Source organism: Achromobacter mucicolens (assembly GCF_902859725.1).
In the GTDB taxonomy this organism is placed as follows: Bacteria; Pseudomonadota; Gammaproteobacteria; order Burkholderiales; family Burkholderiaceae_B; genus Achromobacter; species Achromobacter mucicolens.
In genome coordinates, this window is sequence record NZ_CADIJP010000011.1 from 1 (window position 1) to 113,519 (window position 113,519).

Sequence of the window (113,519 nt, forward strand, 5' to 3'; positions counted from 1 at the left end):
CCCGCGCCCCGGCTGCCCGTGCCGCATGCCGCGATAGCCGACGCGCCGTCCGCGCAAGGCGCGGGGCAGGCGGCCCAGGCGTCGCTGCGCGAGATCGCCGCGCTGGCCGACCTGGGCAGGGTGCGCGACGCGATGGCGCAGTGCCAGGCGCATCTGGACATTCATGGCGCCAGCGCCGAGGCCCTGCATCTGCAGGGCTTGCTGCTGGATGCGCAAGGTCAGTCGCGGCAGGCGCAGGCCGCCTACCGCAAGGCGCTCTACCTGGATCCGAACCACCGCGAGGCGTTGCTGCATCTGGCCGCGCTGGTGGCGTCGGACGGGGATCAAGAGGGCGCCCGCCGCCTGCAGGCGCGCGCGGCGCGCGGGGAGGCGCGACGTGACTGACGCAATGGCATCGCTTTCTGGCGTGGACGACTGCTGGAACCGCATCGGCATCCGTGGCGACAAAAGCTGCGGGCAGCTGGCCGAACACGTGCATTGCCGCAACTGCCCGGTGTATGCCGCGGCGGCCAAGCGCATCCTTGACCGTCTGCCGCCCGCCATGCAGGAAGACGAGGAAGCCGCGCCGCCGCAGCACGCGGCCAACCTGTCGTCGCTGCTGGTGTTCAGGCTGCATCGTGAATGGATGGGCCTGCCGACGCGATCGCTGGACGAGGTTGCCGGCACGCGAGGCATCATCAGCCTGCCGCACCGGCGTGATCCCGCCGTGCTTGGCATGACCAACGTGCGCGGCACGCTGACCGTCTGCGTATCGCTGACGCGCCTGTTGGGACTGGACGCCGCGGCGCCGCAGGCCCGCGAGCGGCCCGCCACCGCGCGCATGCTGATATTCGGCGGCGCGGGCCGTGCCGTGGTGCTGCCGGTGGACGAAGTGGAGGGCATGCACGAGGTGGACCTGGACGCGCTTGAGCCGCTGCCCTCGACGGTGCAGGGCGCCAGCCTGAAGTACTCGCGCGGCGTGGCGCGCTGCGGCGGCCGTGCGGTGGGCGTGCTGGATGAAACCCTGCTGATGCAGGCATTGGAACGGAGCCTCGCGTGAATCCCGATCAGATGCGCGATGCCTCGCTGCTCGAACTGTTCCAGATGGAGACCCGCACCCAGGTGCAGGTGCTCAACGACGGGCTGCTCGCCCTGGAGAAAAATCCCACGTCCGCGCCGCAGCTTGAGGCCTGCATGCGTGCCGCCCACTCGCTCAAGGGCGCCGCGCGCATCGTGGACCTGCATCCGGCCGTGCGTATCGCGCACGCCATGGAAGATTGCCTTGTGGCCGCCCAGGAGGGCCGTCTGCGTCTGCAGGCCGGCGACATCGACGCCTTGCTGCTGGGCACGGACTTGCTGCAACGCGTGGCAACGCCCGGCGTGGAGCTGGATGCCGAGATCGGCGACCTGGTGGCGCGGCTGAGCAGCGCGCCCAATCTGCCTGCCACGCCGCCGGCCGCGGCGGCGCGTCCTTCCCGGCCGACCGGCCATCTGCCGCCGATACGCCTGACGGAAGATGCGCCCGTCCCGGCAGCCCCGGCGCCCTCGGACAAGCCCCAGGTGGTGGACGCGGCCCCCGCGGTCCCGCCCGCGCGTCGCAGTTCGGACCGCGGCGCGGGCGAGGGCGAGCGGGTACTGCGGGTCACGGCCGATACGCTGAACAAGCTGCTGGGCCTGTCCAGCGAAACGCTGGTCGAGTCGCAATGGGTCGGCCCATTCAGCGCCGCCATGCTGCGGCTGCGGCGGCTGCAGGCGGGCGCGGCGCACGCGCTGGACGGGGTGCGCGCCGTGCTGGCCGAACAGCAGCTCGATGCGCGCGGCCAGGCGGCGCTGGACGATGCCCACCGCATCCTCGAACAATGCCAGCGGGAACTGACGCTGCGCGCCAGTGAAGTCGACGAATTCGGCTGGCGCATGAACCACCTGACGCGTCGGCTGTACGACACCGCGCTTGCGTGCCGCATGCGGCCCTTTGGCGACGGCGTGGGCGGCATGGCGCGGATGGTGCGCGACCTGGGCCGCTCGCTGGGAAAGCAGGTCCGCCTGGAGATCGAGGGCGAAGACACGCAGGTGGACCGGGACATCCTGGAAAAACTGGATGCGCCGCTCATGCACCTGTTGCGCAACGCCGTTGACCACGGCATCGAATCGCCCGCGCAGCGCGAACGGACGGGCAAGCCGGCCGAGGGCTTGATCACGCTGTCGGCGCGCCATTCGGCAGGCATGCTGCTGGTCGAACTGGCCGACGACGGCTCCGGCATATCGCTGGATCACCTGCGCGAGGAAGTGGTCGAACGCAAGCTGACCAATGCCGAGACCGCCGCACGCCTGAGCGAAGCCGAACTGCTGGAATTCCTGTTCCTCTCTGGCTTCAGCACGCGCGACGAGGTGACTGAAATCTCCGGGCGCGGCGTGGGGCTGGACGTGGTGCAGACGATGGTGCGCCAGCTGCGCGGCGCAGTGCGGGTCCACCAGCAGCAGGGCCGGGGCACGCGTTTCGTGCTGGAGATGCCGCTGTCGCTGTCGGTGGTGCGCAGCCTGCTGGTCGAGGTGCAGAACGAGATCTACGCATTTCCGCTTGCCTACGTCAGCCACGCGTTGCAGGTGGACGCCACCGACATCGAGCAGCTGGAAGGCCAGCAGCACTTCCGCTTCCAGGGGAGGCAGATCGGCCTGGTGTCGGCGCGGCAGATCCTGCGCGCCGGCGAGGCCGCCCCGGCCGCCGATACCTTGTCCGTGGTGGTGGTGGGCGATCACGACCGCCTCTACGGCATCGCCGTCGACCGGTACGTGGGCGAGCGCACGCTGGTCGTGCAGCCGCTGGACCCCCGGCTGGGCAAGGTGCAGGACGTCATGGCCGGCTCGCTGATGGATGACGGCACGCCGCTCCTGATCCTGGACGTCGAGGACATGCTGGTGTCCGTCCAGAAGCTCATCGAGGGCGGGCGCCTGTCGCGGGTCGACAGCGGGGCGGGCGCGGCGGCCGCGCGCCGCCGCAAGCGCGTGCTGGTGGTGGACGATTCATTGACGGTTCGCGAGCTTGAGCGCAAGCTGCTGCTGAACCGCGGGTTCGATGTGGCGGTCGCCGTGGACGGCATGGACGGCTGGAACATGTTGCGCAACGAGGACTTCGACCTCATCGTGACGGATGTCGACATGCCGCGGATGGACGGCATCGAACTGGTGTCGCGCATCAAGGCCGACCCAAGGCTTCAATCGCTGCCCGTCATGGTGGTGTCGTACAAGGACCGGGAAGAGGACCGGCAGCGCGGGCTGGACGCCGGCGCCGACTATTATCTGGCCAAGGGCAGCTTTCACGATGATGCGCTGCTCGACGCCGTGGAAGACCTCATCGGGAAGGCTCGGACGTGAGAATCGGGATCGTCAACGATATGCCGCTCGCCGTCGAAGTCCTGCGGCGCGTCATCGCGCTGGAACCGGGGCTGGAGATTGCCTGGACGGCGTCCGACGGCCTGGAGGCCGTGCAGCAATGCGCGCGCGACCGTCCCGATGTCGTGCTGATGGACCTCATCATGCCCGTCATGGACGGCGTCGAGGCCACGCGCCGCATCATGGCGGAAACGCCGTGCGCCATCGTCGTGGTGACCTCCGACGTGGCGGGCCACACATCGCGCGTCTTCGATGCCATGGGGCACGGCGCACTGGATGCCGTGGACACGCCCATGGTGGGCGCGACGGACATGCGCACGGCGGCGGCGCCGTTGTTGCGCAAGATTCGCAACATCGGCTGGCTGATCGGCCGCTACGGCAACCGGCCGGCGCTCAGCCCGGTCAGTAAGCCCGCCGCGTCCGCCGGCGCCCGGCGCCTCCTTGCCATCGGCGCCTCGGCAGGCGGCCCGGCGACGCTGGCGCAGCTGCTGCGCGATCTTCCCCTGGATTTTCCGGCCGGCATCGTGCTGGTGCAGCATGTGGACGCCTCGTTCGCGGCCGGCATGGCCGACTGGCTCAATGACCAGGTGCCGCTGCCGGTAAGGCTGGCGCGCGAAGGCGAATCGCCGCTGCCCGGCCAGGTGCTGCTCGCGGGCACGGATGATCATCTGGCGCTCTGCGAGGATGGTACCCTGCGGTACACCGACTGCCCCCGCGAAAGCCTGTATCGGCCTTCGATCGATGTTTTCTTCCATAGCGTGGCGCAGCACTGGCGCGGCATTGCGGTCGGCGTGCTGCTGACCGGCATGGGCCAGGACGGGGCGCGCGGCCTGAAGGCGCTGCGCGAACGCGGATGCCTCACCATCGCGCAGGACCAGGCCACCAGCGCGGTCTATGGCATGCCGAAAGCGGCTGCCGCCATTAAGGCCGCGGTCGAGATTCGGCCGCTCGATCAAATTGCGTCTCGCGTCATCCGGGCGTTTGCCTGAGGCGCGGCACAACGTAGGACATCAAGGACCCACTATGCTGCCATCCCCTGAAGACACGGTTTCCGCGGATCTCAATTCGCACGGGGCAATGGTGTTGCTCGTCGATGACCAGGTCATGGTGGGAGAAGCCATCCGGCGCGCGCTGGTGCCCGAAGCCAACATCGATTTCCACTATTGCTCGGATCCCTACAAGGCGCTGAGCGTGGCGATCCAGACGCGGCCCACGGTCATCCTGCAGGATCTTGTGCTGCCGGGCGTGGACGGCCTGTCACTGGTGCGCGAATATCGCGGCCATCCCGTGACGCGCGACATCCCGATCATCGTCCTGTCCACCAAGGAAGATCCCGCCATCAAGAGCGCGGCCTTTGCGGCGGGGGCCAACGACTACCTGGTGAAACTGCCGGATTCGATCGAGCTGATTGCGCGCATCCGCTATCACTCGCGTTCCTACATGGCGCTGGTCCAGCGCGACGAAGCCTATCAGGCGTTGCGCCAAAGCCAGCAGCAACTGCTGGAAAGCAACATGGAACTGCGCCGGCTCACCAATTCGGACGGCCTGACCGGGCTGGGCAACCGGCGCTATTTCGATGAGTACCTGAATGCCGAGTGGCAGCGCGCGGGCCGGGACAGCCGAGAGATCAGCATGCTGATGATCGACGTGGATCACTTCAAGTCCTACAACGACACCTACGGCCACATTGCGGGGGATGAGGCCCTCAAGCGCGTCGCCAACACCATCTTCGCCAGTTGCGACCGGTCCACCGACCTGGCTGCGCGTTTTGGCGGCGAGGAATTTGCGCTGGTGCTGCCGGGCACGCCCGGCGGCAGCGCGCGCCTGGCAGCCGAAAAACTGCGCCGCGCGGTGGAAGCCATGCAGATTCCCCAGCGCGACGCGGGCTTCGGGCCGTGGCTGACGGTGAGCATCGGCCTGGCGACCACCGTGCCGCTGGATGGGCAACCGTGCACGGAGCTGATCCAGGCGGCCGACCGGGGCCTGTATGAAGCAAAGCGGCAGGGCCGCAACCGGGTGGTGCCGGGACAGCTTTAAGGCGTCTGGCCGCCGCCATGCGTCTTGGCGGGTGTGACGGCGGCCGATGCCGCTACGCGTCCGCATGCCCCAATCGCTGCGACAGCTCCCGCGCGGCGGCAAGCAATTCTGTCGGGACTTCGCCGTCCCAATCCTCGGACAGCCGCTCTGCCTCGCAGGTCGTGGAGATCGCCATCACCATGTTGCCTTGCGCGTCGTACACCGGCGCACTGAACGCGTTGACCGTGACATGGTGACGGGGCGAGGCCGCGGTGCCCACGGCGCGCGCCAAGCCATGGTGCCGCGCCTCGGCCACGCGCTGCGCGAACTGCCCGTTGTCCGGCTGACCGCTGCGCGAGCGCGCCTGCAGTTCCTCATCGGCAAGCGACTGCGTCTGCTCGGGCGGCATGAACGCGGCGAAGGCGACGCCGGTGGCCGACTGCGTCAGGCTCACGACGACGCCCGCCTGCAGGAACGGGCTGACGGGATGGGCGGACGGCTCCCAGCCGATGATGGTGGCGCCCTGGTTGCCCCACACCGCGATGCCCACGGTGCGTTGCCCGATGCGCTCGCTGATCGCCGGCAACGCAGCCAGCGCGATGCGCTGGGCCTTCAGGCTGCCCAGGCCTGCCGCGCCGGTCTGGCTGCCGACCTCGCCAAGATCGTGCGCGAAGGTCCGCAGGTATCGGCCGTCGCCAAAGGCGAGCGAATGGCGCCCGCTTCGAAAGATCTTTTCCACCTGACCGAGGTACACGACGTGATCGCCGCCAGGGTAGGCGGCCACCTTCACGCATTCCAGATGGGCCGCGCAGTCGTCGATGATGGGCACGCCGCCCAGGCCGGCCTTGACCGGCACCTCGCGAAACTTGTCGGCGCCCGACTTCGCAAATTGGTTTGACACGTGCACCTGGTGATCGCCAAGGATGTTGACGACGAAGCGGGGACAGTCGCGAAACGCCGGGTAACTGCTGGACGTGGTGGACTGGCTCCACAGGATCAGCGGCGGATCCAGCGAAACCGAGCTGAACGAGTTGGCGGTGACGCCGTAAGGTTTGCCTGCGTCATCGCAGGTCGTGATCACGGTAACGCCGGTGGGAAACGCGCCGAGCGCGCGGCGGAATTCCTTGCTGTCGAAGGGTGTCATGCTCGCATCCTGTTTCGTGGGCGCCAGGCCCGCGGCAATGGCTTTGAACAGGCGCCGCCGCTTACCGCCTGGCATGGCGCCAAGTCTAGGAGCGGCGGCGATTCGCCCACAAATTGTGTTCCGGTATGCGTCTATTACGTACCGTTATAAATGCGCGGGCTTCAGACCGGCTCCGCGAGCTGTTCGCGAAAGTGTTTGCGCAGGTAGTCGCGGAAAGCCTGTGCGGCGGCGGACAGTTCGGCCCGGCGCGACAGGATGCAACCCCAGTGGCGGGTGGCGTCCAGATCCTTGATTTCGATTAGCACGCGCGATGACTGCGCATTGCGCTGCACCATCGTGCGCGGCAGGAACGTGACGCAGTTGCCAGCGTCGATCATGCCCAGCAGCGTCGGCAGCGTCGACGCGGTGGTGTGCTCGAACGTCAATCCCTGCTTGGCGAATTCCTCTGTCAGGTGCTTGCGCAGCGACAGGTAGCGGTCCAGGAACATGATCCGGTACGGCGCGATCATCGACAGCGTGACGCTGGCATGGGCGGCGAGCGGATGGCCGGCGGGCACGACGAGCAGGACCTTTTCCTCGGCCAGCGACTGGAATTGCAGGCCGCGCTGCTTGGTGTCCAGCGCCGCCACCGCGAAATCCGCCGCGTCCTGCGTGATGGCCTGGACCACCTGCGCATAAGGCAGATCGCGCAGCACGACCTGGATGTCCGGGTAGCGCTGCTGGTAATCGTGGATGAGACGTGGCAGCACCGTCGCCGCCAGCATCGGCGTGCAGGCGACCACGATGCGGTTGCGGCCGGTCTCGGCGCTTTTCTGAAACTGTCGCATGACGTCGCGCAGGCCCGCGAGCGCGGCCTCGGCCGCGTCTCGCAGGCGCAGGCCTTCTGGCGTGGGGGTGACCTGGCGCGTGGTCCGTTGCAGCAGCTTGATGCGCAGCTTGTCCTCAAGGCGCTTGACGCGGTTGGTGACGGCGGGCTGGGACAGATGCAGCTTGCGGGCGGCCTCGCTGAAGCTGCCTTCCCGCACGACCCATAGAAAGGTTTCCAGCTCGGAAAGTTCGAGCCGCGTGAGGGCGGAGGGGTCGGTCGATTGATTCATGGTCGTTATAGATGTATCACGCCGCGGAAATTGTGCATATCCGAGTCGACACCAATACTGACGCCACTTCGTTCTCTTCAGACCCCACCGGAAACCGGAAAAGCAATGAGCACAAACGCCCGTCAAATGGCCCTGGTGGCCTTCCTGCAAGCCCAGAATTGTTCCAACTACGTCGGCTCGTGGAGAAATCCGTCGAGCATGACCGACTATCTGACGCCGGAGTACTACCAGCGAATTGCCCGCACGCTGGAAGACGGCCGTTTCGACATGGCGTTCTTCGATGACCGCCTGGCGATGCCGGACATCTACAACGGCAATCACCACGAAACTGTGCGTCACGGCGTGCGTGCCGTGAAGCTTGAACCCACGGCGGTGCTGATGGCGATGGCGATGGCCACGCGCCATCTTGGGCTGGGCGCCACGTACTCCACGACCTACTACGAACCGTTCCATGTGGCGCGCCTGTTTGCGACCCTGGACCTGATGACGAAGGGCCGCGTGGCCTGGAACGTGGTCACGTCGATGAACGATTCCGAGGCCGCCAACTTTGGACACACCGAGCATCTGGAGCACGACCTGCGTTATGACCGCGCCGATGAATTCATGGAAGTGGTGATGGGCCACTGGGATACCTGGGAGGACGACATCATCGTCGCCGACAAGGCTGAAGGATTTTTTGCCGATCCGGACAAGGTGCGCCGGCTGGATCACGCAGGACGCTTCTTTCGTTCGCGCGGTCCGCTGACCGTGCCACGTTCGCCGCAGGGCAATCCGGTGATCCTGCAGGCTGGCCAGAGCGGGCGCGGGCTGGCCTTTGCGGCGCGCTGGGCGGAAGTGGTGTTTGCCAAGTACCCCACTTTGGAGGGCGGCATCAAGCAATACCAGGCGCTCAAGGAAGGCGTGGCCAAGGCGGGCCGCGATCCCGATGATCTGAAAGTGGCGGCCGAGGTCAAGATCATCGCCGCCGAGACCGAGAGCCTGGCCAAGGAAAAGCGCGAAATGATCGCCGGCCTGTCGCGGCCGATCGACGGCCTGACGATGATTGGCGAGACGGCCAACATCGATTTCTCCGGCCGGCCCTATGACCAGCCTTTTACGGACGAGGAGCTGGCCGCGATGTCCTGGCAAAGCCTGCGCGACAAGGTGGTGCAGGTGAGCGGCAAGAAGAACCCGTCCGTCCGCGATTTTGTCGAGGCTTCGGGCCGCGGCACGCTGAATGACGGCCCCGTGTTCTGCGGGACTGGCGAGCAGGTGGCCGACATGATGGAGGAGTGGTTCAGCAAGGGGTGCGACGGGTTCGTGCTGTCGGCCACTGCCGTGCCGGGCACTTACGAGGAGATCGTGCGCCTGGTCATTCCGCATCTGCAAAAACGCGGCCTGGTGCGCAAAGAGTACGGCGGGGGCACGCTGCGCGGCAACTTGGGATTGCGCCGGCCGCGCGCCGGGGACTGGAAGGCCGGCAGCCGCTGAGGACCACCGACATGACCCAGACTAGCGTACGCATGATGTCGGCCAGCGGCATCCTGGGCTACGGGTTTCCGGAAGCCTCGATCAAGGCCGCCATGGAACTCAAGCCCCATATGGTCGGCGTGGATGGCGGCTCCAGCGACCCCGGGCCGCATTACCTGGGGTCCGGCAAGACCTTGAACTCGCGCATGGCCATGAAGCGCGATCTGTCGCTGCTGCTGCGCGCGGCCATCGCCAACGGCATTCCGATGATGGTGGGCACCTGCGGCGGCGCCGGGGGCGAGCCCCACCTGCAGGCCTGCGCCGACATCGTGCGGGAGATCGCCCGCGAGCATGACCTGCATTTCAAGATGGCGCTGATTCATGCCGAGCAGGACCCGGCGGAGATCAGGCAGGCGCTGTTCGAGGACCGCATCCGCGCGCTCGGCACGGCGGGTCCCTTGACCGCGGAGGATGTCGATGAAGCCGTGCGCATCGTCGGCATGATGGGGCCGGAACCCTATCGCAAGGCCCTGGCCGAAGGCGCGCAGGTGATCCTGGGAGGACGCGGCACGGATCCGGCGCCGTGGGTGGCGCTGGCCATGCATCACGGGCTGCCGGCGGCGCCAGCCTGGTACGCCGGCAAGATGCTGGAATGCGCGTGCAATGCGGCGATTCCGAAGAAGCACGATTGCCTGATGGTCACGGTGGGCGAGGACTACGTGGAGGCCGAGCCGCTCAATCCGGAGCTGCGCTGCACGCCGTTGTCGGTGGCGGTGCAGGCTTTGCACGAGAATGCGAGTCCGGTGTTGCGGTATGAGCCGGGCGGTTGCGTCGACACGCGCGATTGCGAGATCCGCGCGGTGTCGGACCGCCGCGTCCGGATCACCGGCATGAAGTGGGAACCCGAGCGCTACACCATCAAGCTCGAAGGCGTGAAGCGGGCGGGCTTCAGCGCGGTGGCCTTTGCCGCCACGCGGGATCCGGGGCTGATCGGTCAGGCCGCCACCTTCCTGGACTTTGTCCGCGCTTCCACCGCCACAAAGGTCGCCGCGCTGGGGTTGGCGCCCGAGGACTGGCAGCTCGTTCTCAGGGTGTACGGCGCGGATGGGGTGATGGGGGCGTGGGAGCCCAACCCGGATTTCAGGCCGCAGGAGCTTGCCATTGTCGCGGAGGTCGTGGGCAAGACGCAGGAGATTGCCAACGCCGCGCTGTCGCTGGCGCGCGTGACGCTCTTGCATTCGGACTTTCCGGGGCGCATGTGCCGAGAGGGAAACATGGCCTTTCCGTTCTCGCCTTCAGATATCGAGCGCGGCCCGATCTACGAGTTCTTCATGCAGCACGTGATCGAAGTGGCGGATCCGCTCAGCTTGTTTCCCATTGAATACGAAACCGTCTGATGACGAGGGCAGCCGACATGGTCAGACTGAAAGACATCGCCAAGGCCTGCAAGAGCAAGAACGCCGGGCCTTTTTCCATCACGCTGGACATCATGTTCGACGACGCGGCGCTGTTCGAACGCGTGCGCGCCACGGGCGTCGTGAGCGCGGCGTTGATCGCGCGGCTGTATGGCGTGCGCGAAGCGGACGTGCTCTTCACCGAATATCCGCCCGCCCTGGCGTGGAAGGCGACCCTGCCGCGGCCGGTGGCCTCGGGCGCGGTGGGAGACGTGGATGTGTACGGCGCGCAGCAGCATGCGCCGTTGCTGGATATCGAAATACCGCTGTGACGCTGGCGGACATCCACGGCCGTCCCACGCGCACAGCGCCTGTTGTTCCCGCATTCACTACACAAAAATACAGGAGAGAGACATGAATCGAGTTTTCAAGGTGATGCTGCCCCTAACGCTTGCTTTGCCCGCCGCGGCGATGGCGCAAGACACGCTCAAGATCGGCGCGCTGGTGACGCTGTCGGGCGCGGGCGCCGCGTGGGGCCAGGCGCTGCTGTACGGCGCCGAGCTGGCCGCCGACGACGTCAATGCGCAGGGTGGCCTGGAGGTGGGCGGCAAGAAGTACAAGATCAGCGTCATCCCCTATGACGACAAGTACCAGTCCGCCGAGGCCGTCACGGCCGCCAACCGCCTGGTCAGCGACGACAAGGTCAAGTACATCATCGGCCCCATGGGTTCCGCGCCCGCGCTCGCCGTCCAGCCGGTCACGGAGCGCGAGAAGGTCATCATCATGACGCTGGGCTTCACCAACAAGGCGCTCAGCCCGGAAAAGCCGTATTCGTTCCGGCCCAACCTGACGACCGAGGAGACCGCCCCGCCCATCATCGCGTGGCTGGTCAAGCGCTTTTCCCTGAAAAAGGTCGGCGGGCTGTTTCCGAACGACGAATCGGGCCAGCAGATTTCAAACGACCTGGCCAAGGCATACGAGAAGGCGGGCGCGGCGCTTTCCAGCAAGGAGTTCTTCGAGCGCCAGCGGGTGGACATGGTGCCGCTTTTGACGCGGATGATCAGCTCGGGGATCGACGCCATCGAGCTGGACGGAAACTCGCCCGCGACGGCGGGCATGATCGTGCGGCAGGCGCGCGAGCTGGGCTTCAAGGGGCCCATTGTGCGCAATGGCGGTCCCGCGACGCCCGAGATCGTGGCGGTGGCGGGCAAGGCGGCGACCGAGGGCATGATGGTCACCTCGCTGCAGGACCCGGACAACAAGGAAGTCGCGAATTACGCCCAGCGCTATCAGGACAAGTACAAGAAGAACATGAACGGGTTCAGCCCGGCGTTCTACGACGGCACACACATGCTGTTCAAGGCCATGCAGAACGCAGGCACTGTCGCGGACAGCACCAAGGTGCGCGACGAGCTTGCCAAGCTGAAGGACTACAAGGGCATCCAGGGCGTCGTCAACTGGAGCGGCAAGGCTCGCTACGGCATCGACCATCAGGTGGCGTCGCCGTTCTTCATCTCCGAGGTCCGCAATGGCCAGGAAGTGACGGTGGCGCGGTGCGATATCGACAAGTGCGTCGATATCCAGAAATGAGCGGACGGAGGCGATTCCATGTCCAACTTGTTATCCCAGGCGCTGGTAAACGGCGTCATCATTGGCCTGCTTTACTTGCTGATGGCAGTGGGCTTCACGCTGGTGTTCGGCGTGATGCGGGTCGTGAACTTCGCGCATGGCCAGTTCTACATGGTCGGGGCCTTTGCGACCTATGTGCTGATGAGTCACTGGCAGGCGCCTTTCCTGCTGGCCTTGCTGGGCGCCTTTGTCGTGACGGCGGCGTTGGGCTGGCTGGTGGAGTGGGCGGTGCTCAAGCCATTCCGGCACGACGAGCTGAACGGCATGATCGCGACCATCGGCGTGGCCATGATCCTGCAGTCGGTGGCGCTGGTGGTGTTTGGCCCGGACTCGCAGATCATGCCGCAGGTGGCCGAAGGCGTGTTTCATCTCGGCACGGTGATCATCCCGGCGTCGCGGCTGTACGTGGCGGTCTGCTCGGTGATCGTGCTGGCGGTGCTGTACGTCTTCCTTATCCATACGCGTCAGGGCAAGGCGTTGCGGGCAGCGGTGCAGGACATGGAGATCGCGACGGCGCAGGGCGTGCGGGCCAAACTGATGTACCCGCTGGGCTTCAGCATCGGCGTGGGCCTTGCGGCAATTGCGGGGGCGTTGATGGCGCCGCTGTTCTCCGTGTCGCCCTTCATCGGCAGCACGCCGCTGCTCAAGGCCTTCATCGTGGTGATCCTGGGTGGATTGGGCAGCGTGCCCGGCGCGGCGGCAGCGAGCCTGCTGCTGGGGGTGTCGGAAAGCCTGGCCAGTTCGTTCATGAGCAACAGCCTCGCGGAAATCCTGATCTTCGCGCTGGTGATGGGTATTCTGGTGCTGCGGCCCGCCGGGCTGCTGGGCAAGGCGGAGGCGTGAGATGGATATGAGCAAAGCCGTATTGCCGCAGATGCCGCCAGCCACGGCGCAAGGGACGATCCGCGGGGCCGCCGCGCCCCAGCCGCTGGGAGCGGCGGGCCTGCTGGGCCTGGCGGTCCTGGCCTGCATACCGTTTTTTCTGAACCAGGCGTTCACCTATCACCTGGCCATCTTCATCTGCATCAACACCATCGTGGTGACGTCGTTGTCGGTGCTGGCAAGAGCGGGGCAGGTGTCGCTATGCCATGGCGCCTTGGCCGGTGTCGGGGCATATGCGTCGGTGTTCTGCGTCAAGGGGCTGGGGCTGCCCTTCGCCATGGGAGTCGTGGCTGCGATGGTGGCGGCAGGATGCGTCGCCTACCTGCTCGGGCGCATCGTGCTGCGATTGCAGGGGGTGTACTTCGTGCTGGTGACCTTCGCATTCGGGGAGCTGCTGCGCCTGGTGCTGCTCGAGTTCGGCGACGTCACCGGCGGCGCCAACGGCATCACCAACATTCCGGCCGCGTCAATTGCCGGCTACGTGTTCCTGGAAAAGCCCGCGTTCTACGCGCTGGCGGCGGCGATCGCCATCGCGGTGCTGGCGTTCTTCAAGTGGTTCTATGCCTCCCCGGCGGGCGAGGCGGTGGACGCGGTGGGCGAGAACCCGGCGCTGGCCGAGTCCAGCGGCATCGGTGTGCGCCGTACGCAGCTGTTCGCGTTCACGCTGGCAAGTGTCTTTGCCGGCCTGGGCGGCGCGCTGCTGGCTCATTACGTCGGGTACATCTCGCCGGAGTCGTTCAACATGAACCTGTCGGTCGCGCTCATCATCATGATGGTGGTCGGCGGGCGCAGGTACCTGCTGGGCGGGCTGGTGGGCGCGCTGGTGATGACGCCGCTGCCCGAGCTCTTTCGCGGCGCCGTGGAGTCGCAGGACATCCTGTACGGCGTGGCGTTGATACTCATGTTGCGGTTCTTGCCGCAGGGGCTGGCCGGCATGCGCCTGCCAGGAAAAGGGAGGAAGCAGGCATGACGACGGCGACAAATACGCGGCCGCTGCTTGAAGTCAGGGGCCTGTCCAAGCGGTTCGGCGGCCTGCAGGCGGTAAGCGGCCTCGACCTGCATGTGGCGCGTGAGGAGGTGGTCGGATTGATCGGCCCGAACGGCGCCGGCAAGAGCACCGCGTTCAACCTCATCAGCGGCACGCTGATTCCCTCGTCAGGGCAGGTGATCCTGGAGGGGGCGGACATCACGGGCAAGGCGCCCAGCGCAGTCGTGCGGCGGGGGCTTGCCCGCACCTTCCAATCCACCTCGGTCTACCAGGGCGCGACGGTGGCGCAGAACCTGCTGCGCGGCGCGCTGTCGACGCTGCCCGGTTCGGTGTGGACCCATGTGTTCAGCACCCGGGCGCGCAAGGCCGCGTTGCAGCGGGTGGCGCGGGACGTGGACGAGATCCTCGAACTGTCCGGGCTCGGTCCGTACCGGGACGTTGCGGCCGGCGGGCTGGCCTACGGGGATCAGAAGCTGCTGGGCGTGGCGATCGGCTTCGCAACCAATCCCAAGATCCTGCTGCTGGATGAGCCGGCTGCGGGGCTGAACGGCGAGGAGTGCGCCGAGCTGGGCCGGCTGCTGCAGCGGTTGCGCACGCATCGCGGCATCTCTGTGCTGTTCGTGGAGCATCACATGGCAGTCGTGATGGAGCTTTGCCATCGCATCTACGTGCTGGTCCAGGGACGCAAGATCGCCGAAGGCACGCCGCAGGAGATCCAATCCAATCCCGCCGTCATCGAAGCCTATCTGGGAGCGCCCGACTATGCCCATGCTTGAAGCGCAATCCATTGCCGTGCGCTATGGCCAGCTCGAGGCCGTGCACGACGTGTCGCTGCATGTCGGCGACGGCGAGATCGTGGCGCTGGTGGGGTCCAACGGCGCCGGCAAGTCCACGACGCTCAAGGCGATGATGGGGCTGAAGACGCTGGCGCGCGGCGACTTGCGCTGGGACGGCCAGTCGATTGCCGCCATGCCGGCCGCCGGCCGCGTTGCGCGGGGCATCGCGCTCTCGCCCGAGGGGCGGCGGCTGTTCCCGCGGATGTCGGTCATGGACAATCTGGAGCTGGGCGCCTACACCACGCGCTGCGCGGCCACGCGCCGGCGCACGCTGGACATGATCTACGGATTGTTCCCCCGTGTGCAGGAGCGGCGCGCGCAAATGGCCGGATCGCTGTCGGGCGGCGAACAGCAGATGGTGGCGATCGGACGGGCGCTCATGGCCCAACCGAAACTGCTGTTGCTGGACGAGCCTTCGCTCGGGCTCGCGCCGAAGGTGGTCGCGGAGATCGCGCACGCGGTCGAGCACCTGAACCGGGAATCCGGGCTGTCGATCGTGCTGGTGGAGCAGAACGCCCGGCTGGCCATGCGGCTGTCGCACCGGGCCTATGTGCTGGAACGCGGTGAAATCGTGCGCACCGGAACGGGCCAGGAACTTCTCGAAGACGATTTCGTGAGACAAGCCTATCTTGGCGTATAAGGGCGTAGGAGGCGCCCGGCCATGACCAACAACTTACCCTGCTATGAGGTCTACGCGCTGCGTTACGCGCGCATGACCCGTCCGGCCTCGCACAACTTCATCCTGCATGATGCGCACGATGGCACGGTGGACATGGATTTCTACGTGTGGCTGATCAAGCTGGGCGACACCGCGATTCTGGTGGACACCGGCTTCGGCGAGCGCGGCGCGTTGCAGCGCGGCCGGCCGCTGGACGGATGCCCAATCGAGGCGCTGCGCCATCTTGGCGTGCGGCCCGAACAGATCCAGGACGTCATCCTGACGCACCTGCATTGGGATCATTCGGGCAACCTGGACAAGCTGCCCAACGCGCGATTCCACCTGCAGGAGGCCGAAGCGGCGTTCGCGACGGGCCCCTGCATGTGCCAGCCGGTGCTGCGCCGCGCCTTCGCGGTCGAAGACGTGTGCGAGTTCGTGCGGCGGCTGTACGAGGATCGGGTGGAATTCCACGACGGCGACGACGAGTTGCAGCCCGGCATCGAGCTCCTGCACATCGGCGGCCATACCAAGGGGCTGCAGGCGGTGCGGGTGCACACGGCGCGTGGCTGGGTGGTGCTGGCTTCCGACGCGGCGCATTATTACGACAACGCGACGCTGAAGCTGCCGTTTCCGGTGGTGGTGGACGTGGAACAGATGCTGGCCGGGCATAAGCGCCTGCTGAAGCTGGCCGGTTCGGTCAGCCATTTCGTGCCGGGACATGATCCGCTGGTGCTCAAGCGCTATCCCCGGTTGTCCGGCGATCTGCCTCTGCCGGTCGCCGTTCTGCACGAGAATCCTTCGGACTGAATTCACGCATGGCGCGCCCGCGCGGCGTGCCCACCTATCTCTTTGGGACCCCTTGCCACCATGCATGCACCTTCCAATCTTCGGGCGCCGTCTTCCAGCCTTGCGCTCGGACTCGCCCGCTTTGCGCGCGGCCTCACGCTCGAATCGCTTCCAGCTGCGGTGCGCGAAAAATCGCTGCTCCACATCATCGATGCCATCGGGCTGGGCATCGCCGCGCATCAATTCGACTTCTCCGGGCCGGGGCTGGCCGGCATTCGCGCGGCCGGCGCGACGGGCGACGCCACCGTGATCGGCGGCGGCCCGGCGCTTTCCCCGCGCGACGCGGCCATGGCCAACGGCTACCTGATGCACGGGCTGGATTTCGACGACACGCATCCCGGCGCCATCGTGCACCCGTCGGTGGCCTGCCTGCCGGCGGCATTGGCGCTCGCCGAGACCCGCGGCATGCGCTGGGGCGAACTGCTGACCGCGTATGCCATCGGTATGGAGACTGCCATCCGGCTGGGGCGATCCGTCAAGGGCGGCTTTCACCACGGCGGCTACCACGCGACGGGCGTGGTGTCGCACTTCAGCTCGGCGCTGGTGGCGGGCAAGCTTCTGGGCCTGACGGAAGACCAGCTTGTGGCGGCGCAGGGCATCGCGGCAAGCACCGCCTCGGGCGTGCAGGTTTTCCTGGAGGACGGCGCCTGGACCAAGCGGCTGCACCCTGGTTGGGGTGCCTTTGCCGGCATTACCGCCGCGCAGATGGCGCAGGCCGGCTTCTTCGGGCCGCGCCGGCCTTACGAGGGACAGTTCGGCCTGTACGAGACCCACATGCAGGCCCGCGCAGACCAAGTGGATGCCGACTCGGTCATCAGCGCGCTGGGCCATGAATGGACGCTGCTCGAGACGTCGATCAAGCCCTATCCGGTATGCCATTTCATCCACGGCTGCGCCGAAGCGGCGTTGCGGCTCCAGGCCTCCATCCAGGATGCCGGCCGCATCCGCTCGGTCGCCTGCGAGCTGCCTGCGCCCACGCTGCCCATCGTGGCCGAGCCCGCACACATCAAGACCCGGCCCCGCAGCGACTACGACGCCAAGTTCAGCGTGCAATTCGTCGTGGCCGCCTGCCTGGCGCTGGGCCGCTTCACGCTTCATGAATTGGCGCCCGCCCGGTTGGCGGATCCCGAGCTGTTATCGCTGGCGGGACGCACCACCTGCCGCGCCCAGGAAGTCACGGCGTTCCCGAAGTACTTTTCGGGCGCGGTAACGGTCACGCTGCACGACGGCACGCAACTGCGCGAAGCCGTGCCCATCAATCTGGGCAGCGGCGATCGCGCGCTGCGCCAGGCCGACATCGTCGACAAGTTCCGCGCCAATGCCGGCCTCACGCTGCCGGAAGTGCGCACTACGCTGATCCTTGACGCCTTCCTGTCCGCAGAGCCGTCCACCCCGGTTCGTGACTTGACCAAGCTCCTGGCCTGAGCGCCGCGCCTGAGACATCGGCGGGATGGGCAAGGACGGCTGGCCGCAGTATGCTAGCCAGCCGTCCGATGGCGGCCTCCGCAGGAGGCGCCACGCCCGCCGGCGATTCGCAACGCTGGCCCCAACATGAAGATGTCACGCCATGGACATGCGACAACTGCGCTACTTTGTGACGGTTGCCGAAGAACTCAGCTTCCGGCGAGCGGCCGAAAAGCTGAACATCTCGCAGCCGCCGCTCTCGCAGCACGTCAAATCGCTTGAAGAGGAAATGGGCGTACAGCTCTTGCAGCGCAACCGCCGCGAGGTCCGGCTGACGCCGGCAGGGCAGGCCTTTCTGCGAGAGACCCGCATCCTGCTCGACCAGATGCGCACCGCCGTCAACGCCGCCGTGCGTGCTGGCAACGACGATTCGGGCGTGCTGCGCGTGGGCGTGGCGACCTCCGCGCTGTTTCACCTGGTCTCGGTCATCCAGCGTCAGGTGGCCGCGGAATTCCCGGGCGTGACGCTGTCGCTGGTGGACATGGTATCGGCCGAGCAGGTCAGGGCGGTATCGCTGGGCCTGCTGGACGCAGGTATCGTGCATGCGCGCCCGGAGCGCACCGAGGTGCGGCGCCAGCTCATCCATCGCGAGCCGTTGGTCGCCGTACTGCCCAGCCGGCATCCCTTGGCGCAGAAGGATGGCTTCCAGCTATCCATGCTGTCGGACGAACCCATGGTCGCGCTGCATCGCGAACATGGGCCCGCGATCTACGACGCCATCGTCGCCTGCTGCCACGAGGCCGGCTTCAGCCCCGACATCCGCCACATGGCGCGCAGTCCGCTCACGATCTTCCAGATGGTCAGGCTTGGCTTGGGCGTGTCGATCGCGCCCGCGTCCTACGCCACCACGGGATTTGCGGGCGTGGTGTTCCGCGAACTGCCGCAAAGCGCGGGACAGGTCTGCATGGAAATCATCTGGAGCGAGAAGCACGCCACGGATTTGACGCGGCGTGTCGTGGGCCATGTGGCAAAGCGCATGGCGCTGGATGCGTCTCCTTCCCCGCCTTAAACCCGCTCAGGCAATTCAGCCTTCACACGTCCATCGATCAACTGAATGACAGCAGGGTGGTAGTTCTGCGCAAACCCCGCATCTCGCGTCCGGCACATCATGTCGTGCGTATAAGCCCCAATACGCGGACTGAACCCGCCTTCCTTGGCCAGATCCAGCGCCAGCGAGCAATCCTTAATGGCATAGGTCATCGGAAAGGTCTTCTCCGGAAAGTCATCCTTGGCCAACGACTTCATGCCGTGGTTGCGCAACACGAAACTGTCGGCCGATCCTTGAGACAGCATCGACAGCAGCTTCTCGGCTTCCATGCCGGCATGACGGCCGATGGTGATGGCTTCGGACAGCGCGTTGACAGTCATGAATACCATGTAGTTGTTCAGGATCTTGACGATCTGTCCGGTGCCCACCTCGCCACAATGCAGCACATCGCTGCCCATGCAATTGAGGTACGGGGACACGCGGGCGAAGTCCGGCGCGGCGCCGCCCACGCTGATGAACAGCTTGCCGTCCACGGCGGCCTGCTTGGTCCGCGCGACGGGCGCGTCCAGGAATGTGATGCCTTCAGTCTTCAGGCGTTTGGCCAGCGCACGCGTGCGCGACACATTGCTGGTGCTCATGTCCACGATCAGTGAGGGCCGGCGGGGCGCTGCCAGGATGGCATCGCAGACCGATTCGACCTGGTCGATGGACGGCAGCGACAGGAACACGATGTCCGCGGCGCCGGCCACCCCCGCCACGTCGCCGGCCAACTCAATACCCTGCGCGGCAGCCTCGTCGGCCGCGGCCTGCACGGCGTCGTACGCGACGACCCGGCGGCCGCCGCGCTTATGCAGGTTGGCGCACATGGGTCCGCCCATGACGCCCAGCCCGATGAATCCGAGGGTTTCCGATGCGTTCTGGTTCATGCAATGTCTCCTTGAGTGTCAGGTGCGCGGCGCGGCGTTGGCGCCCCGGGCCTTGATGGCCTTGATGACTTTTTCGTAGGTCTTGTATTCGTTGGCCTGGAACGCGGCGAATTCCTGCGGGCTGGAGCCCACCGGGATGAAGGACAGCGCCTCGAGCTTTGCCTTGACGGCCGGGTTCTGCAGCGCCTGCTGCGTGGCGGCGTAAACCTTGTCGATGACTGCCTGCGGCGTGCCCGCGGGCGCCCATATGCCGTACCAGCTGGGCATGTCGAAGCCGGCGTAGCCCGCCTCGGCCACGGTGGGAATATCGGGAATCGCCGCGACGCGCTGGCTGCTGGTCACGGCCAACGCGCGCAGCTTGCCGTCCTTGACGTGCGGGTAGGCCGAGGCCATGGGCTCAGTCATGGCCGTGACCTGGCCGCCCATCAGATCGACGAGCGCCGGGCCGCCGCCGCGGTAGGGAATCACTTCCATCTTCACGCCGGCCTGTTCGTTGACCAGTTCGCAGGCCAGATGGCCGGCCGCGCCGTAGGCCGCGATGGCCCATGTCAGTTCGCCCGGATTGGCCTTGGCGCCGGCCACCAGATCCTTGAGGGTCTGATACGGACTGTCCTTGCGCACCAGCACGAGCTGGGGCTGGGCGCCGATCTCGGTGATGGGGGCGAAGTCTTTGAGCGCGTCGTAGGTGACGGTATCCAGCAGCAGGGGGTTGGCCACCTGCAACGACGCGTTCAACAGCAGCGTGTAGCCGTCCGGCTCGGCCTGCTTGACGTAGCGGGCGCCCAGCACGCTGCTGGCGCCCGGCTTGTTCTCGATGATGACGGGCTGGCCCAGCGCGTCCTGCAGCGCCTGGCCCAGCGTGCGTGCGACCGTATCCACCGATCCGCCGGGCGGAAACGGCACCACCATGCGGATCGGCTGCGTGGGCCATGCGGACGCCGCCTGCGCGGTGGGCCACATCGGCAGGACCGCTGCTGCGGCCATCGCGGCCAGCGCGGTGCGCAGGACGCGCCGCCTCGCTGGCCGAGGCGCCAGTTTTCGTTCGTTCATGTCTCTTCCTTTGGCAGGTTGGCCTGGCTCGAGCGGCTCAGGTCCGAATGGCGAAGGGGTCTCGGACCGCTTCGGAAAAATCGATCATGACGTTGCGCGTGACCAGGAACTCGCGCAGACCGGCTTCACCGCGCTCGCGGCCAATGCCCGACTGCTTGAAGCCGCCGAACGGCGCCTGGGCGGCGATGGCGCGGTAGGTGTTGATCCACACCGAACCCGCGCGCATCGCCCGCGACACCCGCATCGCGCGGTTCAGGTCGCGCGTCCAGAGGCCGGCTGCCAGGCCATATCGCGTGCCGTTGGCGATCTCGATGGCCTCTTGCTCGGTATCGAAGGCAATGACGGCCAGCACCGGCCCGAAGATTTCCTCCTGCGCCAGTTCGCTGCTGTTGTCCACACCCGAGAAAATGGTCGGCTCGATGAAATAGCCGCGTTCAAGGCCCGGCCCCTCGGCTCGCCTGCCGCCGCATGCCAGCTTGGCGCCGGAGCCTTGCGCGCGATCGATGGTGGCCAGGATGCGTTCAAATTGCGGCCGGTTGGCGACGGTGCCCATTTCGGTGGCCGTATCCAGCGGATTGCCCAATCTGATCTTGCGCGCCCGTTCGACCAGTGGCGGCAGGACGCGGTCCATCACGCTGCGCTGCACCAGCAGCCGCGAGCCGGCCACGCAGGTCTGGCCCGTCGCGCCGAAGATGCCAGCGAGTGCGCCCACGATGGCCTTGTCCAGGTCGGCGTCCTCGAAGATGATGTTCGGCGATTTGCCGCCCAATTCCAGCTTGACCGGCGTCAGGCGGCGGCCGGCCATCGAGGCGATCTCGGCGCCCACGCCCGGGCTGCCGGTAAAGCTGATGAGCGCGACGCCGGGGTGGTCCACCAACGCACGGCCGGTTTCGGCGCCGCCGGTGACCACGTTGAAGACGCCATCTGGGAACCCGGCCGCCTGCACCAGGCTGGCAAACTCCAGCGTTGAGGCCGACGCGTGTTCGCTGGGCTTGACCACCACGCAGTTGCCGGCGGCCAGCGCGGGCGCCAGCTTGTTGGCCAGCAGGGCCAGGGGCGAATTCCAGGCAGTGATCAACGCCGCCACGCCGTAGGGTTCCAGGCTCAGGTAGTCCAGCGTGTCGGGCTGGTCCAGCGGAATCTGCTGGCCATAAAGCTTGTCGGCATAGCCGGCGTAGTAGCGTAGCTGCCGCCCCACCCACACCATCTGGGGCCGGGTCTCGCGGATGATCTTGCCGTTGTCGGTGGATTCGATGCGCGCCATCCGGTCGGCGTTCTGTTCGATCAGTTCGGCAAGGCGCAGCATGCACTGCGCGCGTTTGATGCCGGGCGTGTGACGCCAGGTTGTCTCGAAGGCGTGCTCGGCGGCCTTGACGGCGCGGTCGACGTCCTGGGCACACGCATCGGGGATTTCGGCCCACGCTTGGCCGGTATACGGGTTGTGGGCGGCGATCATGCGTCCCTGCGCGGGCGGGACGCTCTGACCATTGATGAACAAGCCATAACGCTGCATGGGCGCGGTCTCCAGTTGGCATGGCGGATTGTTGTTGTGCAGCGGAGGCGGCCCTGCCGGGGCTTGCCGCTACGTGCCATGCGCAAAGTCTGGGGCCGCGCCCTGCGCGCGTCCAATACGGAATCACGAATTCTGTGATAGCGATACGCGACGTGAGCGCCGCGCTGCGGTGCGGGATGGATAGGCCCCAAAAAGGGGGGAGGGCCTACCCGCCCGTCTTCCTGTCCTTCCGGTGCGAGCGGAACAGAAGATGCGTTGACGCCAGGTGAAAGCGCACCGCGATCTGCGCGCATTCGGGGTCGCGCGCGCGGATCGCGGCGATGATCTGGCGGTGGTGTTCCACGCTGCGCAGCATGTCTTCGCGGCCGTAGAAATAGAACGAGCCGATGATGATCGGCATGTCCAGCAGGTTCTCGACCAGGGAGCGCACGCGTGCGGACTGCGCGGCCTCGAGCAGGGCGTGGTGGAACAGGTTGTTGTAGTGCTGGACCTGGGCGACGTGGTCGGGCGCGCCGGAGTTGACCGCGTCGAGCATGCACTGGTTGATGCGTTCCAGCTCGGCGATCTGCTCGGGCGTGGCGCGCTCGGCGGCGGTCTTGGCGGCGTAGGGTTCGAGCAGCATGCGCAGCTCGAAGGCTTCGTCGATGTCGCGGTCCTGCCAGCCCAGCACGACCGCGCCGCGCCGGCCTTCGCGGGTGACCAGGCCGTCCGCGATCAGGCGTTCGATCGCGTTGCGCACGGGCGTTCGGCTGACCGAGAGCTGGGTGGCGATGTGTTCCTCGCGCAGCGGCTCGCCGGGCAGGAACGATCCGGCCATCAGGCGGCGGCGCAATTCGCCGTAGACGTAATCACTGGCGCTCGACATGAGGAGGCTGGCTCTTCCCGGTTTTCAAAGCTGCGACTATACCAACGGCGGACGCTACACCTTCACCCCGTGCTCGGCCAGACGCGCCAGAAAGCGCGGCCAGACCTCGGGGTTTAGCAGGCGAGCGGGCTTGCGTCCGGCCAGCATGTCGATGATCTGCGTGGCCGAGCCCTGCGCCACCTTGCGGCGGCCTTCGTGCGTGACGCCGCCCGTGTGAAACGCGGCGGCCACGTCGCGGCGTTGCAAAAGGCCGCTGCGCGGCGGGGGCGGCTCCACCTGCCAGACGTCCAGGCCCGCGCCGGCAAGATGGCCGGACTCAAGCGCGGCAAGCAGCGCGTCCTCGTCATGAATGCCGCCGCGCGCGGTGGAGACGAACAGCGCGCCGCGTTTCATCCGGCGCAGCGCGGCCGCGCCGAACATTCCGCGCGTAACGGCGTTCAGCGGGCAGTGCAGGCTGACGATGTCGGCCTGTTCCAGCAGCGCATCAAAGCTGACAGGCGCGGCGCCGCGTTCGGCGATCTGCGCGTCGGCCAGCAGCGGATCGTAGGCAATGACCTTCAACCCGAATCCCGCCGCGATACGGGCGACGCGGCGCCCGATCTCGCCGATGCCGACAATGCCGATCGCGCGGCCTTCGATCTCGCGGCCCATCAGCGCCTCGCGGCTGACAGCGGTGCCCGCCCTGAGCGCGGCTTCCGACTCGCCCAACCGCTTGACCAGCGACAACAGCAGGGCGAAGGTCATCTCGGCCACCGACGCGGCGTTGGCGCCGGCCTGGTTCACCACGGCCACGCCCGCGCGGGTGCAGGCGGCCACGTCGACCGTGTCGTAACCGGCGCCGCCGGACGATACGCACAGCAGCTGGGGGCACTGGGCCAAAAGGTCGGCGGACACCTGCCACCGCGCGGGGACTTCGTCCTTGGCCGCGCTGACGTGGTAGGCGTGGGCGCCGGCCAAGCCGGCCGCGGTCACCGCGTCACCTTGCGCCGGCAGCACGCGCAGGTCCAGCGTGGCGTCCCGCGCGATCGCCTCGTCAAATGCGGGATCGATCCACAGATCCAGGCGCACGACGCGCAGATCGGGCGTGCTGACTGCCGCATCGCGCATGGCTAGACTCCCGTGCAACCCAGCGAGCGCAGGCGGGCGTCGATCCACGACGTGTCGAGCGTGCCCGCGGCAATATCGGCCAGCATCTTGGTTTCCACGTCGTGCTTTGCCGCTGCCGCTTGATAGATGGCTTCGGCCTGTTCGTACGGCACCGCGAGCAGTCCGTCGTCGTCACCCAGGATCAGGTCGCCCGGCGCGATGGTCATGCCGTCCAGCGCGACAACGCAGTTGATCTCGCCCGGTCCGTCCTTGTACGGCCCGCGGTGGGTGACGCCCGCCGCATAGACGGGGAAGGCGCTGCGGCGGATGGTGCCGCAGTCGCGGATGGCGCCATTGATGATGATGCCCGCGATGCCGCGCGACTCGGCATAGGTGGTCATGATCTCGCCGATGATCGCGTTGGTCAGGTCGCCGCCGGCATCGACCACGATGACGTCGCCCGGCTGCGCCAGGCTGAGCGCCTTGTGCACCAGCAGGTTGTCGCCGGGACGTGTGCGCACCGTAAGGGCGGGGCCGGCCAGCGGAGTGCCGTCGTGCATGGGACGCAGGCGAGCGCCGCCGGCCGTCATGCGCGACATGCAGTCGCTGACGTTGGCCACCGGCACCTGCCGGAATTTCTCGACGAGTTCTTTGCTGACCGCGCGCTGGCGGGCGTGGATTTCAAAACCTGTCATCTCTGCTCCTGATCGCTGGATGGATACGTGTGGGGCTTACTGCTTCGGAATGCCGGCTTCTTGCACGACCTTGCCGAAGGCGTCGTGATCGGCGCGGTGGCGGCGCGCCAGGTCCTCGGGCGAGCCCTTCAGGACGCTGTAGCCGGCCTCTTCAAGCTTCTTGATCAATTCGGGGTTGGATTGCACCTTCTGCATTTCGGTGTTCAGCGCGGCGACGACGTCGTCGGGCGTCTTGCCCGGCGCCATCAGGCCCCACCAGATCGATTGGTTGATGGTCGGAAAGCCGCTTTCCGGGAAGGTGGGCACGTCCGGCAGGGCGGGCGAACGCTCATTGGCGACCACGCCCAGCGCGCGCACCTTGCCGCCGCGGATCTGCGGCAGCAGCGACGCCACCGAGCCGACGTACATGTCGATCCGGCCGCTGGCCAGATCGGGGAAGGCCTGGCTCCAGCCACGGTAGGGCACGTGCATCAGTTCCATCTTGGCCGCCTTGCGCCACAGATAGCCGGTCAGGTCACCGGTGCCGCCGATGCCGGGGATACCCAGCGAAACCAGGTTGGGCTTGGCCTGGGCGGCCTTCACGACGTCGCCGAGCGACTTGAAGGGCGAGTCGGGCAGCACGACGAAGACGCTGGGCGAAGAGGCCACGGGGCCCACCGGCTTGAAGTCCTTGAAGGTGTCGTAGCTGAGCTTGCTGTAGAGCCACGGGTTCAGCACGATGTTGTCGGTCTGCACCATGACGAGCGTGTGGCCGTCCGGGCGGGCGCGGGCCGTGGCGTCCAGCGCCAGGTTGCCGCCGGCGCCGGGCTTGTTCTCGACCACGATGTTCCAGCCGGCGTCCTGGCTGATCGCGCTGCCGATCATGCGCGTCAGCGTGTCGGTGCCGCCGCCGGGCGGGAAGGGCGAGATCAGGGTGATCGGCGCCGAGCCCAGGTCGGCGGCCTGCGCCGCGGCGCAGCCCAGCACCAGGGATGCGGCCAGCAGTTTCTTGAACAGTTTCATTGTCTTCCTCACTAAGTGTTATTGCGGATTCGGTCCGCGCTCTGGGGCGCGGTGGGGTGTCAGGACTGGCGGGCCAGCGTGGTCAGCCAGGCAAGGCGCGCCTGGACCGTGTCGGCGGCCGGGGGCTCACCGTTCGCGCGCGCGGCCTCGATGCCGCGGGCGGACCGGGCAAAGAGCGCCTCCACGCCATTGAGCGCCAACGGCTCCAGGCCCGCTTCATGCAACTGGTCGCGCGCTTCGCGCACCTCGGCCAGGCGGCGCGGCGCATGCAGCACGTGCGAGCGCACGAACGAATCCATGAACGCCGTCAGCGGCGTGCGGTCGATGTCGGCCAGCACTTCGTACAGCGAGTCGCGCAGGCCCATGCGTTCGGCCGCCACCAGGCATTCGACCGCCAGGCTTTCCATGCCCTTGGTCATGATGCTGCGCAGGAGCTTCAGGCGCACCGCATCGCCGGGCTTTCCTTCGATGATCCGGACCGTCGCGCCCGCGCTTTCGCCCAGCTCCGTTACAACCGCCGCGCCATCGCCGGCGCACAGCAGCGGCGTCTTTTCGCCAAGCAGGGCGATGGCGCCCATGATGGCGACGTCCATGAAAGCAATGCCGTGCGCGGCAGCCGCGGCGGCGGCTTTCTGCATGTCGGGAGCGCTGGCGGTGGTGAAGTCAGCGTAAACCGCATCGGCGCGCATATGCGGTAGCGCCTGGGCCGCGACCTCGGCGGCGTTGTAGCCGTACACGGCGGAAACAACGACGTCGGCTTCCGCGAGCCACGCGCCCGGTTCGGCATGCAAGGCTGCCGCGGCGGCCTTTGCGCGGTCCGCCATGTCGGCGTCCGAACGCAGGTCGCAGATGCCGACGATGCGATGTCCGGCGGCCGTCCAGGCGCGGGCGTAGCAATGTCCGACTTCGCCGCATCCAATGAGTGCAATTTTCATCTTGGAAAACACATAAAAAAAACAATATGTGTTTATAGACCGGCTGCTTTCGCATAGAAAGGGTGGGTTTGCCCTAGGTTTTGTTTAATTAAAGTACATAAAAAAAACAATAAGAGCTAAAAGACGCATCACAAGCGGCGTCCGGAAGGTTGATGCCGGGCAGCGGCGCAAGCGCTGCCCGGCATCAGGCGCCTACTTTTTCGTGCCCGCTTCTTCCTGAAAGGCGCGTGTCTGCCGGGCCAGGCTTGCCCTCCATTCCTCGCCCGGCTGAAAGGCCAGCACGGCGGCATCGCGTCCCGATGCCGCCAGAAAGGCAGGATCCTTCAGCGTGTCTTGAAGCGCCTGCTCCAGCTGGTCGCGGATGGCGTCCGGCAAGGTCGCCGGGCCGCCCATGCCGCGCTCGGACGAATATCGCAGCGTCACCCCGAATTCCGTCGCGGTGGGAATGGTGTTGTGGCGCTTGTCGCTGGCGATGGCGATGGCCTCGAAGGGGCCTTTAGGGTCAACCAGTTCCGGCACTTCGCTCACGGTGATCAAGCCGTAGTCGATGTGATCGCCCAGGATCCCCAGACGGATATCGCCGCCGCCCTTGAACGGCACGCTCGTGCCCCGCACGTTCTGGCTGCGCTCCATGTCCATCAGGGCCAGATGTCCGGTCGTGCCGTCGCCGCTGTGCCCGAAGGACAGCGATTCGGGCGACTGCTTCAGCTTTGCGACGAGTGCCGGCAGGTCGTCCGGGGCTTTCGAGCCGCGCCGCTTGATGAAGAGCAGCGGGTCGTCGACCAGACGGGCGATGAGCCGGATGTCCTCGGGCTTGTACTTCGCGCCCTTGCTGACCGGCAGATACACGAAGCCAGGGGCGTTGATCATGCCCAGCGTGTAGCCGTCCGGCTTGGCGGCGGCAACGTAGCGCACCGCAATTTCTCCGCCCGCGCCCGGCTTGTTGATGACGATGATCCGCGCCTTGTCGCCCAGGCGCTTCTCCATGTGCTGGGCCACCAGCCGCGCCATGACGTCCGTGCCGCCGCCGGGCGCGAATCCCACCACCAGTTCGATCGGACGATCGTCGGGCCACGCGGCATGCGCCACGCTGGCCGCCAGGGCCAGCGCCCCGGCCACGAGAATCCGTTGAAATGCAGTTGCCTTCATGCCTGTCTCCTTGATGGGCTGTCGTGCGCTTTTGCGCGTCAATTGACCTGGATGCCTGCGGACTGGATGAGCTGGCGGTAGCGGTCCAGTTCCTCTGCCCAGAAGGCCGTGAATGCCGCAGGCGTGCTTTGGTGCAATTCGGCACCCATTGCGATCAGCCGTTGCGAATAGGCGGGATCGGTCATCACGGCGTTCAAAGCGCTGCTCAGCTTGTCCACAATGGGCGCGGGCGTGCCGGCCGGCGCCGCCAGGCCGAACCACGTCGTCAGTTGCATGCCCGCCATGCCCAGTTCCTCGAACGTCGGCACGTCGGGAATGGCCTTGAGCCGGGCGTCGGCGGCAACGGCCAACGCGCGGACGCGCTGGCTCTGGATGTGCCCGATCGCGCCGTTGTCGAACATGTAGTCGAGCCGCCCGCCCATCAGGTCCGTCAAGGCAGGGTTGTTGCCCTTGTAGGGCACATGCGTGACCTCGATCTTGTTGATCGTGCGGAAGAGTTGGCCGGACAGATGCCCCGAGTTGCCGGTGCCGCCAGAGCCGTAGGTCAGTTTGCCGGGCTGCTTGCGTGCCGCGGCGATGATGTCGGTCGGACGCTTGAACGGCGAGTTCTCGGAGACGATGAGCACGCTGGGCACCAGCGCGACTTCACCGATCGGCGTGAAGTCCTTGATCGGGTCGAAATGCACCTTGGCGTATAGATTGGGCGCCGAGACGTTGGCCGAGCTGCTGGCCAGCAGTAGGGTGTAGCCGTCCGGCGCGGCGCGGGCGAATTGGGTGGTCGCGATGGTGCCGGAAGCGCCCGCCACGTTTTCGACCACGACCGTCGCATTCAGACGCCTGCCCAAGGCATCGCCCAGCGAGCGGCCGATCGTGTCCGCCGAGCCGCCCGCGGGCCAGGGCACGATGAGGCGTATCGGTTTATCCGGATACGGCGCGGCCGCCATGACGGCCGCGCTGAACGCAAATGCGAGGGCGCCGCACGCCCAACGCTTGATTGGAAAGCGCATGTCTGTCTCCTTGTTGAACCCTCCCTCTTGCTCGACGGCGTTTCGGGGAGGTGTGAAAAGGCGCCGCGATCAATCTGTACGAGCCTTGGCGGCCTCCTTGGGAAGATGCGCAAGGACGAGGGAAAGCAGCAGGTCCTGCGAATGGTTGAAAAAGTGATCCGCGCCGGGGACGACGATGATCGGATGGGAGGTCGGCCGCGTCCACGCCAGCAGCGGCTGCAAGGGCGCCTGCGTGTCCGATTCGCCATGGATCAGCACTACGCCGGCGGGCAAGGAAGGCGTGTCGTAGACCCGGTCGCCCTCGACGGCGCCAACCGGCAGCCCGGCCAGGATGGCGGCTTCAGGCGCGGCGTCCTGGTCGGTTAGCGCGCGAATCGCGAGGGCCAGGGCATACGCGCCAAATGAAAAGCCAATCAGCGCCAGCGGCGTATTGGGGGCCTCGGCACGCACGGCATGCACGACGGCGAGAATGTCTTCGGATTCGCCCAGGCCATGGTCATACACGCCGGCGCTGGCGCCCACGCCCCGAAAACTAGGCCGTATCGCGATCCATCCCGCATCCCGGACGCCGTGCGCCAGTCTGTGCGGGATCTTGTGGCGAGGCGTGCCGCCCAACAGCGGTTGCGGATGGGTGACGATGGCCACCCCAATGTGCGGCGTGGCGGGGCGGTCGATCAGCAACTCCAACGGACCGGCCGGACCGGGGATCAGCCGTGTTTCCGTACTTGCGCCGGCGGGGAGTTTGGTATCAAACAGGTGGGGCATGTCGGCCAGAAAGCGCTGTCAGGTGCCCCAGATTAATCCGTTATGAAAAAGCCGAATAAATAGAATTTCGTGATGGAATTCATCACGGCGGGAGATGACGCGGTCGGCGCGCGGGGGCTACTTGGCCAACCAGCGGGCGGACGGCCAGCGTGCATTGCGCACCGCTTCGCGCGCGCATTGGATCAGCTCGTTCATGACGCAATGCACGGAATTGGCGATGGGACGGGTGGCGGGTTGCGCCAGCACGATGCGCCGCACCAGCAACGGATCCACGACCGGGGCAGCGGCCAGGATTGCGCGATCCACGTCGTCGGCCACGGCGATCGAGGGCAGGATGGTGTAGCCGTGGCCGTCCAGCACCAGGCGCTTCTGCACGCTCATCGCATTTGTCTCGGCCACGATGTGAAGCTCGGTCTCTTGCGTGCGCGCGGCCTGCTCGACTAGCGATCGCAGCCCATGCGGCGCGCCCGGCAACACCAGGGGCCGCCCGATGATGTCGGCCATGCGGACAGGCGTGCGGGTGTCGAGTCCGCTGTCCGGCGGGCCCACGAACCACAGGCTCTCTTCCAGCAAGGTGCGGAATTTCAGTGCGGGATTCGGCTTGGAGTCGTACAGCAGCGCGATGTCCACGTCGCCGGTTTCCAGCCACGACTGCAGGTGCCCGGCGTACCCCGCCGTAAACCGCAAGCGGATGCCGGGATAGTGGGCCGCCCCGGCAGACAGCAGCGCGCTGGACAGCATGTCGGCCGTGCTGGGCAAGAGGCCCACGGTGACGATGCCGCCCACCGTGCCGCTGGACGGCCGGATCTCGGCGCGAGCGCGGTCCAGCTCGTTCAAGGCGCGCCGCGCGTAGTCCTCCAGCGTCTTGCCGGCGTCGGTCAGTTCCATGCCGAGGCGGCCGCGGGTGAAGAGCGGCGTGCCGATATCGTCTTCCAGCAGCTTCAATTGCCGTGAAACCGCCGGCTGCACGATGTTCAGCAGGCGGGCGGCGCTGGTCACGCTGCCCGTTTCGGCCACGGTCACGAATGCCTTGAGTTGCTTCAGGTCCATTGGCGCTCCGGGTATGCGGATGAGTGATTAAATCCATCAGCAAATTCTATTTAGTTGGCAATTCTATAGCGATATAAGATGGATCGCAGCACTTCAGCCACAGGGAAACCCACCATGACTTCAACGACCACCGAGGCGCCCGCCTGGCAACAAGCCGTGTTCGACGCGCTGAAAGCCGGCGGCATCCGCCAGATCGCCTACGTCCCCGACGCGGGCCATGCCTACGCGATCCGGCAGGCGCAGCAGGATCCGGACATCAACGACGTGGTCCTGACCACGGAAGAAGAGGGAGTCGCGGTCGTCAGCGGCGCCTGGCTGGGCGGCCAGCGCGCCGCGCTACTGATGCAGAGCAGCGGGGTGGGCAACTGCGTGAACATGTTCTCGCTGCTGCGCAGTTGCAACTTCCCGTTCCTGACGCTGGTGACGATGCGCGGCGAATACGCCGAGTTCAATCCGTGGCAAGGGCCGATGGGCCGGACCACGCAGCAGGCGCTGGAATTGATGGGCATCACGGTGCTGCGGGCATCCGACCCCGACGAGGTGGGAGAGATCGTTGGCGCAGCGCTGGATTCGGCGTTTCTCGCGGGCGAACAGGTGGCCGTGCTGCTGTCGCAGACCTTGATCGGACGTAAGAAGTGGGAGCGCAACTGATGTCGACGAACCTGAATCCACAAGGCGCCGTCGAGCGTCGCGCCTTCGTGTCGCAACTGATCGCCGCCACGCCCGATGCGCTCGTCATCTCGGGGCTGGGATCGCCGTCCTACGACGTGTTCGCCGCGGGCGACCGCGACCATAACTTCTATCTATGGGGCGCGATGGGCGGAGCGGCGGCCCTGGGGCTCGGATTGGCGCTGGCGCAACCCGAGCGCGCGGTGCTCGTCATCACCGGCGACGGCGAACAGTTGATGGGCGTGGGCACCTTGGGCACCATCGGTGCCAAGCAGCCCCCAAACCTGACCATCCTGGTGCTGGATAACGGGCATTTTGGCGAGACCGGCATGCAGCGCAGCCACACCAGCCTGGGCACGGACCTCGTGGCGGTGGCGCGCGGGTTCGGCATCCGGGAGGCGTTCAGCGTCCGCGAAACCGGCCAGGCGGGGGAAGTCGCCGAGCGCGTGCGGGCGCGGCGCGGCGTTACGTTCGTGCAGGCGTTCATCAGCCCCGACGAGCCGCCCCGCGCGCTACCGCCCCGCGACGGCGTGCACGTGAAGAACCGGTTTCGAGCCGCGCTTGGCCTGCAGCCGTTCTGACTGCGGGCGCTTGGTTGAATGCCACCTCGGCGCCGCTCGCGGCGCCGGGGCTCCTCTGATCTGGTGCGGGTCACAACCTGCAATGTTTCGCTCGCGGCCCGGCGTTATCGTCTGAAGATGCGTGACGCGCCTGCCCGCTTGGCTGGAACACCAGAAAGAGGCACACCATGACGTACTCGAGCTACCACAAGAAGGACATCTTCGGCCGTCCCCTGCATGCCGAAACCCAGATGATGTCCTATGGCTACGATCCCTATCTGTCCGAGGGGGCGGTCAAGCCGCCGGTGTTTCTGACGTCCACGTTTGCGTTCCGCACGGCCGAGGACGGCGCGGCGTTCTTTGACCTGGTGTCGGGCCGCAAGCCCTTGCCGCAGGGCGAGACAGCGGGGCTGGTGTATAGCCGGTTCAATCACCCGAACCTGGAGATCGTGGAGGACCGGCTGTCGCTGCTGGACGGCTCGCAGGACGCGGCGGTCACGTCCAGCGGCATGTCCGCGATCAGCGCGGTGTTGATGGCCTTTCTGCGGCCTGGCGACCAGTTGGTGCAGTCGGTGCCGCTCTATGGCGGCACCGAGACGCTGATCGGCAAGATCTTTCCGGAGTGGGGCATTGGTTCGCATCCGGTCGCGGACGGGTTGTCGCCGCGCAGCATGCGCATGGCGCTGGAAGCGGCTGCCGAGAAGGGTCCGGTCAAGCTTTTTTATGTCGAGACGCCCGCCAATCCGACCAATGCGCTGTTCGACTTCGAGGCAATGAAGAACGAGCTGGATGCGTTCGAAACGCGGCATGGTTACCGGCCGATATCGGTATGCGACAACACGCTGCTGGGGCCCATCTTTCAGAAGCCGGCGGAACACGGGGTGGACCTGTCGGTGTACTCACTGACCAAGTATGTCGGCGGCCACAGCGATCTGGTGGCGGGGGCGGTCACCGGCAGCAAGGCGCTCATCAAGAAGGTGCGCGCCATCCGCAGCGCCTTCGGCTCGCAACTGGACCCGCATTCGTGCTGGATGATCACGCGGTCGATGGAAACGGTGGTGCTCCGCATGAAGCAGGCGGCGCGCACGGCGACGCGCGTCGCGCAGTGGCTGGCGGAAAATCCGTACGAAAAGGTGCAGGTGTTCCACCCTGAACTGATTGCGGATCGCGCCTATCAGGAGGTCTACAAGCGCCAGTGCACCGGACCGGGTTCGACCTTCGCCTTCGTGCTGGAAGGCGGCCGCGAGCGCGCGTTCCGGTTCATCAATGCCCTGCATCTGTTCCGCTCGGCCGTGAGCCTGGGCGGCACGGAAACGCTGGTGTGCCACCCCGCATCGACGACGCATTCCGGCGTGCCCGCCGAGGAGCGCGATGCGGCGGGGGTGTCCGAAGGGCTGATCCGGGTGTCGATCGGCCTGGAACACGAGGAAGACCTGATCGCTGACCTGGATCACGCGTTCCGCAACAGCTGAGCGGTGCGGGCCGGGCGGTGTGCAGACGTTGCGGCCGGGCCGGCGCACTTTCAGCCCGGTTGCGCTGTCCGCCGGGCGCGGTTCAGCAGCACGAACGCGGCCGTGCCCAGCAGCATGATCGTGGCGGTGGCGATCACCGCGGCGTAGCCGGTCTCGAAGGCGCTTCGGGCCAGCGAGGTCAGCGTCGCCGCCAAGTCCGCGGGCAGGCTGTCGGCCACGATGAGCGCTTCGTCCAGGCTGTCGCGCGCCGCGCCGGTGGCCGTCACGCCCGCGGGCACGGAAAGCGACTGCGCGTAGACGCCAGACAGGATCGAGCCCATCAAGGTCACGCCCAGCGCGCCGCCCAGCTCGTAAGACACTTCCTCGATCGACGCGGCCATGCCGGCGCGCTCGGGGGTGGCGCTTTGCATGATGGTGCTGGAGGCAGCCGTCATGGTGGCGCCGATGCCAAGGCCCAGCACGCACAGGCTGATCATCTGCGGCATCACGGCCCCGTCGTAGGTCAGCAGATAGCCGCCCATGCCCAGGCCCGACACCAGCAGCGCCAGGAACAGCAGGCGCCGGCTGCCGATGCGGCCTAGCAGCAGGCCGGCCAGCGGCCCGGCCACAAACGCGGCCAGCGGCAGCGGCAGGATGAAGAGCGCGGACTGGATGGGCGACATGCCCAGCACCAGTTGCAGCCGCTGGCTGAACACGAGTTCCATGCCCAATAGTGCCGCTGCGGCAAACAGCGCCGCCGCGACGGCAGAGCTGAAGGATGCATTGCGGAAGATCGCGAAGTCGATCAGCGGGTAGGGACGACGCCGCTGCCGCCGCACAAAGATGGCGAGCATGGTGGCGCCTGCCGCGCAAGCCAGCATGGCGTGCAGCCAGGACGGCGACGCGCGGCCCAGCTCCTTGAGCGCGTAGGCGCACAGGACCATGCCCGCCATCACTTGCAGCGAGCCGGCCAGATCCCAGGGGCGCGACGCGTCCGGTCGGCTGGCGGGAATGAAGCGCCACGCCAGCGGCAGCGCCAGCAGCACGATGGGCACATTGATGAGAAACACGGAACCCCACCAGAAATGCTCCAGCAGCAGGCCTCCCACGACGGGCCCCAGCGCCGCGCCGCCCGAGGCGACCGACGCCCAGACGCCGATCGCGACGGCGCGCTCGCGCTCGTCGGCAAACGCAAGCCGAAGGATGGACAGCGTGGCGGGCATCATCATCGCCGCACCCACGCCCAGCAACGCGCGCGCGGCAATCAGGACGATTGCGCCGGGCGAGTAGGCGGCCGCCAGGGATGCCGCGCCGAACACGGCCAGCCCCATCATGAAAAGGCGCTTGTGCCCAAGCCGGTCGCCCAGAGTGCCCATGCCCAGCAGCAGGCCCGACACGACAAGCGCGTAGACGTTCACGATCCACAGCTTGGCGGAGGCCGTGACGCCCAGTTCGTGGGTGAGCCGGGGCAGGGCGGTGTACAGGACCGTCATGTCCACGACGATCAGCAGCAAGGCGCTGGACACGATGGCCAGCACGAGCCAGCGGCCGGGGGCGGCCGCGGCGACAGCGTTCGAATGAATCCGCTGCATGGTTCTACTCCTTATTGAAAACCATGATCCCGGCGCGGCGGGCGCGCTCGGGATCACGGATCGCATTATCCATCTAGATATTGGCCATAAAAAGTTGGATTCCATCGATAAAATAGATGGCTAAACAGGAGCAGCCCATGCAGTGGACGTTGGATCAATTACGGCAATTCGTGGCGTCCGCGGAAGCGGGTTCGTTTTCGGCGGCGGGGCGGCGCATCGGGCGCGCGCAGTCGGCGGTCAGCACGGCGGTGGGGCTGCTGGAGGCGGATCTTGGGGTGGGACTGTTCGATCGGTCGGGCCGCAACGCGGTGCTGACGCCGGCCGGCGAGGTGATGCTGCTGGAGGCCAAGGAACTGCTGCGCCAGGCCGGCGGGTTGTCGCAGCGGGCGCTGGCGTTTGCTGGCGGACAAGAGGCGCGCCTGTCCATTGCGCTGGATGAAGCCTTGCCTTATCTGGTGCTGGGCGCGCTGGTCGTGGAACTGGCCGAACGGTTTCCCGCGCTGGAACTGACGCAACTGAACGGCACCGCGACCGAGGTCGCCGATTACGTACGCCAGGGCCGGGCAAGCATCGCGTTCCACTTCGACCGGGGCGATCCCGGCAGTGACTTCGCGCACCAATCCCTGGGCAACGTGGCGCAAGGGATCTTCGTGGCGTCCGGCCATCCACTGGCCGGCCTGCCGCAGGTGTCGCGCGAGGATCTGGCGCGTCACCGCCAGCTGGTCATGCAGATGGAAGGCGTGGAGGACATGGTGCTGAGCCCGACGGTCTGGCGCACCGACAGCTTCTACAGCATTGCGGGCATGGTGGCCGACGGGCTGGGTTTTGCGATCCTGCCCCTGAACATTGCGGAGTACGAGAGTTTTCGCACGACGCTCAGGCCGGTGCCCTGCGCGGAACTGGCGTTGCCCATGCTGTCGGTGCGCACGCTATGGATGCAGGGGGCGGTGCTCAACGAGACCGAGCGCTGGCTGCAGCACCGCATGGAGCAATTGCTGCGCGCCGGATAGCGGGACGTAAAGGGCTTCAGCTCAGCAGCGCGGCGACGAGGTCGCTGCCGGCCTGCTTGTCCCCGCTGAAGTCCAGCGCGGTCAGCACGTGCTCCAGGTGTTCGTCCATCAGGGCGCAGGCCCGCTCGGCGTCGCCGGCACGCGCCGCCTCGATGAAGGCGTGATGCTCGCGCGACGAGCAGTGGGCGTCGTGCGAGGTCTGATACAGCACGGTGATCACCGCGCTGCGCGCCGACAGTTCGCGCAGCATGCCGGTCAGTACGGAATTGCCGACGGCTTCGGCAAGCAGGATGTGGAAATGGCTGAGCAGGCGGTTGCGCGTCTGCACGTCGCCGCTGTCGAGCGCGCGGCGTTCCTCGGCCAGGTGGTCGTCGATGCGTTTGTAATCCTCAGGTCCGGCGCGCGCCACGAACTCGCGGGCCAGCGCGGCCTCCAGGATGCGGCGCACCGCATAGACCTCGCGCGCCTCGTTCGCATCCGGCTTGCTGACGAAGGCGCCCTTGTCCGGCACGATGTTGATGAGCTTGTCCTTGGACAGCATCAGAAGCGCGGCGCGGATCTTGGTGCGGCTGACCTTGTAGACCCGGGCCAGGGCCTCTTCGCGCAACCGGGTGCCGGGCGGAAGCTTGTGCGCCACGATGGCGGCGGACACTTCCCTTGCGATGTCGTCGGCGCTGGGGTCTGGCTGGACGTCCTGGATCATGAGGCGCGGCAGGGGCTGCCGGTGTGGAAAATCGTCGGGCAGCCAGTCTAACAAAAGGCAGGCGCGGCGGTGGACATTTCTTGCATGCAAAATCTGTCCGCACGCCGCGCCGGCTGCCGGGCCCAAACGGGCGCCAACCCCGGCGCCCGGTCCGCCCACTGTTATTTGGCCATCAGCCCCAAATGCTCGATCAGGTCCTTTTCCTTGACGAAGGTCGCCTGCGCCCACGCCTTGTAGTCCTCGCTGCTGCGATAGGCCGGCTCCTGATTGAGCTGCTTCATGACGTCCATGCTGGCCTGATCGAAGAGGGCCTTCTTGAACGCGTCATGCAGGATCTTCACGACCGCCGGGTCCATGCCCTTGGGACCGGCCAGACCGTAGGGGGAAGTGGACACGACCTTGTAGCCCAGCTCCTGCGCGGTGGGCACGTCGGGCCAGCGGGTCGTGCGCTTGTCGCCAAAGGTGACCAGCAGGCGCATTTTGCCGGAATCGACGAACTGGTCCCAGCCCGTGGCGTCGCTCTGCGCCATGACGTGGCCGCCCAGCAGGGCCTGCTGCATGTCGGCGTTGCCCTTGAACGGCACATGGTTCAGCTTGACGTTCGCATTGATGGCGATCTCTTCGATGATCAGATGCGGCGAAGAGCCGATGCCGGTTGAGCCGTAGTCGATCTTGCCGGGCGCCTTGCGCGCGGCCTCGATGTACTCGTTGAACGTCTTGTAGGGCGAATCCGAGCGGACGGTGAAGCCGAAGGTGTAGCCCGACAGGCCCAGGATGAAAGTGAAGTCGTTGATCGGATCCCAGCTGCTTTTCTGCATGTAGGGCATGCGCAGCATTGCCAGCGTGTACAGGGCGATCGTGTAGCCGTCCGGCTTGGCCGTCTTGGCCATGGTGGCGGTGCCCAGCGTGCCGCCCGCGCCGGGGCGATTCTCCACGATGACGGGCTGGCCCAGATGCTTCGAGGCATCCTGCGCCACGATGCGCAGATGCCGGTCGGTCGAGCCGCCGGCCGGGAAGGGCACGATCAGCGTGATGGGTTTGGTGGGAAAGTCGGTCTGCGCACTGGCGGAAAAAGGCAAGGCGGCGCTTGCCAGGGTGAGAGTAAGGGCGGCGAGGCAAGCGCGTCGCAGGGGCAGTCGGGCCATGGGTGTTGTCTCCTGGTGGGTGTTGTTATGGGATGCCAGTCAATCGCGCACGTCGACTTTGACGGGCAGCCGGGATAGCGCCTCGCGCAGGCTGGCGATCAGCGGCGCGGGCGCACCGGCGCCGGCTTCTACGGCGACATCCGGTTGCGCATCGGCCAGCACGCGAAAGACGGGATCGTCTTGGGCGCGGCCAGCCGCTTGCAGGGTGCGCGCCACCACGGCCTCGACCGACACGGCGGTCGCCAGGCGGCGCAAATCGGGTTTGTAGATCTTGCCCACGTTGGTCATGGGCATGCTGTCCAGAATCACCACGCGCTTGGGCCGTGCCGGCCCTTCGTCCACGTGCGCGGCGGCGTAGGCCACCAGCTCGGCTTCGGTCGCCTCGCGGCCTTCGGCCAGCGTGACGAACGCGATCGGCAATTCGCCCGCGTAGGCATCGGGGGCGCCGACCGCCGCGCACAGCTGCACGGCCGGATGCGTGGCCAGGGCGTCTTCGATGGTCTTGGGATCGATGTTGTGGCCGCCGCGAATAATCAGGTCCTTGGCGCGCCCTTGCAGATGCAGGCGGCCCTCGGCGTCCATGAAGCCGACGTCGCCGCTGATCAGCCAGCCGTCCTCGGTGAAGGCGTGCGCGGTGTCTGCGGGATCCAGAAAGCCCGGGATGACGTTGGGCGCCTTGATGAGCACCATGCCCGGCGTGCCGGCCGGCAGGTCGCTCGCGGGCTGGCCCGCGGGCATGTCCAGCCCCACGATGCGCACCTCTACGTAGGGCAGCGGAAACCCCACGCAATTGACTGGAAATTCGCAGCCTGGCGGCGAGATCGACGTGATGCCGGCCATCTCGGTCATGCCCAGGCTTTCGCTGACATGCAGGCCAAACAGGCGCTTGAAGCGCGCGGCCAGCTCGGCGGGCAGGGGCGCCGCGCCCGTGCGGCAGTAGCGCAGCGATGAGATGTCGGCGCCGTCCAGCGGCACCTCGGCCAGCGCGGCCAGGATGGTCGGCACGCCTTGCAGCGAGGTGGCGCGGTGCTTTTCGACCAGACGCCAGTAGTTGCGCAGCACGTCGCGGTTACGCAGCAGCAGGGTGGTGGGGATGACGGTTTCGACGCCAGCCGACAGCGCCGCCAGCGACGCCGGCAGGACGCCCGCCACGTGAAAGAGCGGATAGCCGTTGATGACCACGTCGCCCGGCCCCGCGTTTTGCAGCTGCACGGCCGCCCACGCGGAAAACACCTGGTTGGCGTGCGTGTGGATCGCCAGCTTGGGCGCGCCCGTGGTGCCGCCCGTATGGAAGTAGGCCGCCACATCGCTGGCGCGGATGACGCGTTCGCTGACAAGGCGGTCGGCGGGCTGGGCCGCGCGGGCCGCGTTGAAGTCGCGCGCGAAGTCCGGCAGCGCGGGGCGGTCGGCTTCGGGTTCGTGCCACGGCGCCACGCGGAGCAGCGTTTTCAGGGTCGGCACGCGTTCCATCAGGCGCAGCGCCTTGGACCACGAGCCGCATTCCACGTCGGACCCATAGGCGATCAGCGCCTTGGCGCCCGCCGTCGTCATCAAGGACGCCAGCTTGTCGTCGGTCAGAAGGGGATTGAGTGGCTGCACGATTCCCGCGGCCTCGCCGCCCCACAGCGCCAGGTGGTATTCCAGGCAGCCGGGCAGCAGCACGCCCACGGCGTCGCCTTCGCGGATGCCCAGGCTGTGCAAGAGGTTGGCGGTCTGGTGGATGCCGGCCAGCAGTTCACGGTAGGTCCAGCTGATGGCATCGTCAGCTGGGTCGGCGCTGCGCAGGAAGGTCAGCGCCCGCCTGTCGCCGAATGCAGCCGCGGAGTTGCAGAAGATCTCGTAGGTGCTTTGCACCGTCAGCGTGTCCGCCAGCGGCCGGGCCTGCAGCCGCTGGACGTCTTGCGCCGTGCGTACGGGAAACGGCGCGGCAAAGGGTGCGGCAATGGGGCGGGCGCGGGTCGAGGTAGGGGAGTCGATCATGGCCGTGCCTGCGCGCTCATGCCTGCCCCAGCGCGATGTAGCGCCGCAGGTGGTGGTCTTCGTCGCCCAGCTGGTGATCGATCATGACCAGGCGCTTGGCGTAGTGCGCCAGCGGCAGTTCCCACGTCATGCCGATGCCGCCATGCAACTGGATGCATTCCTCGGCCACCAGCGTGCCGATGCGGCCGATGGTGACCTTGGCCGCGGACAGCGCGCGTTCGCGCGTGGCGCGATCCGGATGGTCGACGGCGGCCGCCGCGTTGATGACGGCCGAGCGCGCCTGCTCGATTTCCAGCAGCACGTCGGCCATGCGGTGTTGCAAGGCCTGGAAGCTGCCGAGCGGCGCGCCGAACTGGCGGCGCGTGCGCAGGTATTCCAGCGTGGCGTCGCGCGCGCAGTCCATGGCGCCCACGGCTTCCGCGCACAACGCCAGGATGCCGCGGCCGACGGCGCGTTCCAGCAGCGCGTGACCGGCCTGCGCGTCGCCCAGCAGGGCGTCGGGGGCGAGCTTGACGTTGTCCAGCACCAGTTCCGCGGCGCGGCCGCCATCGATCAGTCCGTAGCCCCGCAGCGCCAGGCCCGGCGTGCCTCGGGTCACCAGGAACAGGCCAATGCCCGATTCGTCGTCAACATTGCCCGCCGTGCGCGCCGATACCAGGAACAGGTCGGCATGCTCGCCGGCGTAGACGACGGCCTTGGCGCCGTTCAGCACCCAGCCGTCGGGGCTGGGTTCGGCGCGCGTGGCCACCTGATTCAGGTCGTAGCCCGACGCCGGTTCGGCGTGGGCCAATGCGGCGGTCAGGCTGCCGGCGATCAGGCCGTCCAGCGCCTCGCGCTGCGCCGGCGAGCCCGCCGCGGCGATGGCGCTGCCGACCATCACGGCGTCCAGGAAGGGCTCGACCACCAGGCCCCGCCCCAGGGCTTCGAAGACGACGGAGATATCGAAGCCCGCGCCGCCCAGGCCGCCATCGGCCTCGGTGAACAGTGCGCCGATGGCGCCCAGCTCGGCGTAGCGGCGCCAGAACTCGGGGCTGTAGCCCTCGCGCGATTCGGCGTGGCGCATGCGCGTGGTGAAGTCGTATTGCTCGGCGACAAAGCGGCGCAGCATGTCCGAGAGCATGCGCCGGTCTTCGGTGTGTTCGAAATTCATGGCCAGCCCTTACAGTCCCAGGATCATCTTGGAGATGATGTTCTTCTGGATTTCATTGGAGCCGCCGAAGATCGACAGCTTGCGGTTGTTGAAGTACTGCGCCGCGGCGCTGTTTGCGCCGTCCGGGCCGATGGGGGGCGCGTCGTAACCGTCGTGCAACGCCTCGGGCACGAAGGGGCGCGCGTACGGCCCCATGGCGCGGCGGTTCAAGGCGCTGATCTCCTGGCGGATCTGCGTGCCGCGGATCTTCAGCATCGAGCTCTCCGCGCCGGGCGCACCGCCGCCGGCCACCGCCGCGACCACCCGCAGGTTGGTCGTGCGCATGTTGGCCAGCTCGATCTCCACGCGCGCCAGGCGCGCGGCAAAATCCGGGTCTTCGGCCAGCGGGCGGCCGTGCCGCTTCTGGCGCGCGGCCACGGCCTTCAGGCGTTCCAGCGCGGCCGTGGATTGGCCGACGCCCGCGATGTTGGTGCGTTCATAGGTCAGCAGGTACTTGGCGCAGGTCCAGCCGCGGTTTTCCTCGCCCACCAGGTTTTCGGCAGGAACCCGCACGTCCGAGAAGAACACCTCGTTGACCTCGTGCTCGCCGTCCAGCGTGATGATCGGGCGCACTTCGATGCCCGGGCTGTTCATGTCGATCAAGAGGAAACTGATGCCTTCCTGTCGCCGGCCTTCCTGCGAGGTGCGCACCAGGCAGAAGATCATGTTGGCGTACTGGCCCAGCGTGGTCCACGTCTTCTGGCCGTTGACGACATAGCTGTCGCCGTCGCGCACGGCCGTGGTCTTGAGCGACGCCAGATCCGAGCCCGCGCCGGGTTCCGAGTAGCCCTGGCACCACCAGTCCGACCCATCCAAAATGCGGGGCAGCCAGTAACGGCGCTGCGCCTCGGTGCCGTACTTGATCAGCACGGGTCCCAGCATGCTCAGGCCGAAGGGCACGATGCGCGGCGCATTGGCCATCGCGCATTCGTTGTCGAAGATGTACTTCTGCGACGCGCTCCAGCCCGTGCCGCCGTATTCCACGGGCCAATGCGTGGCCAGCCAGCCTTGCGCGTTCAGGATGGCATGCCACTCGGTCATGTCATCGCGTGTCAGCAGCTTGCCTTCGCTGACCTTGTCCGACAGCCGCCTCGGCAGCTTGGCGTCCAGGAAGGCGCGCACCTCGTCGCGGAAGGCAATTTCTTCGGGGGTGAATTCCAGATCCATGCAGGTCTCTCAGTAGATTTCAAACAGGCCGGCCGCGCCCATGCCGCCGCCGATGCACATCGTGACGACGGCGTAGCGGGCGCCGCGGCGGCGGCCTTCGATCAGTACGTGGCCAGCCAGCCGCGCGCCCGTGACGCCGAAGGGATGGCCCAGGGCGATGGAGCCGCCGTCCACATTCAGGCGATCCATGGGGATTCCGAGCTTTTCCTGGCAATACAGCGCTTGCGACGCGAACGCCTCATTCAGTTCCCACAGGTCGATGTCCTGCACCTTCAGGCCGTGGCGGGCCAGCAGCTTGGGCACCGCGTACACCGGGCCGATGCCCATTTCGTCGGGCTCGCAGCCGGCGATGGCCAGGCCGCGGAACGCGCCCAGCGGCCGGATGCCGGCGCGCTGCGCTTCGGCTGCTTCCATCAGCACGCAGGCCGCCGCGCCGTCCGACAGCTGCGAGGCATTGCCCGCCGTGACGAACTGGCCCTCGCCGCGGACGGGGGCCAGGCCGGCCAGCGCCTCGTAGGTGGTGCCGGGGCGGTTGCAGGTGTCCTTGTCCACCGTCACTTGGCGTTCGGTGACGGCGCCTGTCGCGCGGTCGGTGACGGACATGGTGGTCGTGACCGGAACGATCTCCTCGCGATAGCGGCCGGCGGCCTGCGCGGCCTCGGTGCGCGCCTGGCTTTGCGCCGCAAACCGGTCTTGCGCCTCGCGGCTGATGCCGTAGCGCGCGGCCACGATGTCGGCGGTTTCGATCATGGGCAGGTACAGCTCGGGCTTGTTGGCCACGATCCACGGATCCATGCCGCTGACGCCGTCGTCGCGCGTGCGGATCTGCGATACGAGTTCCACGCCGCCGGCGATCACGGCGGGTGCGCCATCCATCACGATGCGGCTCGCGGCCGAGGCGATCGCCTGCAGGCCGGACGCGCAATAGCGGTTGATCGTGGCGCCGCCGACGCTGACGGGCAGCTCGGCACGGATGACGGCCTGTCTGCCGATGTTGCGCCCGGTGGCGCCTTCGGGATAGCCGCAGCCGATGAACGCGTCTTCGATCAGGGCGGGGGCGATTCCGGCGCGGTCCACGGCGGCGCGCACGGCGTGCGCGGCCAGCGTGGGGCCGGCGATCAGGTTGAATTCGCCGCGCCCCGCCTTGGTGATGGGGGTGCGGGCAGTGGAAACGATGACGGCTTCGCGCATTCGGGGTTCCTAAAAGGTGTTTGGATCAGGCGGCGTTCAGGCTGCCAAAGGTGCGGCCGGATTCGGCTAGCTGCACGAGCAGCGGCGATGGCTTCCAGAACGCGGGGTCTTCGGCCGCGTAGCCGCGGATGTCGGCCAGGATTTGCGCCAGGCCCACGCTGTCGGCGTAGTGCATCGGGCCGCCGCGATGGCGCGGAAAGCCGTAGCCGGACAGGAACACCACGTCGATGTCGGACGGTCGCAGCGCGATGCCCTGATGCAGCACGTTGGCGGCTTCATTGACCATGGCGGCCAGATAGCGCCGCAAAATGTCTTCCTGCGTGAATGGGCGGGGCGCAACGCCGGCGCGGCGGCGTTCCTCGTCGATGATGGCCAGCACCTCGGGGTCGGGCGTTCCCTGGCGGGCGCCGTCGGGATACAAATAGAACCCGCGGCCGGTCTTCTGGCCGAACCAGCCGCGCTCGCAGAGGCGGTCGGGAATCTGCACATAGCGCAGCGCGGGATCGCGCGTGGCGGCGCGGCGCTTGCGCGTGGCCCAGCCGATGTCGCCGCCCGCCAGGTCGGCCATCTGGTAGGGACCCATCGGATAGCCGAACGCGCGCACGGCGGCGTCGATGTCGTACGGAGAGGCGCCGTCCTCCATCATCATGTCGGCCGCCTGCCGGTGCACTGCAAGGATGCGGTTGCCGATGAAGCCGTCGCAGACGCCCGCGCGCACGGGAATCTTGCGCAGCCGGCGCGCCAGCTCGAAGCCGGTGGCCACGGTATCCGGCGCGGTATGACGGCCGACCACCACTTCCAGCAGCTTCATGATGTTGGCGGGCGAAAAGAAGTGCAGCCCCAGCACGTCGGCGGGCCCTCGCGTCGCTTCGGCGATCCGGTCCACGTCCAGATAGGAGGTATTGGTGGCCAGCACCGCGCCGGGCTTGGCCACGCGGTCCAGCTGTGCAAAGACGGCCTGCTTGACGGCCATGTCCTCGAACACGGCTTCGATGATGAGGTCGGCCTCGCCGAGCGCGTCGTAATCCGTGGCGCCGGTAAAGCGCGCGAGGCGGGCCGCGCGTTCGTCACCGGTGATGCGGCCTTTCTTGACCAGCAGGTCGTACACCTGTTCAACGCGGTCGCGGCCGCGCGCCAGGGCCGCATCGTCCTGTTCGACCATTACCACCGGCAGACCGGCATCCAGCACCGCCACGGCGATGCCCGCGCCCATCGTGCCACCGCCCACGATGCCCACGCGCTCCAGACGGCGGGAACGGGCTTCCTTTAGCTCGGGAATCTTGGCGCTGTCGCGCTCGGCGAAGAACGCGTGGATGAGCGCGGCGCGTTGCGGGCTGTCCAGGCATTGCAGGAACAAAGCGCGCTCGGTGCGCAGGCCCTCGTCGAAGGGCTGATCGATTGCGGCGCGCACGGCTTGCACGATCTTGGCGGGGGAATACAGGCCACGGGTGGTGGCGGCCACACGTTCGGCCGCCGCGTCCACCGCCGCGCGTTGCGCAGTCTGGTCCGCCAGCGCATTGGCCGCGTCGCGCGTACGGCGCGGGCCTGCTTTCAGCGCCAGCAGCTGCCGCGTGTAGGCCAGGCCGGCGTCCAATGGATCGTCCTCGGCGGCCAGGGCGTCAACGAGCCCCGCCGCCAGGGCCGCATCAGCGGACAGGGGCTTGCCGCTCAGCATCAGGTCCAGCGCCGCGGCGGCGCCCATCAAACGGGGCGCGCGCTGCGTGCCGCCCGCGCCGGGCAAAAGGCCCAGGTTCACTTCGGGCAGGCCCAGCTTGGCGCTGGCCAGCGCCACCCGATAGTGCGCCGCCAGCGCAATCTCCAGTCCGCCACCCAGCGCCGCGCCATGCAATGCGGCAATGACGGGCTTGGCGCTGGCTTCGATCTGGTTGCACAGGTCCGGCAGCAGGGGCGGTTGCGGCGGCTTGCCGAATTCGCGGATATCGGCGCCCGCGATGAAATTCTTGCCGGCGCCAATCAGCAGGATCGCGCGCACCCGCGTGTCGGTCTGCGCCTGCGCGACGGCCTCGGACAACGTGCGGCGCACGGTGGCGCTCAGGGCGTTGACGGGAGGGTGGTCGATGACGACGACCATAATGTCTTCATGGCGGCGCGTCTGGGCCGCGCCGGTGCTTGCGCTGTCTGTCATGGACAGTGTCTCCTTAGTTGCTTCCTGCTCGCGCGCCGCGCCGGCATGCCGGAGCGCCGACGACTGTGCGAACGGAGCCTGGGGCGGGCCAGGCGTGGCCCGTCTGTTATGGCTTTATTCTTTCCCAGCAAAGATGTCTTGACAATGGCATCGATAATTGACACTACGGACAAGAAAATTTGACAATGCACGGCAAGGAGCGCCGTCATGGACACCAAATCCCTCACTCTGCTGGTCGAAATCCTGGACGCGGGCAATCTCAGTGAAGCCGCGCGCCGCCTGAAAATGACGCGGGCCAACGTCAGCTATCACCTGAGCCAGCTCGAGCGATCGGTGGGCATGCAGCTCGTGCGGCGCACGACCCGGCGCGTGGAGCCCACCGAGATCGGCCTGAAGCTGTACAAACACGGCCGCAGCATTCAGGATGAACTGGCGGCCGCGCGCGAGTCGATCGAAACGCTGGGCAAGACGCCGCAGGGAAAGGTGCGCCTGAGCGTGCCCAGCGGCTACGGGCAGTTCGTGATGACGCCCTGGTTGCTGGAATTCAAGAAGACATACCCCGACATCGTGCTGGACGTGCTGTTCGAGAACAGCGTCGAAGACCTGCTGCGCGATGAAGTCGACATCGCCGTGCGCATCATGTCCGACCCGCCGCAGCATCTGGTCGCGCGCGAACTGGGGCAGGTGCGCTACGTGGCCTGCGCGTCCCCCGACTATGCGGCAAGCCGCGGCCTGCCGCAGCGGCCGGAAGACCTGGCCGGCACGCCCGTCATCAGCGCCGCCGTGATCGGGCGCCCGCTGCGCCTGTCGGCCTACTACGGCGGCCAGCCCCGCCAGCATGTGGTGCTGGAACCCACGGTCATCTCCCGCAACTACGCCTTCCTGCGCGACGCCATCCGCGCGGGGTTGGGCGTGGGCGTGGTGCCGGACTACGTGGTGCATGAAGACATCGCGCGCGGCGAACTGTTACCGGCGCTGACGGACTGGCGGTTGAGCATTTTCGGGCGCGGCATGTATATGCTGTACATGCCCAACCGCCACCATCCGCGCGCGTTGGCGATGATGATCGAGTTCATCCTCGAACGCGCGCAGCGGCGGCATGACGGCGAACCCGGTCTGCTGGCGGTAAGCCCTGGTTGAACCGCGCGGGCACGAGACTTGCTGAAGGCCTTCGCAAATTGGATGTGAGGGGAATGATGGACAGCGCGACGCCAGTGGACACCTCGACGCCGAGGCAGGGCCCGGAGCCGGTGACGGCCCCGCCGGCCGAGGAAAAGCCCGAACCGCCAGAAGAAAAGGTCACAGCCCAGGACGCCGGCCTCATCAAGCCGCCCGCGCCGACGCCGCTCGTGCGCGTCAGCGGCTTTTGCCTCGTGACGCTGACGGTGCTGGCGGTGCTGTTCGGTTTGAAGGCTGCCCAGGAATTCATCGTGCCGGTGGTCATGGCGATCGTTGTCGCATACACCCTGGACCCCGTGGTGGCAATGCTTGAAAGGTACCGCGTGCCCCGGTCGCTGGGCACGGTGGTCGTCATGGGCGCCATCGCATTCGGAATAGGCTGCGTGATCTATTTCACGCAGGATCAGGTCACCGGCATCATCAATGCGTTGCCCGAGATATCAAGCAAGCTGTCCCGCACGTTGGGGGGCCTGTTGAGCGGGGACGGGTCGTTCCTGGAAAAATTGCGCAACGCAGCAAGCATCCTGCAGGAATCCGGCGCGCCCAAGGCAGGCGGGCGGGTCGTCGTCGCCAAGCCGGACGCTGGCCTGAGCGACATCTTGCTGTGGGGCTCGAAAGGCTTGGCGACCTTCGTGGGGCAGGCGACCATGTGCGTCTTCCTGGTCTTTTTCCTGCTGCTGTCGGGCAACGCGTTCAAGCGCAAGTTCGTAAAGATGGCGGGCAACACGCTGTCGCAGAAGAAGATCAGCGTGCACATGCTGGACCAGATCAACAACTCCATCCACATGTACATGGCGATGATGCTGGTGACCAACTTGGCGCTGGGTCTGCTGTCGTGGGTGGCGTTCCGCTGGCTCGGGCTGGAAAACGCCGCGACGTGGGCGGTGGTGGCCGGCGCGCTGCACATCATTCCGTACTTCGGTCCGCTGATGACGGCGGTCGGCACCGGCATTGCCGGCCTGGTCCAGTTCGGAGAACTTGGCCCGGCGCTGGCGATCTCCATGAGTTCGGTCGCGATCGCGCTCTTGATCGGCGTGCTCGTCACCACCTGGATGTCGGGGCGGATCGCCCGCATGAACGCCGTCGCCGTGTTCATCGTGCTGCTTCTCTTCACGTGGCTGTGGGGCATCTGGGGCACGCTGCTGTCGGTGCCCATTGCGTTCATCGCAAAGGTGGTGGCCGACCACATCGAAGGGCTGGAGGCCTTGTCCGAGTTCCTGAGCGAGTAGGCCCTGCGGGCTCGCCCGGCCGCAATGGCCGGGCGCCGTGCGATTGGTATGCTTGCACCTCGAATCACCGGATTCTCCATGACCGACACTTTCCGTTCCGACCGGCTTTCCGGCGTGCGCGCCGCGCCATCCCTGGATGCGCGGCGCACGCAATTGCGCCGCATGAAGATCGCGGCGCTGGCGCTGCTGGTGGCCATGGTCAGTGGCTTCATCACCAGCCACGTCATGGGCGGGCAGGGCGCGTGGGCATGGGTGCGCGCCTTCTGCGAGGCCGCCACCGTCGGCGCGCTGGCCGACTGGTTCGCCGTGGTGGCGCTGTTCCGGCGGCCGATGGGCCTGCCCATTCCGCACACCGCCATCATCCCCAGCAACAAGGACCGTATCGGCGACAGCCTGGCGGTGTTCGTGCGCGATCACTTCCTTGACCCGGATACCCTGATCGAAAAGCTGCGCGTCTTCGACCCGGCCGCACGGCTCAGCCGCTGGCTGGCGCGGCCCGCCCAGGCTCGCGCCCTGAGCGACGGGGCGCGCCGGGTGGCGCTGCAGACACTGGACCTGCTGGATGACCGCGCCGTGCGAGGCGTCATCCAGGAGTTCGTGGTCAGCAATCTGCGCCGCTGGGACGCGGCCGCCACCGCGGGCGAGGTCCTGGGCCTCTTGACCCGCGACGGGCGGCACCAGGAATTGCTGGACGCCGCGTTGGAACGCCTGGGCGGCTATCTGGCCGAGGAAGACGTCAAGGAACGGGCGTCGACGCTGCTCGTGAAGTTCGCCCGCAAGGAATGGCCGCGCATCATCGCCGCCGTCGACGTGGTCAAGTCCGTCGACAACATCGCCGACAACCTGGCCGACCGCCTGGCGCGCGCGCTGGTCGAAGAGCTGCGCGATGTGCTGTCCCAGCCCGATCATCCGGTGCGCCGGGACTACGAGGCCTGGGTGATGAACTACATCGAACGCCTTAAGACGGATCCCGCCCTGGCGGGTCAGGTCGAAGCGCTGAAGCAGCGGGCCATCGACCATCCCAAGGTCCAGGAGTACGTCCAGGGTCTGTGGGACGACATCCATGCGGCGCTGCGGCGCGACCTGGCGGACGAACACTCCGCGCTGGCCGCGCACCTGGAAAGCGCGCTGCTGGCGCTGGCCCGCAAGCTGGGCGAAGACCCGAGGCTGCGCGAGGCCATCAACAACCACATCCTGGGCGGCGCGCGGCTGCTGACTGGCCGGCTGCGCGTGGGCGTCACCGAGCACATTTCACGCACCGTCAAAAATTGGGACGAGCGCCATCTGGTCGATGAACTTGAGCTCAGCGTGGGGCGCGACCTGCAATACATCCGCTTCAACGGCACGTTGGTCGGGGGGCTGATCGGCGTGCTGCTGCACGCGGTGATCCTGATGGTGAACGGGTAAACGGCGCGGTTTCCAACGCCGTGTCAAACCTTGTATCAGGAATGAAGTTTGCTGGCGGACCGCCCGGCGCCGGTGCTATCTTCATTGGCGCCACCCCTCGCGCGAGGCGCGCGTCTCGCTCCGTGGGCCGCCCGCAGTTCGCGGGCATCTTTCCAGGAGGCAATTCATGAAGAAATTCTCGATGCTTGTCACGGCGCTGGCTTTGGCGGGCGCGTCCAGCGCGGCGCTGGCCGAAGACGTCTCGATGTCGTTCCTGACGCCCGAAGGCGTGGGCAAGAGCGCCGGCACCATCACCTTGAAAGACACCAAGGAGGGGCTGCAAATCACGCCGCACCTCAAAGGCCTGCCGCCGGGCGAGCGGGGTTTCCATGTCCACGAGAAAGGCTCCTGCGAGCCGGGCATGGTGAACGGCAAGACCGCCCCGGGCGGCGGCGCGGGCGGCCATCTGGACCCGAAGGGCACCAAGGCCCACAAGGGACCGATGGCGACCGACGGGCACCAGGGCGACCTGCCGTTCCTTACCGTTGCGGCGGACGGCAGCGCGACGAAGACGGTGCTTGCCCCGCACTTGAAGCTGGCCGACGTGAAGGGGCGCGCGCTGATGATCCACGCGGGCGGCGACAACTACAGCGACAAGCCCGAGCCGCTGGGCGGCGGGGGCGGACGCCTGGTTTGCGGCGTCGTGAAGTAGGAAGGATGACCGCGCCGGCCCGGCCGGCGCCGGTCGCGTCCTGTTCTCAGGCCGTCCCGTTGCGGCCGTATTGCCGGTAGCCGTCGCGCTCGGCCAGGCGGTCGTAATAGGCCGCCACCGACGGCAGCGCGGGCTTGCTGAAAGGCGTCTGGAACCACCGGTTCACCGACAGCCCAACGGGAACGTCGGCCAGCGTGAAGGTGTCGCCCGCCACGTACGCCCGGGTGCCGGCCAGGCGTTGGTCCAGGATCCCCATGAATCGCGCCCATTCCTTGCACGACGCCTCGATGGCGGCCGCGTCCTGGTGCGCGGGCGACTGCCGGGCCAACGCCATGAACGCGTAGCTCCAGGACCGGTTCAAGTCCGTTGCCTGCCAATCCATCCACTGATCCACCCGGGCCCGCGCTTTGGGCTCGGCCGGATAAAGATGCCGCCCGTCATACTGGCCCGCCAGATAGCGGATGATGGTGTTGGACTCCCACAGGACGAAGTCGCCATCCTGGATCACCGGCACCATCGCATTGGGATTGCGCGCCAGAAAATGCGGATCGGACGTCGGCCGGAAACCGTTGCCCCAGTCTTCGCGATCGAAGGGCAGGTTCAGTTCGGCACACGTCCACAGCACTTTGCGCACATTGATGGACGAGGCCTTACCCAATATTTTCAGCATGGCAGCCAGCCCGGCGGGGCGTTCGGAAGTACAGGATCGCCGCAGTCTAGCGGGCGGCAAGGGCCACCGCCAGATACAGATCGGGGGATGCGCAGCCAGAACAGAATCCCGTCAAACCACCTGCGCCCGACTGCGCCGGTATGACTGGGGAGCCGGCGTCTCGCGCGCGGCAGAGGGCGGGCTTCGGTGTATGCTTGCCGCGCCATTGCACTGTGACGGTGCATGAACCTCTGTCCTGCCCACCATGACCAAGGCCCTGTTAGTCGAAGACGATACGAAGCTGGCGCGCCTGATCGCGCAGTTTTTGGAACAGCACGGTTTCAATGTTGCCCAGGCTTATCGTGGCGATCACGCGGTGGATGCGTTCCGCCGCCACGAGCCGGCCATCACCATCCTGGACCTGATGCTGCCGGGCCGCGACGGCTTGCAGGTCTGCCGCGACCTGCGTGCGTTCTCGTCTGCGCCGATCCTGATGCTGACGGCGCGCGAAGACGACCTGGATCACATTCTGGGCCTGGAGTCCGGCGCCGACGATTACGTCATCAAGCCCGTGGAACCGCGGGTCCTGCTGGCGCGGATCCGCGCCTTGATGCGGCGCCACAACCAGACCGAGCTGCAGCCCGAACGCCTGGATTTCGGCGCGCTGTCCATCGACCGCCAGACGCGCGCGGTGATGCAGTCTGGGGTCGAGGTCGACCTGACGACACTGGAATTTGAAATGCTCTGGGCGCTTGCCAGCCAGGCTGGGCAAGTGTTGACGCGCGACGATCTGCTGAACGCGGTGCGCGGCATCGAATTCAATGGGCTGGATCGAACCGTGGATGTATGCATCAGCAAACTGCGCCGCAAGCTCGATGACGATCCGCGGGATCCGTCCCGCATCAAGACCATCTGGGGCAAGGGCTACCTGTTCTCGCCCAAGGGTCACGAGCTTGACGATGCTTAAGTTCGTCCTGCGCATCTTCGTGGTGCTGGCCATTGGCTTCGTGCTGTCCAACGAAGTCGTCGACCGGGCGGCAAACTATCTTTTTGAGTCGGAGACGGCCAATTACACGCGCGAGGCCGTGCGAGGCCAGCTGCACAGCCTGAAGCAGGAGCTGGCCCACGTGCCGCCGCAGGCGCGCCCCGACTATGTGCGCAACACGCTGGCGCCGCATTACGGACTGGCTTTGCAGGTGCTGGAGCCGGCCGACTACAACGCGGCGGATTTCGCGCTGACCGGCGATGAGCGGCGCACCATCGACGCGGGCGGCTTCTTCCTGCGTGACAACCTGATGAGCTTCGTGGCCGCCATACCGGGCCCGGGGGCACAGTGGCTGATGGTCAAGCTGCCGCCCGAGCCGCTCGTCGGCACGTGGGTGATCGTCGCAATCTACGCGGCCCTGGGCGTGCTGTTGTGCGCCTTCATGCTGGTGTGGGCGCTGCCGGTCTGGCGCGACCTGGAGGCGTTAAAGACCGCCGCGCAGCGGATGGGGCAGGGCGACCTGCGGGTGCGCGCGCAGCTGTCGCGGTTTTCCAGCATCCGTGGGCTGGGCGATACCTTCAACCAGATGTCCGAACGCATCAGTGCGCTGATCAGCAATCAGCGCGAACTGACCAACGCGGTATCGCACGAACTGCGCACGCCCATCGCCCGCTTGTCGTTCGAGCTGGACATGATCGAGCAAGAGGCCGATCCCGCGGCGCGCCGGCGGCTGGTCGAGGACATGAAGAACGATGTTGCCGAGCTGGACAGCATGGCGTCGGAATTGCTGATGTACGCCCGCCTGGAACACAAGAGCGACGACATTCCGCTTCAAGCCCAGGACGCCCGCGGGTGGCTCGATTCCGTCGTGCAGCATGCGTCGTTCGAGGCCGGATTGTCGGGGGTGCATTGCGTGGTGACGCACTGCGATGCGGGGGAAGTGCGGCTGCATCCGCGCTACATGACGCGCGCCTTGCTCAACCTGCTGCAGAACGCCATCCGCCACGCCGGCGGGCAGGTGCAGGTCGGACTTGCCAGCCCCGCGCCACGGCAGTACGTGCTGACGGTGGACGACGATGGACCGGGCGTGCCGCCCGCCGATCGCGAGCGCGTGTTCGATCCCTTCATCCGGCTCGACGAAAGCCGTGCGCGCGGCACTGGCGGAACCGGGCTGGGCCTGGCGATTGTGCGCCGCGTGGCGCGATGGCACAACGGCGAGGCGCTGGTGTCCGAGAGCCCTCTGGGCGGCGCCCGCTTCGTGATCCGCTGGAAAGCCGCGTGATCCAACCCGACCGGATCTGACCCGGCCTGACCGGGCCGCCGCGGGCGGCTTCGCGCGCAAAGATCTTCACAAACTCCCTACAAACCGGCAAAGATCCGGCGTTGGTGCATGGATAGCATCACGGCATTCTCATTGACAGGGTTTGCCTCATCCATGTTCTCGCCCGCCCGACTGGCTGCCATTGGATCCTTGCTGTTTGCCGTGGTGGGCTGCCAGGGATTGCCCCCCGCCGCGCCCGCAAAGATCGAGAAGGGGGACTATGCGGCGGTGGTGAAATACCTGGCCGAGCGCATCCCATACGAAATGGGCGTGTCCGCCGTGCCCGGCGTGTCCATTGCCATCGTGGCCGATCAGCGCGTCGTGTGGAGCACGGGCTTCGGGTATGCGGACGCGGCGCGGCATCGGCGGGCCAGCGGCGATACGCTGTACCGCGTGGGCGCCATCAGCAAGGTCGTCACGGCGGCGGCCGTGCTTCGCGCAGCGGATGAGGGCCTGCTGTCGCTGGACCGGCCGGTTAGCGAGGCTTTGGGGGACTGGCGCGTGGAGCCGCGCCGCAACGCCGCGCAGTGGATGGATGCCGCGCCTTTTACCGCCCGCGCGCTGCTGGACGTGCACCCAAACACGCTCGAGGACACGATGGGCCGCGCCCGTGCCGACATGGCGTATGCCTTGCTGGGCGACATGGTGTCGCAGGCCGCGCGCGAGCCCCTTGACGCCTACGTGCGCCGCACGATCTTTCGGCCTTTGAACATGCCGCGCGCGGGGTTCGAACTGCACGAGCGCATGGTGGGGCACCGCGCGGCCGGCTACCGGCGCGGCCAGCCCTGGAAGGAAACGCCACAGCCCAACGCGGCGGCGGACGGTCTATGGATGAGCGCTTCCGAGATGGCGCGCTTTTCCGCCATGCTGCTCGGTCAAGGCATGGCCAGCGCCGACACTGGCGCAAGGCCGGTGCTGACAGCGGGCTCCGCGCAGGCGTTGCTTGCCTTGGAGACCGCGGCGGGCAGCGGCCTGGATCTGAATTGCCGGTTGGCATTGTCATGGCTGGCCGCGCCGTGCGGCGACGGGCTGGTAAGCGCGTCGTCTCTGCGCGAACACAGCGGCGCCACCGAAGCGTTCCATTCCCGATGGGTGCTCGATCCGCGCGACGGGCTTGCCGTGCTGGTCATGAGCAACGCGGATTCGGGGGAGGCGCTGGTCGGCGAGGTGGCGACGCTGACGATGCGCCTGATGCGGCAGGCCCGGCAGGGCATGTAGCCGGCTGGCGGCCTTGGCCACACGCCTCGGCTGGAGTTGTGCAGTTGTATGGCGGGCGGCTTAATGGTTCTTCACAATTGTTAAAGAGATCCCGGAAATTTGCGCGATGCCTCCCGATACATTGCCCGCCATCGGCCAACCGGCCGTCAATACGGAGGCCGCAGGTGTCGGAGATCGTTGTGTATGTCAGAAGCCAGCCGCAGCTGGGCGACCAGATCGTCGCCATGCCAACGCTGTATCAGCTCAAGACATGGTGGCCTTCGCGCCGGCTGAAGGTGGTCGCCCGTGACGACGTGGGCAATTTCTACCGGGCGCTGCCCTGGGTCGACGAGTTCGTGCGTGCATCGACATTCATCGATTACCTGCGCAGCCTGAAGTCCGAGACCCGCATGTCCGTAAGCCTGCATCACAGCAGCGAGCGATTCGGCGTGGTCAACCTGCTGCGCCGCCCGGCGATCCGGTTGGGGTTTCGCAATGCCCGCTTCAGCGACGTGGCCTGGACGCATTGCCATCGCAAGGACATCACCGAATACATCGGACAGGCCAATCTGCGCTTGCTGGCGTCGTACCGGCCATTTGACCTGGAAGGGGCGACGCGCGCATGTTTCCATACGCTGGCGCGTCCGCACCTGCGCGTGCCATTGGGCGGCGACGTGGTGATGATTCCCGGGGGCGGCGCCGGCGACTTCAAGCGTTGGAGCCTATCGAACTACCTGCGGCTGGCCGACAGGTTGAAACCGCTGCTGGGCGCCGGCACCCGTTTTCTCTTCGTGCTGGGCCAGCAGGAAGCCGCGGAGCGGGATGCCCTGCGCGCGATGCAGCGGTCCGACTTCTCCATTGCCTATTGCCGGCCCATCGCCGAGCTGAGCGCCATCATGCTGCGCGCGCGGCTGGTGGTGGCCAACGATTGCGGCCCTTCGCACATCGCGCAAGGCGCTTGCGTGCCGTATGTGGGCGTTTTCAACGAAGCGAATCCCGAGTGGTTCTGGCGCCGGCGCGGTTCGGCGTTCGTGGTGCCGCGGCATCCGCCAAGCGGCATCAATTCGATTACGCCGGGGGAAGTATTGGCGGCCTGTCTGGATGTATTGGACCATCATGCGCATACTGCATACGCTGGCTGAGCCCAGTCTGGGCGGGCTGGAATTCCGCACGCTGGAACAGGCGAGCTGGCTGCACAATCACGGTTACGAAGTGGCCATCGCCTCGCCGTCGGGCAGCGCCGTCAGCGACGCCGCGCGCGAGCGCAAGCTGACGACCGTGGACATCGACTTCAACCCTGCCTACTCGCCGAGGACCGTCTTGGCGCTACGCCGGGCCGTCCAGGCGATGCGCATCCAGGTCATCGATAGCCATAGCCGCGCCGACGCCAAGACGGCCGCGCTGTGCCGGGACCTGTGCGCCGTCGTGCGCACGCGTCATTTCGCCAAGCCCATGCGTTCATCCCTGCGCCGCCGGCTGGAATGGAAGATCGGCTGCGACCACGTCATCGCCACCAGCGACGTCGGCAAACAAGAACTGCTGGCGGCCCGGCTGGTGCCGGAGGACCGGATCAGCGTGGTCGGGGAGTGGGCCGGCGACGCGTTCTTTCAGTCCGGTGACGCGACGGATGCCGTCCTGCGGATCCGTCGCGGCTTGGGGATACCGGCGCCCAAGGCGTCTTACGTTATCGCCACCGTGGGAATGCTGCGCCCGGAGAAAGGCCAGGCCGATCTGCTTCGAGTGGTGCAACGCCTGCGTATCCAAGGGGTGCCCGCGGTGGCCCTGGTCGTGGGCATGGCGACCGCGCGCACGCAACCGTATGCGTATTCGCTGTACCGCCTGGCGGTGGATCTGGGCATCGCACAGCATGTGGTGTTTGCGGGCCATCGGACCGACGTGCCCGACATGATCCGCGCCGCGGACGTGGTGCTGGTTCCGTCCGCGACCGAAGCCTGGTCGCGCATCGTGCCGGAGTCCTTCGCCGGGGAGCGGCCCGTCGTTGCCAGCAATGTGGGTGGGCTGCCGGAGATCGTCGTGCCGGGCCGCACCGGGTGGCTGGCCGCGCCCGGCGACGTCGCGGCGTATGCCGACTGCATCCTGCAGATCCGGAACCGGCCTTGGCATGCTCAGACCATTGTGGCCAACGCGCGGGCGTTCGCAGATGCGCATTTGCGCCTGGGAGAAAAGATGTTCCGCACGCTCGAGGCGTATCGCGTCGCCGTCGGCGCACGCTTGCCGCCCGAACGCTATCAGCGCGGGGGGGCGTCGGCATGACCACGATCGACATGCTCTGCAAGGTCGGGGCCTTTCCGGACCGGTGCGAGGCGTCCGTCACCCGGACGGCGACGGCGTGCGACGGCCCACTGCCGCCGTTGGAGCCCCAGGCCGGCGAGCAGTTGCTTGTGGGCAAGGGCGACCGCGCCCGCACGGGAATCCTGCTGATCCACCGCCTGGGAGGCGCGCCCTGGGAAATGCACGAACTGGCGCTCGGCCTGAATGAACAGGGCTACAGCGTCATGGCGGTCAAGCTCGCGGGCCATTGCGGGTCGCTGCAAGAATTGGCCGGCGCAGGGTGGATGGATTGGCTGGCCAGCGTGCGCCGGGGGGCAGACACGCTGGCCAGCCGGACCGATCGTGTGGTGGTCGGCGGAATCTCCACGGGCGCCGTGCTGGCGCTTGCCCTGGCGCAGGAGCGGCCGTTCCACGTGGCCGGCGTCCTGGCGTTATCGCCCGTGCTCCGGCATGACGGCCGTGCGGGTCCGCGCGGGGCAAGCACGGCCCTCCTGCTGCTGGTGTTGCGGGTGCTGGGCATCGCCCGTCATCGCGCGCTGCCGGGACGGCTGCGCCGCGCGGGCTTGCCGGGCACGCCGTGGGGGGCGCTGGGCCAGATGCGCAAGCTGGCGGCCGCGGTACTGCGCCGGATGGACATGGTGCGAGCGCCGTGCCTCGTCATCCATGCACGGCACGACGACGTCGCGACCGTATCCGGCGCGTTCGAGATTGCGAAAACGGCGCGCAACGCCAATGTGCACTTGCAGCTGCTGGCGGACCGTGAGCATGTGATCACGATGGGCCGCGGATGCGGCGATGTCGTCTCGCGGGCCACGGCGTTCGTCAGTGGGATTGCTTGGCCTTGATCGCGGGTTGCGCAGGAACCGGCTCCGGCTGCCTTTCCAACCGCAGCACCGGCGACGTGAACAGCACGGCGAACTGGATGAAGAAGCCGGCGGTCGACACCCAGAGGCAGGCTTCTACGCCGAACTTCGCAGCCAAGGTTGCGCCGATCAGTGCGCCAATGGGCCGCGCGCCGAAGTTGGCCGTCACGATGACGGATGACACACGGCCCAGCAAGGCGTTGGGCGTGACCGATTGGCGCAGGGTGGTCGTGGTGATGGTCCACAGGATGGGCCCTGCGCCGAACAGGAAGAAGCCCACGGCCGCCCATGCGCCCGACGGAAAGGCCAGCGTCGTCAGCAGGATGATGCTGGCCAGCAACGCGGATAGCGGTCCCGCGCCAATCATCGCGCCGAACGACAGCCGGCGCGCGAGCCACGGCGCAGCCAGCGCGCCAGCCAGCATCCCCGCGCCGTAGATGCCCAGCGTGATGCCGACGCCCGCGGCTGACAAGCCCAGCCGATCCACGGCGTAGGCAACATAGATGGCCAGCAGGACAAACCACGCGGTATTGAAGAAGAGGGCGGTCAATAGGACCGGGCGCAACAAGGGATGCGTGGCGACGAATGCCGCGCCTTCGCGCAGTTCGGTGAGCGGATGGCGCCGCATGGCGGGTTTGGGCGCATCTTGCGGCAGGCCCGCAAGAAACACGGCGGCCAGTAGCGACAGCGTGGTGGCAAGCACGTAAGCGGTGGATGCGCCCATCCAGCCGACCAGCGCGCCGCCCGCGGCTGGGCCGGCGGAGAAGGCGGCGCTGCGCGCCAGCTCCAGCCAGCGGTTGGCGTTGGACAGTTCGGCAGGCGGAACCAGCCTGGGCACCAATGCGGGCGCCGCGACGTTGTAGGCAACGGTGCCCACCGCCCCGGCAAAGCCCAGCGCCGCCAGCCATTGCAGGCTGAGGCCGCCCGTCCACAAAAGCGCCAGCAGCGCGATCAGGCTTGCCGCCCGCACGCATTCGGCGCCAGTCATGAGGGACCGGCGCGACATCCGGTCGGCCAGCACACCGGCGGGCAGGGAAAGCAACAGGAACGGCAGCGTTTGCGCGGTCTGCAGATAGCCGGTCTGCGCCGCGGTGGCGCCCAGGGTCAGCACGGCATACAAAGGCGCTGCCGCCAGCGCGATCTGCTCGGAGAATTGCGCGGCAAGGTTCGACGCCGCAAGGCGGCGGAAGGCGGAGGGCAGGGCGGGCATGGGAAGGGAGCGGCGGGCGCCGCGCAAACGGCAAGGGCACGATGTTGATCGTACCCTTGCGGCCCCGCACTCCGGTCCTTGCTGTGCGGCAAGGACGCGCTTCGGTCAGGGAATGGGCGGGTAGTCGCCGAAGCCGTCAGGCCAGGTGGTCAGCACGTCGTAGCCGGTCTCGGTGACGACGACCATGTGTTCCCATTGGGCGGACAGCGACCGGTCCTTGGTGACGACGGTCCAGCCGTCAGGCAGTTGCTTGGTCTGCGGCTTGCCGGCATTGATCATGGGTTCGATCGTGAACATCATGCCAGGCTGCAGCACCAGGCCTTCTCCGGGCCGGCCGTAGTGCAGCACCTGCGGATCGTCGTGGTAGATCTGGCCAATGCCGTGGCCACAGTATTCGCGCACGATGCTGAAGTGCTCGCGGTGCGCGACGGTCTGGATGGCGTGGCCGATGTCGCCCAGCGTGGCGCCGGGCTTGACGGCCATGATGCCGGCCCGCATGGCTTCATAGGTGGTGTTGACCAGGCGGCGCGCCAGCGGGCTGGGCTGGCCAACGTAGTACATGCGGCTGGTGTCGCCAAACCAGCCGTCCTTGATGACCGCGACGTCGATGTTCAGGATGTCGCCGTTCTTGAGTACCTTGGCCGACGGAATGCCGTGGCAGATCACGTGATTGACCGACGCGCAGATGGTCTTCGGAAAGCCGTGGTAGCCCACGTTGGCGGGCGTGGCTTTCAGCACGTTGACGATGTAGTCGTGACAGACTCGGTCAAGCTCGTCGGTGGTGACGCCGGGGCGAACGTGTTCACCGATCATGTGCAGCACTTCGGCCGCCATGGCGCCCGCCTTGCGGGCCATTTCGATGTCGGCGGCCGATTTGATGGAAACCTTCTTGGCCATTTATGCGGCCTCCTGCTGCGCGGGTTGCGGCAACCCTTGCGAGAGGGAGGCGATGGTGAAGCCTTCGGCCTGGTCGATGCGGATCAGCAATTGGCAGATGTCTGAATGGCGCAGTTCGGGATAGAGCTCGGAGAGCATGCCGATGCGCATCCAGTGTTCGGCCTGGGAATTGATGGAGCGGCTGAGGGCGCCGCTGGCGACGCGCAGGTTCTCGTGCATCTGCTCGGAAATTTTGACGATGCCCATGGGGGGATGTGTTCCGTATATGTTTCGTATATGGAACGTATCGTACTGCGCCGAGCCGCTGCGCGCAAATCGCCCTCAGGCGGATTCCTTGCTTTCCTTGGCTTGCTTGCGGGGCTTACTGCGCGCGGACTTCTTGGCGGCGCCGGCGCGGGGCGCTTCCTTAGGCGCTGGGGCGGCCGCCGCGGTCATCTGCTCCATCCACATCAGCGCGTCCGTGTACGACAGGAACTGTTGCAGGTAACCGGGGGACATTTCGCGCATCAGGGAGAGCGCGCGGTGCACGAGCTGATTGGAGTTGAGCGGGCCGGCGTTCTTGTGGACCTGTTCCTGCGACTGGCGGACCTGGCGGTCGGCGCTGAAGCGGGACCAGAGCGTCTGGAATTCGTCGAGGAGCGGCAGTTCGGGATAGGCGGCGCGCAGGCCCAGCGGGTCGAAACGCTCAGCGCACGCGCGGTCGGCTTGCGCGTCCGCAGCCTGCGGTTGGCCGGCTGCACCGGGGTCGTCCAGGTAGGCGACCAGGCCGGCGAGGGGGCCGTGTTCGGGGGCAGGCGGTGAACCAGGGAGGTCCTCGGCGGCGCCCGCGTTCGTCAGCGCCGATTCGTACGCCTGGATCAGTTCGGCCAGCCGCACATCCAGCCGCTGGCGGACGGGGCCGTCATACGCGGCCGCGCGGCGTGCCAGCGCGTCGATCAGATGAAAGCGCAGCGGGTTGGCGCGGTCGGCGCCGCTGGCGCGCCAGCCGTCCAGCACGGCGCGCGGGTCCAGGACCGCCACGCGGCTGCCGTCACTGCTCACCGGGCTTACCCGCTTCGTTCGAGGGTTTGGGGATGGGCGTGATTTCGACGCGCCGGTTCTTGGCGCGGCCTTCCTCGTCCGCGTTGGACGCAACCGGCTGCTCGGCCCCGAAGGCCGCGGCAAAGACCATTGACGACGGTACGCCTTCGTCGATGAGCGCGCGCGTCACGGTGAGGGCGCGCTGCGCGGAAAGATCCCAGTTGTCGGCAAAGCGGCGGTTGCCCTCGCGCACTTGCTGGTCGTCGGTGAAGCCGCTGACCATCAGGATTTCGTTGTGGGTCTTCAGGTAGGCGGACAGCGGCTCGATCAGGCTTTTGAGGATCTCGCGGCCCTCGGGTTGAAGCTGATCGGAGTTCAGGGCGAAGAGCACGCTGCCGCTGATGCCGATGCGGCCGTTCACAAGCGTCACGCGGCCAGCGGCAAGCGGGCCGGCCAGCGCCTGTTCCAGCGTCTCGCGGCGCTGCGTTTCTTCCTGGCGCTGCTTGACCTCTTCCTCCAGCTGCGTCGACAACTGCAACTGCACCGCGACGACGCTGACCAGGATGAGGACGAAGGCGCCCAGCAGCACCGACATCAGGTCGCCAAAGACGGCCCAGGCCGGCGCCGTCGGCTCCACGCCGCCGTCGATATCCTCGCTCATGCCGTTTCTGCTCCGGCGGTGGCGCGCTGGGCGGCGAGCTGTTGCAGGTTCTCGATGATCTGCTTTTGCGACATGAGGCTCAGGTCGACGACCTCACGGGCCTGCGCCACGTAGTAAGACAGTTGCTCGTCGCCGCGCGCGATGGATTTGTCCAGCGCCGCTTCGATGCGTTGCAGGTGCGCCGTGAGCTTGTCGTTCGATTCGCCGAAGGCCTGCACGGCGGCGCCGAAGGATTCGCCCAGGCTGGCGACCTCGACCGCGCTGCTGGTCACCAGCGAGGCGACTTCGGTCAGCTTGCCGGTTTCGGACTCGACCTTGTCGGTGAACTGCGCGCCCACGCGTTCCAGCATGTCCGCCGACGACGCCACCAGGGCATCGACGGCCGTGCGCTGCTCGGCGGCGGTGTGGTTGACGGCGTCCAGCAGCGTGCCGAGCGTCTCGAGCAGGCGGTTGCGCTCCTCGAGCATGTCGTTGTCGCGCACCATGCTGTCCGACAGCTTCTGGCGCAGCTCGCCGATGACTTCGGCGGCGGCGCGCGGCGCCTCGGATGCGGCCTGGACCAGACGGCCGATCTCGGCGATGGTTTCGCTGGCGTGAGCCTGGGTTTGCGCGGTGATGTCCTGGGCGGTGAGGCTGAGGGTGTCGCAGATCTCTTGTTGCAGGCCGGCCGCCTGCGCGCCCGCCTGCTGCCATTCGGTGCGCAGCGCATCGGCCATGGCCGCCAGCTTGGCCGTCCAGGCGGTCAGGCGTTCTTCGTCGTTGGCCGCCAGTGCTGCTTGCAGCGCGGTGTGCGATTGTTCCAGCGTCTGCAGCAGCTCGGCCGAATGCGCACCGAAGGCGGCGGACGCGGTTTGCAGCGCGTCGCGGTTGTCGTCGGCCAGTTGCTTGCCCACCGCTTCCTGGCGCGTCTGCGCGTCGAGCCAGGCCTGCGTGACGCCGCCGGCGGCGGTCTCCAGGCGAGACGACACGGATTCCAGCAAAGCGGCCTGCTGCTGCGTCTGGCTGGTGATGTCGCGGGCGGTCTGGCCGAGCGCGTCGCTGATTTCCAGTTGGCGCAGGGCGGCCTGCGTGCCGGCCTGTTCCCATTCTTCGCCCAGCTTGGCGGCCATCGCCGTCAGCGAGGCTGTCCAGGCGGCCAGGCGTTCCTCGTCGCGCGAAGCCAGCGCGGCCTGCAGGTCGGCGTGCGACTGGTCCAGCGTGCGCAGCAGCGCGTCGGCATGCTGGCCGAAGGCGGCCGCCGCCGTTTCGAGGGCGCGCTGGTTGTCGGCGGCCAGTTGCTTGCCCAGGTCTTCCTGGCGGGTCTGGGCGTCCGTCCAGGCCTGCGTGACGCTGCCGGCCGCCGTTTCCAGGCGGGTCGACACGTCTTGCAGCAGCCGGGCCTGCGCTTCGGTCTGGCCGGCGATGCCGCGCGCGGTCTGGGCGAGCGCGTCGTTGATTTCCTGCTGGCGGGCGACGGTGTTCGCGCCGGCCTGTTCCCAGTCCTGGCCCAGCTTGGCGGTCATGGCGCCCAGCGTGTCGCTCCACGCAGCAAGACGTTCTTCGTCGCGCGCGGCCAGGGCGGCCTGCAATTCGGTGTGCGACTGGTCCAGCGTGCGCAGCAGGGAGGCGGCGTGTTGCTCGAAAGCCGCCGTGGCGGCTTCCAGCGCGGCCTGGTTGCCGGCGGCCAGCTTGCTGCCGGCTTCTTCCTGGCGGGCAAGCGCGCGGGTCCATTGGTCCGACACGCCGTTGGCGGCGGCCTCCATGCGGGCCGACACGCCTTCGAGCAGGGCAGCCTGCGCGGCGGCTTGTTCGGCAACGTCGCGCACGGTTTGCGCCAGGGTGTCGGTGATTTCCTGCTGGCGGACGGCCGCCTGCGCGCCAGACTGCTCCCATTCCTGGCGCAGCGTGGCGCCCATTGCGCCAAGCGTTTCGGTCCAGGCGGCCAGACGCTGCTGGTCGCGCGAGGCAAGGTCGGTTTGCAGCGCGGCGTGCGAAGCGTTCAGGGTGCGCAAGAGCGACGCCGAATGCTGCTCGAAGCTGGCGGCCGCGGCGGTGAGCGCCTGCAGGTTGTCGCCGGCCAGTTTTTCGCCGGCCTGCTGCTGGCGCGACAGTGCTTCGGTCCAGGCTTGCGACATGTCGCCCGACGACGCCTCCAGACGTGCCGACACGCTGTCCAGCAGGCTGGCCGATCGTTGTTCGAAGGTCTGGGCGAAGCGATCGAGCGATGCGCGCAGGTCTTGGGCCATGGCCTCGCTGGCGCGTTGCTGGCCAGCGACCGCCTGGCTCCAGATGCCCGCGACGTCCGTCGTCGCGGCTTGCAGGCCTGCCGTCAGGCCTTCGAGCTGCTGACGCACGGCTTGGGCGACGGTGTCCTGCAGGGTGGCGGTTTCGCGGGACAGGCTGTCCATCGTGGCCTGCACGACGGGCTGCAGGGCCTCGCCGGCCGAGCGCGCGCTTTGCGCCACGCTGTCTTTCATGGACTGTTCCATGACGGACGCCAGCCGGGCGTAGGCCGCTTCGGCCTTGCCCTGGAAGGCGGTCTGGCTGGCGATCTGGCGTTCGTTCAGCGCCTGGTTCTGCTGCTCCATGCTCTTCATCATGGATTCCAGCTGGCCGACGATGGCGGGCATGGCTTCGGCCTGCCGCTGCATGATCTCGGCCTGGCGCTGGAGCAGCTTGAAGGATTCTTCGCGCTGGTAGCTTTGCGAGTACACGCGCAGCGTGGTCGCGGTCTTGGTATCGAGAAGCTGCGCCGCGTGGACGCGGTCGCGCCGCGACAGCGCGGCCAACAGGCCCAGCATGGCGGACGCGGCGACGCCGGCGATCGAGGTGCCGAAGGCAAAGCCCAGACCCTTGACGGGGGCGGCCAGCGACGCGCGGATCGCGGCCAGATCGGTCGAGCTTTCAAGCGCAAGGCCAGTGCCGCGCAGCGTGACGACCATGCCAAGAAAAGTGCCCAGCATGCCCAGAAGGACCAGCAGGCCCACCAGATACGGGGTGAGCGACGGGCCGGGCAGGCCCACGCGCTCGCCTTCGATGCGCAGGCGCACGGCGTTGCGCAGTCCGGCCGGAAGCTTGTCCAGCCAGGCGCCAAGGCTGCCCGGCGCTTCGTTCAGGTCCGATACGGCGCGCGTCAACGACGACGTTGCCTGCTGGTAACGCAGCAGTTCCAGCGCGCCCGCCAGGTAACAGACGCCGATCAGCAGCGTCACGGCCAGCGCCAGCGGGTTCGTGCCCGCGTAACCCGCGCCGATCCAGCCCACAACGGCCAGTCCGGCCAGGAAAACCACGATATTGATCAGATTCTTGGACATAGTGTCCTAATTAGCTGGTGCGAAGGGCGGCGAGCAGCCCTTCGACCGGTTGTAAACGAACATCCAATTCGGCCAGCAGAACGGCGCGCATGTCGGCGCGGAACGTGTCCAGCCACGCGCCGGCGGTAATGGCCGGGGCTAGCGGCGCCGTCCCGGCCTGCGCGGCGTCAATGGCGGGCGCCTCGGTATCGCCTTGCGCATGGGCGGCCGCATCGGCCGGCGCGCCGGCTTCACCCAGGGCCTGTTCCGCAGCCTGCGCCAGCGCTGCGTCCTCGGCCTTGCGCAGGCGGTCGAAGTGCGCCTGCAGCAGTTTCGGGATCGCGCCCAGCAGGGCCCGCTCCTTGGGCAGCAGCGCGCGGTCCATGATCGCGTCCACGACAGCCAGACGCGTCCATTCCCCGTTACGGGCGGCCACCATCCCGCGCAGCCGGCTGCGCAGGTTGCCAATGCTGGTTTCCATCGTGTGCTGCAACGACAGATACCGCTGGCGAAAACTCGAATAATCGAACTCATCCTCGGCCAGGACGGCCGCCAGTTTCTTGGCGGGCGCCCGTGACGGGGCGACCCGCTTGGCGGCCGTGGCCGCCGTGTCGCTGGCGATGGCGTCGGCGAGCGTGGTGCGCACCCGCACGCATTCGCGTTCTTCGGCGCTGCTGAACATGCGGGCGCCGGGCGCAATCACGGGCGGAGCGGTATTGAGCGCCGCCGACAGGGCGATCGCGTCCGTCCAGCCAAGCCATTGGCTCAGATGGTCGGATAGCGACTGCCTGGACTGCTGGACTTCCGCGTCCGTCAGGCGAGTCAGCAAGCGAATGAGCGTCGGGCCGCTTAAACCTGTGCGCTGGGGGGCTTGCAACATACCACCAGAGTCAAAAAGGGGGGAGTTTACACGCTGCGACGGCCCCGGAGGGCCTGTCGGGACGCCCGGACCGGGGACAAAGCACAAAATGGGGTCGCATCGTTGCCGGCGCATCGCCGCTGCCGCAACACTGTGTCGCCACGCGGCGGGCAGGAACCCTCCGCCCGCCCGTCCGTCGAACCCTGCATGGATGCCCGCACCCCCTGGCGATTTGCCCGACGACTCCTCATTCTTGCCGCGCTGGCCGCCTTGGCGGTTTGGGCCTGGCCGCGCCTGCCCGAAGCGGCGCGCGCACCCTGGCACATGGCGCGGCTTTCCTGGCAGGACGCGCCGCTGTCGTTGCCCGTACCCGTGCAGGGCGTAGCGCCCCGGCGGCTGGCCGACACCTGGGGCGCCGCGCGGTCGGGCGGGCGCACGCATCAGGGCATCGACATTTTCGCCAAGCGCGGCACGCCGGTGCTGTCGGCAACCGAAGGCGTGGTCACGCGCATCGGCGAGAACACGCTGGGCGGTCAGGTGGTCTGGGTGATGGGGCCGGGCCGGCAGATGCACTATTACGCGCACCTGGACGGCTATGCGGACATCCGCCGCGGCCAGCTCGTTGCGCCGGGCGACGTGCTGGGCTTTGTCGGCAATACGGGCAACGCCAAAGGCACGCCGCCGCATTTGCACTACGGCATCTACGCGGGGGGCGGGGCGCTCAATCCCTATCCGCTCCTGATTTCGCCCGGCGGTTCCCCCATGCCGGTGTCGTCCCAGCAATAACCGCGCGGCGCGTCGGTGTAGATTTGTGTCCTGGCAAGAACAATGGGGCAAGGCGTGGCGCACTTTCCATGGACTTTCTGATCTCGGCTGCGGCGCGCGCGCTGGCGGCGGGCGACCCGCTGGGCGCGTTGAACCACGTGGCGCTGCGTAGCGACGCGCCCGCGCTGGCCTTGCGCGGCATCGCCATGGCGCAGCTGGGCGATCTGGCGCGCGCGCGTAGCCTGCTGCAAGGGGCCGCCCGCGCTTTTGGGCCGCGACAGGCCGTGGCGCGGGCCCGCTGCGTCGTCGCCGGGGCCGAAATCGCGCTGGCTTCGCGCGACCTGGGCAATGGCCAGAAGGCGCTGGATGCCGCGCGCGCCACGCTGCAGGCGCACGGCGATGTGGTCAATGCGGCGCATGCCGGCCACCTGGCGGCTCGCCGTCAGTTGCTGCTGGGGCGTCTTGACGAAGCCGAGCGCACGCTTGCCGGATTGGACGTGGCTGCGTTGCCGTGGGCGTCGCGGGGCATCCATGAACTCATCGTCGCGGGCATCGCCATCCGCCGCCAGCAGGCTGCGGCAGGCCGGGCCGCACTCGCGCGCGCGGCGCAGTGCGCCGGCCAGGCAAGGATCCCGGCGCTGATGGCGGAAGTGGACCACGCCGCACGGGCGCTGGACGCGCCGGCGGCCCGGCGCATCGCACACGACGGCGAAAGGATTCTGTCGCTGGACGAGGTCGAGGCGCTGCTGGCCTCGGGCGCGCTGATCGTGGATGCCTGCCGGCACGCCGTGCGCGCAGCGCATGGGACCATCGCGCTGGCCGGCCGCCCCGTGCTGTTTGCGCTGCTGCGGGCGCTGGCGCAGGACTGGCCCCGGGAGGCGACGCGCGAGGCGCTCATCGCCCAGGCTTTTCGCACGCGCTATTTCGACGACACGCACCGCGCGCGCCTGCGCGTCGAAGTGGGCCGTCTGCGCGTCGTGATCGGCCCACTGGCCGGCGTGCAGGCCACCCGGCACGGCTACGCGCTCAAGCCCCGTGTGGCGAGCGACGTGGCGCTGCTGGCGCCTGCGGGCGACGAATCGGATCCGGAGGCGGGCGCGTTGCTCGCCTTCCTGGCCGACGGCGAGGGCTGGTCGAGTTCGGCGCTGGCGCTGGTCGTCGGGTCCAGCCAGCGCACCGTGCAGCGCGCGCTTGAGACGCTGGCCGCGGCCGGCAAGGTGCAGGCGTTCGGCCAGGGCCGCGCGCGGCGCTGGATGCTGCCGCCCGTGCCGGGATTCACGACAAGCTTGTTACTTCCGGTGATTCTGCCGGGCCATTAGCATGAACGGACCCCTACAAAAGGAAGCCGACATGAAACGATCTCAAGCCGAAATCCTGCGTGAATATGGTCCGTTCCCCGGTGTCGATGCGGTCCACGGGCTGACATACGACGGAGAGCAGGTGTGGTTCGCCACGGGCGACCGCCTCGTCGCCATGGACCCCGTGACCGGACAGACCTCCCGCGCGCTCGACATCACGGCCAACGCGGGCACGGCCTTCGACGGCACCTATCTCTATCAAATTGCCGATGGCCGCATCCAGAAGGTGGACCCCTCGAGCGGGGAAGTCCTGTCCACGATCCCCGCGCCCGGCGGCGAATGCGTGTCCGGCATGGCGTGGGCCGAAGGCAGTCTGTGGGTGGGCGCCTACCGCGACCGCAAGATTCACCAGGTCGATCCCGCCACCGGCAAGGTGCTGCGCACGATTGATTCCAACCGCTACGTGACGGGCGTGACGTGGGTGGACGGCGAGCTGTGGCACGGCACCTGGGAAGCGGAAGAAAGCGAGCTGCGGCGCCTGGAACCGCGCACCGGGCAGGTGCTGGAGGCGGTGGAGATGCCGGCGGGCGTGGGCGTGTCAGGACTGGAATCCGACGGCAGCGGCACGTTCTACTGCGGAGGCGGCGAGAGCGGCAAGGTGCGGGCGGTGCAGCGCCCCTCAAAAGCGTCCAGTTGACCCTGGACAATGGGAAAAATACAACATTAGTGGATATGAGAAGTATTTGCATTTAAACTTCGTGCCGATTTGTCACTCTTATTCCAATTCGGTAGGAAGCCACAATGCAAGATCAGAGACGCGTCGCGCGCGGCCCCCTCGTTCACCCTCGTTTCGTGCTGCGCCGCACGTCGGCGATGGTTTTTCTGGCGTTGGCCTCGGGAGGCGCGGTCGCGCAGGAGGCGGCTGTCGCCACGCTGCCGTCGGTGCAGGTGGTGGGCGACACCGCCAACGCGAACACGACCGAGGGAACCGGTTCCTACACGCCGCGCGCCACGGCGGCCAGCACCGGGCTGTCGCTGTCGCTGCGCGAGACGCCGCAGTCGGTCACCGTCATGACGCGCCAGCGCATGGACGACGAGGACATGCGGTCGCTGGCGGACGTGATGGCCAGCACGCCCGGCATTTCGGTGCAGAACTTCGATAGCGAGCGCTACACCTTCAATTCGCGCGGCTTCAGCATCACCAACTACATGTACGACGGCGTGCCCACGGCGTTCGACGTGGGCTATGCGGCGGGCGAGTCGTCCGTCGACCCGATCATCTACGACCGCGTGGAAGTCGTGCGCGGCGCCACGGGCCTGATGACGGGCGCGGGCAATCCGTCGGCCTCGATCAACCTGGTGCGCAAGCACGCCGACAGCCGCGAGTTCAAGGCGGACCTGAGCGCGGGCGTGGGGACGTGGGACACCTATCGCGCCACGGCAGACCTGTCCACGCCGCTCAATGCCGAGGGCAGCGTGCGTGGGCGCATCGTGGCGGCGTACCAGGACAACCATTCGTTCCTGGACTACTACCAGAACAAGAAGAAGGTCTTCTACGGCGTGGTGGACGCTGACCTGACCTCGCGCACGACGCTCAGCGTGGGCTACAACTACCAGGACAACGAGCCAAAGGGCAGCACGTGGGGCGGCTTTCCGCTCTGGTACGCGGACGGCGGGCGCACCGATTGGCGCCGGTCGCTGAACACCGGCGCGCGCTGGTCCTCGTGGGGCAGCACCACGCAGGGCGCATTCGCCAGCCTGGAGCACCGCTTCGACAACGATTGGCGCGTGCAGGCCGTGGGCTCGTATTCCAAGAATGAAATGGACGGCAAGCTGCTGTACCTGTACGGCTGGCCGGACCGGGAAACCGGACTGGGCATGGGCGCCTCGCCCGCCTGGTATCTGGGCGACCGCAAGCAGAACGCGCTGGACCTGAAGGCAAACGGCCCGTTCACGCTGTTTGGCCGCCGCCACGAGGCCGTGGTGGGCGCAAGCTTCAACCGGCAGAAGGGCGACTTCAACTACCGGTCTGCCATCGGCGCCGCCGCCGTGGGCAATTTCCTGGACTGGGACGGCTCGTATCCCGAACCGGACTGGAACGATTCAATCATTGCCAACCGCTACACCACCACGCAGACCGGCTGGTACGGCGCGCTGCGCCTGAACCTGGCCGACCCGCTCAAGCTGATCGTGGGCGGGCGCTACAGTACCTGGAAGACCAATTCGGTCGGTTTTGGCGGCGAAGGGCGCACCGAGTTCGACAAGAACGACTTCACGCCATACGCCGGCCTGCTGTACGACATCAACGACACCTACACGGCGTACGTCAGCTACACAGGCATCTTCAATCCGCAGACCTATCAGGACCGCAACGGCAACTGGCTGGACCCGCTGGAAGGCAAGTCGTATGAAGCCGGCATCAAGGGAGAATGGCTGGACGGCCGCTTGAACGCCAGCGCCGCCGTCTTCCAGATCGACCAGGACAACGTGGCGCAGGCGGATCCCGGTCAGATGGTGCCGGGCGCCACCAACCAGGCGTACACGGCGGCGCAAGGCACGCGCAGCCGCGGGTTCGACCTGGAACTGTCGGGCGAAGTGACGCCGGGCTGGAATGTGGCGGCCGGGTGGTCGCATTGGACCGCGCGCGACGGCGACGGCAACGCCATCCAGACCGATCAGCCGCGCAGCCTGGTGCGCGTCTTCACGACCTATCAGTTGCCGGGAGACTGGAACCGCCTGACGGTGGGCGGGGGCGTGAACTGGCAAAGCCACGTCTACACCATCGCCAGCGGCCCCAACGGCGAAGAGCGCGTGGGGCAGGGCAGCTATGCCGTGACCAACCTCATGGCGCGCTACCGCTTCAACCGCAACCTGTCGGCGCAACTGAACGTGAATAACGTGTTCGACCGCAAGTACTACAGCCAGATCGGCTTCTACAGCCAGGGCGCGTGGGCCGCAGGCCGCAGCGCGATGCTGACGATGCGCTACCAGTACTGATCGCAGGCGCGCTTAGGCGGGGCCGATCGGCCCCGACGCCGCCCGCGCGGCGTCGGCGATGCTGGCAATGAAGGCCTTGGCGGCTTCCGGCATGATGCGCCCGGCCAGCGTCTGCACTTCGAAGTGGCGTTCGTTCATTTCGCGGTCGCGCAGGGGCACGGCGACGATTTTTCCCCAAGCCAGACGGTTGCGGATCGCCAGTTCGCCGCAGAAGGCGACCCCGCCGCCCGCGCTGGCAAAGCCGACCAGCGCGTCGATGCTGCGGCTGGTGAAGGCCGGCTCGCAATGCAATTGCTGGCGGCTGCAACTGATGTCGATGAGCTGGCGCAGCGTGGAATCGGGCGTGGGCAGCGCAAGCGGATACGCCATCAATTGCGCCAGCGCCATCTCGCGGCGGTCGGCCAGCGGATGCCCGGCCGAAAGGATCGCGCGCACCGGCGCGGGCACGCGCGCTTCCACGCGGATGTCGCGCTGAGACGTCAGGCTGAGCGTGACGCCGATGTCCGCCGAGCCGTCCCGGATGCGCTGGGGAATCTCCTGCTGCGAGCAGACATCCAGCGAAAACCGGATACCGGCGTAGTGCTGCCGGAACGCCGCGATGGCGGCCGGGACGAATTCCGACGCATAGCCCTCGGTGCTGACGATGCGCACATGACCCTGGCGCAGCCCGCGCAGCGCCAGGATGTCGCCCGCCACGCGCTCCACGTCCTGCTGCATGCGCTTGGCGTGCGCGGCCAGCAGTTCGCCGGCGGCGTTCGGGACCATGCCGCGGGCTCGGCGCTCGAACAGCAGCGTGCCCAGTTCGCGTTCGACGCGGGCAATCTGCCGGCTGACGGCCGACGGGGCGACATCCAGGCGGGCGGCGGCTTCGCTGACCGAGCCGGTGCGCACGACTTCCAGGAAATAGCGCAGGGAAATCTCCTGCAGGACGCGAGGGTTCATGGTCGGATCCAAGGTTTGCGGAAAGCGCAAAGAAGAATTCTAACCATTGATATTGCTGCAAAGCGTTGCCCGCCTCTAGGATGTGGGCATTCCTTGCGCTCCCATTCGCTAGCACAGCCATGTTTCAATCCGACGCTCCCTCCAAATCCCCCGTTCTGGATTCGCTCCGGCAAGCAAAGCCGGTGCTGTGGACCGGCCCTGAAACGCATGCGGCCGCTGCCGGGCCGGGCGCTCACTTCCTGATGGACCAGGTGCTGTCCGCGCAAGAGCGCTTTGCGCGGTTTGCGCCGCTCTTGGCCGAATTGTTTCCCGAGCTGGCCGCAACGGGCGGCGTGATCGAGTCGCCGCTATTGCCCGCCGCCGCCATGCAGGCGGCCATGGGCCTGCCGCAGGACGCGGGCCGGTTGTGGATCAAGGCGGACCACGCGCTGCCGGTGGCCGGGTCGATCAAGGCGCGGGGCGGAATCCACGAGGTGCTGGAATTTGCCGAATCCCTGGCGATGCGTGAGGGCGTGCTGCGCCAGGGCGACGACTACCGAAAGCTGGCCGGCCCCGAGGCCCGCGCCGTGTTCGGCCGTTATCAGGTCGCCGTGGGGTCCACGGGCAACCTGGGCTTGTCGATCGGCGTGATCGCGTCGGCGCTGGGATTCCGCTCGGCGGTGCATATGTCGGCCGACGCGAAGGAATGGAAAAAGGCGCGGCTTCGCGCGCGCGGGGTCGAGGTGGTCGAGCACGCGGGCGACTACGAAAAGGCCGTTGCCGCGGGCCGGGCGCAGGTCGAAGCGGATCCGTTCGGCTATTTCGTGGACGACGAGCGGTCGGCGTCCCTGTTCCTGGGTTACGCCGCCGCCGCGCTGCACCTGCGCGTGCAATTGGGCGAAGCCGGCGTGCGTGTGGATGCCGAGCATCCGCTCTTTGCGTACCTGCCTTGCGGCGTGGGCGGGGCGCCGGGCGGCATCGCGTTCGGCCTGACGCAGCTTTTCGGCCCCCACGTGCATTGCTTCTTTGCCGAACCGGTGCAGTCGCCGTGCTTCCTGGTGCGAATGATGGCGGGCCGCGGCGAACTGCCGGGCGCCCCGGCGTCCGCGTCGGTGTACGACGTGGGTCTGACCAATGTGACCGAGGCCGACGGCCTGGCGGTGCCGACGGCCTCCGAACTGGCCTACGCGGCCGTGGGCGCGCAACTGCGCGGGGTCTACACCGTGGAAGACGACACCTTGTACGCAGACCTGGCGCGCCTGAAGGACAGCGAAGGCCTGCGCATCGAACCGTCTGCCGCCGCAGGCTTCAGCGGCCCCCGCCATCTGTGCGGCACCGATGCCGGCCGGGCGTGGCTGCGGGCGCAGGGCCTGCAGGCGCACCTGCCGCAGGCCACGCATCTGGCCTGGACGACGGGCGGGCTGTTCGTGCCCGACGAAGAATATGACCGATTCCTGAGCCGTGGGCGTTCGCTCACGGCCGGCAACTAGGCGCCGACAGACGCGCCGCATCTCCACCACCTACCATCGAGCACCGCCATGAAAACCTCGTTTCTTGCAGTCAGTCTCGCTTTTGCCAGCACCCTCGGCGCGGCCGCGCCCGCCGTGGCTCAGGACGCCTATCCCTCGCGTCCGCTCACGATGATCGTCCCCTTTCCGCCGGGGGGCGCCACGGACGTGCTGGGCCGCGTGGTGGCCCAGAAGCTGGGACAGGAACTGGGACGCACGGTCGTGGTGGAAAACCGCGCTGGCGCGGGCACGGTGATCGGCGCCAGCTACGTGGCCAAGGCCGCGCCCGACGGCTATACGCTGCTGGTGAGCTCGGGCACCACCTTCACGGTCAACCCCGCCATCCAGGCCCACCTGCCGTATGACCCGGTCAAGAGTTTCGAGCCCATCGGCATCGTCGGCCGCACCGGGCTGGCCCTGCTGGCCAACCCCAAGGTGCCGGTCAAGGACTTGAAGGAGTTCGTCGCGTATGTAAAGGACCCGGCGCATGACCAGCCGCCGTACGGCTCGTTCGGCACGGGCACGACCGCGCATTTCGTGGGCGAGGCCTTCATCGCCGCGGCCAAGCTGAAAATGACGCATGTGCCGTACAAAGGCAGCGCGCCCGCGATGACCGACCTGATCGGCGGCCAGATTCCGTTCTCGGTCGACACCGTGGCGGCGGCGCTCCCGCAAAGCAAGCAGGGCAAGGTCCGCGTGCTGGCGGTGTCCAGTCCCAAGCGTTCGTCCTTCCTGCCCGACGTGCCCACGTTCGCCGAACAAGGCTATCCCTCGGTCGCGATGGACACGTGGCTGATGGTCGCCGCGCCGCGCGGATTGCCCGCCGACGTGAAGACGCGTCTGGAGCAGGCGCTCAAGGCCACGGTGGAATCGCCCGAAGTGGTCAAGAGCCTGGAGGCGCAAGGCTTCGAGGCGGCCTTCGCCAGCGCCGCGGAAGGCGAGGCGCTGATCCAGAAGGAACTGCCCATCATGCGCGAGGTCGCGCAACGGGCCAACATCAAGATCGACTGAAGGAAGACGACGATGGCTTTGGACGACTCCCTGGTATCGCTGACCGCCGTTGAATTGCGGCGCATGATCGGCGCCCGCCAGCTTTCGCCGGTGGAACTGCTGGAAGCGTGCATCGCGCGCATCCAGGCCGTGAACCCGTACATCAACGCCGTCACCGCCACCGCCTTTGAGCGGGCGAGGGCGGAGGCCCGCGCGGCAGAGCGTGCGGTGATGGCGGGCGAGCCGCTGGGCCTCCTGCACGGTTTGCCGATGGGGGTGAAGGATCTGGAGCCCACGGCCGGCGTACTGACCACCTACGGTTCGCCTTTGTATCGCGGCCACGTGCCGGACGAGGACATCGAGCTGGTCGCGCGCCTGCGCCGCGCCGGGGCCATCGTCGCCGCCAAGACCAACGTGCCCGAGATGGGCGCGGGCGCCAACTCGCGCAACACGGTGTGGGGCGCCACGGGCAACCCCTTCAATCCCAACCTGAATGCGGGCGGCTCGTCGGGCGGTTCGGCCGCCGCCCTGGCCAGCGACATGCTGCCGGTCTGCACGGGCTCGGACACCGGCGGCTCGCTGCGCATTCCCGCGTCCAAGTGCGGCGTGGTCGGATTCCGTCCGTCGCCGGGCATCGTGCCCAGCGTGCGCAAACCGCTGGGCTGGACGCCGATCTCGGTGGTGGGACCCATGGGCCGCACCGTGGCTGACGCCTGCCTGCAAATGGCGGCCTCCGCCGGACCGCATGCTGGCGATCCGCTCAGCTATCCGCTGGATCCGCTGCAATTCCTGAACCCCGGCATCGCCGATCTGGGATCGCTGCGCGTGGCTTACACCGAAGACTTCGGCGCGTGCGACGTGGACGACGGCATCCGCGCCACCTTCCGCGAAAAGATCGCGGCCATGCGCCATCTGTTTGCGGCCTGCGATCCGATCGATCTGGATGTCGGCGACGCCCATCGATGCTTTGACGTGCTGCGCGCCGAGGCCTTCGTAGCCGGCATGCGCGACGCGTACGAAAAGGATCCGTCCAGCCTCGGCCCCAACACCCGCGCCAACTTCGAGATGGGCGCGGCGATGAGCCTGAAGGACTGCGCATGGGCGCAGGCTGAGCAGACACGCCTGATCAAGCGTTTTCAACGCGCTTACGACGATTACGACCTCATCCTTTCGCCCACGACGCCCGTGTCGCCCTTCCCGTGGACGCAGTTGTATGCGGACAAGATCAACGGCGTCGCCCAGGAGAACTATTACCGCTGGCTGGCGTTGACCTATGTCGTGACGCTGACCACGCACCCGGCGCTTACCTTGCCTTGCGGCCGTGATGCGAACGGCATGCCGTTCGGCCTGCAGATCGTGGGCCGCTTTCGCGGCGACCTCCAGGTGCTGGCCGCGGCGCAGGCGATGGAGCAGGCCTTCGCGGGCACGGAAGCGCTGCGCCGACCGCGGCCCGACCTGGCCGCGCTGCGCCCGGCGGAACCGGCGCTGACGTCGATCGTGACGGCGCCGCCGCTGCTCGATGGCGGCGGTGAGGCGGGGTCGGTGTCGGCCGTGTAGCGCACCGTCGTCACGCCGCGGGCCTCGCACGGGGCCGCGCCTAGTGAGCAACAAGGCCAGCACGCCGCATCACGCGGTTTGCTGGCCTTTCGCTATTTCGCCCTAGTCCGTCTTCTAGGGTTATTCCTGACTAAAAGCTGATTGTCAGCCGTTTGTCAGGAAGGTTTAATCACTCCAAAGTTGCGCATCAGACGCATCAGTCGGCAGAGGAAGGCCCAACGCAGGCCTTTCGCGCCGCACCCTTGCAGCCGTAGTAACTACACGCTGGTCCATGTAGTCCACCCCAGGAGACAACAAGCCATGCAACACGTTACAAAGCCCCGCCGCCGCAAGTTCATCTCCGGCGCCGCCGCCGCCGGCGCCGTGGCGCTAGGATTTCCCGCCGTCACCAAGGCGCAGAACGCACCCATCTCCTTCCGGTTCCAGAGCACCTGGCCCGCGAACGACATCTTTCACGAATTCGCCCGCGACTACGCCAACAAGGTCAACGAGATGGCCGGCGGCCAGCTGAAGATCGAAGTGCTGCCCGCGGGCGCCGTGGTCAAGGCGTTCGATCTGCTGGACGCGGTCTCTGCGGGCACGCTGGACGGCGGCCACGGCGTGGTGGCGTACTGGTACGGCAAGAACACGGCCGTGGCGCTGTGGGGGTCGGGTCCGTCGTTCGGGATGGACGCCAACATGCTGCTGGCCTGGCACGAATACGGCGGCGGCAAGGAACTGCTGGTCGAGATCCAGAAGGCGATGGGCGTGAACGTGCAGTCGCTGATGTACGGACCGATGCCGACCCAGCCGTTCGGGTGGTTCAAGCGGCCCGTCACGAAAGTCGAGGACGTCAAGGGCGTGAAGTTCCGCACCGTGGGCCTGGCCATCGACATGTACACGGCGATGGGCGCGGCCGTGAACGCGCTGCCCGGCGGTGAAATCGTGCCGGCGCTGGACCGCGGGTTGCTGGATGGCGCGGAATTCAACAATGCCTCGTCGGACCTGGCGCTGGGCTTTCAGGACGTGTCCAAGATCTGCATGCTGCAGAGCTTTCACCAAAGCGCCGAACAGTTCGAGGTGCTGTTCAACAAGGCAAAGTACGACGCCTTGCCGGAACACCTGAAGCACATCCTGAGCTATGCCGCGCAGGCCTCCAGCGCGGACATGTCCTGGAAGGCGGCGAACCGCTATTCGCAGGACTACATCAAGCTGCAGAAGGATCACAACGTCAAGTTCTACAAGACGCCGGATGCGATCCTGCAGCAGCAGCTCAAGATCTGGGACGAGATGATCGCCAAGCGGTCGGCCGAAAACCCGCTCTTCAAGAAGGTCCTGGATTCGCAGCGCGCATTTGCCGAGCGGGTGGGGCGCTGGCACGGCGACACCACGGTCAATTACCGCATGGCCTACAACCACTACTTCTCGCGAAGCACCAAGCCAGCCTGACGCGGTTTCACGCAGGCCACGCGCGCCGCCTAGCCGGCGCGCGGCGCCTCGCCATGCGTGTCCAGGGTCCATGCGCGTCAGCGGCAGGATAGCCGCTGCGTGAGTGGGCCCGACTCCAGGACCTTCGATGATCCGAACCGTACGTTTCATAGACAGCATCTCCACCCTGGTGGGCAAGACTTTTGCCTGGCTGATCGTGGTGCTGACGCTGCACGTGTGCTGGGAAGTTGCCGCACGCTACATCCTGAACCAGCCCAGCGCCTGGGCCTTCGACCTGCAGATGATGTATTACGGCATCCTGTTCATGATGGCGGGCGCCTACACGCTGGCCAAGAACGGGCATGTGCGCGGCGACATCCTGTATGGCTTTCTGCCGCCGCGCGTGCAGGCCGGCCTGGACCTGCTGCTGTTCATCGTCTTTTTCTTTCCCGGTGTGATCGCCCTGGTGTGGGCCGGCTGGTATTACGCCGGCTATTCCATCGCCATCCGCGAACACTCGTCGCTGATGGCCAACGGGCCGCCCATCTATCCCTTCAAGGCCTTCATTCCCGCCGCGGGCGCGGTCCTGCTGCTGCAGGGCGTGGCCGAGGTCATGCGCTGCATCCTGTGCCTGAAGCAAGGCGCCTGGCCGTCGCGTGAAGAAGACGTCGAGGAAGTGGACGTCGACAAGCTCAAGCAGATGGTGCACGTGAAGGACGAAGACATCGCCCAGCTCGATCGTTACGTCACACCCGGGGAGTCAAAGCGATGAAAGTCCACAAGGCTTTGTGGTTCGGCCTGTCGTGCATCGCGCTCGTGCTCCTGATGATCGCGTTCCTCACGCCGTGGGACAACCTCACGACCGGTCATATCGGACTGCTGATGCTGGCGCTGATCGTGGTGGCGATCATGCTGGGCTTTCCGACCGCGTTCACGTTGATGGGCATGGGCGTGCTGTTCACGTTCCTGGCGTATTACATGCAGAGTTCGGATCCGGGGCGGTCCCTGGGACAGACGCTGGATCTGATGGTGCAGCGCACGTACGCCACCATGACCAACGACTCGCTGATCTCGATCCCGCTCTTCGTGTTCATGGGCTATCTGGTCGAGCGCGCCAATCTCATTGAAAAGCTGTTCCGGTCGATGCACCTGGCGCTTGCGCGGCTGCCGGGCGCGTTGGCGGTTGCCACGCTGGCCACCTGCGCCATCTTCGCGACGGCCACGGGGATTGTCGGGGCGGTGGTCACGCTGATGGGGCTGCTGGCGATGCCCGCGATGCTCAAGGCCGGCTACAGCGTGCGCCTGACGGCCGGTTCCATCACGGCGGGCGGGTGCCTGGGCATCCTGCTGCCCCCGTCGGTGATGCTGATCGTGTATGGCGCGACCACCGGCGTGTCGGTGGTGCAGCTGTACGCGGGCGCGCTGTTTCCCGGCATCATGCTGGCCATCCTGTACATGGTCTACGTCATCATCGTGGCCAAGCTGCGGCCCGACATGGCGCCGCCGCTGCCCGAGAACGAACGCGGCGTGCCGCTGCCGCCCGGGACGGCGGCGCTGGCGGCCGGGCCCTACACGCGCGCCGTGTCCGGCATGCTGGCCGCCATGTTCAAGGGCCGGCGCAACAGCGCGGTGTCGTTCGGGTACCTGACGCGCAACATGGCCATAGCGTTGACGCCGCTGGTCGTCACCGTGCTGATGCTGGCGGTGGTGCACCACGCGCTGACCAAGCCGCCCGTGGAATACGAGATTCCCGCTGAATTGCGCCTGGGCTCCAGCGACTTCGATTCCGGTTCGGGGTTGAGCGAGCCGCCCGTCGATGGGCTGGCCGAGCCGCCCTCGAGCGACCTGCCCGAACCGCCTTCCAACGAGCTGGCCGAACCCCCAGGCAGCGCGCCCGCGGTGTCCGGGCTGAGCGAGCCGCCCGGCACGCCCGCCGCCCAACCGCCAGCTGGCGTCGCAGCACCCGCGCAATCCGGCGCGCAGCCCGCCGCGGCCGCCGAAGCGGAAGCCCGGATCGCGGCGCCCACGGGTTTCTGGATCTTCGCCGGCATATGCGCGGTGATTCTGGCGGTGTTCTACGCCGCGCTGACGTGGGCGCGGCTGGAAATCTTCAAGATGCTGATGGGCTCGTTCTTCCCCCTGGCGGTCATGATCGCGGCCGTGCTGGGGTCGATCGGGTTCGGCCTGGCCACCCCCAGCGAGGCCGCCGCGATGGGCGCGATGGGCGGGGCGTTGCTGGCATTGGCTTATCGCAGGTTGAACCTGCCGGTCCTGCGCGAATCGGTGTTCCTGACGGCCAAGACCAGCGCCATGGTCTGCTGGCTGTTCGTGGGCTCGTCCATCTTCTCGGCGGCGTTCGCGCTCTTGGGCGGACAGCGCATCATCGAGGAATGGGTGTTGTCCCTGGGACTGACGCCGATCCAGTTCCTGCTGCTGGCGCAGATCATCATCTTCCTGCTCGGCTGGCCGCTGGAATGGACCGAGATCATCGTGATCTTCATGCCGATCTTCGTGCCGCTGCTCAATACGTTCGGCATCGACCCGCTGTTCTTCGGCCTGCTCGTGGCGTTGAACCTGCAGACCGCATTCCTGTCGCCACCGGTGGCCATGTCGGCCTTCTATCTGAAGGGGGTGTCACCGCCGCACGTGACGCTGAATCAGATCTTCCTGGGCATGATGCCGTTCATGGGAATTCAGGTCGTCGCCATCTTCCTGTTGTACATGTTCCCGGGAATCGGCATGTGGCTGCCGACGGTGCTGTACCGGTAAGACGCCGTTTACTGCCCCGACGCCGCCGACAGCGATACCTGGCCGAACGTCATCCACACATGCGCCGTCTCGGACGCCTGCGCGCGATACGTGCCGGAGGCTTCGCCCAGACGCATTGCGACGGCGGCGAACTCCCAGGCCTGGGAGTCGTCGCAATCGACCTTGCGCGTGGTGTAGGCGTGCAACCCATGCGCACGCCCGAAGGCCAGCGCCAGTTGCGCGTGCTCGGCCAGTTCGGCCGGCACGGATGGGTGGTCCCAGCCCCATAGAAAACTGTCGTCCTCGCTGTTGGACGTGCCGACGATCTGCACCGGCGCGCTGGCGACAACGCCACCCGGAAGCTGGAACACGATCAGCCCACTGTCCATGTCCACCGACCACTGCTCGGCCTCATCCAGATGCCAGGTCGCGCAATGCGCCGTGGTGGCGGCCTGCATGCCTGCCATGCTTTGGGCGATGAAGGCCTGGACGTCGAAGGGCGTGGGGGTGTCGGACATGCTGCGGGATTCCTTGTTAGGTGAAGGGTCAGCATGATAAGCCAGTCTGGTTCCCAGGATTCGGGATCCTGAGCTCCTCGGTGTCGCGTGTGTAGTGTGTCTCCATGCCGTGCCCGCGCGAATCCTTGATCATGCCGGCGCTTCACGTCGCGTTTGCTTCAATTGATTAGCCGCCATACTATATGGCACAAAATCTATATCCTCTGACTTTCATCCGACCATGCTCGAACCCAAACATCACGCCTTGCTCGAAGAGGTGTCCCGCCGAGGGCTGCCGTCCGCAGATGGCGTGCGCCTGTGTTTCCAGGTACTGGCGTTGGCCAGCGCCATCGACCGGGACTGCGCCGTGCGGCTGGCCCCCAAACAATTGTCCGAAGCCAAATTCGTGTTGCTGTTCCTGCTGCAAGGCCAGCCGGGCGGGCTGTCGCCGCACGAACTGGCGACGCGCGCCGGCGTGACGCGCGCGACGATTACCGGCTTGGTGGACGGGCTGGAGCGGGACGGGTTCGTCGCGCGCGAAGGCGGGCAGGCCGACCGTCGCAGAATTGCAGTGAGGCTGACTGCCAAAGGCAGGCGGATCGCCGGAAGGCTGTTCAAGGAGCATGCGACGTGGATCGGTTCGCTCTTTGGGGGGTTGAGTGCTGCCGAGCAGGATCAGCTGGGCGGGTTGCTGACGAAAGTGTGGTGCGGCACGGATGCCGGTAGGGTCGCCCTGCAGGAGGCCGGGCAATGAACAAGAGAGCAGGCAAGGCGGTGGAAGGCGCGGCCAAGGGCGTTCCGCCAGCGGGGAACAAGCCGGTCGGGCGAGGTGTGAAGGACATCGCGCCGGCAAGGCTGGCCCAATTGAATGCGGGCGCGCCGGCCACGACGCTTACAGAGTGCCTGGCGGTGGATTACGCGCGTTTGATGCAGGCAGCCGTGCCCGAAGTGGGCGCGCAGGCGCTGGCCGTGATGCGGGCGGACGCGGCGGCGGGCATATCCAGGCGAATGCAGCGGGCAGCGTTGATCTTGCTGGACACACTGGGGCCGCAGGCGATTGGCCGGCTGCAAGCACATGCCTCGGACACCGTCCGGGGCTGGGCGTGCTTCATGGTGGGCGCGTTGCCGGGGATGTCGGTGCAAGCGCGGCTGGATACGATCCGTCCATTCGCCGACGACGGGCATTTTGGTGTGCGGGAATGGGCCTGGCTGGCTGTCCGGCCAGCGTTGACGGCCGAACTCGAAACCTCGGTGGCATGTCTGGCGCCGTGGACAAGCCACTCGTCCGAGCGCGTGCGGCGTTTTGCCAGCGAGTCGCTGCGGCCACGTGGCGTCTGGTGCGCCCACGTGCCGGCACTGAAGGCCAATCCGGCCATCGCGTTGCCGCTGCTCGAACCGTTGCGGGCCGATCCGGCCAGTTATGTGCAGGACTCCGTGGCCAACTGGCTCAACGATGCCAGTAAGGATCAGCCAGATTGGGTGCGTGCGCTCTGCGCTCGATGGTCAGCTGGCGACGCTACTGCCGGCGCCAAAGCCGCCACCGAGCGGATCTGCAAGCGTGCCCTGCGTTCAATCGGGGCTTAGCGGGGCGTAAACGCCTGAAGACTCCAGCTCTGAACGCGGCCGTTGCCCCGGCCGCCTGGCTTACAGCTGGCTCATGCCGCCGTCCGCGATGATCTCCGTGCCCACGATGAAGGCCGACTCGCGCGCGGCCAGGTGCAGCACGGTCGCCGCGATCTCCTGGGGGGTGCCAAAGCGGCCCAGCGGCACCTGCGCCTGGATGCTGGCGGCGGTCTTCTCCAGCGTGGCGGGATCCAGCCCCAGCTTGTTGTAGATGGGGGTGGCGACCGGCCCGGGGCTGACGACGTTGACCCGGATGCCGCGCGGCAGCCATTCGGCCGACAGCGTCTTGGCCAGGGAGATCAACGCGGCCTTGCTGGCGGCGTAGATCGACGATGCCGGCATGCCGATGTGAGCGTTGATGGACCCGTTGAGCACGATGGACGCGCCCGTGTTGAGCAAGGGGTCCAGCGCCTGGAGCTGGAAGTAGACGCCCTTGACGTTGGTATTGAACGTCTGGTCCCAGAGATCTTCCGTGGCGTCGGTCAGCGTCGCGAACTTGGCGATGCCGGCGTTGACGAAGACCGCATCCAGGCGCACGCCTGCCGATGCCAGGGCGCCCGCCAACGCGGCAGCCGCGCCGGGCGCGCCGGCCGTGTTCTGGATGGCCAGCGCGTTTGCGCCCAAAGCGGCGCGGGTCTTTTCCAGGGCGGCGGCGTCGCGGCCGGTGACGATGACACGGGCGCCTTCGGCGGCAAAGGCTTGGGCGGCCGCAAGGCCGATGCCGCTGGTGCCGCCGGTGACCAGGACGGTCTTTTGTTCAAAACGGTTCATGATGGATTCCTTGGGAAGTGGGGATGAGGTGTAGCCATGTTGCGCCTCGCCCGGTGCTTTGTCGTACGATCTGGCGCATAAACACGTTCGAAGGAATCGCACATGTTGAGCCCGAATGAACTGGCGCTGATGGAAGCGATCCGCGATAGCGGCAGCCTGTCCCGCGCAGCCGCGAAGCTGGGCAAGGCCCCCTCGTCGGTGTCGCACGCCGCCCGCCAGCTCGAAGAGCGCTTTGACGCCCTGCTATTCGACCGCCGGGGCTACCGGATGCAACTCACGCCCGCGGGGCAGTTGCTGGCAGACGAAGCCGGGCGGCTGGCCCAGGACGTCAGCCGGCTGACGCAGCGTGTGCGGCAGGTCGCCAGCGGTTGGGAAGACCGGCTGCGCATCGTCAGCGACGAAATCCTGGAATTCGAGCTCATGGCGCCGCTCATCCAGGCATTCGACAAGCTGGATTCGGGCGTGCGGCTGCGGTTCACGCACGAGGTGCTGGGCGGCACCTGGGAGGCGCTGCGCGAGGGCCGCGCGGACCTGATCGTGGGCGCCACCAACGAACCGCAAACCATGCCGAACCTGCAGTGGGCGGCGCTGGGCGAAATGGAGTGGCTGTTCGCCGTGTCGCCGCGCCATCCGCTTGCGCGCGCCAAGGCGCCACTGCGCCAGGACCAGATCCAGCAGCATCGTGCCGTCGTCGTCGCCGACACGGCGCGCGGCGCGGCGGCCCGCGGCTACGGCGGGGTGGGCGGGCAGGCCACGCTGGCGGTGCCCAGCATGCGGGCCAAGATCCTGGCGCAGCGCGCCGGACTGGGCGTGGGCTGGGTGCCGCGGCACCGCGCGGCATCGCTCCTGGCGCGAGGCGAACTCGTGGAAATGGCCACGGAAACCCCGCGCGAACCGAACCTGCTGTACCTGGCGTGGCGCAGTGATCACGATGGACGCGCGCTGCGCTGGTGGCTGGACCAATTGCGCCAGCCTCGGATGGCGGCGGCGCTGATGCGGGGCATCGACGGGTTCGCCTGACGCGTTGTAGTCTTAGCCGCGTGCGGCAGCCCCGGCGGACGGCCGGCCAGACCGCGTACAACAGTCCCAAGGACGAACATGGAAGAGACAACACAGGAACCCCCGCTCGATTGGGCGTCGCTGGTCGACGACCTGAACCGGCTGCTGCGCCTGAAGACCACGGTCATTGGCATGAAGCTGTACGAGAACGAGGCGGACATGGCGGGCGTGAAGGGCCTGCGCCGGCCCCAGGCCACCCACACCACGGACCAGATCGTGGGCATGGCCGCGCGGCTGGGCTGGACGGTGGGCATCACCGGTGACGATCTGGTCGGCGCGCAATGCCGCGCCGTCATCGGGCTGGGCCCGCAGGACGAGGCATGGAAGCAGGGCAAGGAATACGTGGGCGTCTGGCACGCGACCGAAGCGGACGCTCGGGCGCGCCAGGAGGCGCTGTCCTGTGTGCCGGCCGGCAAGTACCGGGCGATGGTGGTGTCGCCGCTGGCATCCGGACGCCTGGACCCGCCCGACATCTGTCTGGTGTATGCCACGCCGGGCCAGATGATCATCCTGATCAACGGCCTGCAATGGAAGAATTACCGGCGCTTTGACTGGAGCGTCGTTGGCGAGACGGCCTGTGCGGATTCCTGGGGCAGGGCGCTTGTCACGGGCGAACCCAGCCTGTCGCTGCCCTGTTTTGCCGAGCGCAGATATGGCGGGGTGCCGGATGAAGAAATGCTCATGGCGCTGCCGCCGCGCTTTCTGCCCATTGCCATCGAAGGCATGAAGGCGTTGTCGGCCAATGGCCTGCGGTATCCCATTGCGCCGTATGGCATTCAGAACGACGTGCGTGCAGGCATGGGGGTGAGCTACGCCCAACCGCCCAAGGCTCAAGGTTGAGCGCCGACTTGCAGCGCCGCCGCCAGCGCGCGCGCGGCCGGTCCCAGTGGCCGGTCGATGCGGTGCGCAAGATAGGTTTCCATGGCGATCTGGCTGTCGCGGCCCAGGCTGGCGGCGGGCACGCGCAGCAGACGGCCTTCGGCCAGATCGCGCGCCACCTGCCAAAGCGGCAGGCGGCCCCAACCGAGTCCGGACAGGATCAGTGCATGCTTGGTGTCCTGTCCGCTGACGCGGCATGTCTGCGGCGACAGGACGGCAAAGTCGCGGCCTTCGGACAGGGCCGACGGATCGGATTGCACGATCTGCAGGTGATCCGCCAGGTCCGCCGCCGCAAGCGCCTGCCCGGCGCGCGCGTCCTGCGCCAAGGGGTGCGAGGCGCCGACGACGGCCACCATCTGTACGGCGCCCAACGCCTGCACGGCGATGCGCGGATGCCTGAAATGCTCGCCGGCCAGAATGCCCAGCGTGTGCGTGTCGGCCAGCAGCGCCTCTACCGGCCCGCCCAGCGGCAGCACCGACACGCGCAGCGACACCGAGGGATACGCGGCGCGCATCCGGTTGAGCGCCGCGCCCGCCTGTTCGATGGGAAAGAGCGTATCGATGACCAGCGACAGTTCCAGTTCCACACCTTCGCCCAGCCCTTGGGCGCGGGCGCGCATCGCATCGACCCGCAAGAGGATGTCGCGGGCGTTGGCAAGCAGGGCCTGCCCCTGCGGAGTCATGACGGGACGATGGCCGGTGCGGTCGAACAGCGGCACGCCCAGTTGCGCCTCCATGTTTGCGATGGCGTGGCTGACGGCGGACTGCACCCGCGCCAGGCGGCGGGCGGCCCCACGAAAGCTGCCCGTGTCCGCCACGGCGGCGAATACGCGCAGTTGGTCCAGGGTCAGGGCATCAATCATGTTGATCTATTTCTTCGATCAAAAACGTCAAAAGGTTATCACTTCGCGGGATCGGCTTTGCGCGGCATGATGCCGGAATTCCGGCAAAAACGAGGGCAGGATGGACAAGGTTGATGGGGTGGCGGCAGACAGCCGCGCAGCGGGACAACATTGGGGCGCGGTGCTGGCCATCGTCGGCGCGGGCGTCGTGGCGGCGTTGCAGGTGGGTAAGGTCATCATTGCCGCGCCGCTCCTGCGCAAGGACATGGGACTGGATCTGGCCTCCATCGGCACATTGACGGCGGTGTTCTCGGTGCTGGGCATGGTGGGCGGCATCGCCGCGGGCGGCGTGATTGCACGTTTTGGCGCGCGGCGCATGCTGTTGCTAGGCTTGGCGGCCACAGCGGCGGGCACCGCGGCCGGAGCCCTGGCGCCGACCTACGGCCTGCTGCTCGGATCGCGGATCGTCGAGGGGCTGGGTTTCCTGCTCGTCACGGTAGCCGGCCCCGCGGCGTTGCAGCGCATCGTCGCGGGCGGCAGGCGCGATTTCGCCTTCGCGCTCTGGAGCTGCTACATGCCAGCCGGGATGGCGATTGCCATGCTTGCCTCGCAGGCGTTTGACGATTGGCATGCCTATTGGTGGTGCGCGGGCATTGCCGCCGGCGTGGCGCTGGTCAGCATCGCCGCGCTGGCGCCGCCCACGCCCCGGGGGGCCAGCCTGTCGTGGCACGGCCTGCGCCAGGATACTGCCGACACCATGGGCGCGCCCGGCCCGCTGCTGCTGGCGCTGTCCTTCACGCTCTACAGCCTGATGTTCTTCGCGCTGTTCACGTTCCTGCCGGTGCTGCTGATGGAGCAATTGGGACTGACGCTTGCCAAGGCCGGCCTGTATAGCGCCATCGCCAGTGCCGCCAATGTGGTGGGCAATCTGGGCGCGGGCGTGCTGCTGGGGCGCGGATGGCGCCGGTCCACATTGATCGCGCTAGCCAGTTCGGTGATGGCGGCCGTGGCGCTCCTGATCTTCGGATCGGCGCTGCCCGCCATGACCACTTTTCTGTTGTGCGTGCTGTTCTCGGCCGTGGGCGGACTGATCCCGGCCACGCTGCTGGGCACCGCGCCGCTGGTCGCCCCGCGTCCGGCGCTGACCGCCGCATCCGTGGGACTGGTCATGCAGGGCAGCAACCTGGGACAGGTGATTGGACCGGTGGCCGTGGGCGGCGCGATCGACCGCTTTGGCTGGACGTCCGCCTCGTTCATCGTCGCCGCTGCGGGCTTGGCGGGCGTGGCGGTTGCCTGGCGTCTGCGGCGCGTGAAGGGCGTCCGTCTTTGACGCGCTGGCCGGGACGTGCGCGCGGGGCCTCGCCTGCTTGCGCCGCCAGGCGCAGGTCATCCGGCCAGGTCGGCGCGGTTACCCGGCTGGCCTATCATGGAGCGCACGACACGATGGAGGTTGCATGCACACGTCCGCTCCACGCCTGGTGATCTTCGATTGCGATGGCGTCCTGATCGACAGCGAAATCATTGCCGCGCGCGCCCAGTCCCGCGCGCTGGCCGAACACGGCATCGCGATCACGCCTGAAGAGGCCGCGCAGCGCTTCGCCGGCATTCCCGATGCGGACATGTGGCGCACGTTGCAGGCCGAAAACGCCTGCTCGCTGCCCGACGAATTTGCCCGGCAGTATGCCGACCGGCTGGAGCGCACGTTCCGTACCGAGCTGCGCGCGCTGCCGCACGTGCATGAAACCTTGAAGGTCTTGCGCGAACGCGGCCTGGACCTGTGCGTGGCGTCCAGCAGCATGCCCGCCAAGCTTGAGGCGGCATTGAAGATGGTGGGTCTGTGGGAGATGTTTGCGCCCCACGTGTTCAGCACGGCGCAGGTCGCCAAGGGCAAGCCGGCGCCGGACATTTTCCTGTATGCAGCGCGGCAGATGCGGGCTGCGGTGCTGGACTGCGTCGTGGTCGAGGACAGCGTGCCGGGTGTACGCGCCGCGCGGGCGGCGCGCATGCGGGCGGTGGGATTCGTCGGCGCCTCGCACAACGGGCCGCAGCAGCGGCAGCGGTTGCTGGACGAGGGCGCCTTTGAAGTGATCGATGATCTGCGGCGCCTGCCGGAGATCATCTGAGGGTTGCTAAGGCCTTAGGCCGCGGCGGGCATTTCGCCGTGCAGCAGGTAATCCATCAGCTCGCGCACCGAGCGCATCGCGTTGCCGAACGGCAGCTTGGATGCGCCGCGGAAGAACAGGCCGCGGCTGACTTCGCCGCGCATGGCGGCCGCAAGTTTCAGGTCGATGCAGAACTGGCCGAACTTGGCGATGCCGTCGCGCAGGCCGCATTGCGTCAGGCAGTCCATGCGCTGGCTGCAGCGGCGCGGATCGGCGCGGGTGTTGGCCTGAAGCGTGCCTTCCTGGCGCAGGTAGCGCGTGAGCCACGGCGTGGCGACCGCGCGCGCCGGCAGGCCGGCCACGCTGGTGAATTCCGCCAGTTGGGTGGGATCGGCGTCGATCAGCACGCGCTTGAAGTTTTCGTGGGCGTCGCCTTCGTGGGTGACGGCGAACGCGGTGCCGACCTGCACGCCGTCGGCGCCGTTGCTGAGCCAGTGGCGGACCTGTTCGTGGCTGCCCACGCCGCCCGCGACGATCAGGCGGGGCGCATCGCGGCCCAACTGCAATTCACTGAAGAGGGCGTGACATTCGGCCAGCACCTTCTTGAAATCGAAACGTTCGCTGTGCAGGTCGTCGAGCCGGGCCGCGCCCAGGTGGCCTCCCGCATAGCCGGGGTGTTCGATGACGACCGCGTCCGCCAGGCGCCCCTTTTTCATCCATTTCTTCAGGACGGCGGCGACGCCGCGGGCCTCGGACAGAATGGGCACGAGCGCCACTTTGGGGAAATCGGCGGTCATTTCGGGCAGGTCCAGCGGCAGGCCGGCGCCCATGACGATGGCCTGGGCGCCGCTTTCGCAGGCCTGGCGCACCAGCGCGGGATGATCGCGCACGGCCTTCATGACGTTCACCGCCACCAGGCCACGGCCTTGCGCCGTATCCAGCGCGGCGCGCACTTCACGGTGCAGGGCTTCGCGGTTTGCCGTGTCGATCGTGTCGCGGTCATTGCATTTTTCGGTTTTTTCCACGAGATCGGCGTGGTGATGGCGCAAATCGACGCTGGCAATGGTGCCCACGGCGTTCTGGCTGGCAACCGCGCCGGCCAGGCGATGGGCAGATACGCCAACGCCCATGCCGCCCTGCACGATGGGCAGCAACTCGCGTCCGGCGAGGGTGAGTGATTTGAACCACGTCATGATATGAGTCTTTCCTCTGGTCAAGAGACCAGAGGCTAGAGCAAGGTGGGCAGCGCCGCCTTGCGAAGGATCAAGTGGCGCGGCAATGGGCGGGGCTAAATGCCCGCCCATCCGTCACGCTTTATCCCAGCAGCTTGACGATCGCCGGCACCGAGAGCACGGCGGTGTAGTAGCCCATGAACTGCACGCCGGTGTTGAAACCGAACAGGCGCGACAGCAGGCCGCCGATGAGGCCCATGGTCAGGATGACGAGCAGGCCCAGGAATTGGCCTTCCCAGACGCTGATTACGATGATCAGCCCCACGAACGTGGCGATGATGGCTTCGTGGCTGACACGGCGCGAGACGAACAGCGCGGCGCGGCGCGCGAAGTTCATGGCGAACGGGTAGGACACCACCGCCGCCAGCAGCACCGCCAGCATGCCGTAGCCCAGGAATTCCCAGTGGTTCAGCAGGTTGTGCAGGTTGTGCGTCTGGCCCGTTGCCGCATCCACCGTGAAGCGAGGCGGCGCGTTAAAGAGCGGCGCGGCGGGTCCCGCGGCCACGGGGCTCAGGGGCAGGCCGAACGCGATCAGCGGAATCAGGGCCTCGGCGATGTAGGTGGCCTCGGTCACGCCGTTGCGCGCGCTGAGCACCGTGGTCAGTCGGTGGTAGGCGTGCTTGACGCGCGAGCCCACCAGTTCGCCCAGCACGACGGTCATGGCGACCGGGCTGAACACGAACGTGGCGCTGGAGACGGCCGCGGTGGCAAGTGTCCAGCGGGTCTGCACGCGGTCCATGACCTTCAGCGGGTTCGGGAAGTAGCCCGACCAGCCCTTCACATCGGGCGCCAGCGAGAACGTGCGCACCTTGTCGCGCATCATCTTGCCGCGGCCTTGCGGCGAGAGGACAGTGAACAGGTCGGCGATCAGCGGGCCGATCGCAATGCCCAGGAAATAGCTGATGCTCAGCTTGACGCCGTATTTGGCGGTCAGGCTTTGCAGCGCAATGATGACCATGACGAACGGCACCAGCAGCGCCACGGCTGCCCAGCGTCCCGCGGAAAAATACGCGATCAGCAACGCGGCGGCCAGGAAGATCCAGGGGGCCGACTTGGTGATGGCGGCGCCAAACGGCGCAAGCAGCACGGCAAACAGCACCGCCAGCGGCACCGCGACAAAGGCCGCCACGATGGCGCCGGACACCATCTTGCGCAGCGCAATGTGCGGCACGCCCAGTTTGCGCAGCATGTTTGCATCCTGCAGCAATGGCGTGGCCAGCGTGTCGCCCGGGATGCCCAGCAGCGCGGTGGGCACGGCGTGCGTCATGTGCTTGGCCACCGCGCCCGCCAGGAAAAACGTGAAGACGCCGGCAGGCGGCACGCCCAGCAGCACCACCAGGAGGGTCAGCGGGGCCAGCGTGGTGGTTTCGTCGGTGCCGGACACCAGGCCGATGGCGGCGAACACCACCGCGCCCAACAGGCCCATGCCGGCGGCCACCATGATTTGTTCAAGCAGTGCGGGGTCGCTCATGCCAGTGCCTCCTTGGCGGCGCCGCGCCGCGTGGCGGCGGCATTGGTGGCGCTATCTGTGGTGCCATCGGTGATGCCATTGTTGACGCCATCAGCGGCGCCAGAGCCGGCCGCGGCCGCAGGCTGTGCGAACAGGTCGTACAGATCCAGTTCCTTCAGTTCGCGCACGACCGGCTCGGGCAGGTCCGCCAACGTGCCCAGGCCGCCCGGCTGCTCGGCCAGTTCGGCCAGCACTTCGGCGCGCCAGGCGGGATCGTGCGTGGCGCTGCGCTCGATGACCTCGCGCTTGGGCGGGAACAGCCGCGCGCAGATCACGCCGGCCAGCACGCAGCCCGCCAGCCCGGCCAGCATGGCGTAGGCGTGCGCGAGCTCGGGCGAGGCGACCATGCCGCGCAACCAGCGGCTGGCGGCAAAGAAGCCCGCCACGCTGATCGTGATGCCGATGCCGATGGCCCAGGCCAGATGCCTGAGGTCCACGGTGTCGCTCCAGACTTCAGCCAGGCGCGTGGAGGGCGCCGGGAGGCTTTGTTTCATGTCTCTCTCCTGTGTTTATCGGACGGCGCGCGTTGGGGGCCGGCGCCGTCTCGGATACCTGCCTTGCGGGTTATCGGGCTGCGCGCAGTTCCTCCAGCAAGGCCAGCGCGCGATCGGTGCGGACATCTTTTTCCGCCGCCATGCGCTTGGCGACCTCGTCGATCTCCGCGCCGGTGGCGCCGGCCACCAGGGCAATGTTGCGGGCATGCAGCGCCATGTGACCGCGCTGGATGCCTTCGGTGGCAAGCGCCCGCAGCGCGCCCAGATTCTGCGCCAGGCCGACCGCGACGGCGACTTCGCCCAGCTCCTGCGCCGAGCGCACGTCCATGATCTTCAGCGCAAGGCGCGCCAGCGGATGGGTCTTGGTCGCTCCGCCCACCAGGCCCACGGGCATGGGAATTTCGATGGTGCCGACCAGGGCGCCGGAGGTGTCCTTTTCCCAGTGCGTCAGCGACGTGTAGCGTCCCGAGCGGCTGGCGTAGGCGTGCGCGCCGGCCTCGACCGCGCGCCAGTCATTGCCCGTGGCCACGATCACCGGGTCGATGCCGTTCATGATGCCCTTGTTGTGCGTGGCGGCGCGGTACGGGTCGATGGCGGCGAACGTGTAGGCATCCAGCACGCCTTCGATGATCTCGGCCCCGCTGCGCTCCTTGGTGTCCAGCGTTTGCGGGGTCAGACGCACGCGGGCGCGGGCCAGCCGCAGGTCGGCCAGGTTGGACAGGATGCGCAGCCGCACCGACCCGCCGACGATCTCCTCGACCAGCGGCGCCACGGCCTCGGCCATGGTGTTGACGGTGTTGGCGCCCATGGCGTCGCGCACGTCCACGATCAGATGCATCACGATCATCGGGCCGCGCGGCGTGTCGGGAAAGACGTGCACTTCGATGTCCTGGCAGCCGCCGCCCAGTTCGATCAGCACCTTGTCTCGGCTGTTGGCCAGCGTCAGGATGCGCTCCCGCTCGCGCAGCAGGGCCAGGCGCGCGCCATGCGGGTCGGTCAGGCCAAGCACCTGCACCTGCGCACGCATGAGGGGCCGGGTGCTGGATGTCTGGAAGCCGCCGCACTCGCGCGCCAGCTTGGCCATGAACGAAGCGGCAGCCACGACGGACGGTTCTTCCACCGCCATAGGCACCAGCACGTCGCGGCCATTGACCTGGAAGTTGCCCGCCACGCCCAGCGGCAGCTCGAAAGTGCCCAGCACGTTTTCGATCATGCCGTCGGCGCGGGCAAGGCCCAGGGCGCCGGGCTCGGCGAGCTGGCGGCGCTCTTCGGCCGAGAGCGAGGCGGCGTCGGCAATAACAGCGAGGCGTTGGGCGGGCGTGAGGGCCCGGAAGTTGGGCAGGCGTGAATCGGCCACGATGGCTTGTCTCCGTATAAGAATCGAGTGGCCTGATTCTAGGTAAACTGTACCGCTATTCAGAGGTACAGTTTGGGCAAACAGTACCATTGCACTGCACCAATTTTCGGCAACGCATTCACGGGGATCCCAACGTGGCAGACGCCAAACCGCCTGGCAGGCCGCAGCGCCCGGCACCCATCGCCGAAAGTCTGGCCAACCTGATCGGCCAGCAGATCGCAGACGGCGTCTATCGCGCCGGCGACAAGTTGCCGTCCTTGCGCGAGCTGGCGCAATTGCATCGCTATGCCAAGAACACGGTCGTCGTGGCATTTGAAATGCTGGTGGCGCGCGGGGTGGTCGAGCCGCGGCGCGGCTCTGGCTTTTACGTGTTGGACGTCGACCATGCGCGCCCCGCGGCGGACGAGGAGCCGGGGCAACTGAGCCGGGCGATGGATATCGTGTGGCTCATGCGCGAGCAGCTCAAGACCCAGCCGGACGCGGTTGCCGTGGGAGATGGATTTCCGCCGGTGGAGTGGCTGGCGGACATGCGCATGGACCGCTACCACCAGAAGGTGGTGCGCACGGGGCTGGGCGCGCTATTCCGCTATGGCAGCCGTTTCGGTTACGCGCCGCTGCGCGAAAGCCTGGTGCGCAAGCAGGGCGATGTGGGCATCAACGCCGCGCCGTCGCAACTGGTGCTTACGCATGGCGCCAACGAGGCCATGGACCTGGTGATCCGGTACTTCCTGCCGCCGGGGTCGACGGCGCTGGTGGACGACCCAGGCTACTACCCGCTCTTTGGCAAGCTGAAGCTGGCCGGGGTGCGGATGGTGGGCGTGCCGCGCCTGCCCGACGGGCCGGACGTGGTGGCGTTGGAAGCGTTGCTGCAGCGCGAAAAGCCGCGGCTTTTCTTCACGCAATCGATCGCGCACAACCCGACCGGCTCGGACATGTCGCCAGCCAAGGCCTACAAGATCCTGCAGTTGGCAGAGCGCTACAACCTGATGGTGGTCGAGAACGATCCGCTGGCGGACTTCAAGCCCACGTCCTCGGTCCGGCTGTCGGCGCTGGATCAGCTTGAGCGCACGCTGTACATCGGCAGCTTCTCCAAGTCGTTCTCGGCGGCGTTGCGCGTGGGTTTCATCGCCTGCAATGCGGCGCTGGCCAGCGACCTGGCCGACCTGAAGGCGCTGGTGCATGTCAGCAGTTCCGAATACTGCGAACGCATGGTGGACGTGATGCTGCGCGAGGGCCATTACGAGCGGCATCTGGTGCGGCTGCGGCAACGGCTGGAGGCCGCGACCGGACAGGCCTTGCAGGTGCTGGACGCGCTGGGCGCCCATGTGTTTACACGGCCGACCAGCTCGCTATACCTGTGGGCAGCGTTTCCGGGCGTGCCGGACTCGCTGACGCTGGCCGAGGCGCTGATGCCCGAAAAGGTCATCATGGCGCCGGGCCGCGTGTTCAGCGTGGACCCCAAGGCGGTGTCGCCCTGGTCCCGCTGCAATGTAGGCGCTGTGGTGTCGCCGCGGTTTCATGCCACCCTGGCCGCGCATCTGGCTCAGCGATAGGCAAATTCCTCGAAGGTTTGCCGCAGCTCGGCCTGCGCCTGGTTGCTGAGCGCGCGCGCGACCGGGGCGCCGGGCGCGGCGCGTGCCGCCTGCACCGCAAACTGGCGCACGCCGCGGCGCGAGAGCTCGCGCGCCAGCGTCATCAGGCGCGGTTCGTCCAGCCAGTCCGGATGCCAGGTGATGCGGCATTCGAAGTCCGTGCCGGCCGATAGCAACTGCGTCAGGCACGCTAGCGCCGGCCGCTGCGAGTCGCGACGGCCCGTGATGTCGTCATACCCCTTGGCGTCCGCCTTGATATCCATGCCCACCCAGTCCAGATGACGCAGCACGTCGGCCAGCCGCAACGGATAGATGCCTGCGGTGTGCAGGCCTACGCGGTAGCCCATGCGTTTGATGTCGCGGATCATGGCCGGCAGGCGCGGTTCGCTCAAGGGTTCTCCGCCGGAGAACACGACCGCATCCAGGAGGCCCTTGCGGGTTTCAAGGAAGGCACGGACTTCGCGCCAGTCATAGCGGGCGGCGCGCGTCAGCAGCTCGGTGTTGTGGCAATAGTGGCACCGCCACGGACAACCCGAGATGAAGACGACCGCCGCCAGCTGGCCCGGCCAGTCCACGGTGGAAAAGGGCACCAGCCCCCCGACCGCGGGCGAGTGCCGGGGCAGGGGCTGGATGACGGGCTGAGGCGGCGAGGCATAGGCTGGCCGGTCTGTCAGCAGGCGCACGGCCTGGCTGGCGGGCAGGCCGGCGCCGCCGGCCGGCGAAGCGCCCACGGGCGTGCCGCCTTCAGGCACTGCGTTCGACGAAGAAGCGGCGCTCATTGAATTCGCCCTGTTTGCCGGTGTTGAAGGAAGAAACCGGGCGGTGGTAGCCCATCACCCGGGTCCAGACTTCGCAGCGCACGCGCTGGCTGTCGTCCAGTTGGACGGCGGGAGCGGACGTGGCGGCGGGGGCGGTCAAGGTTTGCATGAGATTTCCTCGGGAGTGAATGCCGGACGCATGCCCGGCGGGTGAAGGACAGCGCGCGCCGGGAGGCCACGCGCCGATCCGGGTCCGGAAACGCTACGCCGGGGTGCAGCAGGCCGATTGCTTGGCCAGCAGTTCCGCGTCGCACTTGGGGCAGAACTCGTGGTGCCCGGCTAGATAACCGTGATTCGGGCAGATCGAGAACGTCGGCGTGACGGTGATGTAGGGCAGGCGGAAGTTGGTGAGCGCGCGGCGCACGAGCTGTTTGCAGGCCTCGGCGGTGGACACGGCTTCGTTCATGTACAGGTGCAGCACCGTGCCGCCTGTGTACTTGCTTTGCAGCGTTTCCTGCAGTTCCAGCGCGTGGAAGGGATCGTCCGTGTAGCCCACCGGCAACTGGCTGGAGTTGGTGTAGTAAGGCTGGGCGTCCGTGCCCGCTTGCAGGATGCCGGGATAGCGCTTGCGGTCTTCGCGGGCAAATCGGTATGTGGTGCCTTCGGCCGGGGTGGCCTCCAGGTTGTAGAGATGGCCGGTCTCTTCCTGGAATTCGGTCATGCGCTGGCGCACGCGATCCAGCAGGCGCACGGCAAAGGCGTGGCCGGCGGGTGTCGTCACGTCTTCGGCGTCGTCGGTGAAATTGCGGATCATCTCGTTGATGCCGTTCACGCCCAGCGTGCTGAAGTGGTTGCGCAACGTGCCCAGGTAGCGGCGGGTGTAGGGGTAAAGCCCCTGGTCGATATAGCGTTGCACCACCTTGCGCTTGGTTTCCAGGACGTCGCGGCCCAGCGCCAGCAGATAGTCCAGGCGTTCCATGAGCCGTGCCTCGTCGCCGCGGCACGTATGGCCAAGGCGGGCGCAGTTCACGGTCACGACGCCGACCGAGCCCGTCTGCTCGGCCGAGCCGAAGAGCCCGTTGCCGCGCTTCAAGAGTTCGCGCAGGTCGAGTTGCAGACGGCAGCACATGGAGCGCACCATGTGCGGCTCGAGGTCGGAATTCAGGAAGTTCTGGAAGTAGGGCAGCCCATAACGCGCCGTCATTTCAAAGAGGCGCTCGGTGTTCGGGTGGTCCCAGTCGAAATCCGGCGTGATGTTGTAGGTGGGGATGGGGAACGTGAACACGCGGCCCTTCGCGTCGCCGGCCATCATGACCTCGATGTAGGCGCGGTTGATCATGTCCATTTCGGCTTGCAGGTCGCCGTAAGAGAACGGCATTTCCTCGCCGCCCACGTACGGGATCTGGTCCTTCAGGTCGGCCGGGCAAGTCCAGTCGAAGGTCAGGTTGGTGAACGGCGTCTGCGTGCCCCAGCGGCTGGGCACGTTCAGGTTGAAGATCAGTTCCTGGATGGATTGCTTGACGTCCGCGTAGGTCATTGCGTCGCGGCGGATGAAGGGCGCCATGTAGGTGTCGAACGAACTGAATGCCTGCGCGCCGGCCCATTCGTTCTGCAGCGTGCCCAGGAAGTTGACGATCTGGCCGATGGCGGCCGACATATGCTTCGGGGGGGTGGATTCGACCTTGCCCGGGATGCCGTTGAAGCCTTCGGTCAGCAACTGGCGCAGCGACCAGCCGGCGCAGTAACCGCTGAGCATGTCCAGGTCGTGGATGTGGATGTCGCCTTCGCGGTGGGCGTGGCCGGCTTCGGGCGTGAAGACGTTGGACAGCCAGTAGTTGGCGGTGACCTTGCCGGCCACGTTCAGAATGAGACCGCCCAGGCTGTATCCCTGGTTGGCGTTGGCGTTCACGCGCCAATCGCGCTGTTCCAGATACTCTTCCATGGCGCTTTCGACGTCGACCAGCGTGTGGCGCAGGGAACGCAGGCGGGCGTGCTGCTCGCGGTGGACGATGTAGGCGCGCGCCGTGCGCCAGTGGCCCGCCTGGACCAGGGCTTCCTCGACGCGGTTCTGGATGGTTTCGACGCCGGGGCAGACATTGCCGTCCAGCTTTGCGATGACGGTGCCGGTCAGGGCGCGTGCGCCTTCCAGGTCCAACTCCCCGGTGCTTTGGCCCGCCGCCGCCATGGCTTGCGCGATCTTCTCGCTATCGAATGCAACGACGCGGCCGTCGCGCTTGAGGATGTGTTGGATTTCCATTATTGGCACCATATGTAGTGGAGTTCGAAAACTCTACCACCACATATGGTGCTGAATGGTTGGCATCTGGGCGCAGGTTGACCGGCGTCAAATGGTCAAAATGGTCTGCGAAATTGCGCAATGCGGTGATGGGTCGCAGCCAGGCGCTCAGTGAGACGCCATCAAAACCCGATGCCGACGCCCACCAGGGATATCGCCACGGCCAGGGCGGCGGCGCCTGCGGCAGGCCGTGGCGTCCAGGACAGTTTGCCAAACCACAGCAGCGCGCCCGCGCAGAGCCAGCCCAGCCAGACCACCATGCCCAGCGCATCGCCCCACAGGCCGACGCAAGGCAGGATCGCCAGCCCCATCAGCAGCGCGCCAGCGCCGCGCAGCACGCGCGTGTGGGCCGCGCGGGGATTGCGCGTCCAGACCTGGTGGTAGTGGCGGGGGGTGGCCAGGGCCAGGCAAGCCATGCCGGCGTAAGTCAGCAGCAAGGCCATCGCGATGGCGCAGAGGTCATTCAGGGTCATGCGGCTGCACGTCTTGCGCAGGTTGCCGAACCTGTGTGAGGGCGCGGCGCGCTAGCGCTTTGATGGGTAACGACCCTGATTCTACGGGAATCGGCGGCGCGTCCGGCGCGCGGGGCTTTGTATTTTCTTCCGGGACGATTTGGAACGTGTGCCCATCGGCTGGTGCCCGCGATGCCCCGCAAGGCCCGTCTGCACGGCGTCTGCTCGCGCTTTGCCGCCGCAGGAACGGCAATTGCTGTGTTCGCGCCTCCATCCGGAACGATCGCCGCGTGTTGATCGTTGATGACCAACCACAAGGAGCCTAACCATGAAGCGCAAAGCCGGAAACGCCGATCAGATCAAGGAATTGCTGTACCAGGCCCTGGAAACCGAAATGGGCGGCCTCGCCATCTACGAGACCGCGGTGTCGTGTGCCATCAACGAAGACCTGAAGAAGGAATGGCTGGGCTACCTGGAAGAAACGCGCACGCATCGCCGCGTGCTGCTGACCGTCTTCGAGCAACTGAAGCTCGACCCGCAGGCCAAGTCGCCGGGCCGCGACGTGGTGCGGCACTTGGGCGAATCGTTGGTGAAGGCCATGAAGATGGCCATTTCGGCCGGCGATCCCGAAGCCGCGCAGCTCGTGGCCACCGAATGCGTGGTGCTGGCCGAAACCAAGGATCACGCCAATTGGTCGCTGATCGGGTTGATTGCCGAGCAGCAGTCGGGCGAGCAGGCCAAGATCCTCAAGCAAGCCTACGACGCGGTGGCTACCGACGAGGACCACCACCTTTATCACACGCAGGGCTGGTCGCGCGAACTGTGGATCGAGTCGCTCGGCTTCCCCGCCGTCCTGCCGCCGCCCGAAGAAGTGAAGAAGGTCGAGACCGCCATTGGCGCATCCCGCGCCGAACAGGCGCGCGACTCGATGCTGACCCATTAAGGAGAAAGACTCATGGCAAGCAAAAAGCCAGCCAAGGCCGGCAAGGGCGGTGCACTGGATACCGCCTACATGAACACCGACAGCGGTCCCGCAAGCGGACCGGCCGGCAAGCCGAGCCACCCCGCGCTCAAGCGCGCGGCGGCGGTGGGCGCCACCGTGGGCGCGATGCCCCATAACACCAACAAGGAAGCCGAGTACGGCGAGCAGGCCGCGCGCTGCCCGTACGCCGGTGCGCACGTGGGGGCCGTGGACCCCGCCGTCGGCGCAAGCTCGCTGTCCGAAAAGGAAGTGTCGGACAAGACCGGCGATGCCGCGACCCCGGGCGTGAATCGTGTCGACGGGCAGTTGCCGCGCGTGCGCGCGGACGGCGGCGGCCAGGAACTGACCACCAACCAGGGCGTGCGCGTCAGCGACAACCAGCATTCGCTGAAGGCTGGCCTGCGCGGGCCGGCGCTGCTGAAGGATTTCATCCTCCGCGAGAAGATCACGCACTTCGACCATGAGCGGATTCCCGAGCGCATCGTGCACGCCCGCGGGTCTGCGGCCCACGGCTACTTCGAATGCTACAAGCCGCTGACCGATCTGACCGCCGCATCGCTGTTTGCCGAGGCCGGCAAGCGCACGCCGGTGTTCGTGCGGTTTTCGACGGTGGCGGGCGAGCGCGGGTCCAAGGACACGGCGCGCGACGTGCGCGGCTTTGCCGTCAAGTTCTATACCGACGAGGGCAATTGGGACCTGGTGGGCAACAACATGCCGGTGTTCTTCATCCAGGATGCAATGAAGTTCCCGGACCTCGTCCACGCGGTCAAGCCCGAGCCGCACCATGGCATGCCGCAGGCCGCGTCCGCGCACGATACCTTCTGGGACTTCGTGTCGCTCATGCCGGAGTCCACGCACATGCTGATGTGGGTGATGTCGGACCGCGCGATCCCGCGCAGCTACCGGATGATGCAGGGCTTTGGCGTGCACACGTTCCGGTTCGTCAACGCGCAGGGTGAATCGCGCCTGGTGAAATTCCACTGGAATCCCATCCTGGGGACGCATTCGCAAGTGTGGAACGAGGCGGTCAAGGTGTCGGGCGCGGACCCTGACTATCATCGCCGCGACCTCTGGGAGGCCATCGACGCGGGTCATGGTCCGCAATGGGAGCTGGGCGTGCAGGTCTTCACGGAAGACCAGGCCGAAGGCTTCAGCTTCGACGTGCTGGACGCCACCAAGATCGTGCCCGAGGAACTGGTGCCGATCGTGCCCATCGGCCGCATGGTGCTGGATCGCAACCCCGACAACTTCTTTGCCGAGACCGAGCAGGTGGCTTTCTGCGCCGCGCACGTGGTGCCCGGCGTGGACTTCACGAATGACCCCCTGCTGGCTGGCCGCATCCATTCCTACGTCGACACGCAGATCTCGCGCCTGGGCGGCCCGAACTTCCACGAGATCCCCATCAACGCGCCGCTGGCGCCGGTGCACAACAACCAGCGCGACGGCATGCATCGCCAGACGATTCATCGCGGCCGCGTGTCCTATGAGCCCAATTCCCTTGCCGGCGGCTGTCCGTTCCAGGCGGGAATGGACGGCTTCGTGTCGTTTCCGGAGCCGGTGACGGGTGACGAACTGCGCGGGCATCCGGAGAAGTTCGCCGAGCACTACAACCAGGCCACGCTGTTTTACGACAGCCAGACCGCTTGGGAACGCAAGCACATCATTGACGCCTTCGCGTTCGAGCTCAGCAAGGTGACGGTGCCGCAGATCCGCGAGCGCATGGTCGCTTCCCTGCGCAATGTGTCGGACGAACTGGCGCAAGGCGTGGCCGATGAAATCGGCATGCCCTTGCCGGATCCCTTGCCGCGCGCGACGAAGAATCCACCCAAGTCCGAAGTGCAGGTGTCGCCCTCGCTGTCGCTGACCGCCCGTCCCGGCGACGGCGGCGTGGCGACGCGCAAGGTCGCCATCCTGGCGGCGGAAGGCGTGGACGGCAAGGCGCTGTCCGCCGTGGCCGACGCTCTCATGCAGGCAGGCGCCGTTGTGCGGCTGGTCGGCCAGCGCATTGGTCCGATGCAGACGGGCGAGGGCGGCGCGTTCGATGCGGATGCGTCGCTGGACAACCATCCGTCCGTGGTGTTTGACGGCGCGGTGGTCGTGGGGGGCGCCGACGCCGTGCAACGCTTGGCGGCCGATGGACGGGCGCTGGAGTTCCTGCGCGACGCCTATCGCCACGGCAAGACGCTGATGGGCGTCGGCGACGGCGTCCAGGTGTACGCCGCGGCCGGCATCGACCCCGATCCGAACGATGGCGGACTGCTGCTGGGCGGCGAGGACCCGCAAGCGTTCATTGCCGCACTGGGCAAACATCGCCATCCGGAACGGGAGACGACGCCGCCCAAGGTATGAGGGGCGCGGCAGCACGGGTAAGCAAGGACCATTGACACCCGCGGGACGCCTCTCGAATACTGAGCCGGCAGGTCGGGCGAGCGCATCGGGCGCTCGTCCTGTCTAACCGGGGAGGCCGTATGAACCGAGCGTCCGTGTTGCCTGTGAAACTCGTTGGCTGGCTTTGTGCCAGCCTTTTGTCTTTTTCCGCCCTGGTCAGCGTCGCCCCGTCCGCGCGGGCGGCGTCGGCGGCGGAGATAAGCGCCGACGCAACGGCGGCGCTGGAGCAGCTTTACACGCAGGACCCGCGCCTGCGCCAACTGGGCGACAAGGCCGTTGCGGTGCTGGTGTTTCCCAACATCATCAAGGGCGGTTTCCTGGTGGGTGGCGAGCGCGGCTCGGGCGCGTTGATCCGGCGCGGTCAGGTCGAGGGCTTTTATTCGATCTCGGCGCTGTCATTCGGACTGCAGGCGGGCGCGCAACAGTTCTCGTACGCGCTGTTCTTCATGAACGAGCCCGCGCTGGCGTATCTGAACCAGAGCGACGGCTGGGCGCTGGGCGCGGGCCCGAGCCTGGTCGTGGTCGACCAGGGCTATGCTGCCAGCATCTCGACCACGACCCTGACGCAGGACGTGTACGCGGTGCCGTTTGGCGAGCAGGGCCTGATGGCGGGGATGGGGCTGGAAGGATCCAAGATCAGCAGCATGGTGCCGGATTGATGACGCGGCACGCAAAGCAGGCGGGACGCCGGTGGGCGTCCCGTTTTGCGGTCACTCCAGCGTAATGCCTGCGCGCTGGGCGACGGCGCTGAATCTGGCGATCTCGATCGTGATCTGGTCCCTGAAGGCTTGGCCAGGCAGGAAGACGGGATTGAGCGACAGGTCCGATACGCTCTTGCGCACTTGTGCGTCGTGCATGATTTCCGTCATGGCCCGGTTCAGCGTGTGCATGACGGTGGACGGCGTCTGCGCCGGCGCGACCAGACCGTACCAGCCCACGAACGACACATCCGGCATGCCGGCTTCCGCGAAGGTCGGCACGTCCGGCAATTGCGGCATGCGCTGATCGCCGGTAACGGCCAGCGCGCGGACCTTGCCGGCGCGCGCCTGGGCCGCCGACGCCGACACCGTGTCCACGGCCAGGGCGATCTCGCCGCCGATCAGCGCGGTGATGAGCTGCGCGCTTCCCTTGTAGGGAACCGGCACCATTTTGGCGCCGGCTGCCTGGGCAAACATCTCGCCCGTCAGGTGGGGGGCGGATCCCGGTCCGAACGTGCCGTACATCAGGCCGCCCTTGGCGGTCTGCTGGCGCGCGAGTTCGGCCGCCTCGTGAGGCGTGGCCGCGGGCAGCGAATTCTGCGCCAGCAGCACGACGGGGGCCATCGCGACGATGCCCACGTGCTCGAAGCTGCGCACGGGATCGTAGGGCAAAGCGGGCTTGAGTGCCGGCAGGACGCTGTAGGTTGTGCTGCCCGACAGCATCAGCGTGTAGCCGTCCGGCTTGGCGCGGGCGACCGCTTCGGCGCCGATGAGGGTCGACGCGCCGGGGCGGTTTTCAACGATGACGGGCTGGCCGAACTTTCCCGACAGCTTGGTGGCAAGCAGGCGCGCCACTGCATCGGTGGCGCCGCCGGGTGTGAAGGGGACAACGATCTTGATGGCCTGGTCCGGATAGGCCGCGTGGGCGTCTTGGGCGTGGGCGGCGGTGGCGGCAAGGGTCAACGCCAACAGGGCGGTGCGAAATCTGGCGGTCATGGCGGGGCTCGGTCTTGTCAGGCGTAAGTGGACGATTGGGCGCAGGCTTGTTCGAGGACGTCGGCGCCCTGGGATCCCAGGTCCCAGAACAGGCCGGCCATGATGGCCAGGCCTTCCCGGGCGACGCTGCCCAGCAGATGCTCATTGGGCGCGTGCTGCGCGCAGGCGGGGTAGGAGTGCGGGACCCACAGGGTGGGCAGGCCGAGCTGGTCGGCAAAGATGTCGTTGGGCAGGGAGCCGCCCAGGTTGGGCAGGAGCGCCGGGCGCTTGCCGGTGGTGTGTTCCAGCGAGGCGGCGGCCCAGCGTACCCAAGGGGTGTCTGGAGACAGGCGCGTTGCCCCGGCCTGCATGCCGATGCGCACGTCCACGTCGTCAAAGCCGCGCGCGCGCAGATGATCGACCACGTGATCCTGCAGGCCGCGCCAGTCGGTGCCCACCACGAAGCGCAACTGGCACCAGGCCACGGCTTCGGGGGGAATGGCGTTCACGGGCTTGGCCGGGTCGCCCGCGCCGAAGGTCAGCACATCCAGGCTGTTCCAGCCGAACACCTTTTCAGGCGAGGTCAGGCCGGGTTCGCCCCACCACGTGTTGATGGCCGGATCATCTTGCCCGCCGCCGACTTCAAGGTCGGTCAGGGCCTGGGCGACCGCGGCGGGGATGGGCGGGGGACGCAGCCCGGGGACGGCGATGCGGCCGTTGGCGTCCACGAGCGAGCTGATGGCGTGCGACAGGCGGATGGCCGGATTGGCGAGCAGTCCGCCCCAGTTGCCGGAGTGGTAGCCGCGATCCCGTGACCGCACCCTGAGTTCGAAATTGATCGCACCGCGCGAACCCATGAACAGCGTGGGCCGGGCGGCATTCAGGCGCGGCCCGTCGCTGGCGATGAAGACGTCGGCGGCCAGGAGATTGCGGTGCGTCTTGCAGAATTCGGACAGGCCCGGCGAGCCGGCTTCCTCGCCGGTTTCAATGAGCCAGATGGTATTGAAACCGAGCGCGCCGCCGCGCGCTTCAATGACGCGGGACAGCGCCTCCAGGTTGATCGAGTGCTGTCCCTTGTTGTCAGCCGTGCCGCGCCCGTACCAGCGGTCGCCTTCGACCTTGAGCTGCCAGGGGTCGCGGCCGGATTCCCATTTGGCGGCGTTGCCCCGCACCACGTCACCGTGGCCATACATGAGGACCGTGGGCAATTCCGCCGCTTCGATGCGGCGCGCCACCAGGATCGGCAGGTCCACCCCAGCCGGATTCGCATGCACCTCGCAGGAAAAGCCCAGCGCCGACAGGCGCGGAACCAGTTCTTCCTTCAGGTAGGCATGCTGCGCCGCGGCCTGCGTGGGCACTTCGCTTTCGGTCGCAAATGCGACCCGGCGCGCCAGGGTGTCCAGAAGGACGCCGCTGTCATACGCTTGTACGGCGTGGAGAATGGCTTGTTCGCGGGTCATGGCGGCTCTCGGTGCGGGGGGGTGGAAGCACAAATTTATTGCGCTTCTTAACGTGCCACAATTAGATATTTAGCACTTTTGCGTTGCTTAAATGGCATGTCTTCGGGAGCCCACCATGATTTCCCTAGGCCTCAGATATTTCCTGGAAGTCGCGCGCTGCGGATCGATCGCGGGCGCGGCGGCGTCCCTGCACGTGGCCGCTTCCGCCGTGAGCCGGCAGATCGCCAAGCTGGAGGACAGCTTGGGCATCGTGCTGTTTGAGCGTCAGGCGCGCGGCATGGAGCTCAGCGAGGCAGGCTTGCAACTGGCCGCCTACGCCCGGGCCGCCGCCCTGGAGGCCGAACGCGTCACCACCGAGATCCGGCGGCGCAGCGCGCTGGGCGACGTCACCATCCGGCTGGCTTGCAGCGAGGGCTTCGCGCACCGTTTCATGCCGATGTGCATGGCCGACTTCAAGCAGATGCGGCCCGAGGCGCGCTTTCATCTGCAGGTGGATCGGCCGGAAGAGGTCATTCGCCGGATTCTGGAGGGACTGTCCCAGATCGCGCTGCATTACACGGTGGCGCAGGACGATCGGCTCAAGACCGAGCTGCTGACCCGGGCCCCAGTGTACGCGGTGATGTGCCGGCGGCATCCGCTTGCCAGCCGCCGCACCGTTAGCCTTCGCGACCTGAGGGAGGTGCCGGTGTCGGTCGGCGATACCGGCACGACCGTCCGGCAGTTGTTCGACAACGCGTGCGCCAACGCCGGGCTGCACATCGAGCCGGCCTACGTATCCAACAATTCGGCGGCCTTCCTGCCCATGCTGCCGGGCAGCCGCATCGTGGCGCTGACGGGCTACCTGACGCTGATGGGCGACCCGCAGGGGGCTGCGCTGGCCGCGGTGCCATTCAGCAACCCCGAGATGCGCCAGCGCAGCATTCAGGCGGTCACGCTGCAGGGGCGCACCTTGCCGCCGCTGGCCAAGGAGTTCCTGGAGTTCATGGCGCAGCGGCTCACCGCCACGCCCCGCGCGCCGGATGCGGACAAAGGCGACGCGTGAGCTAGACCGACCGCACGAACAACGCCCGCAGCTTGTTCCAGAAATCGCCGCCCAGAACGAAGAAGCTGGCCACCAGCATGACGTCGCCCAGCAGTTGCGCCTGCCATATCCGGGGGCGCAGGCCGGGCCAGATCTGGTCGACATAAGGTTCGAGCATCGAGGTCAGCAGCGGCAGGATGAACATCACCATGCCGATCGCATGGCGCACCGGTCCCACTTTCTGCACGGGCGCCAGTTTCTTCGCGTGACCGCCGATGATGGCCTTGAGTTGCTGGAATCCCTCTTTGCCCATGACGGCGATGCAAGTGATCAGCAGCACCTTGTTGGCGATGAAGATGGCGCCCGTCAACGCCGCGATGCGTGACCCCGGGATGTCCATCGCGGCGCCAATGGGGATAAGGAACCAGAGCGCGAAAGCCAGGATGAAGAGGGCGATTCCGCACTTGAAGCGCCAGCCCATCGCTGGCGCAGGGGGGGTAGGCATGTCTTGGACACTCATGGCGGACTCCTTTTAAGGCGTGAGAACGGATGGCGTGCGGAAAAGCCCAGTCCGCGCGGCCGGGGTTCAAGCAACTGCAGCATCAGGCACGCATACAGCGTGACCGCGATGAACAGACCCATGCGAATGGCGAAGGCCGTGTAGACATCATTGCCCGCCAAGCTGTCCTGGACCGACTGGCCAAGCAGGATGATGAGCGTGATCAGGGTGTTCAACCAGAAGCTCGGGGCGTGCGGCGTGGGGCTTAGCCGATACAGCTTGCGGGCGATCACCAGCGCGAACAGCAGCATCCAAAGGAAGTACATCCACAGGCTGGGAAACGGCCTGAGTCCGATCCAGAACGCCACGGCAAGCACGCCGGCCAGCAAGGTTGACCCAAGGATCTCGCGCGCCGCGCCGTGCGCGGCCGTGACGCAGCTCTGCCGCCCCAGGCTGACTGCCTTCAGAATGATGGGCATGTAGCCCAGCGGATCGGTCATCGCCAACAGGAACGCCGGCAGCACCACCAGCGCCGCGCGCAAGGCCATGCGGTTGGCTTCGCCGGCCGCCAGCGCGGGCGGCAGCGGCGGGGCTGGCAAGCCGGGCGGCTCCGGAAACAGCGCGTGGCAGACGCCCAGCACCAGCGCCGCGAGCAGCAGGCCTTTGACCAGCGCCTCGATCACCGTCACGGCCAATCCGAAGTCGAAGGTGCCCGCCGCCGAAATCATGGTCAGGCCGATGATGAGAAAGGTCGACACCAGGTTGTTGCCCCCGCGCAGGCCGTGGCGGAACGCGAGGAACAGGCACAGGCCGACGATCAGGACGCCGGCGGCCGGGTAATAGCGCAGCAACGGGATGAGCACGAGGCCCGTGCCCGTGGTGAACGCCGCCACCAGCGCCAGGCCCACGCCGGCCTTCAGGGACAGCGGCCGGTTCGTCTGCGCCAGCAGGAAGACGCCCAGCACCGGCGCGACCATCGGGATCGGCATGTCCAGCCCGAAACTGATCGCCAGGCATAGCGCCGTCCCCACGCCCAGTCGCAGGGCGCGCTGGCCGCGCGGGTCGCGGGGAGCGGGGCGGTCGTCAGTACGCATAGGAAAGCCAGCTCATCAGCCGCAAATAGATGCGGCCCAGCGGATTGAGCGGATTGCCCGGCTGGGGAAATGCCATCACTTCCGCCTGTCCGCCCACACGAATGCCGCGCAGGGAGGGGAGCTGCCCGGGATCGAGGTCGATGGCCACCGGAAAGCGCTGCGCCGGACGCAGCCAGTCGCGGCTGTTCTGCACCGTGGGCAGGCTGCCGGGCTGCGTGGGCGTGCCGACGCTTACGCCATAGCCCACGCTGCGCACCCGGCCTTCGAAGATCTGGCCTGGCAGCGCGTCCAGGATGATCGCCACCGGCGTGCCGGGGTCGACGTGCCCCAGATTGTTCTCGGTCATTTCCGCGTTGATCCACACGTCATGGATGGCGATGAGCGTCATGACGGGCTTGCCCGCCGCCGCGAACTGGCCCACATCGGTGCGCAGGTCGGTGACCAGGCCGGCCGCGGGCGCGCGCACCTGCGTGTTGGCCAGGTCCAGCTCGGCCTTTGCGACGGCGGCGGCGGCGCTGCGCAGCTTGGCGTTGTCTTCTTCGCTGCCGCCTTCCTGCTCGCGCGCCCGCTGCACCTCGGCGCGCGCGGCCGCGACCTGGCTGACCGCCTGCGCCAGGTTGGCCCGCGCGATCTCCAGGCGGCGCAGCGAGACCGTGCCCCGATCGTCGCTGTACAGGCGCTCAAGGCGGGTGCTGTCCTGGCGCGCGCGGACCTCGTTGGCTTGCGCCGCGCGCAATGACGCTTGCGCCGAATCGATGCCGGCGGTGCTGGCGCCGATCTGGCGGCGCGTGGCGTCCAGGTCGGCCCGCGCGCGGTCCAAGGCGATGCGGTACTGCTCGGCGTCGACGTCGAACAGCACGGCGCCCGCCGGGACGTCCTGGTTGTTGCGCACGCGAACCTGGGTCACCCGGCCCGCCACTTCGGACGCCACCGGGACCACGAAGGCCTCCACTCGCGCCTGCTGCGTGTAGGGCGTATAGCGGTCCGCCAGCAGATACCAGACCAGGCTGAGGACGATCACCACGACGACCCACCGGATACCTTTGCGGGCGGGATCCGGCGCGGGCGGCGGCGCGGCGGGCGGTGGGGGACTGGCTGCGGGCGCGGGGCTGGCTGGGCTGCCCGATGGCGGCGCGGACCGGGGACTAGTCATCGGATCGCCTCGTGGTCTTGGAAATCGCGGAGGCCGGGGCGGGGCGCCCGGCTTCGGTCAGCAGGTCGCCCCAATTGGTGCGTTGCTGCATCTGGTCCCGTGTGGCTGGATCGATCACCGGCTGGCCGCTATACCAGCCGCCGCCCACCGCCTTGTACAGCGCGATCAGGTCGCTCACGGCGTTGCCCCGGTTCACCAGATAGGTGTCCTGCTGGGTCGCCAGCGCGCGCTGGGCGTCCAGTACCCGCTGGAAATCGGAATAGCCCTCGCGGTACAGCGCATTGGCCAGCGTCAGCGAACGCTTGGCCGCAAGCGCCGAGTCATAAAGAATGCCGTCCCGCTCCAGCGCCTTGATGAGCCCCGTGGCCGCGTCGTCGGCTTCGCGCGCCGCCTGACGCACGGCGTCCTGGTAGATGACGATGAGCTGCTGGAGGCGCGCGTCCTGCAGGCGCACCGTGTTGGTGATCCGGCCGTGGTCAAACACGTTCCAGTTCAGGCTGGGACCGGCAAGCAGGGCCGCGCCGCCCGACGTGCCGGCCAGCGACGTGGCGCTCCAGACAATGCTCCCCAGCAGCGTCAGCGAGGGGTAGAGCTCCGCCTTGGCCACGCCCACCTGCGCGGACTGCGCCGCGATCCGCAGTTCGGCGGCGCGAATGTCCGGGCGCCGCAGCAGCAGGTTTGCGGGCACGTCCTGCAGGACAGCTTTGTCGATCAGCGGAATCACGGCCTCTTTGGATGCCAGGTCGGGCAGTTCGGGCATCGGACCAGGAGGCTTGCCGACCAGCACCGCCAGCGCATTGCGCGTGCGCGCGATCTGGCTTTCGAATTCCGGGATGGTGCTGAGCGTGCCCAGGTATTGCGTGCGGGCCTGCTGCAGATCCAGTTCGTCGGTCTCGCCGCTTTTGAACAGGCGTTCGGTGATCTCGTAGCTGCGCTTCTGGATCGCCGCATTGTCGCGGGCAATGCGCAGCCGCGCCTCGGCCGTGCGCAGCGCGTAATAGCTTTCGGCGACCTGCGCGTGCAGCAGCACCAGCACGTCTTCGCGATTGGCTTCGGCGGCGAAGTAGGCGGCGTCGGCGGACTCGATGGCGCGGGAAAACCGGCCCCAGAAATCCAGCTCCCAGCCGATGTTGAAGCCCGCGCTGTATTGCCAGAAACTGCTGGGGCGGGGATTGCCCTCGGCCGAGCGCGACGCGCGATGCTGATACAGCGCGTCCGCGCCCACAACCTGGGACTGCGGAAACAGGCCGCTGCGCGCGATCCCCAGCTGGGCGCGCGCTTCCATGATCTGCAGGCCGGCCACCTGCACGCCCGGATTGTTCGCGTCCGCTTGGGCGATCAGGGATTCAAGAACGGGGTCGTTGAAAATGCGCCACCATTGCCGCGCATCCGGCTGGGCGCCGGATTCGGTGGCCTGCCGCAGCGCCGGCGTATCCCACTGGCTGGACCAGTCGACGCGCTGCGGCGCAAAGTCGGGCCCCACCTGCACGCATCCGCCGAGGCTGAGCATGCCCATCAGCAGCAGTCCATTCGAACAAGTCATCGGCCACATTGGGCACCATGTCTGTCAGAGGCCAAACTGCGAGTTCCGGTGTCGGCGCTTTTGGGGCCCCGCACCGCGAACGCCGGAAAGCCCGGCAGCGACGCTTAGTCAGGCGTGCGCGCCGGCATCGCGGGCGGAAAGCCGCATTCCGGGGGCGCAAATCTGCGCCGGGGCCGGATCAGGCGGCTTTCGTCAGCGTGCCAAACGATTCTATTGAGCTTTTTATTTTCCGGCTAGCGGGAAGATGGCGGGCCCGCAGGATGCGCGGTCAGGCCGTGCGGCGCTTTCGCCAGGCCAGCCGGCGCAGGCGTTCAAGCGCCAGATAGACGATCGGGGTGGTGTACAGCGTCAGGAACTGGCTGATCATCAGTCCGCCGACGATCGCCACGCCGAGCGGGCGGCGCAGTTCCGACCCTTCGCCCATGCCCAGCACCAGGGGCAGGGCGCCCAGCAGGCCCGCCAGATTGGTCATGACGATGGGCCGCAAGCGCAGCATGGCGGCGCGGTGGATGGCCTGTTCGGGCGTCAGGTTTTCGCGCCGCTCCAGGCTGAGGGCAAAGTCGATCATCAGAATGGCGTTCTTCATGACAATACCCACCAGAAGGAACAGCCCCAGCAGCGCAATGAGGGTGAACTCGATGCCCGCCAGCCGCAGCGCCAGCAGGGCGCCGACGCCCGCCGAGGGCAGGGTGGACAGGATCGTCAGCGGATGCAGCGGGCTTTCGTACAGGATGCCCAGCACCAGATAGATGGCGACCAAGACGCCCAGGATCAGCCAGGGCTGGTCCTGCAGGCTCTGCTGGAAGTTGCGCGCATCGCCGCCCAGCCGGGTCTGGATGTGCGAAGGCACCATCAGCTTTGCCGTGGCCGCGTCGATGGCGGCCAGGCCCTGTTCCAGCGATACACCGGGCGCCAGCGAGAACCCGACCCACACGGCGGCGAACAGCCCGTCGTGAAAGACGCGGTCGTTGATCAGGCCATTGTCGTAGGTGGCGAACGCGGTCAGCGGCACGCGGTTGCCGTCAGCGGCCACCACGTGCACCCGTTCCAGGACCTCGGGATCCTCGGTGTAGCGGGGGTCCAGTTCCAGCACGACGCGGTACTGGTTCATGGCGTCGTACAGCGTGGCGACCTGGCGCTGGCTGAACGAATTGCTCAGCACGCTGCTGATGGTCTCCATGTCCACGCCCAGCCGCTGCGCCGCGCTGCGGTCGATGTCGATCACCACCTGCTGCGTGGCGCCGTCGCCCTGGGCGTCGACGTCGCGCAGCTCGGGGATGGCTTGCATGGCCTTGGAAATCTTGCGCGACCATTCGCGCAGCGCGGGCACGTCGCTGGCCATGATGGCCAGCTCGTGGTCGCCGGAATTGCCGAAGCCGCCGGGCATGCGCAGGTCCTGGTCCACGTTCAGAAAGAACATGCCGCCCGGCACCGCCGGCGCATGGGTGCGCATCCAGTTGATGACTTCGGTCGAGGACTCGTTGCGTTCGGCGGCAGGCTTCAGGCGGATGAGGAACAGCGAATTGCTGATGCCCAGGCCGCCGCCGTTGTAGCCGATGACGTCCTCGACGGCGGGGTGCTTCAGGACCAGTTGCCGGTATTGGTCGATCTTGGGTTGCATCACCTGGAACGAAAACCCGTCGTCGCCCCGCACGAAGCCCATGAGCTGGCCCGTGTCCTGCACAGGCAAAAAGCCCTTGGGTGCCTGCACGTACAGGTAGACGTTCAGCCCCACGACGCCGGCCAGCAGCAGCAATGTCAGGCGTGCATGGCCAAGTACGCGCGCCAGCGACACGCCATACCAGTCGTGCAGGCGGGCAAACACGGCCTGCATGCGCGATGGCTTGGCCGCGGCGGAGCTGACGGGCCGCAGCCACCGCGCGCATAGCGCCGGAATGATGGCCACCGAGACAACCAGCGAAATCACCGTTGCGGCCACCAGCGTGATCGAGAACTCGCGGAACAGCCGTTCCACCAGCCCGCCCATGAAGAGGATCGACACGAAGACCACGCTCAGCGCGACCGTCATCGCCACCAAGGTGAATCCCACTTCCCGCACCCCACGCAGGGCGGCCTTGACCGGCGTCAGCCCGCGCTCCAGGTGGCGCGAGATGTTCTCCAGTACGACGATGGCGTCGTCCACGACCAGGCCGGCCGCCACGATCAGCGCCATCAGCGACAGGTTGTTCAGTGAAAAGCCCCACGCGTACATGACGGCAAAGGTGGCGATCAGGCAGACGGGAATGGCCACGCTGGGAATCGCGGCGGCGCGCGCGTTGCCCAGGAACAGCCACACCACCAGGATGACCAGCCCGGCTGCCAGCGCCAGGGTGATGTGGGCTTCGCGCAGCGTCGCCTTGATGCCGGGCGAGCGGTCCAGCGCCACCGTCAGGTCCACGTCGGCGGGCATCAGTTGGCGCAGGCCCGGCAGCGCCTGGTTGATGGCGTCGATGGTTTCGATGATGTTCGAGCCGGGCTGGCGGCTGATGGTCAGCACCACGGCCGGATTGCGATTGTGAAAGCCGCTGCTGTAGCGGTTCTCGACCGAATCGCTGACGCGGGCCACCTGCGACAGCCGGATCACCGCGCCATCCTGGTAGCGCACGATCAGGCTGTCGTAGTCCTGGGCGCGGCGCGGCTGCTCGGGGGCGCCGACCTCCCAGCGCCGCGCGGCTGAATCCAGCTGGCCTTGCGGACCCATCGGCGCCGCGTTGGAGATGGCCTCGCGCACGTCGTCCAGGGCCACGCCGTAGTGCGCCAGCGCGTTGGGGTTCACCTGGACCCGCACGGCGGGTAGCGAGCTGCCGCCCATCGTGACTTCGCCCACGCCGCTGATCTGCGAGAGCTTTTGCGCCAGCACGGTGGAACCCAGGTCGTAGAGCTGGCCCGCGGGACGGGTGGCGGAACTGAGGGCCAGCGCCATGATGGGCGCCTGCGACGGATTGACCTTGCGGTAGCTGGGATTGCCCGGCATGCCCGAGGGCAGTTCGGCCCGCGCGGCGTTGATTGCGGCCTGCACGTCGCGCGCGGCCTCGTCGATGTCGCGGTCCAGGTCGAACTGCAACTGCACGCGCGTTGCGCCCTGATTGCTGGAAGAGCTCATGGAACTGACGCCGGCGATGCTGCCGAGCGCCCGCTCCAGCGGCGCCGCGACCGTGCTGGCCATGCTTTCGGGACTGGCGCCGGGCAGGTCGGCTCGCACTTCGATGGTCGGAAAATCGACCTGCGGCAGCGGTGCCACCGGCAAGAGCCGCCATGCCACGGCGCCCAGCAGGGTCAGCGCCAGCGCCAGGAAAATGCAGGCGACCGGACGGTGCAGCAACGCGCGGATCATTTCACCGGGCCTTCGGCGTTGGGCGCCGGCGCGGCTTGAGCGCGCCGGTGGCCCAGACGGTGAAAGAACAGGTAGACGGCGGGGGTGGTGAACAGCGTCAGCACCTGGCTGACCAGCAGTCCGCCAACCATGACCCAGCCCAGCGGCTGGCGCAATTCAGCGCCCGAACCCGTCGCCAGCATCAGCGGCAGCGCGCCAAACAGCGCGGCCAGCGTCGTCATCAGGATGGGACGCAGTCGCAGCAGCGCGGCCTCGCGGATGGCGGCCTGCGGCGCCAGGCCGCGCGTGCGCTCGGCCTCCAGCGCAAAGTCGACCATCATGATGCCGTTCTTCTTGACCAATCCGATCAAGAGGATGATGCCGATGACGGCAATCAGGTCCAGCGGCCGGCCGGTCAGCAGCAGCGCCAGCAGCGCACCCACCGTGGCCGAGGGCAGGGTGGACAGGATGGTGACGGGATGAATGGCGCTTTCGTACAGCATGCCCAGCACCAGGTACATGGTCACGACCGCGGCCAGCATCAGCCACAACGTATTCGACAGCGACGCCTCAAAGGCGGAAGCCGCGCCCTGCAGCCGCAGCTCGACGCTCTCGGGCATGCCGATCTCCTGGCGCGCCGACTCGATGGCGGCGATGGCCTGGCCCAGGGACCCGCCGGGCGGCAGGTTGAACGACAGGTTCACCGCGGGGAACTGCGACAGGTGATTGACCGCCAGCGGGACGGCGCGCTCGCTGACGGTGGCCAGCGCAGACAACGGGATGGGCTGGCCGGCGTCCGTTTGCAGATGGATGCGTTCCAGCGCTTCGGGGCTGGCCGCCATCTTGCGGTCAACTTCCAGCACGACGCGATATTGGTTCGACTGCGTAAAGAGCGTGGCGACCTGACGCTGGCCGAATGCGTTGTACAAGGCTTGCGCCACGTCATCCATCGTGAGGCCCAGACGCGCGGCGGCGTCGCGCGAGACCTCCAGATAGGCCTGGCGTCCGTCGCCCTGCAGGTCGGACGAGACGTCGGCCAGTTCGGGCGCTTGCGCCAGGCGCTCCATGAGCGCGCGGGTCCAGCGCGACAGCAGCGCGCTATCCGGCGATGTCAGGCTGAACTGATACTGGCCTCGGCTGACGCGATCCTCGATGTTCAGTTCCTGGACGGGCTGCAGGTAGAGCGAGATGCCGTGCACGTCGCGGGCCCGCGCATCCAGCCGCGCCATGATGTCGGCCAGCGGGGCGGTGCGCTCGTTCCAGGGTTTCAGGTTGATCAGAAGCCGCCCCGTGTTCAGCGTGGCGTTCATGCCGTCGATGCCGATGAAGGAGGACAGCGTGGCGACGTCGGGATCCGCGAGCAGGCTTTGCGCCACCGCCTGCTGGCGGCGCGACATGGC

General features: G+C 67.3%; 100 protein-coding genes and 1 pseudogene (1 of these 101 running past the window's edge). 51 read left to right on the top strand and 50 right to left on the bottom strand.

Annotated elements, in window-relative coordinates; all coding sequences use genetic code 11:
• The 5 genes and pseudogenes from HV786_RS15355 to HV786_RS15375 form a co-directional block, all read left to right on the top strand.
• Nucleotides 1-384, top strand: a pseudogene (locus HV786_RS15355) (tetratricopeptide repeat protein); the annotation flags it as partial.
• Between the two features lie 4 nt (nt 385-388).
• Entirely contained in the window at nt 389-1,039 is a 651-nt protein-coding gene (locus HV786_RS15360; protein WP_175211192.1) for a chemotaxis protein CheW, read from the top strand.
• Nucleotides 1,036-3,351 carry a hybrid sensor histidine kinase/response regulator gene (locus HV786_RS15365; protein ID WP_175211194.1) on the top strand — a complete coding sequence of 772 codons (2,316 nt, stop codon included), beginning with the start codon at nt 1,036-1,038 and terminating at the stop codon, nt 3,349-3,351. Before HV786_RS15360 ends, HV786_RS15365 begins: the two co-directional genes overlap by 4 nt.
• Nucleotides 3,348-4,358, top strand: a complete 1,011-nt coding sequence (gene cheB, locus HV786_RS15370) for a chemotaxis response regulator protein-glutamate methylesterase (RefSeq protein ID WP_175211196.1) — start codon at nt 3,348-3,350, stop codon at nt 4,356-4,358. Before HV786_RS15365 ends, cheB begins: the two co-directional genes overlap by 4 nt.
• 34 nt (nt 4,359-4,392) lie before the next feature.
• Nucleotides 4,393-5,406: a response regulator gene (locus HV786_RS15375; RefSeq protein ID WP_128829138.1), complete on the top strand. Its 1,014-nt coding sequence runs from the start codon at nt 4,393-4,395 to the stop codon at nt 5,404-5,406.
• Between the two features lie 52 nt (nt 5,407-5,458).
• On the opposite strand, the gene HV786_RS15380 is transcribed toward HV786_RS15375, so the two are convergent.
• Together HV786_RS15380 and HV786_RS15385 are read right to left on the bottom strand one after the other, a co-directional pair.
• On the bottom strand, nt 5,459-6,529 hold the full coding sequence (locus HV786_RS15380) for a flavin reductase (protein ID WP_175211198.1): 1,071 nt from the start codon (nt 6,527-6,529) through the stop codon (nt 5,459-5,461).
• A 161-nt stretch (nt 6,530-6,690) separates the two neighbouring features.
• Entirely contained in the window at nt 6,691-7,626 is a 936-nt protein-coding gene (locus HV786_RS15385) for a LysR family transcriptional regulator (protein WP_233461965.1), read from the bottom strand.
• A 105-nt stretch (nt 7,627-7,731) separates the two neighbouring features.
• Between HV786_RS15385 and HV786_RS15390 the strand changes: the two genes are divergently transcribed.
• The 11 genes from HV786_RS15390 (at nt 7,732) to HV786_RS15440 (ending at nt 18,781) form a co-directional block, all read left to right on the top strand.
• Entirely contained in the window at nt 7,732-9,096 is a 1,365-nt protein-coding gene (locus HV786_RS15390) for an LLM class flavin-dependent oxidoreductase (RefSeq protein ID WP_128828731.1), read from the top strand.
• Nucleotides 9,097-9,107: 11 nt separating this feature from the next.
• A complete protein-coding gene (locus HV786_RS15395) occupies nt 9,108-10,472 on the top strand; it encodes an acyclic terpene utilization AtuA family protein (protein ID WP_252870200.1) in 1,365 nt (454 codons plus the stop codon).
• A 17-nt stretch (nt 10,473-10,489) separates the two neighbouring features.
• Nucleotides 10,490-10,801, top strand: coding sequence for a DUF4387 domain-containing protein (locus tag HV786_RS15400; RefSeq protein WP_128828730.1), 312 nt, complete (start codon nt 10,490-10,492; stop codon nt 10,799-10,801).
• A gap of 82 nt (nt 10,802-10,883) precedes the next feature.
• On the top strand, nt 10,884-12,059 hold the full coding sequence (locus tag HV786_RS15405) for an ABC transporter substrate-binding protein (RefSeq protein WP_128828729.1): 1,176 nt from the start codon (nt 10,884-10,886) through the stop codon (nt 12,057-12,059).
• 18 nt (nt 12,060-12,077) lie between these two features.
• Complete coding sequence (locus tag HV786_RS15410) at nt 12,078-12,941, top strand: branched-chain amino acid ABC transporter permease (RefSeq protein WP_128828728.1); 864 nt, start codon at nt 12,078-12,080, stop codon at nt 12,939-12,941.
• Between the two features lie 7 nt (nt 12,942-12,948).
• Nucleotides 12,949-13,950: a branched-chain amino acid ABC transporter permease gene (locus HV786_RS15415; protein ID WP_252870199.1), complete on the top strand. Its 1,002-nt coding sequence runs from the start codon at nt 12,949-12,951 to the stop codon at nt 13,948-13,950.
• Entirely contained in the window at nt 13,947-14,744 is a 798-nt protein-coding gene (locus HV786_RS15420; protein ID WP_128828726.1) for an ABC transporter ATP-binding protein, read from the top strand. The genes HV786_RS15415 and HV786_RS15420 overlap by 4 nt, the downstream gene beginning before the upstream one ends.
• Nucleotides 14,731-15,444 carry an ABC transporter ATP-binding protein gene (locus tag HV786_RS15425; protein ID WP_175211200.1) on the top strand — a complete coding sequence of 238 codons (714 nt, stop codon included), beginning with the start codon at nt 14,731-14,733 and terminating at the stop codon, nt 15,442-15,444. Before HV786_RS15420 ends, HV786_RS15425 begins: the two co-directional genes overlap by 14 nt.
• A 21-nt stretch (nt 15,445-15,465) precedes the next feature.
• Entirely contained in the window at nt 15,466-16,269 is an 804-nt protein-coding gene (locus HV786_RS15430; protein WP_128827166.1) for an N-acyl homoserine lactonase family protein, read from the top strand.
• Nucleotides 16,270-16,329: 60 nt separating this feature from the next.
• Nucleotides 16,330-17,733: an MmgE/PrpD family protein gene (locus HV786_RS15435; RefSeq protein ID WP_128827165.1), complete on the top strand. Its 1,404-nt coding sequence runs from the start codon at nt 16,330-16,332 to the stop codon at nt 17,731-17,733.
• 142 nt (nt 17,734-17,875) lie between these two features.
• Entirely contained in the window at nt 17,876-18,781 is a 906-nt protein-coding gene (locus HV786_RS15440; protein WP_128827164.1) for a LysR family transcriptional regulator, read from the top strand.
• On the opposite strand, the gene HV786_RS15445 is transcribed toward HV786_RS15440, so the two are convergent.
• The 12 genes from HV786_RS15445 to HV786_RS15500 form a co-directional block, all read right to left on the bottom strand.
• The gene (locus tag HV786_RS15445; RefSeq protein WP_128827163.1) at nt 18,778-19,686 is read right to left on the bottom strand and encodes an NAD(P)-dependent oxidoreductase; all 909 of its coding nucleotides are present in this window, start codon (nt 19,684-19,686) and stop codon (nt 18,778-18,780) included. The genes HV786_RS15440 and HV786_RS15445 overlap by 4 nt on opposite strands.
• Nucleotides 19,687-19,704: 18 nt before the next feature.
• Complete coding sequence (locus HV786_RS15450; protein ID WP_254599483.1) at nt 19,705-20,736, bottom strand: Bug family tripartite tricarboxylate transporter substrate binding protein; 1,032 nt, start codon at nt 20,734-20,736, stop codon at nt 19,705-19,707.
• 37 nt (nt 20,737-20,773) lie between these two features.
• The gene (locus HV786_RS15455) at nt 20,774-22,249 is read right to left on the bottom strand and encodes an aldehyde dehydrogenase (RefSeq protein WP_128827162.1); all 1,476 of its coding nucleotides are present in this window, start codon (nt 22,247-22,249) and stop codon (nt 20,774-20,776) included.
• Nucleotides 22,250-22,454: 205 nt separating this feature from the next.
• A complete protein-coding gene (locus HV786_RS15460; protein WP_128827161.1) occupies nt 22,455-23,114 on the bottom strand; it encodes a GntR family transcriptional regulator in 660 nt (219 codons plus the stop codon).
• Nucleotides 23,115-23,168: 54 nt separating this feature from the next.
• Nucleotides 23,169-24,221, bottom strand: a complete 1,053-nt coding sequence (locus tag HV786_RS15465) for an NAD(P)-dependent oxidoreductase (protein WP_175211202.1) — start codon at nt 24,219-24,221, stop codon at nt 23,169-23,171.
• Between the two features lie 2 nt (nt 24,222-24,223).
• Entirely contained in the window at nt 24,224-24,895 is a 672-nt protein-coding gene (locus HV786_RS15470; protein ID WP_056318150.1) for an RraA family protein, read from the bottom strand.
• A gap of 36 nt (nt 24,896-24,931) precedes the next feature.
• The gene (locus tag HV786_RS15475) at nt 24,932-25,897 is read right to left on the bottom strand and encodes a Bug family tripartite tricarboxylate transporter substrate binding protein (RefSeq protein ID WP_175211204.1); all 966 of its coding nucleotides are present in this window, start codon (nt 25,895-25,897) and stop codon (nt 24,932-24,934) included.
• A 59-nt stretch (nt 25,898-25,956) separates the two neighbouring features.
• On the bottom strand, nt 25,957-26,832 hold the full coding sequence (locus HV786_RS15480) for an NAD(P)-dependent oxidoreductase (RefSeq protein WP_175211205.1): 876 nt from the start codon (nt 26,830-26,832) through the stop codon (nt 25,957-25,959).
• Between the two features lie 192 nt (nt 26,833-27,024).
• A complete protein-coding gene (locus HV786_RS15485) occupies nt 27,025-27,981 on the bottom strand; it encodes a tripartite tricarboxylate transporter substrate binding protein (protein ID WP_128829141.1) in 957 nt (318 codons plus the stop codon).
• A 38-nt stretch (nt 27,982-28,019) separates the two neighbouring features.
• Nucleotides 28,020-28,988, bottom strand: a complete 969-nt coding sequence (locus HV786_RS15490) for a Bug family tripartite tricarboxylate transporter substrate binding protein (RefSeq protein WP_128829142.1) — start codon at nt 28,986-28,988, stop codon at nt 28,020-28,022.
• A 69-nt stretch (nt 28,989-29,057) separates the two neighbouring features.
• Nucleotides 29,058-29,753 carry an alpha/beta hydrolase gene (locus HV786_RS15495; protein WP_252870273.1) on the bottom strand — a complete coding sequence of 232 codons (696 nt, stop codon included), beginning with the start codon at nt 29,751-29,753 and terminating at the stop codon, nt 29,058-29,060.
• Between the two features lie 117 nt (nt 29,754-29,870).
• Entirely contained in the window at nt 29,871-30,803 is a 933-nt protein-coding gene (locus tag HV786_RS15500) for a LysR family transcriptional regulator (protein WP_128829143.1), read from the bottom strand.
• A 114-nt stretch (nt 30,804-30,917) separates the two neighbouring features.
• On the opposite strand from HV786_RS15500, the gene HV786_RS15505 reads away from it, so the two are divergent.
• From HV786_RS15505 to HV786_RS15515, 3 genes are all read left to right on the top strand, one after another.
• Entirely contained in the window at nt 30,918-31,454 is a 537-nt protein-coding gene (locus tag HV786_RS15505; protein WP_128829144.1) for a thiamine pyrophosphate-binding protein, read from the top strand.
• The gene (locus HV786_RS15510; RefSeq protein WP_128829145.1) at nt 31,454-32,053 is read left to right on the top strand and encodes a thiamine pyrophosphate-dependent enzyme; all 600 of its coding nucleotides are present in this window, start codon (nt 31,454-31,456) and stop codon (nt 32,051-32,053) included. The genes HV786_RS15505 and HV786_RS15510 overlap by 1 nt, the downstream gene beginning before the upstream one ends.
• A 167-nt stretch (nt 32,054-32,220) precedes the next feature.
• On the top strand, nt 32,221-33,504 hold the full coding sequence (locus HV786_RS15515) for a cystathionine gamma-synthase family protein (protein WP_128829146.1): 1,284 nt from the start codon (nt 32,221-32,223) through the stop codon (nt 33,502-33,504).
• 50 nt (nt 33,505-33,554) lie between these two features.
• Here HV786_RS15515 and HV786_RS15520 read toward each other — a convergent pair whose 3' ends face one another.
• On the bottom strand, nt 33,555-35,075 hold the full coding sequence (locus tag HV786_RS15520) for an MFS transporter (RefSeq protein WP_128829147.1): 1,521 nt from the start codon (nt 35,073-35,075) through the stop codon (nt 33,555-33,557).
• Nucleotides 35,076-35,212: 137 nt separating this feature from the next.
• Between HV786_RS15520 and HV786_RS15525 the strand changes: the two genes are divergently transcribed.
• Complete coding sequence (locus tag HV786_RS15525) at nt 35,213-36,085, top strand: LysR family transcriptional regulator (protein ID WP_128829148.1); 873 nt, start codon at nt 35,213-35,215, stop codon at nt 36,083-36,085.
• 16 nt (nt 36,086-36,101) lie between these two features.
• Here the strand turns inward: HV786_RS15525 and HV786_RS15530 are convergent, their stop codons facing one another.
• From HV786_RS15530 to HV786_RS15560, 7 genes are all read right to left on the bottom strand, one after another.
• Nucleotides 36,102-36,788, bottom strand: a complete 687-nt coding sequence (locus tag HV786_RS15530; protein WP_128829149.1) for a GntR family transcriptional regulator — start codon at nt 36,786-36,788, stop codon at nt 36,102-36,104.
• Between the two features lie 161 nt (nt 36,789-36,949).
• A complete protein-coding gene (locus tag HV786_RS15535) occupies nt 36,950-37,933 on the bottom strand; it encodes a tripartite tricarboxylate transporter substrate binding protein (protein WP_128829150.1) in 984 nt (327 codons plus the stop codon).
• A 39-nt stretch (nt 37,934-37,972) separates the two neighbouring features.
• Nucleotides 37,973-39,913, bottom strand: coding sequence for an acyl-CoA synthetase (locus HV786_RS15540; protein WP_175211207.1), 1,941 nt, complete (start codon nt 39,911-39,913; stop codon nt 37,973-37,975).
• Nucleotides 39,914-39,929: 16 nt separating this feature from the next.
• Nucleotides 39,930-41,063, bottom strand: coding sequence for an acyl-CoA dehydrogenase family protein (locus HV786_RS15545; RefSeq protein ID WP_175211209.1), 1,134 nt, complete (start codon nt 41,061-41,063; stop codon nt 39,930-39,932).
• A gap of 9 nt (nt 41,064-41,072) precedes the next feature.
• Nucleotides 41,073-42,269 (bottom strand): acyl-CoA dehydrogenase family protein, encoded by a 1,197-nt coding sequence (locus HV786_RS15550; RefSeq protein WP_175211211.1) that lies wholly within the window; start codon nt 42,267-42,269, stop codon nt 41,073-41,075.
• Nucleotides 42,270-42,278: 9 nt separating this feature from the next.
• Nucleotides 42,279-43,460 carry an acetyl-CoA C-acyltransferase gene (locus tag HV786_RS15555; protein WP_175211213.1) on the bottom strand — a complete coding sequence of 394 codons (1,182 nt, stop codon included), beginning with the start codon at nt 43,458-43,460 and terminating at the stop codon, nt 42,279-42,281.
• Between the two features lie 25 nt (nt 43,461-43,485).
• Nucleotides 43,486-45,606 carry a 3-hydroxyacyl-CoA dehydrogenase NAD-binding domain-containing protein gene (locus HV786_RS15560; RefSeq protein WP_175211215.1) on the bottom strand — a complete coding sequence of 707 codons (2,121 nt, stop codon included), beginning with the start codon at nt 45,604-45,606 and terminating at the stop codon, nt 43,486-43,488.
• A 207-nt stretch (nt 45,607-45,813) separates the two neighbouring features.
• On the opposite strand from HV786_RS15560, the gene HV786_RS15565 reads away from it, so the two are divergent.
• The 4 genes from HV786_RS15565 to sodC all read left to right on the top strand — a co-directional run bounded on the left by HV786_RS15565 (nt 45,814) and on the right by sodC (nt 50,112).
• The gene (locus HV786_RS15565; RefSeq protein ID WP_152384631.1) at nt 45,814-46,746 is read left to right on the top strand and encodes a LysR family transcriptional regulator; all 933 of its coding nucleotides are present in this window, start codon (nt 45,814-45,816) and stop codon (nt 46,744-46,746) included.
• A 53-nt stretch (nt 46,747-46,799) separates the two neighbouring features.
• Nucleotides 46,800-48,014, top strand: a complete 1,215-nt coding sequence (locus HV786_RS15570) for an AI-2E family transporter (RefSeq protein ID WP_252870274.1) — start codon at nt 46,800-46,802, stop codon at nt 48,012-48,014.
• Nucleotides 48,015-48,092: 78 nt separating this feature from the next.
• The gene (locus tag HV786_RS15575) at nt 48,093-49,421 is read left to right on the top strand and encodes a DUF445 domain-containing protein (protein WP_175211217.1); all 1,329 of its coding nucleotides are present in this window, start codon (nt 48,093-48,095) and stop codon (nt 49,419-49,421) included.
• 166 nt (nt 49,422-49,587) lie between these two features.
• Entirely contained in the window at nt 49,588-50,112 is a 525-nt protein-coding gene (gene sodC / locus HV786_RS15580; protein WP_128829274.1) for a superoxide dismutase family protein, read from the top strand.
• Nucleotides 50,113-50,158: 46 nt separating this feature from the next.
• Here sodC and HV786_RS15585 read toward each other — a convergent pair whose 3' ends face one another.
• Nucleotides 50,159-50,782, bottom strand: coding sequence for a glutathione S-transferase family protein (locus tag HV786_RS15585; RefSeq protein ID WP_128829273.1), 624 nt, complete (start codon nt 50,780-50,782; stop codon nt 50,159-50,161).
• A gap of 244 nt (nt 50,783-51,026) precedes the next feature.
• Here HV786_RS15585 and HV786_RS15590 point away from each other — a divergent pair, with 244 nt between their 5' ends.
• From HV786_RS15590 to HV786_RS15615, 6 genes are all read left to right on the top strand, one after another.
• Nucleotides 51,027-51,728 carry a response regulator gene (locus tag HV786_RS15590; protein WP_128829272.1) on the top strand — a complete coding sequence of 234 codons (702 nt, stop codon included), beginning with the start codon at nt 51,027-51,029 and terminating at the stop codon, nt 51,726-51,728.
• Nucleotides 51,721-53,028 (top strand): ATP-binding protein, encoded by a 1,308-nt coding sequence (locus HV786_RS15595; protein WP_128829271.1) that lies wholly within the window; start codon nt 51,721-51,723, stop codon nt 53,026-53,028. Before HV786_RS15590 ends, HV786_RS15595 begins: the two co-directional genes overlap by 8 nt.
• A 108-nt stretch (nt 53,029-53,136) precedes the next feature.
• Nucleotides 53,137-54,285, top strand: coding sequence for a serine hydrolase domain-containing protein (locus HV786_RS15600; protein ID WP_252870299.1), 1,149 nt, complete (start codon nt 53,137-53,139; stop codon nt 54,283-54,285).
• A gap of 164 nt (nt 54,286-54,449) precedes the next feature.
• A complete protein-coding gene (locus HV786_RS15605) occupies nt 54,450-55,406 on the top strand; it encodes a glycosyltransferase family 9 protein (protein WP_128829270.1) in 957 nt (318 codons plus the stop codon).
• Complete coding sequence (locus HV786_RS15610; protein ID WP_128829269.1) at nt 55,381-56,538, top strand: glycosyltransferase family 4 protein; 1,158 nt, start codon at nt 55,381-55,383, stop codon at nt 56,536-56,538. Before HV786_RS15605 ends, HV786_RS15610 begins: the two co-directional genes overlap by 26 nt.
• A complete protein-coding gene (locus tag HV786_RS15615; protein ID WP_175211219.1) occupies nt 56,535-57,401 on the top strand; it encodes an alpha/beta hydrolase in 867 nt (288 codons plus the stop codon). Before HV786_RS15610 ends, HV786_RS15615 begins: the two co-directional genes overlap by 4 nt.
• Here HV786_RS15615 and HV786_RS15620 read toward each other — a convergent pair.
• From HV786_RS15620 to HV786_RS15650, 7 genes are all read right to left on the bottom strand, one after another.
• The gene (locus HV786_RS15620) at nt 57,379-58,629 is read right to left on the bottom strand and encodes an MFS transporter (protein ID WP_175211221.1); all 1,251 of its coding nucleotides are present in this window, start codon (nt 58,627-58,629) and stop codon (nt 57,379-57,381) included. The two genes, HV786_RS15615 and HV786_RS15620, sit on opposite strands and share 23 nt — an antisense overlap.
• A gap of 105 nt (nt 58,630-58,734) precedes the next feature.
• The gene (gene map / locus HV786_RS15625; protein ID WP_056318211.1) at nt 58,735-59,526 is read right to left on the bottom strand and encodes a type I methionyl aminopeptidase; all 792 of its coding nucleotides are present in this window, start codon (nt 59,524-59,526) and stop codon (nt 58,735-58,737) included.
• Nucleotides 59,527-59,772 carry a ParD-like family protein gene (locus tag HV786_RS15630; protein WP_128829152.1) on the bottom strand — a complete coding sequence of 82 codons (246 nt, stop codon included), beginning with the start codon at nt 59,770-59,772 and terminating at the stop codon, nt 59,527-59,529. It abuts the gene before it with no gap.
• Between the two features lie 75 nt (nt 59,773-59,847).
• The gene (locus tag HV786_RS15635; RefSeq protein ID WP_175211223.1) at nt 59,848-60,567 is read right to left on the bottom strand and encodes a DUF2894 domain-containing protein; all 720 of its coding nucleotides are present in this window, start codon (nt 60,565-60,567) and stop codon (nt 59,848-59,850) included.
• Nucleotides 60,557-61,207, bottom strand: coding sequence for an OmpA family protein (locus HV786_RS15640; RefSeq protein WP_056318218.1), 651 nt, complete (start codon nt 61,205-61,207; stop codon nt 60,557-60,559). Before HV786_RS15640 ends, HV786_RS15635 begins: the two co-directional genes overlap by 11 nt.
• On the bottom strand, nt 61,204-64,500 hold the full coding sequence (locus HV786_RS15645) for a DUF802 domain-containing protein (protein ID WP_175211224.1): 3,297 nt from the start codon (nt 64,498-64,500) through the stop codon (nt 61,204-61,206). The genes HV786_RS15640 and HV786_RS15645 overlap by 4 nt, the downstream gene beginning before the upstream one ends.
• A gap of 10 nt (nt 64,501-64,510) precedes the next feature.
• A complete protein-coding gene (locus HV786_RS15650) occupies nt 64,511-65,359 on the bottom strand; it encodes a DUF3348 domain-containing protein (RefSeq protein ID WP_175211226.1) in 849 nt (282 codons plus the stop codon).
• Between the two features lie 186 nt (nt 65,360-65,545).
• Here HV786_RS15650 and HV786_RS15655 point away from each other — a divergent pair, with 186 nt between their 5' ends.
• The 4 genes from HV786_RS15655 (at nt 65,546) to fhuE (ending at nt 70,398) form a co-directional block, all read left to right on the top strand.
• Nucleotides 65,546-66,124 (top strand): M23 family metallopeptidase, encoded by a 579-nt coding sequence (locus tag HV786_RS15655; protein ID WP_254599484.1) that lies wholly within the window; start codon nt 65,546-65,548, stop codon nt 66,122-66,124.
• 68 nt (nt 66,125-66,192) lie between these two features.
• Nucleotides 66,193-67,422 carry a helix-turn-helix domain-containing protein gene (locus tag HV786_RS15660; protein ID WP_175211228.1) on the top strand — a complete coding sequence of 410 codons (1,230 nt, stop codon included), beginning with the start codon at nt 66,193-66,195 and terminating at the stop codon, nt 67,420-67,422.
• A gap of 31 nt (nt 67,423-67,453) precedes the next feature.
• Nucleotides 67,454-68,098, top strand: coding sequence for a Vgb family protein (locus HV786_RS15665; RefSeq protein WP_128827557.1), 645 nt, complete (start codon nt 67,454-67,456; stop codon nt 68,096-68,098).
• Between the two features lie 104 nt (nt 68,099-68,202).
• Nucleotides 68,203-70,398, top strand: coding sequence for a ferric-rhodotorulic acid/ferric-coprogen receptor FhuE (fhuE, locus tag HV786_RS15670; RefSeq protein WP_128827558.1), 2,196 nt, complete (start codon nt 68,203-68,205; stop codon nt 70,396-70,398).
• A gap of 12 nt (nt 70,399-70,410) precedes the next feature.
• On the opposite strand, the gene HV786_RS15675 is transcribed toward fhuE, so the two are convergent.
• Nucleotides 70,411-71,340: a LysR family transcriptional regulator gene (locus HV786_RS15675; RefSeq protein ID WP_175211230.1), complete on the bottom strand. Its 930-nt coding sequence runs from the start codon at nt 71,338-71,340 to the stop codon at nt 70,411-70,413.
• 119 nt (nt 71,341-71,459) lie between these two features.
• On the opposite strand from HV786_RS15675, the gene HV786_RS15680 reads away from it, so the two are divergent.
• The 6 genes from HV786_RS15680 to HV786_RS15705 all read left to right on the top strand — a co-directional run bounded on the left by HV786_RS15680 (nt 71,460) and on the right by HV786_RS15705 (nt 79,550).
• Nucleotides 71,460-72,809, top strand: coding sequence for a D-serine ammonia-lyase (locus tag HV786_RS15680; RefSeq protein WP_128828893.1), 1,350 nt, complete (start codon nt 71,460-71,462; stop codon nt 72,807-72,809).
• A 48-nt stretch (nt 72,810-72,857) separates the two neighbouring features.
• Nucleotides 72,858-73,838, top strand: a complete 981-nt coding sequence (locus tag HV786_RS15685; RefSeq protein WP_175211232.1) for a Bug family tripartite tricarboxylate transporter substrate binding protein — start codon at nt 72,858-72,860, stop codon at nt 73,836-73,838.
• A 12-nt stretch (nt 73,839-73,850) separates the two neighbouring features.
• Entirely contained in the window at nt 73,851-75,374 is a 1,524-nt protein-coding gene (locus HV786_RS15690; RefSeq protein WP_175211234.1) for an amidase, read from the top strand.
• A 300-nt stretch (nt 75,375-75,674) separates the two neighbouring features.
• Nucleotides 75,675-76,802: a TRAP transporter substrate-binding protein gene (locus HV786_RS15695; protein WP_062840984.1), complete on the top strand. Its 1,128-nt coding sequence runs from the start codon at nt 75,675-75,677 to the stop codon at nt 76,800-76,802.
• A 127-nt stretch (nt 76,803-76,929) separates the two neighbouring features.
• On the top strand, nt 76,930-77,553 hold the full coding sequence (locus HV786_RS15700) for a TRAP transporter small permease subunit (RefSeq protein ID WP_128829153.1): 624 nt from the start codon (nt 76,930-76,932) through the stop codon (nt 77,551-77,553).
• Nucleotides 77,550-79,550, top strand: a complete 2,001-nt coding sequence (locus HV786_RS15705) for a TRAP transporter large permease (protein WP_175211236.1) — start codon at nt 77,550-77,552, stop codon at nt 79,548-79,550. The genes HV786_RS15700 and HV786_RS15705 overlap by 4 nt, the downstream gene beginning before the upstream one ends.
• An 8-nt stretch (nt 79,551-79,558) precedes the next feature.
• Here the strand turns inward: HV786_RS15705 and HV786_RS15710 are convergent, their stop codons facing one another.
• A complete protein-coding gene (locus tag HV786_RS15710) occupies nt 79,559-80,047 on the bottom strand; it encodes a DUF6882 domain-containing protein (protein WP_128829154.1) in 489 nt (162 codons plus the stop codon).
• A 220-nt stretch (nt 80,048-80,267) separates the two neighbouring features.
• Between HV786_RS15710 and HV786_RS15715 the strand changes: the two genes are divergently transcribed.
• Together HV786_RS15715 and HV786_RS15720 are read left to right on the top strand one after the other, a co-directional pair.
• A complete protein-coding gene (locus tag HV786_RS15715; protein ID WP_128829155.1) occupies nt 80,268-80,780 on the top strand; it encodes a MarR family winged helix-turn-helix transcriptional regulator in 513 nt (170 codons plus the stop codon).
• On the top strand, nt 80,777-81,610 hold the full coding sequence (locus HV786_RS15720; protein ID WP_254599485.1) for a DNA alkylation repair protein: 834 nt from the start codon (nt 80,777-80,779) through the stop codon (nt 81,608-81,610). Before HV786_RS15715 ends, HV786_RS15720 begins: the two co-directional genes overlap by 4 nt.
• Nucleotides 81,611-81,670: 60 nt before the next feature.
• Here the strand turns inward: HV786_RS15720 and HV786_RS15725 are convergent, their stop codons facing one another.
• Entirely contained in the window at nt 81,671-82,420 is a 750-nt protein-coding gene (locus tag HV786_RS15725) for an SDR family oxidoreductase (protein WP_056318256.1), read from the bottom strand.
• A 102-nt stretch (nt 82,421-82,522) separates the two neighbouring features.
• Between HV786_RS15725 and HV786_RS15730 the strand changes: the two genes are divergently transcribed.
• Together HV786_RS15730 and HV786_RS15735 are read left to right on the top strand one after the other, a co-directional pair.
• Complete coding sequence (locus HV786_RS15730) at nt 82,523-83,440, top strand: LysR substrate-binding domain-containing protein (RefSeq protein ID WP_175211238.1); 918 nt, start codon at nt 82,523-82,525, stop codon at nt 83,438-83,440.
• A gap of 78 nt (nt 83,441-83,518) precedes the next feature.
• Nucleotides 83,519-84,319 carry a DUF169 domain-containing protein gene (locus HV786_RS15735; protein ID WP_128829501.1) on the top strand — a complete coding sequence of 267 codons (801 nt, stop codon included), beginning with the start codon at nt 83,519-83,521 and terminating at the stop codon, nt 84,317-84,319.
• Here the strand turns inward: HV786_RS15735 and HV786_RS15740 are convergent.
• Nucleotides 84,310-85,221 carry a LysR family transcriptional regulator gene (locus HV786_RS15740; RefSeq protein WP_128829502.1) on the bottom strand — a complete coding sequence of 304 codons (912 nt, stop codon included), beginning with the start codon at nt 85,219-85,221 and terminating at the stop codon, nt 84,310-84,312. The genes HV786_RS15735 and HV786_RS15740 overlap by 10 nt on opposite strands.
• Nucleotides 85,222-85,321: 100 nt before the next feature.
• Here HV786_RS15740 and HV786_RS15745 point away from each other — a divergent pair, with 100 nt between their 5' ends.
• The gene (locus HV786_RS15745; protein WP_175211240.1) at nt 85,322-86,530 is read left to right on the top strand and encodes an MFS transporter; all 1,209 of its coding nucleotides are present in this window, start codon (nt 85,322-85,324) and stop codon (nt 86,528-86,530) included.
• A 124-nt stretch (nt 86,531-86,654) separates the two neighbouring features.
• Complete coding sequence (locus tag HV786_RS15750; protein WP_128828222.1) at nt 86,655-87,323, top strand: HAD family hydrolase; 669 nt, start codon at nt 86,655-86,657, stop codon at nt 87,321-87,323.
• 14 nt (nt 87,324-87,337) lie between these two features.
• Here HV786_RS15750 and HV786_RS15755 read toward each other — a convergent pair whose 3' ends face one another.
• The 4 genes from HV786_RS15755 to HV786_RS15770 form a co-directional block, all read right to left on the bottom strand.
• Nucleotides 87,338-88,495, bottom strand: a complete 1,158-nt coding sequence (locus tag HV786_RS15755) for an NAD(P)H-dependent flavin oxidoreductase (RefSeq protein ID WP_128828223.1) — start codon at nt 88,493-88,495, stop codon at nt 87,338-87,340.
• 121 nt (nt 88,496-88,616) lie between these two features.
• Entirely contained in the window at nt 88,617-90,005 is a 1,389-nt protein-coding gene (locus tag HV786_RS15760; RefSeq protein ID WP_056318279.1) for a tripartite tricarboxylate transporter permease, read from the bottom strand.
• Nucleotides 90,002-90,538, bottom strand: coding sequence for a hypothetical protein (locus HV786_RS15765; RefSeq protein WP_175211242.1), 537 nt, complete (start codon nt 90,536-90,538; stop codon nt 90,002-90,004). The genes HV786_RS15760 and HV786_RS15765 overlap by 4 nt, the downstream gene beginning before the upstream one ends.
• A 70-nt stretch (nt 90,539-90,608) precedes the next feature.
• On the bottom strand, nt 90,609-91,898 hold the full coding sequence (locus tag HV786_RS15770) for a hydroxymethylglutaryl-CoA reductase, degradative (protein ID WP_128828435.1): 1,290 nt from the start codon (nt 91,896-91,898) through the stop codon (nt 90,609-90,611).
• Nucleotides 91,899-92,029: 131 nt separating this feature from the next.
• Between HV786_RS15770 and HV786_RS15775 the strand changes: the two genes are divergently transcribed.
• Entirely contained in the window at nt 92,030-93,448 is a 1,419-nt protein-coding gene (locus HV786_RS15775) for an aminotransferase-like domain-containing protein (RefSeq protein ID WP_128828224.1), read from the top strand.
• Here HV786_RS15775 and HV786_RS15780 read toward each other — a convergent pair.
• From HV786_RS15780 to HV786_RS15795, 4 genes are all read right to left on the bottom strand, one after another.
• Entirely contained in the window at nt 93,439-94,266 is an 828-nt protein-coding gene (locus tag HV786_RS15780) for an anaerobic ribonucleoside-triphosphate reductase activating protein (protein ID WP_175211244.1), read from the bottom strand. The two genes, HV786_RS15775 and HV786_RS15780, sit on opposite strands and share 10 nt — an antisense overlap.
• The gene (gene nrdD / locus HV786_RS15785; protein ID WP_056318292.1) at nt 94,232-94,414 is read right to left on the bottom strand and encodes an anaerobic ribonucleoside-triphosphate reductase; all 183 of its coding nucleotides are present in this window, start codon (nt 94,412-94,414) and stop codon (nt 94,232-94,234) included. Before nrdD ends, HV786_RS15780 begins: the two co-directional genes overlap by 35 nt.
• Nucleotides 94,415-94,507: 93 nt before the next feature.
• Nucleotides 94,508-96,502 carry a ribonucleoside triphosphate reductase gene (locus HV786_RS15790; RefSeq protein WP_128828226.1) on the bottom strand — a complete coding sequence of 665 codons (1,995 nt, stop codon included), beginning with the start codon at nt 96,500-96,502 and terminating at the stop codon, nt 94,508-94,510.
• 161 nt (nt 96,503-96,663) lie between these two features.
• Nucleotides 96,664-97,014, bottom strand: coding sequence for a DUF3325 domain-containing protein (locus HV786_RS15795; RefSeq protein WP_128828227.1), 351 nt, complete (start codon nt 97,012-97,014; stop codon nt 96,664-96,666).
• 307 nt (nt 97,015-97,321) lie between these two features.
• On the opposite strand from HV786_RS15795, the gene HV786_RS15800 reads away from it, so the two are divergent.
• From HV786_RS15800 to HV786_RS15810, 3 genes are all read left to right on the top strand, one after another.
• Nucleotides 97,322-97,936 carry a hypothetical protein gene (locus HV786_RS15800; protein ID WP_128828228.1) on the top strand — a complete coding sequence of 205 codons (615 nt, stop codon included), beginning with the start codon at nt 97,322-97,324 and terminating at the stop codon, nt 97,934-97,936.
• A 12-nt stretch (nt 97,937-97,948) separates the two neighbouring features.
• Complete coding sequence (locus HV786_RS15805) at nt 97,949-100,324, top strand: catalase (RefSeq protein WP_128828229.1); 2,376 nt, start codon at nt 97,949-97,951, stop codon at nt 100,322-100,324.
• Between the two features lie 176 nt (nt 100,325-100,500).
• Nucleotides 100,501-101,022, top strand: a complete 522-nt coding sequence (locus HV786_RS15810; protein ID WP_252870118.1) for a lipid-binding SYLF domain-containing protein — start codon at nt 100,501-100,503, stop codon at nt 101,020-101,022.
• Between the two features lie 51 nt (nt 101,023-101,073).
• Here HV786_RS15810 and HV786_RS15815 read toward each other — a convergent pair whose 3' ends face one another.
• Nucleotides 101,074-102,057 carry a Bug family tripartite tricarboxylate transporter substrate binding protein gene (locus HV786_RS15815; RefSeq protein ID WP_128828231.1) on the bottom strand — a complete coding sequence of 328 codons (984 nt, stop codon included), beginning with the start codon at nt 102,055-102,057 and terminating at the stop codon, nt 101,074-101,076.
• A 17-nt stretch (nt 102,058-102,074) separates the two neighbouring features.
• The gene (locus tag HV786_RS15820) at nt 102,075-103,496 is read right to left on the bottom strand and encodes a M20 family metallopeptidase (RefSeq protein ID WP_128828232.1); all 1,422 of its coding nucleotides are present in this window, start codon (nt 103,494-103,496) and stop codon (nt 102,075-102,077) included.
• A 115-nt stretch (nt 103,497-103,611) separates the two neighbouring features.
• Between HV786_RS15820 and HV786_RS15825 the strand changes: the two genes are divergently transcribed.
• A complete protein-coding gene (locus HV786_RS15825; RefSeq protein ID WP_128828233.1) occupies nt 103,612-104,538 on the top strand; it encodes a LysR family transcriptional regulator in 927 nt (308 codons plus the stop codon).
• A 1-nt stretch (nt 104,539) separates the two neighbouring features.
• Here HV786_RS15825 and HV786_RS15830 read toward each other — a convergent pair whose 3' ends face one another.
• From HV786_RS15830 to HV786_RS15855, 6 genes are all read right to left on the bottom strand, one after another.
• The gene (locus HV786_RS15830; protein WP_128828234.1) at nt 104,540-105,022 is read right to left on the bottom strand and encodes a transporter suffix domain-containing protein; all 483 of its coding nucleotides are present in this window, start codon (nt 105,020-105,022) and stop codon (nt 104,540-104,542) included.
• A gap of 11 nt (nt 105,023-105,033) precedes the next feature.
• Complete coding sequence (locus HV786_RS15835) at nt 105,034-106,110, bottom strand: DUF2955 domain-containing protein (RefSeq protein WP_175211246.1); 1,077 nt, start codon at nt 106,108-106,110, stop codon at nt 105,034-105,036.
• Entirely contained in the window at nt 106,100-107,263 is a 1,164-nt protein-coding gene (locus HV786_RS15840) for an HlyD family secretion protein (RefSeq protein WP_175211248.1), read from the bottom strand. Before HV786_RS15840 ends, HV786_RS15835 begins: the two co-directional genes overlap by 11 nt.
• A complete protein-coding gene (locus tag HV786_RS15845; protein ID WP_128828235.1) occupies nt 107,256-108,815 on the bottom strand; it encodes an efflux transporter outer membrane subunit in 1,560 nt (519 codons plus the stop codon). Before HV786_RS15845 ends, HV786_RS15840 begins: the two co-directional genes overlap by 8 nt.
• A 259-nt stretch (nt 108,816-109,074) precedes the next feature.
• Complete coding sequence (locus HV786_RS15850; RefSeq protein ID WP_128828236.1) at nt 109,075-112,140, bottom strand: efflux RND transporter permease subunit; 3,066 nt, start codon at nt 112,138-112,140, stop codon at nt 109,075-109,077.
• Nucleotides 112,137-113,519 carry the final stretch of a multidrug efflux RND transporter permease subunit gene (locus tag HV786_RS15855; RefSeq protein WP_175211249.1) on the bottom strand. Its footprint extends 1,698 nt past the window's final position, so 1,383 of the gene's 3,081 nt are visible here — the last part of the coding sequence; its start codon lies beyond the right edge, outside the window; it ends in the stop codon at nt 112,137-112,139. The genes HV786_RS15850 and HV786_RS15855 overlap by 4 nt, the downstream gene beginning before the upstream one ends.

What these genes read in the sequence shown, in the direction of transcription:
- HV786_RS15360 (WP_175211192.1), top strand. Translation starts at nt 389, where the DNA reads ATGGCATCGCTTTCTGGCGTGGACGACTGCTGGAACCGCATCGGCATC.
- HV786_RS15375 (WP_128829138.1), top strand. Translation starts at nt 4,393, where the DNA reads ATGCTGCCATCCCCTGAAGACACGGTTTCCGCGGATCTCAATTCGCAC.
- HV786_RS15380 (WP_175211198.1), bottom strand. Translation starts at nt 6,529, where the DNA reads ATGACACCCTTCGACAGCAAGGAATTCCGCCGCGCGCTCGGCGCGTTT.
- HV786_RS15385 (WP_233461965.1), bottom strand. Translation starts at nt 7,626, where the DNA reads ATGAATCAATCGACCGACCCCTCCGCCCTCACGCGGCTCGAACTTTCC.
- HV786_RS15390 (WP_128828731.1), top strand. Translation starts at nt 7,732, where the DNA reads ATGAGCACAAACGCCCGTCAAATGGCCCTGGTGGCCTTCCTGCAAGCC.
- HV786_RS15395 (WP_252870200.1), top strand. Translation starts at nt 9,108, where the DNA reads ATGACCCAGACTAGCGTACGCATGATGTCGGCCAGCGGCATCCTGGGC.
- HV786_RS15400 (WP_128828730.1), top strand. Translation starts at nt 10,490, where the DNA reads ATGGTCAGACTGAAAGACATCGCCAAGGCCTGCAAGAGCAAGAACGCC.
- HV786_RS15405 (WP_128828729.1), top strand. Translation starts at nt 10,884, where the DNA reads ATGAATCGAGTTTTCAAGGTGATGCTGCCCCTAACGCTTGCTTTGCCC.
- HV786_RS15410 (WP_128828728.1), top strand. Translation starts at nt 12,078, where the DNA reads ATGTCCAACTTGTTATCCCAGGCGCTGGTAAACGGCGTCATCATTGGC.
- HV786_RS15415 (WP_252870199.1), top strand. Translation starts at nt 12,949, where the DNA reads ATGAGCAAAGCCGTATTGCCGCAGATGCCGCCAGCCACGGCGCAAGGG.
- HV786_RS15420 (WP_128828726.1), top strand. Translation starts at nt 13,947, where the DNA reads ATGACGACGGCGACAAATACGCGGCCGCTGCTTGAAGTCAGGGGCCTG.
- HV786_RS15425 (WP_175211200.1), top strand. Translation starts at nt 14,731, where the DNA reads ATGCCCATGCTTGAAGCGCAATCCATTGCCGTGCGCTATGGCCAGCTC.
- HV786_RS15430 (WP_128827166.1), top strand. Translation starts at nt 15,466, where the DNA reads ATGACCAACAACTTACCCTGCTATGAGGTCTACGCGCTGCGTTACGCG.
- HV786_RS15435 (WP_128827165.1), top strand. Translation starts at nt 16,330, where the DNA reads ATGCATGCACCTTCCAATCTTCGGGCGCCGTCTTCCAGCCTTGCGCTC.
- HV786_RS15440 (WP_128827164.1), top strand. Translation starts at nt 17,876, where the DNA reads ATGGACATGCGACAACTGCGCTACTTTGTGACGGTTGCCGAAGAACTC.
- HV786_RS15445 (WP_128827163.1), bottom strand. Translation starts at nt 19,686, where the DNA reads ATGAACCAGAACGCATCGGAAACCCTCGGATTCATCGGGCTGGGCGTC.
- HV786_RS15450 (WP_254599483.1), bottom strand. Translation starts at nt 20,736, where the DNA reads ATGAACGAACGAAAACTGGCGCCTCGGCCAGCGAGGCGGCGCGTCCTG.
- HV786_RS15455 (WP_128827162.1), bottom strand. Translation starts at nt 22,249, where the DNA reads ATGCAGCGTTATGGCTTGTTCATCAATGGTCAGAGCGTCCCGCCCGCG.
- HV786_RS15460 (WP_128827161.1), bottom strand. Translation starts at nt 23,114, where the DNA reads ATGTCGAGCGCCAGTGATTACGTCTACGGCGAATTGCGCCGCCGCCTG.
- HV786_RS15465 (WP_175211202.1), bottom strand. Translation starts at nt 24,221, where the DNA reads ATGCGCGATGCGGCAGTCAGCACGCCCGATCTGCGCGTCGTGCGCCTG.
- HV786_RS15470 (WP_056318150.1), bottom strand. Translation starts at nt 24,895, where the DNA reads ATGACAGGTTTTGAAATCCACGCCCGCCAGCGCGCGGTCAGCAAAGAA.
- HV786_RS15475 (WP_175211204.1), bottom strand. Translation starts at nt 25,897, where the DNA reads ATGAAACTGTTCAAGAAACTGCTGGCCGCATCCCTGGTGCTGGGCTGC.
- HV786_RS15480 (WP_175211205.1), bottom strand. Translation starts at nt 26,832, where the DNA reads ATGAAAATTGCACTCATTGGATGCGGCGAAGTCGGACATTGCTACGCC.
- HV786_RS15485 (WP_128829141.1), bottom strand. Translation starts at nt 27,981, where the DNA reads ATGAAGGCAACTGCATTTCAACGGATTCTCGTGGCCGGGGCGCTGGCC.
- HV786_RS15490 (WP_128829142.1), bottom strand. Translation starts at nt 28,988, where the DNA reads ATGCGCTTTCCAATCAAGCGTTGGGCGTGCGGCGCCCTCGCATTTGCG.
- HV786_RS15495 (WP_252870273.1), bottom strand. Translation starts at nt 29,753, where the DNA reads ATGCCCCACCTGTTTGATACCAAACTCCCCGCCGGCGCAAGTACGGAA.
- HV786_RS15500 (WP_128829143.1), bottom strand. Translation starts at nt 30,803, where the DNA reads ATGGACCTGAAGCAACTCAAGGCATTCGTGACCGTGGCCGAAACGGGC.
- HV786_RS15505 (WP_128829144.1), top strand. Translation starts at nt 30,918, where the DNA reads ATGACTTCAACGACCACCGAGGCGCCCGCCTGGCAACAAGCCGTGTTC.
- HV786_RS15510 (WP_128829145.1), top strand. Translation starts at nt 31,454, where the DNA reads ATGTCGACGAACCTGAATCCACAAGGCGCCGTCGAGCGTCGCGCCTTC.
- HV786_RS15515 (WP_128829146.1), top strand. Translation starts at nt 32,221, where the DNA reads ATGACGTACTCGAGCTACCACAAGAAGGACATCTTCGGCCGTCCCCTG.
- HV786_RS15520 (WP_128829147.1), bottom strand. Translation starts at nt 35,075, where the DNA reads ATGCAGCGGATTCATTCGAACGCTGTCGCCGCGGCCGCCCCCGGCCGC.
- HV786_RS15525 (WP_128829148.1), top strand. Translation starts at nt 35,213, where the DNA reads ATGCAGTGGACGTTGGATCAATTACGGCAATTCGTGGCGTCCGCGGAA.
- HV786_RS15530 (WP_128829149.1), bottom strand. Translation starts at nt 36,788, where the DNA reads ATGATCCAGGACGTCCAGCCAGACCCCAGCGCCGACGACATCGCAAGG.
- HV786_RS15535 (WP_128829150.1), bottom strand. Translation starts at nt 37,933, where the DNA reads ATGGCCCGACTGCCCCTGCGACGCGCTTGCCTCGCCGCCCTTACTCTC.
- HV786_RS15540 (WP_175211207.1), bottom strand. Translation starts at nt 39,913, where the DNA reads ATGATCGACTCCCCTACCTCGACCCGCGCCCGCCCCATTGCCGCACCC.
- HV786_RS15545 (WP_175211209.1), bottom strand. Translation starts at nt 41,063, where the DNA reads ATGAATTTCGAACACACCGAAGACCGGCGCATGCTCTCGGACATGCTG.
- HV786_RS15550 (WP_175211211.1), bottom strand. Translation starts at nt 42,269, where the DNA reads ATGGATCTGGAATTCACCCCCGAAGAAATTGCCTTCCGCGACGAGGTG.
- HV786_RS15555 (WP_175211213.1), bottom strand. Translation starts at nt 43,460, where the DNA reads ATGCGCGAAGCCGTCATCGTTTCCACTGCCCGCACCCCCATCACCAAG.
- HV786_RS15560 (WP_175211215.1), bottom strand. Translation starts at nt 45,606, where the DNA reads ATGACAGACAGCGCAAGCACCGGCGCGGCCCAGACGCGCCGCCATGAA.
- HV786_RS15565 (WP_152384631.1), top strand. Translation starts at nt 45,814, where the DNA reads ATGGACACCAAATCCCTCACTCTGCTGGTCGAAATCCTGGACGCGGGC.
- HV786_RS15570 (WP_252870274.1), top strand. Translation starts at nt 46,800, where the DNA reads ATGATGGACAGCGCGACGCCAGTGGACACCTCGACGCCGAGGCAGGGC.
- HV786_RS15575 (WP_175211217.1), top strand. Translation starts at nt 48,093, where the DNA reads ATGACCGACACTTTCCGTTCCGACCGGCTTTCCGGCGTGCGCGCCGCG.
- sodC (WP_128829274.1), top strand. Translation starts at nt 49,588, where the DNA reads ATGAAGAAATTCTCGATGCTTGTCACGGCGCTGGCTTTGGCGGGCGCG.
- HV786_RS15585 (WP_128829273.1), bottom strand. Translation starts at nt 50,782, where the DNA reads ATGCTGAAAATATTGGGTAAGGCCTCGTCCATCAATGTGCGCAAAGTG.
- HV786_RS15590 (WP_128829272.1), top strand. Translation starts at nt 51,027, where the DNA reads ATGACCAAGGCCCTGTTAGTCGAAGACGATACGAAGCTGGCGCGCCTG.
- HV786_RS15595 (WP_128829271.1), top strand. Translation starts at nt 51,721, where the DNA reads ATGCTTAAGTTCGTCCTGCGCATCTTCGTGGTGCTGGCCATTGGCTTC.
- HV786_RS15600 (WP_252870299.1), top strand. Translation starts at nt 53,137, where the DNA reads ATGGATAGCATCACGGCATTCTCATTGACAGGGTTTGCCTCATCCATG.
- HV786_RS15610 (WP_128829269.1), top strand. Translation starts at nt 55,381, where the DNA reads ATGCGCATACTGCATACGCTGGCTGAGCCCAGTCTGGGCGGGCTGGAA.
- HV786_RS15615 (WP_175211219.1), top strand. Translation starts at nt 56,535, where the DNA reads ATGACCACGATCGACATGCTCTGCAAGGTCGGGGCCTTTCCGGACCGG.
- HV786_RS15620 (WP_175211221.1), bottom strand. Translation starts at nt 58,629, where the DNA reads ATGCCCGCCCTGCCCTCCGCCTTCCGCCGCCTTGCGGCGTCGAACCTT.
- map (WP_056318211.1), bottom strand. Translation starts at nt 59,526, where the DNA reads ATGGCCAAGAAGGTTTCCATCAAATCGGCCGCCGACATCGAAATGGCC.
- HV786_RS15630 (WP_128829152.1), bottom strand. Translation starts at nt 59,772, where the DNA reads ATGGGCATCGTCAAAATTTCCGAGCAGATGCACGAGAACCTGCGCGTC.
- HV786_RS15640 (WP_056318218.1), bottom strand. Translation starts at nt 61,207, where the DNA reads ATGAGCGAGGATATCGACGGCGGCGTGGAGCCGACGGCGCCGGCCTGG.
- HV786_RS15645 (WP_175211224.1), bottom strand. Translation starts at nt 64,500, where the DNA reads ATGTCCAAGAATCTGATCAATATCGTGGTTTTCCTGGCCGGACTGGCC.
- HV786_RS15650 (WP_175211226.1), bottom strand. Translation starts at nt 65,359, where the DNA reads ATGTTGCAAGCCCCCCAGCGCACAGGTTTAAGCGGCCCGACGCTCATT.
- HV786_RS15655 (WP_254599484.1), top strand. Translation starts at nt 65,546, where the DNA reads ATGGATGCCCGCACCCCCTGGCGATTTGCCCGACGACTCCTCATTCTT.
- HV786_RS15660 (WP_175211228.1), top strand. Translation starts at nt 66,193, where the DNA reads ATGGACTTTCTGATCTCGGCTGCGGCGCGCGCGCTGGCGGCGGGCGAC.
- HV786_RS15665 (WP_128827557.1), top strand. Translation starts at nt 67,454, where the DNA reads ATGAAACGATCTCAAGCCGAAATCCTGCGTGAATATGGTCCGTTCCCC.
- fhuE (WP_128827558.1), top strand. Translation starts at nt 68,203, where the DNA reads ATGCAAGATCAGAGACGCGTCGCGCGCGGCCCCCTCGTTCACCCTCGT.
- HV786_RS15675 (WP_175211230.1), bottom strand. Translation starts at nt 71,340, where the DNA reads ATGAACCCTCGCGTCCTGCAGGAGATTTCCCTGCGCTATTTCCTGGAA.
- HV786_RS15680 (WP_128828893.1), top strand. Translation starts at nt 71,460, where the DNA reads ATGTTTCAATCCGACGCTCCCTCCAAATCCCCCGTTCTGGATTCGCTC.
- HV786_RS15685 (WP_175211232.1), top strand. Translation starts at nt 72,858, where the DNA reads ATGAAAACCTCGTTTCTTGCAGTCAGTCTCGCTTTTGCCAGCACCCTC.
- HV786_RS15690 (WP_175211234.1), top strand. Translation starts at nt 73,851, where the DNA reads ATGGCTTTGGACGACTCCCTGGTATCGCTGACCGCCGTTGAATTGCGG.
- HV786_RS15695 (WP_062840984.1), top strand. Translation starts at nt 75,675, where the DNA reads ATGCAACACGTTACAAAGCCCCGCCGCCGCAAGTTCATCTCCGGCGCC.
- HV786_RS15700 (WP_128829153.1), top strand. Translation starts at nt 76,930, where the DNA reads ATGATCCGAACCGTACGTTTCATAGACAGCATCTCCACCCTGGTGGGC.
- HV786_RS15705 (WP_175211236.1), top strand. Translation starts at nt 77,550, where the DNA reads ATGAAAGTCCACAAGGCTTTGTGGTTCGGCCTGTCGTGCATCGCGCTC.
- HV786_RS15710 (WP_128829154.1), bottom strand. Translation starts at nt 80,047, where the DNA reads ATGTCCGACACCCCCACGCCCTTCGACGTCCAGGCCTTCATCGCCCAA.
- HV786_RS15715 (WP_128829155.1), top strand. Translation starts at nt 80,268, where the DNA reads ATGCTCGAACCCAAACATCACGCCTTGCTCGAAGAGGTGTCCCGCCGA.
- HV786_RS15720 (WP_254599485.1), top strand. Translation starts at nt 80,777, where the DNA reads ATGAACAAGAGAGCAGGCAAGGCGGTGGAAGGCGCGGCCAAGGGCGTT.
- HV786_RS15725 (WP_056318256.1), bottom strand. Translation starts at nt 82,420, where the DNA reads ATGAACCGTTTTGAACAAAAGACCGTCCTGGTCACCGGCGGCACCAGC.
- HV786_RS15730 (WP_175211238.1), top strand. Translation starts at nt 82,523, where the DNA reads ATGTTGAGCCCGAATGAACTGGCGCTGATGGAAGCGATCCGCGATAGC.
- HV786_RS15735 (WP_128829501.1), top strand. Translation starts at nt 83,519, where the DNA reads ATGGAAGAGACAACACAGGAACCCCCGCTCGATTGGGCGTCGCTGGTC.
- HV786_RS15740 (WP_128829502.1), bottom strand. Translation starts at nt 85,221, where the DNA reads ATGATTGATGCCCTGACCCTGGACCAACTGCGCGTATTCGCCGCCGTG.
- HV786_RS15745 (WP_175211240.1), top strand. Translation starts at nt 85,322, where the DNA reads ATGGACAAGGTTGATGGGGTGGCGGCAGACAGCCGCGCAGCGGGACAA.
- HV786_RS15750 (WP_128828222.1), top strand. Translation starts at nt 86,655, where the DNA reads ATGCACACGTCCGCTCCACGCCTGGTGATCTTCGATTGCGATGGCGTC.
- HV786_RS15755 (WP_128828223.1), bottom strand. Translation starts at nt 88,495, where the DNA reads ATGACGTGGTTCAAATCACTCACCCTCGCCGGACGCGAGTTGCTGCCC.
- HV786_RS15760 (WP_056318279.1), bottom strand. Translation starts at nt 90,005, where the DNA reads ATGAGCGACCCCGCACTGCTTGAACAAATCATGGTGGCCGCCGGCATG.
- HV786_RS15765 (WP_175211242.1), bottom strand. Translation starts at nt 90,538, where the DNA reads ATGAAACAAAGCCTCCCGGCGCCCTCCACGCGCCTGGCTGAAGTCTGG.
- HV786_RS15780 (WP_175211244.1), bottom strand. Translation starts at nt 94,266, where the DNA reads ATGAGCGCCGCTTCTTCGTCGAACGCAGTGCCTGAAGGCGGCACGCCC.
- nrdD (WP_056318292.1), bottom strand. Translation starts at nt 94,414, where the DNA reads ATGCAAACCTTGACCGCCCCCGCCGCCACGTCCGCTCCCGCCGTCCAA.
- HV786_RS15790 (WP_128828226.1), bottom strand. Translation starts at nt 96,502, where the DNA reads ATGGAAATCCAACACATCCTCAAGCGCGACGGCCGCGTCGTTGCATTC.
- HV786_RS15795 (WP_128828227.1), bottom strand. Translation starts at nt 97,014, where the DNA reads ATGACCCTGAATGACCTCTGCGCCATCGCGATGGCCTTGCTGCTGACT.
- HV786_RS15800 (WP_128828228.1), top strand. Translation starts at nt 97,322, where the DNA reads ATGAAGCGCAAAGCCGGAAACGCCGATCAGATCAAGGAATTGCTGTAC.
- HV786_RS15805 (WP_128828229.1), top strand. Translation starts at nt 97,949, where the DNA reads ATGGCAAGCAAAAAGCCAGCCAAGGCCGGCAAGGGCGGTGCACTGGAT.
- HV786_RS15815 (WP_128828231.1), bottom strand. Translation starts at nt 102,057, where the DNA reads ATGACCGCCAGATTTCGCACCGCCCTGTTGGCGTTGACCCTTGCCGCC.
- HV786_RS15820 (WP_128828232.1), bottom strand. Translation starts at nt 103,496, where the DNA reads ATGACCCGCGAACAAGCCATTCTCCACGCCGTACAAGCGTATGACAGC.
- HV786_RS15825 (WP_128828233.1), top strand. Translation starts at nt 103,612, where the DNA reads ATGATTTCCCTAGGCCTCAGATATTTCCTGGAAGTCGCGCGCTGCGGA.
- HV786_RS15830 (WP_128828234.1), bottom strand. Translation starts at nt 105,022, where the DNA reads ATGCCTACCCCCCCTGCGCCAGCGATGGGCTGGCGCTTCAAGTGCGGA.
- HV786_RS15835 (WP_175211246.1), bottom strand. Translation starts at nt 106,110, where the DNA reads ATGCGTACTGACGACCGCCCCGCTCCCCGCGACCCGCGCGGCCAGCGC.
- HV786_RS15840 (WP_175211248.1), bottom strand. Translation starts at nt 107,263, where the DNA reads ATGACTAGTCCCCGGTCCGCGCCGCCATCGGGCAGCCCAGCCAGCCCC.
- HV786_RS15845 (WP_128828235.1), bottom strand. Translation starts at nt 108,815, where the DNA reads ATGTGGCCGATGACTTGTTCGAATGGACTGCTGCTGATGGGCATGCTC.
- HV786_RS15850 (WP_128828236.1), bottom strand. Translation starts at nt 112,140, where the DNA reads ATGATCCGCGCGTTGCTGCACCGTCCGGTCGCCTGCATTTTCCTGGCG.